This window comes from Rhodobacter sp. Har01 (genome assembly GCF_020564565.1).
Classification (GTDB): Bacteria; Pseudomonadota; Alphaproteobacteria; order Rhodobacterales; family Rhodobacteraceae; genus Pseudogemmobacter.
In genome coordinates, this window is sequence record NZ_JAJCTD010000006.1 from 217,648 (window position 1) to 318,743 (window position 101,096).

The window sequence follows — 101,096 nt, forward strand, 5'->3', positions numbered from 1 at the left end:
GAAGGTGGCGCAGGGCAGCGCCTCCATTCCGGGGCGCGATTGGCGGCAGGCCTGGTGGGAATAGGCCCCTGGCTCTCCTTGAAAGGCGATCCGGCCGGTGGGCGTGGCAGTCATCTCGAGTAGGCTCCGTTGGATTGGCCCGGCGGCGCAGCGCGCAGCCGCGGGGCGAATGATTGTCGTGCTGCACCTTGCGCAGGGCAGGGGGAAATGAATACATACATCGCCGATAATTGTTCCGGGACAAGAAGCGATATGTTCGACACGATGACTATCACCAAGGTGGTGGGCGGGACCTGCGGGTCGCTTCTGGCCTTTCTGTTGATCGGCTGGGCCTCGGATGGCATCTATGGGGTGCCTGAAACCCACCACGCCGCGGCCGAAGCCCCGGTCGAGGCCAATAGCACCGCCGCCGAGGCGACGGAAGCCCCGGCCGAGGCGGCGCCGGACGCAGCCGAGGCCGGCGCCGATTTTGCCGGGCTGTTTGCCGCAGCCGATCCGGCGGCGGGCGAAAAGGTCTTCGGCAAGTGCAAGGCCTGCCACAAGATCGACGGCAAGAACGGCACCGGCCCGCATCTGGACGGCGTGGTCGACCGGCCGAAGGCCAGTGTCGAGGGCTTCGGCTATTCCGCAGGCCTGCTGGCGATGGCGGGCGACAGCTGGACGCCCGAGAACCTGAACGCCTTTCTGACCAGCCCCAAGGACTATGTCGCCAAGACCAAGATGGCCTTTGCCGGCCTGCCGAAACCGCAGGACCGCGCCAATGTCATTGCCTATCTCGCGTCGCTGAACTGATCCGCACGGCCAGGCGCGGCCGGTTTGGCCGTTCCTCACCAAAGCCTCACGCATTCGCGCCTTTCCCATCGACAAGGGCCGCTCTACCATCTTGAATGGCAGCGGAATTCGGTCGGCGGAGGGGATGATGACGGCAGGCAGGCAGGCGGCGCGGCGGGCAAGTGTCGGGGGATGGCTTCTGGCCGCGGCGCTGACCTTGGCGGCCGCCCCGACCCGGGCCGAGACGGTGATCACCTCGCATGGCATCTCGACCTTTGGCGAGTTGGAGCTGCCGGCCGACTATCCGCACCTGCCCTTCGTCAACCCCGATGCCCCCAAGGGCGGCGAGATGAGCCAGTGGGCCATGGGCGGGTTCGATTCGATGAACCCGTTCTCGGTGAAGGGCCGCGCCGCCGTGGGGTCCAGCATCATGCTGGAATCGCTGCTGACCACCACCTATGACGAGATCGGCGCCAGCTACTGCCTGCTGTGCAAGACCATGGAATACCCCGAAGACCGGTCTTGGGTGATCTTTCATTTGCGCGACGACATCCGGTTTTCGGACGGCACGCCGATGACGGCGGAAGACGTGATGTTCAGCTATGAGACCTTCCTGACCAAGGGCCTGTCCGACTATCGCACCGTGCTGGCGCAAGAGGTGGAAAAGGCCGAGGTGCTGGACCCGCTGAGCATCAAGTTCACCTTCAAGGCCGATTTCCCGAAACGCGACCTGCCACAGGACGTGGGCGGTCTGCCGGTGTTTTCCAAGGCGCATTACGTGGCCAACAAGCTGGACCTTGAGGAATCGTCGATGACGCCGCTCTTGGGCTCGGGGGCCTATGTTCCCGACAAGATCGACATCGGCAAGACCATCACCTATCGCCGCAACCCCGACTACTGGGCGCGCGATCTGCCGGTGATGAAGGGCCAGTCGAATTTCGACGTGCTGCGGTATGAATACTTCGCCGACCCGAATTCGGCCTTCGAGGCGTTCAAGGCCGGCACCTATGCCTTCCGGATCGAGACCTCGTCCAAGCAATGGGCCGAGCAATACGATTTCCCGTCGATCAACGACGGCACCGTGGTCAAGGTCGAACTGCCCTCGGGCGCCAAGGCCAGCGGGCAGGCCTTCATGTTCAACCTGCGCCGGACCACCTGGCAAGACCCCAAGGTGCGCGAGGCGATCCGGCTGATGTTCAACTTTGACTGGTCGAACCAGACGCTGTTCTACGGGCTGTACGAGCGGATCGATTCCGTCTGGGAAAACTCGTGGCTCGAGGCGACCGGCACGCCCTCGCCCGAAGAGGTGGCGATGTTGCAGCCGCTGGTGGACCAGGGCCTGCTGCCCGCCGCGATCCTGACCGACCCGGCGGTGATGGCCCCGACCTCGGGCGCCGACCGCCAGCTTGACCGCAAGAACCTGCGCGCCGCCTCGGCCCTGCTGGACGAGGCGGGCTGGGTCGCCGGCGACGATGGCAAGCGGCGCAATGCGGCCGGCAAGCTGTTGACGCTGGAAATCCTGAACTCGAACCCGCAGTTCGACCGGGTGATTGCGCCCTATGTGGAAAACCTGATCGCGCTGGGGGTCGATGCCCGGCTGGAAACCATCGACCAGGCGCAATACGAAGTGCGCACCCGCAACCCGGCCTATGACTTCGACATGATCACCGACAACGCGCGGTCGGGCTATTTCTCGGGGCCGGAACTGAAGCAGTTCTACGGCTCGGAAACCGCCGATGTGTCGGTGTTCAACATCATGGGGCTGAAGTCGCCCGCGGTGGACAGGCTGATCGAAGTGGTGCTGGCGGCCAAGAGCAAGGATGAGCTGACCGTGTCGACCAAGGCGCTGGACCGGGTGCTGCGGGCGGAAGGGTTCTGGGTGCCGCAATGGTACAAGGCCAGCCACTGGGTGGCCTATTACGACATGTACGAACACCCCGATCCGCTGCCGCCCTATGCGCTGGGCGAGACCGGCTTCTGGTGGTACAACGCCGAAAACGGCGAGGCGCTGAAGGCCAGGGGCGTCTTCCAATAACCACAAGAAACGGGCAGGGACTTGGGCGCCTATATCCTTCGACGCTTGCTTCTGGTGATCCCGACGCTGTTCGGGATCATGCTGATCAACTTTGCCCTGACCAATGTCGTCCCCGGCGGCCCCTTGGACCAGATCGAGGCCCGGCTGGAGGGCGAGGGCGACGCGATCAAGAACCTGGGCGGCGGCGAGGATGCGCAGAAGGATGCCGGTGGCGGCGGCGCCGAGGGCGAGGGCTATATCGGCGGGCGCGGGTTGTCGCCCGAATTCCGCGCCAAGCTTGAGGTGCAGTTCGGCTTTGCCCGCATCGTCTGCGCGCCGGGCTATGTGGGCGAACCCACCATCAAGGCCCCGGAGTGCATGAAGGAAGACATCCCGTTCTGGGAACGCTTCGGCATCATGATGTGGCGCTATCTGCGCTTTGACTTCGGCGAAAGCTATTTCCGCGACATCAGCGTGATCGACCTGGTGGTGGAAAAGATGCCGGTGTCGATCTCGCTGGGTCTGTGGTCGACGCTGATCGCCTATCTGGTTTCCATCCCGCTGGGCATCCGCAAGGCGGTGCGCGACGGCAGCCGCTTCGACACCTGGTCGTCGGGCATCATCATCGCGGCCTATGCCATTCCCGGCTTTCTGTTCGCCATCCTGTTGATGGTGCTGTTCGCCGGCGGGTCATACTGGCAATGGTTCCCGCTGCGGGGGCTGACCTCCGAGGGCTGGGAGGACTTCAGCCTCTGGCACAAGATCACCGATTACCTGTGGCACATCACCCTGCCGGTGACGGCGCAGCTGATTTCCAGCTTTGCCACCCTGACCCTGCTGACCAAGAACAGCTTTCTGGACGAGATCAAGAAGCAGTATGTGATGACCGCCCGCGCCAAGGGCCTGTCGGAACGCCGGGTGCTGTATGGCCATGTCTTCCGCAACGCGATGCTGATCGTGATCGCGGGGTTCCCGGGGCTGTTCCTGGGGGTGTTCTTCGGATCGTCGCTGATCATCGAGATGATCTTCTCGCTGGACGGGCTGGGGCAGCTGGGCTTCAAGTCGGCGGTGGAACGCGACTATGCGGTGATGTTCGGCACGCTGTTCGCCTTTGGCCTGATTGGCCTTGTCGTCGGCATCCTGTCCGACCTGATGTATGTCTTCGTCGATCCGCGCATCGACTTTGAAAAGCGGTCGGGCTGAGCATGGCGCTGTCGCCCCTGAACCAGCGCCGCTGGCGCAACTTCAAGGCCAACCGGCGGGCCTACTGGTCGATGTGGGTCTTCATCGTCCTCTACGGCCTGTCGCTTTGCGCCGAGTTGCTGGCGAACGACCGGCCGCTGCTGGTGAAGTATCAGGACGGCTACTACATGCCCTTCCTGCGGTTCCACTCCGAAAAGGATTTCGGCGGCGACCTGCGGACCGAGGCGAACTACACCACGCCCGAGGTGCAGTGCCTGATCGTCACCGGCGGATCGCTGGACTGCTGGGACGACCCCGAGGGCATCCGGCTTGAGGCCGAGACGAAGGGCACCGCCCTGGGCGAGCCGATCCAGAAGGGCTGGCTGCTGTGGCCGCCGATCCCCTACAGCTACAACACCATCGTCAACACCGGCGGCGCGGTGCCGGGGCCGATGACCGACCAGAACTGGCTGGGCACCGACGACACCAGCCGCGACGTGCTGGCGCGGGTGATCTACGGCTTTCGACTGTCGGTCACCTTTGCGCTGATCGTGACCGCGCTGAACGCGGTGATCGGCATCATGGCCGGCGCGGTGCAGGGTTATTTCGGCGGCCGCACCGACCTGATCTTCCAGCGGATCATCGAGCTGTGGGGTTCTGTCCCGTCGATCTATGTCATCATCATCCTCACCGCCGTCTGGGCCAAGTCGTTCTGGCTGATGGTGGCCCTGATGGTGCTGTTCGGCTGGACCTCGCTGGTGGGCGTGGTGCGGGCCGAATTCCTGCGGGCCCGCAACTTCGAGTACGTCCGCGCCGCCAAGGCCTTGGGCGTGCCCGACTGGCAGATCATGTTCCGCCACATGCTGCCGAACGCCATGGTCGCCACCCTGACGATGATGCCCTTTCTGGTGACCGGCGCGATCGGGTCGCTGGCGATGCTCGATTACCTCGGCTTCGGGTTGCCGTCGTCATCGCCCTCGCTGGGGCAGTTGTCGCGGCAGGCGCAGCAGAACCTGCAGGCGCCGCATCTGGCCTGGGTGTCGTTCTTCACCTTCGCCACCATGCTGACGCTCTTGATCTTCATCTTCGAGGGCGTGCGTGATGCCTTCGACCCGCGGAAGACCTTCCGATGACCATCCTGGATGTCCGCGACCTGTCGGTCAGCTTTTCCCAGGATGGACGGGTGATTCCGGCGGTGAAGGGCGTCAGCTTCACCGTGGCCAAGGGGGAAACCGTCGCGCTGGTGGGCGAAAGCGGATCGGGAAAATCCGTCACGGCGCTGTCCACCGTCGGCCTCTTGTCCGACAGCGCCACTGTGTCAGGGCAGGTGCTGTGGCAGGGCCGCGACATGCGCGGGGCCTCCGGGGCCGAGTTGCGGGCGGTGCGCGGCAACGACATCAGCTTCATCTTTCAAGAGCCGATGACCAGCCTGAACCCGCTGCACACGATCGAGCGGCAGATCGGCGAAAGCCTGGCGCTGCATCAGGGGCTGACCGGCGACAGGGCGCGGGCGCGCATCCTGGATCTGTTGCAGAAGGTCGGCATCCGCGAGGCCGAAAGCCGGCTTTCGGCCTATCCGCACCAGCTGTCGGGCGGCCAGCGCCAGCGGGTGATGATCGCCATGGCGCTGGCCAATGGCCCCGAACTGCTGGTGGCGGATGAACCGACCACCGCGCTGGACGTCACCATCCAGGCGCAGATCCTGGACCTGCTGGCCGGGCTGAAGGCCAGCGAAGGCCTCAGCCTGCTGTTCATCACCCACGATCTGAACATCGTCCGCCGCATCGCCGACCGGGTCTGCGTGATGCAGGGCGGCGAGATCGTCGAACAGGGCCCGGCGGCCACGGTCTTTGCCAATCCGCAGCACCCCTATACGCGGAAACTGCTGGCCGCCGAGGCGAAGGGCTTGCCCGACCCGGTGGCCGCCGAGGCACCGGAAATCGCCCGGGCCAGCGACCTGCGGGTCTGGTTCCCCATTCAGCAGGGCTTTCTGCGCAAGACGGTGGGGCATGTGAAGGCGGTGAACGCGGCCAGCTTCAGCGTTCGCGCCGGGGAAACCCTTGGCATCGTCGGCGAATCCGGCAGCGGCAAGACCACGCTGGCGCTGGCGGTGATGCGGCTGATCGGGTCCGAAGGCCGCATCGGCTTTCTGGGCCGCGACATCACCACCGTCGGCCGCGCCACCTTGCGCCTGTTGCGCCGGGAAATGCAGATCGTGTTCCAGGATCCCTTCGGCAGCCTGTCTCCGCGGATGACCGCCGAACAGATCATCGCCGAGGGACTGGGGGTCCACGGTGTCGATCCCGGCCGCAACCGCCGCGAGATGGTGGCCGAGATCATGGCCGAGGTGGGGTTGGACCCCGCCATGATGGGCCGCTACCCGCACGAATTTTCCGGCGGCCAGCGCCAGCGCATCGCCATCGCGCGCGCCATGATCCTGCGGCCCAAGCTGGTGGTTCTGGATGAACCCACATCGGCCCTGGACATGACGGTGCAGGTGCAGATCGTCGATCTGCTGCGGGCCTTGCAGCGGAAATGGGGCCTCGCCTACATTTTCATCAGCCACGACCTGCGGGTGGTGCGGGCGATGTCGCACAAGGTGATGGTGATGAAGGCGGGCGACGTGGTCGAGGCGGGCGAAGCGGCGGCGGTGTTCGCGGCGCCGCAAAGCGAGTATACCCGCGCCCTGCTGGCGGCGGCCTTCGCCCTGCCCGAGAAGGGGGCGGCATGAAGATCCTGTTCGTTCACCAGAACTTCCCCGGCCAGTTCCTGCATCTGGCCCCCGCGCTGACGGCCCGTGGCCACGACGTCCGGGCGCTGACCGATGCGGCCAACACCCGCAGCTCGCAGGTTCCGACCTGGCGCTACACCCACAAGGCCGAAAAGGTCGATCCGGCGGCCACACGGCTGGGGCGCAACTACACCACCATGTCCGACCGCGGCGTGACCGTGGCCCGTGCGGCCCAGCAACTGCGCGAGCGTGAGGCCTATGTGCCCGACGTGATCGTCGGTCATTCCGGCTGGGGAGAGACGCTGTTCCTGAAAGATGTCTGGCCCGAGGCGAAACTGCTGGTCTACGCCGAGTTCTACTACCGCGGCCGCGGCGCCGACGTCGGCTTTGACCGGGAATTCAGCCCGCCGTCGTTCGATCAGGTGATGATCGCCCAAGGGAGAACGGCGCATCTGGGCCAGGCGCTGTTGCACGCCGACCGCGGGCTGGCGCCGACGTTCTGGCAAGCCTCGACCTATCCGGCGCCGCTGCGGGCGATGATCGACGTGATCTTCGACGGGGTGAACACCGAGACGGTGGCGCCGAACCCGGCGGCCAAGGTCACCTTGCCGTCGGGCCAGGTGCTGAAGGCCGGCGACGAGGTGCTGACCTTCGTGAACCGCAACCTGGAACCCTACCGCGGCTATCACATCTTCATGCGCGCGCTGCCAAAGGTGATGGCAGCACGACCGGCGGCACAGGTGGTGATCGTCGGCGGCGACGAGGTCAGCTATGGCGCGCCGCCCAAGGGCGGCAAGGGCTGGAAGGACGTGATCCTGGACGAGGTGCGCGACCAGTTGGACATGGGCCGGCTGCATTTCCTGGGCAAGGTGCCCTATGCGCAGTTCCTGAGCCTGATCCAGCTCAGCCGGGTGCATGCCTACCTGACCTATCCTTTCGTGTTGTCCTGGTCGATGATCGAGGCGATGGCGGCGGGCTGTCTGGTGGTGGGCGCCAGGGTGCCGCCGGTGGAAGAGGTGCTGCGCGACGGTTTCAACGGGCGGCTGGTCGGGTTCTTCGACGTGGCGGGCTGGAGCCAGGCGCTGATCGAGGGGCTGTCCGAGCCCGAACGATTCGCAACCCTGCGCACCAATGCCCGCAAGACGGTGCGCGACCGTTATGACCTGAAGTCGGTCTGCCTGCCGAAGCTGATTGCGCTGATCGAAGGCCTGGGGCCGAAGCCTGCCTGACTGCCAGGTGACTGGGGTTGATCCGGCAGAGCGGCGCGAAGGCGCGCCGCAGGCCTTTCGTCTCGACGTCGCGGGTTCCCCGCGCCGCCTCGGGTGGCGGGGGTTTCACACCCCCGCACCCCCGTGGGATATTTGTGGACAGATGAAACGGGAAAGCCCTCTCATTTTCATCTGTCTGAAAATATCCCGGGGGTCCGGGGGGCTGGCCCCCCGGGTGGGTTGCGGTCAGATCGCGGCCGAATGCTGGGCCTTGGACTGGTCGTAGGCGTCGAAGACGCGGGCGACCATCCGGGTCAGCGGCTTGGCGCGGTCGGGGATGATCAGCACGCCATCCTCGATCTTCAGCATGTCCTCGAAGCCCGAAGCGGCATCGCGGAACATCTGGTCGACATAGCCCGGGGTGACACCATAGTCGCGCACCAGTTCCCGGCGGTCGACGCGGAAGTCGCACATCAACGCCTCGATGATGCGGGCGCGCAGCAGGTCTTCGCCGGCGAAAGCGTGGCCGCGGTGGGTGGGGAATTGGCCGCTGCGGATTGCCTTGGTGTATTCCGAGGTGCCCGAGGCGTGCTGGGCAAAGCCCTGCGGAAAGCGGCTGATCGACGAGGCGCCGAGGCCGATCAGGGCGGAGGCGGTGTCGTCGGTGTAGCCTTGGAAGTTGCGCCGCAGCTTGCCAGCCTTGAGTGCGACGGCAAGGCCGTCGTCGGGGCGGGCGAAGTGGTCGATGCCGATTTCTTCGTAGCCGTCCCAGAGGAACAGCTTGCTGGCCGTCTCGAACAGTCTGAGCCGTTCTTCCGGCGTCGGCATTGCGTCCGAGGGGATCATCTGCTGGCGACGGCTCATCCAGGGGACGTGAGCATAGCCATAAAGCGCCACCCGGTCGGGCGACAGCGTCAGCAGCTTCTGCACCGAATCGGCTATGCGGGCGTTGGTCTGGTGCGGCAGGCCATAGAGCAGGTCGCAGTTCAGGCTGTTCACGCCGCGGGCGCGGATCTTCTCGGCGATCTCGCGGGTGATCTCATAGGTCTGGTCGCGTCCGATGGTCTTCTGGATTTCCAGATCGAAATCCTGCACCCCGATCGAGGCGCGGTTCATCCCCGAGGCGACCAGCGCGTCAAGCCGGGCGTCATCGACCTCGTTCGGGTCGATCTCGACCGAGAACTCGCCGCCTTCGGCCAGGGGGGCCACGGCAAAGACCGCATCGGCGAGGGCGCGCATCTCATCAGGCGGAAGCATCGTCGGGGTCCCGCCGCCCCAGTGCAGACGGGACAGCGTAACGCCGCGCGGCAGGTGCCGGGCCAGCATCGCGATCTCGGCCTTGAGCGTCTGGGCATAGGCGATGACCGGATCGTCGGACGAGGTGCCCTGCGTGCGGCAGGCGCAGAACCAGCACAGGCGCCGGCAGAACGGCACGTGCAGGTAGAGCGAAATCTGGGATCCTTCCGGGACCGCCTCGATCCAGGAGGTGAAGTCGCCAGGGCCGATCGACGTGCCGAACTGGGGCGCCGTGGGGTACGACGTATACCGGGGCACCCGCGCGTCAAAAAGACCGAGGCGCGTGAGTTGCGCATCTGTTGTCATGCGGTTACCTTTAGAGCCGTCGGGGAGTGGCAGCCTTGATGCAGATCAATCGTGGAAAGGCCCGGCATGTCCCTGCATGATCTTCCGGCGGTGCACCAGGAATGCGGCGATTGTCCGATCCGGCATCGTGCTGTCTGCGCGCGCTGTGAGGCAGACGAACTCGCCCGGCTGGAGCAGATCAAGTACTACCGCAGCTACCAGTCGGGGCAGACGATCATCTGGTCCGGGGACCGGATGGATTTCGTCGCCTCAGTCGTGACGGGCATAGCCACGCTGACCCAGACGATGGAGGATGGCCGGCGGCAGATGGTGGGGCTTCTGCTGCCGTCGGATTTCGTCGGGCGGCCGGGACGGAATCTCGCGGCCTATGACGTGACGGCGACGACGGATGTGGTGATGTGCTGCTTCCGCAAGAAGCCATTCGAGGACCTGATGTCCTCGACCCCGCACATCGCGCAGCGCCTGCTGGAGATGACGCTGGACGAACTGGATGCAGCGCGGGAATGGATGCTGCTTCTGGGCCGCAAGACCGCGCGCGAGAAGATCGCCTCGCTGGTGGCGATCATCGCCCGGCGTGACGCGGCACTGCACCTGCGGCGGACCAAGGGGGAACTGGTGGTCGACCTGCCGCTGACGCGCGAGGAGATGGCCGACTACCTGGGGCTGACGCTGGAAACGGTCAGCCGGCAGATCAGCGCGTTGAAGCGGGACGGGGTGATCAGCCTGGAAGGCAAGCGCCACGTGACCATCCCCAACTTCGACCGCCTGCTGGAAGAGGCGGGCGACGACACCGACGGCGGCATGCTGGTCTGAGTGTCCCATGATGGGACACGTCGTCGCCTGAATGAAATCAAGCACTTGGCCGGGCGGTTTAACCTTCTGTTAGGAAACCGTGAGGCGCGACCCATTGCTCGGGACCTGCCGCGGGCGATTGAGGAACCTTTTGCCGGGTTTGTTGCCGTTTGAGTCCAACGGGTTGGGGCTGGGGAATTCCGGCCCCGCCGGTTACCCGGGGCGCGACTTCTAAGATATTGATTTTGTTTGAACTGGGGCCGAGCAGCGAAACGGCTGACAAGACTCACCTCGCCGCGGACTGTTGGTTGTCTGCGAGCAGGGCAGCGCAGGGGGGCGCGTCTTCCGAGTCCCGAACGGACATCTCATTGCAGAGGTCTTTGCAGGCCCGCGCCGAATGGACCTGTCATGATGCCGCAGCCGCCATCGACTTCTCAAGGAACGCCCGACAGTCAGTGGCCACGTCCCCGAAGTCGTGGACCAGCCGCATGACGGCGATCCGCATTGCGGCGCGTTCAACGTCAGTCATTTCACCATAGGATTGCGCTTGAGCGGCCCGGTTGCCTTGCCCGTCGGCAATCCTCCGGTATCGGTCCGGCAGGCTGTCCCTATTGCGCCGGTTGGCGACGGAGCTTCGGCGGATCAGAAGACGCGCCGCAAGCTCGGTGTCGGTCTTGACCCGGAAGCGGGCCTTCGACGTCTCAATGACCTGAGCCGCGCTTTCCACGATTGACCGTCTCTTCGTGACCCTGTGGGGTTCACTGTGAACAACGCCACCCGAACCTGAGAAGCTGCGTGCCATGAATGAACCTTCCGGTAGCCTGCTGAAACAGATTCGAGCCAAGCTTGTGAGGCGCGGCTCATCCCTCAAGGCGTTCTGCGAAGAGAATGGCCTTGTCCGGCAACACGCTGGGCACGTCGTGGTGGAGAAGCGCTCAGGACCGAAGGCAAAAGCACCTCTTGTCTGTTTCCTTGAGACGGTCCGGGAGACCGCTTGACGCATCCGGCGCCTGCCGAAAAGTCTGCGGCAGCTAGGGGCATCAAGGTCGGTGCCGCACAGGTCGCCGTTCAGACGGCTGCAGACGGGAAACCATGAAAGGGTCATGACCTTCCGGTGATCGCGCGGACGGGTCAGTCCGTTGGTCGCGGCCTGGCAACGGAATGAGCAGGCGGACCGGCTGCGGATCATCGCGCCGATTCCGGACGCGCCCAAGCTGCCGGCAAAGCGGGCGGTGGCATATCGGGCGGTTGCAGCGCATGTGCATCTGGTCCCGGGCGTTCGCCCCCGGCATTCCGAGACGGCCCTGCGGGATTGGGTGCTGCGGCAGGAGAGAGGAGGCGCGGCCAGGCGTGCGTCTGCCGCACGGTCGGTCAAGGGCGCGGCGCGGGTGCTGGTCACGCGGGAACGGGATGCAGGGATCGACCTGCCCATGGACCGGCGCACGGGGATCGCGGAGCGGTTGGTTCGGAAAGCGCGGCGGCTTGCAGGTGACGTGCTTTGCCGGCTGTGCCTTCAGGCGGGATCGCGCCTTCCGGTGGCGGCGCTTCGCGGCCTGGGCCAGCGCAACACCCAGTGGGCCGGGCGGGTCGATCTGGACAACGGGCCCGAGTATTCGGCCCTTGCCGAGGCGATGGGGCGGCTGTCCTGGCTGGCGCGGGGTCCATTCGGCCTGACCCTTGCCAAGCCTTGCAGCCCGACGTCGAAGGGGTCGATCGAAGGGCTGTTCAACGTGCCTGAACAGGTCTTCAAGGGCCTGCCGAGGTGGATCGGCGGGCGGCGCGACGACAAGAAGACCGCCAACGAGGGCAAGGTGGTCGCGCCCTGTGCGAAGGGCCTGGAACCAGCTTGTCGAGGACATTCACGCCTGCTTTGCCATCTGCAACAGCCGTCCGCAGGGGCCGGGAAGACGCCTTGCGGGGCTGGCGCCCAAGGAAGCGCAGGAAGTGAAGATCGCCGCGACCGGCCTTGTCGCGCGGGTGCCCGTTGCGGAGGCAGCATCCTGCACATGACCGTCGTTGCCCTGGAACCCGGGTCGCACCGCGACTGCGAGGTGCTGTCCGAAGCCGAGACGCGCCTGGGGCGCTGGCGGAGGGGGGCGGCTGAGGACCGGGAATCGGAAGCGGAACAGCGGTGCGGAACGGAGCTTCGGACTGATCACGAAACCCCAGAAGGCGATTCTGCCCTTCGCCGCGTCGAAGCTTGGGCCGTGCGAGGCCGAACATGCCCTTGGTGACATGCGCGTGCAAAGCCAGTACAGCGCCGCAGGGCCCGTGGTCCATCTGACCCGTGTCCGCCGAAGGGGCGACAGATCGGGCGGCAGACTGGCAACAGACTGGGCAACAGATTGGGCAACAGATTGGGCAACCGACTGGGCAACAGACCCGTTGACGCATTTCATTCGTCTGCTAACGTTTATGCCGAGCTGAAGTCGGCAGGCAGTCAGCCTAATCGGTGTGTGCCATGAGCAACATTGACCCCGAGGGGAGGCCGCCATGGAACGAGAACCCGCACCCGAAAAGACCGCAAAGCGCACGCGCCTGGTGCGTGCCAGCCACCCCGCAAACGCCTTTCGCCAGGAACCCCAGGGGTTCGAGAGGGTGGGCTTTGGCTTTCTCAGCGATGCCGAGGTCGAATATCTGAAGGCTCGGGTCGAGGACATCCTCGCCGACTATGGCGTGGCGATCCTGCATCCCGAGGCCTATCAGAAGTTCCTGGCCGCCGGGGCCAAGCCCGGAGCGGATGCCAACCGCATCCGGATGCCGCGCGCGTTGATCCGCGAGGCGATGGCGGCGACGCCGAAGACCGCCCGGCTGGGCGGCAAGGAGGCGCGCTTCGACATTGATCTGCCGCGGGCGGACAAGGGGTTCATCATGCGCACCGGGACCGGGGCGCATGGCTATGTGAACCCGCGCGACGCCAGCTATCGCAACATGGACCTGGCGGCAGTGAACGAGATCGCGGCGGTGGCCAATACGCTGGATGAGGTGGGGTTCATTGCCCATCCCTTCGTGCATGGCGTGCCGGAAAAGACCTCGGACATCCACAGCTTCGGCCGGTTGGTCGGCCGGACGGGCAAGCACGTCTGGATGCAGCCCTACCAGTGGGAGAACGTCGACTACCTGATGAAGATCGCGGCGATCGCGGCGGGGGGCGAGGAGGCCCTGCGCGCCAACCCGATCACCAGCTGCATCACCTGTAGCTTCACGCCGCTGGAATTCAAGTTCATGGACACCCACGTCATCATCCAGGCGGGGAAATACGGCGTGCCGCTGCATGCCTGCTCGCTGCCCTCGTCCGGGGGCACGGCGCCGCTGTCGGTAGCCTCGATGGCGATCATGGCGGCGGCCGAGATCGTCGGCATGACGGTGATGGCGCATATCCTGGCGCCGGGGACGCCGGTCATCGCCACGCCGCTGATGTTCACGCTGGACATGCGGACGGGCTCGGCGCTGCAAAGTTGCGTCGAAAGCCTGCAGGCCGCGAACCTGTCGATCCAGTTGATGAAGCGGGGCTGGGGGATGGTGGCGCATACCTACGGCTCAGGCTCGGACACGCCGGATGTCGATGTGCAGGGCATGGCCGAGCGGAGCCTGCTGGCGCAGGTGGTGGCGCTGGCGGGGGCGGATATCCTGGGCGGCGTGGGGCAACTGGAATGCGCCACGGTGTTCAGCCCGGTGCAGGCGGTGCTGGACAACGAGGTGGGGGCGATGATGCGGCGGTTCATCCGCAAGCCCAGTCTGGAGCTGGAGGCGCTGAACTGGGACGAGATGATGAAGATCCGCGCCGGCGGGCATTTCCTTGATTCGGCGCATACCATTGCGACCTGCCGCGACCAGCTGACGCCGAAGCTGTTCAAGCGCCAGGGCCGGGATGACTATGAGAAGGGCGGCCGGCGGACGGCCTTCGACGAGGCGCGCGAGGCGGCCCTGGCGGCGATTGCGGCGGCACCCGAGGAAGGCTGCCTCAGCGAAGAGCAGACCCGCGAGATTGCGGCCCTGACGGCGCATGCCGATGTGCATATCGTTGCGGCCTACGCCGGCGCGGTGTCGGTGATCTGACGGCCGGGGTCGCAGACGATTTCCGAAGTCGGAAATCGTGCACGGAAATCGACTGCGATTTCCGGTTCCCGGGGCCAGCCGCTAGGAACACCGACGCCCGGGAGGCGACCTCCCGGGCGGCAGCATCTCTCCGGTTCCCTTCCGGCTTGCGGCCTTTGCGGCCGTTCAATGCGCCATGAACACCGGCACTTCGGCCTGTTCCAGCATGTTGCGCGTGGCGCCGCCGAGGATTGCCTCGCGGAACCGCGAATGGCCGTAGGCGCCCATCACCAGGAGATCGGCGTTGATGTCGCGGCAGTGCCGCGCCAGCACGTCGGAAATCCGCGGCAGGGTGCGGGCCAGCACCTGCACCTCGGCCTTGACGCCGTGGCGCACCAGAAGCTGGCACAGCAGGCCGCCCGGGTCAGACCGTTCCGGGCCATGCGCCGGCGGGTCGATCACGGTGATGGTCACCAGTTCGGCGCGTTTCAGGAACGGCATCGCCCGGCGTGCCGCCACCATCGCCTCGCGGCTTTGGTTCCAGGCCAGCACGATGCGCTTGGGCTCGGCAGAGGACAGGCCCTTTTCCGGCACCACCAGCACCGGCGCCATGCCTTCGAACATCGCGGCCTCGATCACCGCCTCGGCCTCGGGGCCTTGCGTCTTGCCATAGGGCTTGGGCAGCACCACCAGATCGGCATAGCGGGCGCGGGTCGAGACCAGGTCGGTCAGCGCGCCGATCTGCGACACGGCGGATTCCACCGCCCAGCGCAGATCGGGACCCTGCGCCGCCATCGCGGCCTTGAGCGCGGCCTCGTTCTGGCGGGCCTCTTCCTCGGCACGCTCCATCGCGACCTGAAGGATAACCGCGCCCGAGCCGACGTAGGAGTAGCCGACCTGGGTCCGGTCGACGCCCAGGCCCAGGGCATCGAGATGGGCGTCCACCTTGCGGGCGATCATCGCCGCGGCCTCAACGGCGCGGGCGGCGGTCTCGGGGGAAGCGGCGATGGTCAGCAAGGATTTGTAGGCCATGGAAGCCTCCTGAAGTTCGAGTTGAGCACAAGCTACGGACCATGGGAACCCCGCGCGTTGACCGAGGTCAAGCGGGCCGAAAGGGTTTGTTGATGCAGATCAAGGCGACTCTTGCGGTCGCCGCCCACAAGCGGAACAGTCGACAAATCTGCCCGGGGGTCGAGTCGGTCTTCGTCTGCCGGGCAGCAAAAAAAGACGAAGGGACGCAAAAATGTGGGATTACCTGAAGCTGATCGCGCTGGGCGCGGTCGCGGTTCTTGCCGCGATCGCGATGACCCAGGCCCGCGATCTGGCCTACATGGTCAATGCGATCGAGATCGTGCTCGTCTGCGCCATCGCCTTCCTGGTGGTGTTGCGGGGTCTGGGCCGTCCGAAACTAGCGAACCAGGGGGAATACCGGGACGGGCTGATCCGGATCGGTGTCTTCCTGACGGCGATGTGGGCGATTGTCGGCTTTCTGGTCGGCGTGATCGTTGCCAGCCAGCTGGCCTGGCCCTGGCTGAATTTCGAATTCCTGCAAGGCTTTGGCAACTTCGGGCGCCTGCGCCCGCTGCACACCAGCGCGGTGATCTTCGCCTTTGGCGGGACCGCCCTGATCACCACCTCGTTCTACGTCGTGCAGCGCACCAGCGCGGTGCGGCTGTGGGGCGGCGGGCTGGCCAGCTTCGTGTTCTGGGGCTGGCAAACGGTGATCCTGCTGGCGGCCACCAGCTATGTGCTGGGCGGGTCGCAAAGCAAGGAATACGCCGAGCCGAACTGGCACATCGACATTCTGATCACCCTGGTCTGGGTGGCCTATCTGGCCGTCTTCGCCGGCACGATCATGAAGCGCAAGGAACCCCACATCTACGTGGCGAACTGGTTCTACCTGTCGTTCATCATCACCATCGCGATGCTGCACCTGGTCAACAACATGGCCATCCCGGTGTCATGGTTCGGCAGCCAGTCGGTGCAGGTCACCAGCGGCGTGCAGGATGCGATGATCCAGTGGTGGTATGGCCACAACGCGGTGGGCTTCTTCCTGACCGCCGGCTTCCTGGGCATGATGTACTACTTCGTGCCGAAACAGGCCGAACGCCCGGTGTTCAGCTACAAGCTGTCGATCGTGCACTTCTGGGCCCTGATCTTCCTCTACATCTGGGCCGGTCCGCACCACCTGCACTATACCGCGCTGCCCGACTGGGCCGGCACGCTGGGCATGGTGTTCTCGATCATCCTGTGGATGCCCTCGTGGGGCGGCATGATCAACGGCCTGATGACGCTGTCGGGCGCCTGGGACAAGCTGCGCACCGACCCGGTGATCCGGATGATGGTGGTCAGCATCGGTTTCTACGGCATGTCCACCTTCGAAGGCCCGATGATGAGCATCAAGGCCGTCAACAGCCTGTCGCACTACACCGACTGGACCATCGGCCACGTCCATTCCGGCGCCTTGGGCTGGAACGGCATGATCACCTTCGGTGCGCTGTACTTCCTGACCCCGCGCCTGTGGAACCGGGCCGGCCTCTACTCCCTGAAACTGGTCAGCTGGCACTTCTGGCTCGCGACCATCGGGATCGTCCTTTATGCCTCGGCCATGTGGGTCACCGGCATCATGGAAGGCCTGATGTGGCGTGAAGTGGATGCGAACGGCTTCCTGGTGAACGCCTTCGCCGACACCGTGGCTGCGAAGTATCCGATGTATGTGGTTCGCGCCCTGGGCGGGATCCTCTACCTCACCGGCGGGCTGATCATGGCCTACAACCTCTGGATGACGGTCAAAGCGCAGCCGGCCAAAGCGGCCGCCAACGCCCACGCCGCCATTCCGGCTGAATAAGGGAGGGGAGTGAGATGGCTTTCCTTGACAAGCACAAGGCGATCGAGACGCATGCCACCCTGCTGATGGTGTTGGCCTTTCTGGTCGTCACCGTTGGCGGCCTGGTGCAGATCGTGCCGCTGTTCTACCTGGACAACGTGATCGAGAAGGTGGACGGGATGCGTCCCTACACCCCGCTGGAACTGGCTGGCCGGGACGTCTACATCCGCGAGGGCTGCTACGTCTGCCACAGCCAGATGATCCGCCCGATGCGCGACGAGGGCGTGCGCTACGGCCACTACAGCCTGGCGGCGGAATCGATGTACGACCATCCGTTCCAGTGGGGGTCCAAGCGCACCGGGCCGGACCTGGCCCGCGTCGGTGGCCGCTACTCGGACGAATGGCATCAGGACCACTTTGCCAATGCCAAGTCGGTGGTGCCGGAATCTGTGATGCCGCCCTACGGTTTCCTGTTCAACCGGGTGATCGACGGGAAATACATCCAGGACGTCGTCAAGACGCACCGGATGGTGGGCGTGCCCTACACCGACGACATGGTGGCGAACGCCCTGGCCGACTTTACCGCCCAGGCGGACCCGTTGGCCGACTCGGCCGGTCTGCAAGAGCGCTATGGCGCGGCTGCGATCAAGGGCGGCAAGGACGTCAATGTGCGCAACTTCGACGGTCAGCCCGAGTTGACCGAAGCCGACGCGCTGATCGCCTATATCCAGGTCCTGGGAACGATGGTCGACTTCGAGACCTTCACCCCGGACCCGGCGCGTTAAGGGGGGGAACGGATGGAAACCTATTCGTTCCTGAGAGAACTGGCCGACAGCTGGGGTCTCCTGGCGATGTTCGTCCTGTTCCTTGGCGTCGTTGCCTGGGTCTTCCGACCCGGCTCCCGCAAGATGCAGGACGACGCCGCACGTTCGATCTTCCGCAACGACAGCCGTCCTGCGGAAGCCGCGAAACCCCAGGCCAAGGAGGCGTGAGATGTGCGCCAAGCAAGTGACGAAGGCCGCTCCTGGCCAGGTCGAGACCACCGGCCATTCGTGGGACGGCATCGAGGAATACAACAACCCGCTGCCGCGCTGGTGGGTGTGGATCCTGTATCTCTGCATCATCTGGGGCGTCGGCTACACCGTCGCCTATCCGGCCTGGCCGCTGATCACCGGGGCGACCCAGGGCGTGCTGGGGCAGGACAGCCGGATCGACGTGAACGCCGAATACGCCGAGTGGGATGCCAAGAACGGCCCGATCAAGGAAAAGCTGATCGCGACCGATCTGAACGCGATCAAGGATGATCCGGAACTGGTGGCCTATGCCGAACGCGCCGGGGCGGCCGTCTTCCGCACCAACTGCGCGCAGTGCCATGGCGCGGGCGCTGCGGGTGTGCAGCAGCTGGGCTATCCCAACCTGCTGGACGACGACTGGCTTTGGGGCGGCACGATGGAGGACATCCACCTGACCGTCACCCACGGCATCCGCAACACCACCGATGCCGATGCCCGCTATTCGGAAATGCCCAAGTGGGGCGTCGATGAATTGCTGGACGCCACCCAGATCGGCGATGTGGTCGAGTATGTGCTCAAGCTTTCGGGCCAGGACCATGACGCGGCCAAGGCCGAAGCCGGGATGACCGTCTTCGTCGAGAACTGCGCCGCGTGCCACACCGAAGCCGGCACCGGCGACCGTGTGCAGGGCGCGCCGAACCTGACCGATGCGGTCTGGCTTTATGGCGGCAGCCGCGAGGCGATCCAGCAAACGGTGTTCTACGCCCGCTTCGGGGTGATGCCGAACTGGAACCAGCGCCTCAAGGAAGACGAGATCCGCGCGGTGTCCTACTACGTCCACAGCCTGGGCGGCGGCGAATGATCTGAACTGGACTGTTCCCGGCGGTGCACAAACCGCCGCCGGGAACAGGCACTTTCCGCCCCATGCGTTCGCGCGCGTCCCAGGGAGGCGGCTGCCGACCTGACCAGGACGGGGCTGCGCCGGCAGGTGCAGCCTCGCCGGTGTGTCGGGGGGTGGCAGGCTGTGGGGGGCAGGCGGCGGCAGACTGTGGCAGATCGGCCCGTTTCCGACCCGATCGCGGGATAATGCACATCCGCGATGAGAATTTGATGCAGGTCAAAGTGGTCTTTCCCTGCCGGACGCCTTATCACGGCGTCAACATATTCACGAATCCGGAGATGTTCCGTGTCGACCCCCGATACCAACCCGCCCAGCCTGTACGCCGCGCGCGAGCCGATCTTCCCGCGGCGGGTTTCCGGAACGTTCCGCACCCTGAAGTGGTGGCTGCTGGCGGTGATGCTGGGCATCTACTACGTGCTGCCCTGGATCCGCTGGGATCGCGGCCCGAACCTGCCGGACCAGGCGGTCCTGCTGGACCTGGGCAACCGGCGCTTCTTCTTCTTCATGATCGAGATCTGGCCACACGAATTCTACTTCGTCGCCGGCCTTCTGATCATGGCCGGACTGGGGTTGTTCCTGTTCACCAGTGCGGCCGGCCGGATCTGGTGCGGCTATGCCTGCCCGCAGACGGTGTGGACCGACCTCTACATCCTGGTCGAGCGCTGGATCGAGGGTGACCGCAACGCCCGCATCCGCCTGCACCGCCAGGGCTGGAATTTCGAGAAGATCCGCAAGCGGGCGGTCAAGTGGACGGTGTGGTTCGCGATCGGCCTGGCCACCGGCGGGGCCTGGGTGTTCTATTTCACCGACGCGCCGACCCTGCTTTGGGACCTGCTGACCGGCAACGCCCACCCGATCGCCTATACGACGATGCTGATCCTGGCCGCGACGACCTTTGCCTTTGCCGGCTTTGCGCGCGAACAGATGTGCATCTACGCCTGCCCCTGGCCGCGCATCCAGGCCGCGATGATGGACGAGGACACCATCACCATCGCCTACCGCGACTGGCGCGGAGAGCCGCGCGGCAAGCTGCACAAGGGCGAGGTGCCCGAAGGCCAGGGCGACTGCATCGACTGCATGGCTTGCGTGAACGTCTGCCCGATGGGGATCGACATCCGCAACGGCCAGCAACTGGCCTGCATCACCTGCGGGCTGTGCATCGACGCCTGCAACGACATGATGGACAAGATCGGCAAGCCGCATGGCCTGGTCGGCTATCTTGCGCTGACCGACGAGACCCGCGAACGCACCGGCCTGCCGCCGAAGAGCGTCTGGAAGCACGTCTTCCGGGTGCGCACCATCCTGTACACCGTCCTTTGGACCGGCGTGGGCATCGCGCTGGTGGTGGCGCTGTTCCTGCGCACCGAGATCGACGTCAGCGTGACCCCGGTCCGCAACCCGACCTTCGTGATGCTGTCGGACGGCTCGATCCGCAACACCTATGACCTGCGGCTGCGCAACAAGCACGGCGAGGACCGCTGGTTCGCGATCTCGGCCACCTCCGACGCAGAACTGGACGTGACGGTCGAGGGGGCCACCGACCAGCGCCTGCTGGTGCCGGCGAACGAAACCTTGCAGGCCCGGGTCTACATGACCGCGGGGCCCGACAGCGAGGCGGCCAAAGCCGAGCGGACCGACGTAACGATCTGGGTGCAGGATCAGGGCACCGAAGCCGAGCCCGGCACCGACCGGGTGGCCAACGAGACCATCTTCAACGGCAAGGGGGACTGAGGGATGGCAGAACTGACCGGCCGCCACGTACTGGCTATCACGGTGGGCGCCTTTTCGGTGATCATCGCAGTGAACCTGGTGATGGCCTGGAAGGCGGTCGCCACCTTCCCAGGGCTGGACGTGCCGAATTCCTACGTCGCCAGCCAGGAATTCGACGCCCGGCGCCGCGCGCAAGAGGCCCTGGGCTGGACGATGCAGCCCGCCTATGACCGCGGCCGGATGACCATCGCCTTCACCGATGCGACCGGCCGCGCGGTCGAGGTCGCTTCGCTTGAGGTTCTGATCGGTCGCCTGACCGAGGCGAAGGATGACGTGACGCCGGACTTCACCTATGTTGCCGGCCAGTACGAGGCCGAAGTGCCGCTGGCCGCCGGCACCTGGATGGTCCGGGTCAAGGCGATTGCGGCCGATGGCACGCTGTTCGAGCAGCGCAAGCGGGTGACGGTCGGAGGCTGACGGCATGGCAGTCGCGGACGGGCGGATCGAGGCAGAGGTCGAGACCCAGTTCGGGGCCGGCGGCGGTCTGTCGGCCTGCCCGGCCTGCGTCGCCGCCCCTTCGGCCGAACGCATCGCCGCCTCGGCCGCCGCGCTGGCCGGGGCGCGGCTGATGCTCTCGGTGCCTGCCGCCCATTGCGCGGCCTGCATCTCGACACTGGAACACGCCGCCGAGGCGGTGCCCGGCGTCCGGTCGGCCCGGCTGAACCTGTCGCTGAAGCGGCTGTCGGTCGATGCCGGCCCCGAGGTGACGGTGCCGCAGATGATTCAGGCGATGCAGGCGGTGGGCTACGAGGCCCATGAACTGGACCCGGGCCTGCTGTCCTCGACCGAGACCGACCGGCAGGCGCGCGACCTGTTGATGCGGCTGGGCGTAGCCTTTTTCAGCATGATGAACGTCATGCTCTTGTCGGTGGCGGTCTGGTCCGGGGCCGAGGGCGTGACCCGCGACCTGTTCCACTGGATTTCCGCCGCCATCGCCCTGCCGACGGTGGTGTTTTCCGGCCAGCCGTTCTTTCGGTCGGCCTGGGCCAGCTTGCGGGTGGGCCGGCTGGGGATGGACGTGCCGATCAGCCTGGCGCTGATCCTGGCCTCGTCGATCTCGCTCTATGAAACCACGCAGTCGGGTCACCACGCCTATTTCGACGCGGCGGTGATGCTGTGCTTCTTTTTGTTGCTGGGCCGCTACCTGGACCATCGCACCCGCGCCATCGCGCGCTCGGCCGCGCAGGAGCTGGCGGCGCTGGAGGTTCCCCGCGCCATCGTGCTGGAGGACGGCGCCGAGGTGGCCCGGCCGATCGCCGAGGTGATGGCCGGCGATCTGGTGCTGGTGCGGCCGGGCGGGCGGATGCCGGTCGATGGCGTGGTCGTGTCCGGCACCTCGGAGGTGGACCGCAGCGTGCTGACCGGCGAAAGCCTGCCGGTCTGGGCCGGTGAGGGCAGCGTCGTCAGTGCGGGCGAGGTGAACCTGACCGGGCCCCTGACGGTGCGGGTGACGGCAGCGGGAAAGGAATCCAGTCTGCACCGGATGGCCGATCTGGTGGCGGTGGCCGAAAGCGCCAAGACCCGCTACACCAGCCTGGCCGAGCGGGCGGCGCGGCTGTATTCGCCGCTGGTGCACCTGCTGTCGTTCAGCGCCTTCGGCTTCTGGATGTGGAAGACCGGCGGCGATGTGCGCTACGCGGTCAACATCTCGGCGGCGGTGCTGATCATCACCTGCCCCTGCGCCCTGGGCCTGGCGGTGCCGGCGGTGGTGACGGCGGCCAGCGGCCGGCTGTTCCGCAAGGGGCTGCTGATCAAGCAGGGCAACGCGCTGGAGCGGTTGGCCGAGGTGGACACGGTCTGCTTCGACAAGACCGGCACGCTGACCCTGGGCACGCCCGAGGCGACCAACCTGGAGGCCCATCCCGACACCGCGACCGAGGTGGCCTTCGCGCTGGCCGGGGCCTCGTCGCACCCGCTTGCGATGGCGCTGGCCGAGGCGGCACGGGCACGCGGGCTGAAGCCCGCCCGGGTGGACGAGATCCGCGAAGTGCCGGGCTATGGTGTCGAGGGGGTCTGGAAGGGTGCCAAGGTGCGGCTGGGCCGGGCCGAGTGGTGCGGGGCCGAGGGCTTGCCGGTGACGGCAAGCTATCTTTGCACCGGCGACGGATCGGCGCCGCGCGCCTATACCTTCGCCGACCGGCTGCGGCCGGGCGCCGCCGAGGTGATGGCGGCGCTGAAGGCGCAGGGGCGGCGGGTGATCCTGCTGTCAGGCGACACCGAGGCCGCGGTGGCCGCCCTGGCCGGACGGCTGGGGATTGCCGAATGGCAGTCGGCCATGCTGCCGGCCGAAAAGGCCGCGCGGGTGGCGGCGCTGACCTCTGGGGGGGCGCGGGTGCTGATGGTGGGGGACGGGCTGAACGACACCGCGGCGCTGGCGGCGGCGCATGTGTCGATTTCCCCCGCAACGGCGCTGGACGCGGCACGGGTGGCGTCGGACATCGTGCTCTTGGGCCAGGACATGGCGCCGATCGCCGATGCGCTGCGGATCAGCCGGCAGGCGGTGCGGCGGATGATCGAGAACTTTGTGGTCTCGGGCGGCTATAACGTGATAGCGGTGCCGCTTGCGCTGGTCGGCAGCGCCACGCCGCTGGCAGCGGCGCTGGCGATGTCGCTGTCGTCCATTACCGTGTCCCTGAACGCATTGAGGCTGAAGTAATGGAAATCCTGGGCATCCTGATCCCGGTCTCGCTGTTTCTGGGCGGCATCGGCCTGATCGCCTTTGTCTGGGCGATGAAGCACCGGCAATTCGACGACCTGGACGGCGACGCCAACCGCATCCTGACCAAGGATTGGGACGACAAGCCCCGACCGTAACGCAGGCGATTTCCGAATTCGGAAATCGTGCACGGAATTCGACTTCGAATTCCGGTTCTGCGGTCAGCCGATGGTCACCACCGCCGGGGCAAGGCCGTCGATTTCCACCGTGAAGCGGTCGCCCCGCACCAGCGCGCCGACGCCGGCCGGGGTGCCGGTGAAGAGCAGGTCGCCCGGCGCCAGCGTGACCAGCCTTGACAGGTGGGCGATGATCTCGGGCACCGACCAGATCATGTCGGAAAGCTGCGCCTGTTGCCGGGGCGTGCCGTTCAGGACGCCGCAGATGCGGCCCTGCGGCAGCGGGCCGGGGCGCAAGGGGCCGACCACGGCCGAGGCGTCGAAGGCCTTGGCCATGTCCCAGGGCCGGCGCATCGCCTTGGCCTCGGCCTGCAGGTCGCGCCGCGTCAGGTCATTGCCGGCGGCACAGCCCCAGACCGATCCGCCCGGCCCGAGAGCGACCACCAGTTCCGCCTCGTAATGCAGCTCGGCAGTGGCGGGCGGGTAGGGGACGCGCGTGCCGCTATCCACCACGGCATCGGCGGGTTTGGTGAAGAAGAACGGCGGATCGCGGTCGGGGTCGTTGCCGAATTCGCGGGCATGTTCGGCGTAGTTGCGGCCGACACAGAAGATGCGGCGGACGGCAAAGCGGGCCTCGGTGCCCTCGACCGCAACCGAGGCGGGTGCGGGCGGGGGCAGGACGAACCGCATCAGCCGGGGCCCATGGTTTCGCAATCCATGCCGCGCGCGTGCAGACGGCGGCAGGCAAGGTTGGCCTGGTCTTCGGTCAGCCCCAGGAACGAGGCGCGGAAGGCCCCGCCCTTCTGGATGATCTTCTTCAGCCCGCCGTTCAGGGTGGCGCTTTCGGCCAGGCCGGTCTTCATCAGCGCCCGTTCGGCCTCGGCGCGCGACGAATAGGCGCCGACGGAGACGCCCCAGTGGCTGCCGCCCGAGGTGGACTTGGCGATCACCACAAGGTCTTCCTGCGCGGCGGATTCGGCAGGTGCCGCCTCGGCCATTTCGACCGGGTCGAAGATCGGCGCCTTGCGGGTGACCGGGGCCGGAGCGGCTTGGGCTGCATCGGGGGCCTCGGCGAGGACGGATTCGACGGCGGTCACTTGGCCAAGCGCGGGTTCGGCCGGTGCCGGCGGCGCTGCCGCCAGATCGGTCGCCACCGGGTCGGGCTGGACGGCGGGCTCGACGGCAGGCTCGACGGGCACGGACACCTCCTCCAGAACCGGCGCGACTGCAGCGACTTCGGAATCGGGCGGGGTGGCGGGCGCGGGGACCATGGCTTCGGGGCGGGGCTGCGGCCGGGCTTCGGCCAGCAACGGGTCGGCGGGCGCTTCGGCAAGGGCCAGCGCCTGGGCGTCCAGCGTGGCATCGGCCAGGGCCTGTTCCGGAGCCGGTGTCTCGGCCGGGATGGCGCCATCGGCCAGCGCCAGGGCCTGGGCCTCCAGGGTGCCCTCGGCCGCGGGCGCCGTCTCTACCACGGCCAGCGGCTGATCTGCATCGGGCGCGGCTTCGGCCGCTTCGGCCAGATCCTGCGCCTGGGCGTCCAGCGTGCCCTCGGGGGCTGCGGTTGCCTCGGCCAGCGCGCTTTCCACGCCTGCGGCGATGGCCAGCGCCATGGCATCGGGAACCTCGGGCTGCGGCTCTTCGGCGGCGGCAACGGCCACGGCGGCCTCGACCCCGGCGGGATCGACGGCGCCACCGGTGGGCCGCGCCTTCGGTCGTGGCGACCGGATCACCTCGCCCGAGACGCGGATGGTCTTCGCCGCGCCGCCTTCGACGTTCGGCTCGTCGATCTCGGGGGCGGCCGAGGCGACCAGCGCGTCATCCGGCACCGGCGCCGCCTCGGGCCGCTTTTCGCGCACGTTGCCCTTGGCAATGCCGAAGCCCATGTCCATCAGTTCCGCCATCTTGACGTTGCGGGCCGCGGTCGAGGTGCCGCCGAAGACGGTAGCGATGATGCGCTTGTTGCCGCGTTGCGCCGAGGCGGTCAGGTTGAAACCCGCGGCGACGGTGTAGCCGGTCTTGATGCCGTCGGCGCCTTCGTAGCTGTCCAGAAAGCGCGAGTTGGTGTTGGTGACGGTGGCGATCCCGGCATCTGCGGTGCGGCGCGAGAAGATGTTGTAATACTGCGGGAAGTCGTAGAACAGGTGCCGCCCCAGGACGGTCATGTCGCGCGCGGTCGAAAGATGGCCCTCGGCGGTCAGGCCGTTCGGGTTCTTGAAGGTGGTGTTCTTCATCCCCAGCGCGCGGGCGGTCTTGGTCATCCGCTTGGCGAAACCGGCCTGCGAGCCGCTGATGTGTTCGCCGATGGCGGTCGCCGCATCGTTGGCGGACTTCACCGCCGCGGCGCGGATCAGGTAGCGCATGGCGATCTTCTGCCCGGCCTTGAGGCCCAACCGGGAGGGCGGCTGCGCGGCGGCATTCTTCGAGATGGTCACCTTGGTGTCCAGCGACAGCCGGCCCGCCTCGATTTCCTGAAAGGCGATGTAGAGCGTCATCATCTTGGTCAGCGAGGCCGGATGCAGACGCGTGTCGGCGTTTTTCTCGTAGAGCGTCTCGCCGGTGCGCGCATCCATCACGATGGCGGCATAGGGCGCAGACTGCGCCGGCGCGGCCAGGATGGCCGCAAAAAGCGCAAGGACGAACGAAAGGATGCGGATTGCCCGCCCGACCAGCGATACCACGTCGCCTATCCCTTTGCCTGTGTCGGGCCCCTTTGCGGGACCTCATTTCTGCCGTCGATCACGCTAGCACAGTGGTCCGTGACAGAAAACCCGGATTTTCCAAAGGCTTTGGGGGAATTCCTCACCTTGTGGCTGGGAAGCTTCACCCGGCCTTTGCCGGGGCAAAGATGTTGCGGGAAAACATGCGCGCACCGCTACCCCTAGGGCAAGGTGCCGGGCCTGGCCAAGATCTGCGCGGTCGCTTGTCCGCCGGCCCCGGTCGGCTGCGCGGCGCTATCCTGCCAATGCTGCCAGATGCCCCGGCAGGCCGGTCAGGCTGTCCAGCCGGGCATAGCGCGGATGGCCCACCGGTTCGTCCGCGGCCTCGAGCGCCCAGGTCAGGCCATGCGGCACATAGACGCCGAAGCCGCCGGCCTCGATCGGCGGCAAGACGTCGGACTTGAGCGAATTGCCGACCATCAGCGCCTGTGCCGGCCCGCTGCCATGGCGTGCGAAGACCCGGGCATAGGTCTCGGCGGTCTTGTCCGAGACGATCTCGACCGCGTCGAACAGGTCCCCCAGGCCCGATTGCGCCAGCTTGCGTTCCTGGTGCAACAGGTCGCCCTTGGTCACCAGAACCAGCCGGAACGCCCCGGCCAGCGCCGCGACCGTTGCCTGCGCGCCGTCGATCAGTTCGACCGGGTGGTCCAGCATCGCCCGACCGGCGCCCAGCAGTTCCGAGATCACGGCGGCCGGCACGCGGCCTTCGGTCACTTCGATGGCGGTTTCGATCATCGACAGGGTGAAGCCCTTCACGCCAAAGCCGTAGGCGCCGATGTTGCGGCGCTCGGCGGCCAGCAGGCGGTCATGCAGGTGGTCCGGCGCGGCATAGGGGGCCAGCAGGTCGGCGAAACGATCCTGGGTCAGCCGGAAGTAGGCCTCGTTCTGCCAGAGCGTGTCGTCGGCATCGAATCCGATGGTGGTGATCATGTGCGGCCCCTTGTTGACACTTCTGTGCATCGGGACCGGAACCGGCGCAATCCCGCCCTCTTTTCGTTTGGGCGAAAACCGCTATATTTCCGTTATCTTCCTCGCGCGCCGAATCCCTCAGACGGAGCTGCTCACAGTGTTGCATCGCCCCCACACCCTGTCCGACAAGCCGGATGGCCCCGGGCGGGATGGCGGCAACGACACGCGCGTGTTGACCAAGCCGAAGACCAAGACGCAGCGCCCGCCGATGTACAAGGTGATGCTGCTGAACGACGACTACACGCCGATGGAGTTCGTCGTGCATGTGCTGGAACGGTTCTTCGGGATGAGCCATGCGCAGGCCTTCGACATCATGCTGACGGTGCACAAGAAGGGCCTGGCGGTGGTGGGCGTGTTCAGCTTCGAGGTGGCGGAAACCAAGGTGGCGCAGGTGATGGATTTCGCGCGCCGCCACCAGCATCCGCTGCAATGCACCATGGAAAAGGATTAGGGCGCGCGGCGCCTGCCCATGCGATCTGCCCGGTTGGAAATGGCGCTGCAAGACGGCGCCCTGGTATTGCCGCCCGAGGGGCGGATTGCCGTTTACCGCCCGCAGGCGGGCGATGACCTTGGCGCCCTGCCGCAGGACCGGGTGGTGGTGCTGACCGGGTTCCTGCCCGACCACGAGGCTTTGAAGGCCCGCGGCCATGCGGTGGACCCCGCGCCGCCCTATGCCGCCGCGATGGTCTGCCTGCCGCGGTCGCGCGACCACGCCCGCGCGCTGCTGGCGCAGGCGGCGGCCGAGGTGGTGCCGGGCGGCCCGGTTGTCGTGGACGGCCAGAAGCACGACGGAATCGACAGCGCGATCAAGGATTTGCGGGCGCGCGTGGCGCTGGGTCCGGCGCTGTCCAAGGCACATGGCAAGCTGGCGGTGTTCCCGGCCGGTCCGGGGCTTGAGGATTGGGCAGCACAGCCCCGCACGGTCGAGGGCGGCTTTGTCACCCGGCCCGGGGTGTTCTCGGCCGACGGGCCGGACCGCGGCTCGGCTCTGCTGGCAGCCGCCCTGCCGGCCAAGCTGGGCCCCAAGGTGGTGGACCTGGGCGCCGGCTGGGGCTACCTGTCGCATGCGGTGCTGTCGCGCGAGGGCGTCAAGCGGCTGGATGTGGTCGAGGCCGAGGCCGACGCGCTGGCCTGCGCCCGCGAGAACCTGCCCGACCCGCGCGCCCGCTTCCACTGGGCCGACGCCACCACCTTCCGGCCCGAATCCCTTGTGGAAACGGTGGTCTGCAACCCGCCCTTCCATACCACCCGGGCCGCCGACCCTGGCCTGGGCGCGGCCTTCATTGCCGCTGCCCGGCGGATGCTGGCCCCCGATGGCGCGCTGTGGCTGGTGGCCAACCGGCACCTGCCCTATGATGCCGCCCTGAAGGAGCACTTCCTCATGGTCGAAGACATTGGCGGCGATGCCGCCTTTCGCCTGATCCGCGCCGCGGCGCCGAAGCGCCCGGCCCGCTGACCCCCCCTTTCGGAGTTCTCATGAGCTTTACCGTATCCGGCAAGACCGCCATCGTGACCGGCGCTGCCAATGGTCTGGGCCTGGCCATTGCCCGGCACCTGGTCGACAAGGGCGCCAGCGTGATGTTCGCGGACATTGACGAGACCCGGCTTGACGCCGAAGTGGGTGACGAGGCGCGCTCGGAAGGTCCGGTGCGGATGTTCGCGGGCGACCTGACCCAGAAGCTGACGATCGCCAACCTGTTGTCGGCCACCCATGACGCCTTCGACAGGGTCGACATCCTGGTGAACGCCAGCCGCCGGGTGGTGCGGGCCGATGCGATGAACCCCGACGAGGACGGGGTCGAGGCGATGTGGCAGCAGAACGTGCTGACCGCGCTGCGCATGACGCAGATGACGGCGAAGCGGATGATCCAGACCGCCGAACGCAGCGGCGTCGAGCCGGGGATGCCGATCGGCTCGATCATCAACCTGTCGTCCATTGCGTCCTGCCGGGTGCAGCCGCGGCTCTTGGCCTATTCCATGGCCGCGGCGGCCATCGAGCAGATGACGCGGACGCTTGCCGTGGTGCTGGCGCCGCAGGGCATTCGGGTCAATGCGGTTTCCTTTGGCAGCGTGATGAGCGCCAGCCTGCAGACCGCCCTGAAGGAAGAGCCCGAGTATCGCGCCCGGATCGAGGCCGGCACGCCGATGGGCCGCATCGCCGGGCCGGACGAACTGGCCGAGACGGTGCAATACCTGGCCGCCGACGCCTCGCGCTTTGTCACCGGGCAGGTGCTGACGGTGGATGGCGGGCGGGCTTTGCTGGACGTGGTCGCCGCCCCGGCGTTCTAGGGCCTACTCGGGAAACTCTGCCCGGCATTGCGCGATGCCCGGTTCGGACGCGCGCGCCAGTTGGCGCCGCTTGGCCTTGAGCTGGTCAAGCGTCCTGGCTTCGGCCGCGAGGTCGATCGCCTTTGGCCGGGTCAGGGTCTCTTCGCGCGTGTCGCGGCAGGTGCCGGCGACGGGCGGCGGGGAGGGGTTCTCGGGCGTGGGCTTGCCAGGGCGCAGGCAGGGTTCGAACACCGGGAAGGAAACGGTATATTCCTCATAGGCATAGCCTCGGGCGAGGTTGCCTTCGGCCTCGGCGATCAGCTTGTCCACGGTGCGCAGGTCGCGGGTGACGCGGGCGATGCACTGCTCTTGCGGGGTGCCGCAGGCAACCAGCAGGGCGAGGACGGGAAAGGACAGGCGCTTCATGATCGGGAATCCGGGATGCCTAGGACTGCGGTCAGGGTAAACCTTTGCGAACGATATGCCAAAGCGGTTGGAAGCCGCAGCCGGGTTTGCTAGGCAAGGGGGCCAGCCGGGGGGAAGGGGCCAGCCGATGAGTGACGACATGGACGACCGAAAGGCCCGCGCGGCGGCCTGGTTCAAGGAGTTGCGCGACCGCATCGTGGCGGCGTTCGAGGGTCTGGAGGACCGCTTCGACGGCCCCGGCGCGGCGGGCCGGTTCGAGGTGACGCCCACCACAAGGGCCGAGGGCGGCGGCGGCGGGATCATGTCGGTGATGCGCGGCGGCCGGGTGTTCGAGAAGGTCGGCGTCAACTGGTCGGCGGTTCACGGCAGCCTGGGTGAGCGGGCGCAAAGGGCGATGGCGGCGCGCGGCGTGCCCGGCATGGCCGATGACCCGCGCTTCTGGGCCAGTGGAATTTCGCTTGTGGCTCATATGGTTAACCCCCATTGCCCGGCCGTTCACATGAACACCCGGATGTTCTGGACCCCGGGCGCCTGGTGGTTCGGCGGCGGGTCGGACCTGAACCCCTGTCTGGAGTACGCCGAGGATACCGCGGCCTTTCACGCCGAGATGCAGGCCGCCTGCGATGCCCATTCGCCGGACTATTACCCCCGCTTCAAGGCCTGGGCGGACGAGTATTTCTTCGTGCCGCACCGGGGCCGGGCGCGGGGGGTGGGGGGCATCTTCTATGATGACCTGAACACCGGAGATTGGGAGGCCGACTTTGCCTTTACCCAGGCCGTCGGCAGTGCCTTCCTGCCGGCGTTCCTGCCGGTGACCGAGCGCCGGCTTGGCACGCCGTGGAGCGAGGCCGACCGCGAGGCGCAGCTGGTGCACCGCGGCCTCTATGCCGAGTACAATCTGGTCTACGACCGGGGCACCAAGTTCGGGCTGGAGACCGGCCACGACGCGAATGCGGTGCTGATGAGCCTGCCGCCGGTGGCGAAATGGCCGTGACCGGCGTGCGCCAGGTCAATCCTTTGGGGCCGCAAGGAATTTCGGGTATGACCCGGGTTTGCACCACGCAGGGCTGACTTATGGCAGGCGTCGGGCTGTTGCGGCCGCAAGGGAGGCGTCAACAACTGCCGCGACTCAGGGGAATCGGACCATGGCAGACATCACCATAAACGCCGCCTATGGCTCGGTTGTCGAGGACGAGGGCCTGTTGTTCGTGGGCTTTGCCGAGGGTGAGGAGGCCGACGAGGGCTATGTGCTGTTCCGCCAGCCGCTGGGCGGCGGGCCGGTCTGGTTCGAGGTGAGCGACGAAGCCTTTGGCGCGGAAGATGCGGTGGCGGCGGTCGAGGCAGGGCCCGGGGGCCTTGAGATCACCCTGCGCCCGGACAAGGTGGCGGCCTTCGGCTGGGCCGCGGCGGTGGCGGTACGGATCGGGCCGGACTGCGAGGATGCCGGTCCGGCGCTGGCGGCCCTGCGCGGGATGCTGGGGTCGCGGTTTCGGGGCTGAGTCAGGGCGAGACGCGCAGGAGAAGGGCGACCCCGGCCAGCAGGACGACCATGCCCAGCAGTTGTCGGGACGTCGTGCGCTGGCCGAAGACCAGAGCCGAGACGGCGACGGCGAAGATCACCTCGACCAGCGCCAGGGTGCGGACGTTGGCCGCCGAGGTCAGCGAAAAGGCGATGAACCAGCAGGCCGAGGCGAAGGCGCCAAGGAAGCCCGCGGCCAGCGAAGGGCGCCACGCGGAGAGGGCGCCGGTCAGGGCCTTGCGGTCCTTGAAGGCCAGCCAGAGGGCCAGGGTCAGGGTCTGGATCGTCAGCGACAGCACAAGGATGGTCAACGCGCGGATCAGGAAGCTGCCCTCGGGCAGCGACACGATGCCGCCGCGAAAGCCGATGGCCGACAGGCCGAAGGCAAGGCCGGAGAGGAGGCCCATCGCGGCCGGGCCGGTTTCGGCGAACATCGCGCGGCCGAGGCCGGGTTTCAGGCTCAGGACAAGCACGCCGAGGACGGCGACCGCGATGGCGCCCAGCATCGGCAGAGTCAGCGGGTCGCCCAGCAAGGCCCAGCCGACGAAGGCCACCAGGACGGGTTCCACCTTGAGCCAGGCGGTGGTGGTGCCGAAGGCCTGGGATCGCATGACCTGCAGCATCAGCGCGGTGCCGGCGATCTGCATCAGCGCGCCCATCAGGGTGAAGCCAAGGGCGCGCGGCGGCAGGGCGGGAAGGGCTTCGCCGGTCTGCCAGAGGGCGAGCGTCAGAAAGCCGCAGGCGAAGGGCAGGCCGAACAGGAAGCGGACGTTGGTGGCGCCAAGGGTGCCGAGGCGGGCAGTCAGGCCCTTCTGGGTGGCGTTGCGCCCGGTCTGGGCAAGCGCGCCGACGAGGCTGGCCCAGACCCAGAGCGGCAGCATCACGCGGCCGGCCGGGGAAGCGATTTCCGAATTCGGAAATCGTGCACGGAATTCGACTTCGAATTCCGGTTCCCCGGCATCAGGCGTTGCGCACCGTCTCGATCATCAGGGTGACGTTCTCGGGGTCGGCTTCGGGGGTGATGCCGTGGCCGAGGTTGAAAATGTGCGGGCCCTTGCGGAAGGCGTTGACCACGCGAAGGGTTTCGCGCACCAGCGCCTCGCCGCCGGTCACCATGTGTTCCGGCGCCAGGTTGCCCTGCACGCAGCCGTCCTTCTGCACGTTCGCGGCGGCCCATTCCGGGGTGACGGAATTGTCGATCGCCACGCAATCGGCGCCGGTCGCCCTGGCAAAGCCGATGTAGCCATCACCCGCCTCACGCGGGAAGGCGATGATCGGCAGGCCGGGGTGTCTCGCCTTGAGGGCCGAGATGATCTCAGCCGCGGGCTTCACGGCAAAGTCCTGGAAATCCTGGCCTTTCAGCGAACCGGCCCAGCTGTCGAACAGCTTGATCACTTCGGCCCCGGCCTGCACTTGGGCCGAGAGGTATTCGACCGTTGCCTCGGTCACCCGGTCGATGATGGCCTGGAAGGTGGCGCGGTCGGTGTCCTTCAGGCGATGCGCGGCGGCCTGGTCCTTGGACCCGCGGCCGGCGATCATGTAGGTGGCGATGGTCCAGGGCGACCCGGCAAAGCCGATCAGCGTGGTCTCGCGCGGCAGGTCGCGGGCCAGGATGCGCACGGTTTCATAGATCGGCGACAGCGTTTCGTGGATTTCGGAGGTCGGCTTCAGCGCCTTGACCTGATCCATGGTGGTGGTGGTTTCCATCCGCGGGCCTTCGCCGGTTTCGAACCACAGCTTCGGACCCAGCGCCTGCGGCAAGAGCAGGATGTCGGCGAACAGGATCGCGGCGTCAAAGCCGTAGCGGCGGATCGGCTGCAGCGTGACCTCGGCGGCAAGGTCGGGGGTGTAGCAGAGCGAGAGGAAATCGCCCGCCTGCGCCCGGGTGGCGCGGTATTCCGGCAGGTAGCGGCCGGCCTGACGCATCATCCAGATCGGCGGCGTCGGAAGGGTCTCGCCGCGCAGGGCACGAAGGATGGTCTTGTCGGTCATGGCAGGGCTCCTTTGTCGCCTTGCCTTCCGACCTTGCCCATGGCTTGTCAAGAGTTGTCAGGCAAAGATGACAGTTGTAAGGCTTGCGCCCATGATCCAGAACCTGCCCACCCCGCAAGAACCCCTCAAGATCGGAACCCGTGGCTCGCCCTTGGCCCTGTGGCAGGCGCATGAGACGCGGCGCTGCCTGATGGCGGCGTTCGGCCTGCCCGAGGCGGCCTTCGAGATCTGCGTGATCAAAGTCACCGGCGACCAGATTCTTGACAAGGCGCTCAAGGACATCGGCGGCAAGGGCCTGTTCACCCGCGAGATCGAGGAGGCGCTGCTGGATGGCGGCATCGACATCGCGGTGCATTCGATGAAGGACATGCCGACGGAGCAGCCCGAGGGGCTGATCCTGGATTGCTACCTGCCGCGCGAGGATACCCGCGACGCCTTTGTCAGCGCCAAGTATGCGCGGCTGGCTGATTTGCCGCAGGGGGCGACGGTGGGGTCGTCCAGCTTGCGACGGCGGTCGCAGCTGGCCTTGCGGCGGCCCGACCTGAAGCTGGTCGAGTTCCGTGGCAATGTGCAGACCCGGATGAAGAAGCTGCAGGAGGGGGTGGCGGATGCCACCTTCCTGGCGATGGCGGGGCTGAAGCGGCTGGGCATGGCGGATGTCGCGCGGTCGGCGACCGAGCCGGACGAGATGCTGCCGGCAGTGGCGCAGGGCGCCATCGGGGTCGAGCGGCGGCTGGACGATCCGCGCGTCAAGGCGATGCTGGATGCGATCCATGACCGCGACACCGGCATCCGTCTTGCGGCCGAGCGGGCCTATCTGCGACGGCTGGACGGGTCTTGCGAGACGCCGATTGCCGGGCTGGCGGTGCTGGAGGGCGATCAGCTGTGGATGCGGGGCGAGATCCTGCGGCCGGATGGCAGTGAGTGCATTGCCGGGGAACGCCGTGGTCTGGCGTCGGATGCGGCCGAGATCGGCGTGGCGCTGGCCGAGGAATTGCTGGCGCGGGCGCCCAAGGGATTCCTGGTCGGGCGCTAATCCTGCGACCGCAGGATTTGCGCGGGACGCACCGACAGCGGACGGGCGGCGAAGGCCAGGCCTGACAGCAGGGTGGCCAGGATGCCGCCCAGCACGATGGCGGCGGCCGAGACGGGTTCGAACCGGTAGTCCACCTCCATCACGAAGCGCATGACGGCCCAGCCGGCCAGGCCCCCGGCAAGCACGGCCACCAGGCCGGCGGCGGCGCCCAGGAGCGCCGAGCGCAGGGCGAAGCTGGCCAGGATGCGGCTGCGCGGGGCGCCGAGTGTCTTCAGGATGGCCGATTCGTAGGCGCGGGCGCGTTCGCCCGCCGCTGCCGCGCCGATCAGCACGGCAAAGCCTGTGATTAGGGTGCCGGCGGCGGCCCAGGCGGTGGCGGTGGCGATGGCGGCAAGGGCTTCGGACACGCGGTCGATCGCCTCGCGGATGCGAATTGCGGTGACGTTGGGCCAGGTCTGGGTGACGGCCTTGAGGATTCGCGCCTCTTCGCTGGGCGGCGCGTAGACGGTGGCGATGTGGGTGTGCGGCGCGCCCGACACGGCGGCGGGGTTCAGGGTCATCACGAAACCCATCCCTGCGCTGGAAAAGTCGACCTCGCGGAACGAGGTGAGGGTGGCGGTGATGTCGCGGCCCAGAATGTTGACGGTGACGGTGTCGCCCAGGAGCAGGCCGATCTCGGCGGCCTCTTCGGCGGCAAAGCTGACCTGGGGCGGGCCGGCGTAATCGGGCGCCCAGAAGGTGCCGGCGGTGATCTTGGTGCCCTCGGGCGGGGCGGCGGCATAGGTGATGCCGCGGTCGCCGCGCACGACCCAGTGGTCGCCGGCGACGTCCTTGGCGGGGCGGCCGTTGATCTGGGTGATCAGCCCGCGCAGCATCGGCGCGCTTTCGGTCTTTGTGACTTCGGGGTTGCCGGTCATCAGCGCGAGGAACGGGTCGATCTGGTCGGGCTGGATGTCGACGAAGAAGAAGGCCGGGGCGCGCGGCGGCAGGTCGCGGTCGATCGCGGCGCGCAGGTTCGAATCGATCTGGCCGACGGCGGCCAGGACCGAAAGGCCAAGGCCCAGCGACAGGATCACCGGCAGCGCATCGGAGCGCGGGGCGCCGATGGCCGACAACGCGGCGCGGGTGGCGACGCGGCCGCGGGCGAGGGGCGAGCGGGCGAGGCGGCGGGCGGCGAAGCGCAGCGCGCCCGAGGCCAGCGCCAGCACGGCAAGGGCGCCCAGCACGCCGGCAGCGGCGCCGAGGGTCAGTTTCGCCATGCCCGAGGCCCAGGCGGCGCCGCCGATCAGGGCGGCGGTCAGGGCCGCAAGGGCCACCAGCCAGCGGGCCCGGGGCCAGGCGCGGGTGCCGGTGCCGCCGCGGTACAGGGCGGCGGCGCGGATGCGTTCGGTGCGGGCCAGCGGCAGCAGGGTGAAGATCAGCGCGGTCAGGGCGCCGTAGACGGCAGCCTCGACCAATGCGCGGGGGGAGAGGGCGATTTCGGCGGGGAAGGGGAGGGACGCCTCGATCAGCGGGGCGGCCAGAAGGGGGGCGCCGGCGCCAAGGGCGAGGCCGAGGGCGATGCCAAGGGCGGTCAGGGCGCCGATCTGGATCAGGTAGGTGCGGAAGATCAGCCCGCCGGGCGCGCCAAGGGTTTTCAGCGTGGCGATGGTGGCGGTCTTGCCGTCCAGGTAGGCGCGGACGGCGGCCGAGATGCCGACGCCGCCCACCGCAAGGCCGGCAAGCCCGACGAGGACGAGGAAGGCGCCCATGCGGTCGACGAAACGCTCGATCCCCGGGGCGGCGTTGCGGCTGTCGGTCCAGCGCAGGCCGGTATCGCGGAACTGCGCCTTTGCTTGCGCTTCCAGGGCGGCGAGGTCGGCGCCGGGCGGCAGGAGGAGGCGGTAGTTCGTCTCGTACAGCGAGCCGGGGGCGATGAGGCCCGAGGTGGCCAGCGCTTCGGTGCGGACAAGGGTGCGCGGGCCAAGGGAGAAGGCGGCGGAACCCGCGTCAGGTTCGCGGAGGATGGCGGCGGTGAGGCGGAAGGTTTGCGTGCCAAGGCGGAAGGTGTCGCCGGGGGTGAGGGAAAGGCGTTCGATCAGGACCGGGTCCATGACGGCGCCGGGAAGGCCGTTTTCCGTGGCGAGGGCTTCGGCGAGGGGGATCGCCGGGTCAAGGGGGATGGTGCCGGTCAGCGGGTAGGCGGCGTCGACCGCCTTGACCTGGGTCAGGGCCTGGTCGGTTTCGGTCAGCGCCATCGAGCGGAAGTCGACGATTTCCGATTGCGCGGTGGCGATTTCGGCCATGAACGCGCGTTCGAGTTCGGTGGCGAAGCGGTAGGTGAAGCGCATCTCGGCATCACCGCCCAGGATGATGGCACCCTGGTCGGCCAGGCCGGACTGGATGCCCGACCGCAGGGTGCCGACGCCGGCGATGGCGGCAACGCCCAGGGCAAGGCAGGCGAGGAAGATGCGAAAGCCGGCAAGGCCGCCGCGAAGTTCGCGCCGGGCGATGGTGAGGGCGAGGCTCATTCCGCCGCCTTGAGGTCGGCGGTGGCAAGGCGGCCGTCGGCAAGGCGGATGATGCGGTCACAGCGGCGGGCAAGGTCGGCGTCGTGGGTGACCAGGACAAGGGTCGCGCCGTGGCGGTCGCGCAGGCTGAAGAGAAGGTCCATGATCGCGGCGCCGTTGGTGGCGTCGAGGTTGCCGGTGGGTTCATCGGCCAGAAACAGCGCCGGGCGGGGGGCTGCGGCGCGGGCCAGGGCGACGCGCTGCTGCTCTCCGCCCGACAACTGGCTGGGGTAATGGTCGATGCGGTGGGCAAGGCCGACGGCGGCCAGTTCAGCTTCGGCCCGCGGGAAGGCGTCGGGCGCGCCGGCCAGTTCCAGCGGGATGGCGACGTTTTCCAGCGCGGTCATGGTCGGGATCAGGTGGAAGGATTGGAACACCACCCCCATATTGCCACGACGGAAGCGCGCGAGGGCGTCTTCGTCCAGCGCGGTCAGGTCTTGCCCCAGGGCGCGGACCTGGCCGCCGGTGGCGCGTTCAAGCCCCGCCATGAGCATGAGGAGTGACGATTTGCCTGATCCCGAAGGGCCGACCAGACCGACGGTTTCGCCGCGCTGGATGTTGAGCGTGATGCCGCGCAAGATCTCGACCGGGCCGGCGTTTCCGGGCAGGGTCAGCCTGGCGTCGGTCAGGGAGAGGACGGGGTCGGTCATGCGGGCGGTCCTGCAAGGGGCGGGTCAGATGGGATATGGCGCAATGCGACGGCTGCGCAATGTCACGATTGCGTTGATCTTTCTGGCGGGCGCGCCGGTGGCGGCGGAACCGGTGACGGTGGTGGCGCTGGGCGACAGCCTGACGGCGGGTTACGGGCTGCCCGAGGGCGAGGGGCTGGTGCCGCAGTTGCAGGGCTGGCTGGCGGCGCAGGGGTCGGATGCGGTGGTGGTGAATGCGGGGGTGTCCGGCGACACCACGGCGGGGGGCCGCGCGCGGCTGGACTGGGCGCTGACGCCCGAGGCGGATGCGCTGATCGTGACGCTGGGCGGCAACGACATGCTGCGCGGGCTGCCGCCTGAGGAGGCGCGGGCGAACCTAGAAAGCATCCTGCAGGCCGCAAAGGACCGCGGGCTGGCGGTGCTGCTGGTGGGGATGAAGGCGCCGGCGAACTGGGGGCCGGAGTATAAGGCCACGTTCGACGCGATGTATCCCGAGTTGGCGGGGGCCTACGGGGCGCTCTTGCTGGACGATTTCTTTGCCGGGCTGGCGGCGGCGGGGGCAGATCCGGCCGATCCGGCCAGCCTGGCGCCCTGGCTGCAGGACGACGGCATTCACCCCAGCCGCGCGGGCGTGACCGAGATCGTCAAGGCGCTGGGGCCTAAGGTGCTGGAACTGGTGGCACAGGCGGGAACCTGAAGCGCCTCAGGGGGCCGGCCTCGGCGCGTCGGGGTTGGAGAATTCGGTCTCGATCTCGAAATCGACCCGGTCGCTGACGCCCATCGTGGTGCCCGGTGCGGGGATGCCGAAGGCGATGCCGAAGTCGGAGCGGTTCAGCGTGCCGGTTGCCGAGAAGCCCGCCCGTGCGCCGCCGGGGTCAAGCGGCATGTGGCCCCAGCCGCCGTTGTAGGTGACGCTGATCGTCACCGGCCGGGTCACGCCGTGAAGGGTGAGGTCGCCGGTCACATCGGCCGTGGTGGCGCCGGTCAGGGTGACGGCGGTCGAGGCGAAGGCGATCTGCGGGAATTGCCCGGCGTCGAGGAAGTCGGGGCCGGTGAGCTGGGCGTTGAAGTCGTAGGCGGGGTCCGGGTAGTGGGTTTCCAACGATGCCGCGTCGATGCTGGCGGTGACCGACATGGTTCCGGGGGCGTCGGGGTCGAATTGCAGGGTGGCGTCGAAGCGGGTGAAGAGGCCGATATAGGTGGAAAAGCCCAGGTGGTTGACCTTGAAGATCAGCCGGCCATGGGCAAGGTCCAGCCGGTAGGTGCCGGCGGGCGGGGTGCCAAGGTCGTCTTGCGCGGTGGCGGGCAGGGGAGACAGGGCCAGCAGGGCCGAAAGGACAAGGGGGCGGAGCATGGGTGCTGCCTTTCGGTTAGCAAAGAGTCTAAGTTTCTGACGGCTGCGGCGCCGGAGTCAAGTCCTCTGGCCCCTGCAGGGCGGCTTCGCTAGGGTCTTGGGGGGAAACGGCGGACTGCGGGCGATGGCAATTCTGGACGAACTGGTGGCGGCGGTGGGCGCAGGCAACGTGCTGACCGGCGCCGAGACGGCGGCCCATGTGCGCGACTGGATGGGCAAGTATCACGGATCGCCGCTGGCGGTGGTGCGGCCGGGATCGACCGCCGAGGTCGCGGCCTGTGTGCGGGCAGCCGCGGCGGCGGGCGTGCCGGTGGTGCCGATCGGCGGCAACACCGGGCTGGTCGGCGGCACGATGTCGGTGGGCGGGCTGATGGTCAGCCTTGAGCGGATGAACCGCATCCGCGAGGTGCGCCCGGCGGCGCGGCTGGTGATCGCCGAGGCGGGCGTTGTGCTGCAGCGCCTGCACGAGGCGGCCGAGGCGGCGGGGTTGTATTTCCCGCTGTGGTTCGGGGCGCGCGGGTCGGCCATGCTGGGCGGCGTGCTGTCGACCAACGCGGGCGGGTCGAACGTGCTGCGCTATGGGTCCACGCGGGGGCTGTGCCTGGGGCTGGAGGTGGTGCTGGCCGATGGCCGGGTGCTGAACCTGATGAGCGAGTTGCACAAGGACAACTCGGGTTACGATCTGAAACAGCTTTTCATCGGTGCCGAGGGGACGCTGGGAATCATCACCGCGGCGGTGATGAAGCTGGTGCCGCTGCCGCTGGCGCATGCCACGGCGATGGTCTCGGCCAGGGGCCTGCCGCAGGCGCTGGACCTGCTGAACCGGATGCAGGCGGCGACGGGCGGGCGGGTCGAGGCCTTCGAGTTCATGCCGGCGAATTATTCGCGACGGCTGGCCGAGGTGCGGCCCGACCTGGGGCTGCCCTTCGGGCATATCCCCGAGGTGACGATCCTGATCGAGGCGGCGACCACGGTCGAGACCGAGGCGCGGCCCGGCCCCGATGGCGCGGTGCCGCTGGTGGCGCTGCTGGAGGGCGTGCTGGCCGAGATGCTGGCGGCCGGGCTGATCGACGACGCGGTGCTGGCGCGGAACGAGGAGCAGCGCGCGGTGATGTGGGCGCGGCGCGAGGCGGCGGCGCAGATCGCCGTGGGGATGGAGCCGGCGGTGGATACCGACGTCTGCCTGCCGCTGGACCGGGTCGAGGCTTTCCTGCGCGCTGCCGAGGCCCGGCTGGACGTGCTGGATCCGGGGTGCCGGCAACTGACCGTGGCCCACCTGGGCGACGGGAACCTGCATTTCACCGTGTTCCCCACGCGCAACGACCCGGCGCTGAAGGATGCGGTGATGGATGCGGTCGAGGACGTGGTGCAGGCCCTGGGCGGCAGTTTCAGCGCCGAGCACGGGATCGGGCTGTCGAAGCTGCCGTCGATGCGGCGGCGCAAGGACCCGGTGGCGCTGGACGTGATGCGGGCGGTCAAGGCCGCGCTGGACCCGAAGGGCGTGATGAACCCCGGCAAGGTGATTCCGGCACCGGGGTGAAACAGCGGAGCGGCGCGAAGGGCGCCGCATGCCATTTGCCTCGTCGTCGCCCTTTCGGGCTCCTCCTCAGGCAGGGGGCGCTGCCCCCTGACCCCCGGGATATTTGAGGACAGATGAAAGGCAGAAGACTGGGGGACGACGTCAGTCGACCGCCTTGGTCCGCAGTTCCAGTTGCAGGATCATCGGTGCCGGGCCGGTGTCTTCTTCGGGGCCGGAAAGGGCCACGGCGCCGCGGGTGGTTTCGCCGAAGCCGGCCTCGGTCAGGGCGTCGCCGAAGGCCGAGCCGGCAAGGCCGCGGCTGGTTTCCAGCGCGTCCTGCGCCAGGTAGCCGAGGTTCTCGACCGGGCTTTGCGGTTTTGCCGGGGTGATGATGACGATCATCCGTTCCTGGCCCATCACCTGACCGCCGATGGCGAACAGGCCCTTTTTCAGCTCATCCCCCGGCTGCAGGCGTTCGGCGGCCCAGTGGGTGATGGAATAATCGGCGCCGATGTAGAGGACGTTGACGTCGACCGGCACGTCCATGTGGTTCTTGGCCAGCACATGCACCTCGTCGTTCGAGATCAGGGTGGGCACGGGCGACAGCGGCAGCGGCGTCAACTCGGGGGTTTCGGCGCTGCGGGTCAGCATCTCGACCTCGACATCCATCTCGCCCGCGCCGATGGCGCCGCCCAGTTTCATCAGGTTCAGCGCCTTGGACATATGGGCCAGGGTGTCGGCCAGGGTCAGCGCCAGGGTGGCGCCGTCCTTGCCTTCGGTGCCGACCGAGGGCGTGGTGGTCAGGTCATCGGCCAGGCCGGTCGAGGGCAGCACCCAGATCGCATCGGGGCGGGGGCTGTCGGGGATGACCGCGAGCCGCAGGTCGGCCTCGGCGCCGGCGGCGACGAAGTTCAGCCGCGGGCCGGCTTCGGCCTTGAGGTCTTCGAGGGCCGCCAGCAGGGCGTCGGCGGGGGCGGTGCCGGGTTCGGGCAGCGCCACGGTCAGGGTGAAATCAAGCGCGTCGTCCAGCTTGCGAAGATACAGGCCCTTGGGCAGGTCGGCGGGCAGCACCTTGCCGTCCTGTTCGATGGCCGTCGCGGTGGCGGTGAAGGTGTCGATGGATGTGATCTCGACATAGCCCAACGCGTTTTCGGTGGCGTCGGCGGCGGTGGCCATGACCGCCAGCACGGCGCCTTGCGACAGGCCGTGAAGCTCGCCCGCGGGGATGGTCAGGCCGGCTTCGGTGGCCTCGGCGGGCCATTGCGCGACGCGACCGCCTTCCGCGCCGGCGAAGGCCACGGCGTCGAGGTCGCCCTCGAACAGCGGCGTGGTCTTGGCGATGCTGGTCACCGAGTACTTGCGCAGGATTTCCTGGCCGAGCTGGCCGTAGGTGGCGCTGGGGTATTCGGCGAGGGTTTCGAACAGGGTGTAGGTGAAGACGCCGTGCGGTTTGCGGCCGGGTTTGCCCTTGGGCATGTTCTTTTCGGGGGTCACCTCGTTGGTCTGCGCGGCGTAGAAGGCGACGAAGCTGCCCAGGCCCTCGCCGGCGGGGGCAGTGTCGGCCATTTCTTCGGGGGTCGTGGCGCGGGGATCGTCCTCGCCGATGCTGCGGCTGGCGACGTCTTCCATCGCCGCCGGGTCCATGCCCAGAACCGAGGGGTCAAGCTGGCGGGTGCGCACTTCGTCATCCGCTTCCACGGCGCGGGTGGCGGTGCCGGAGTGGCAGCTGTCAAACACCACCCAGACATCGGCGCCCTTGGCGCGGATGGCGTCGATCATCTGGCCGATCTCGTCATCGACCAGCGCATTCTGCACCGTGCCGACGCCATCGTTCCATTTGCCGATGTCGACCGGCAGGAACAATTCGTCCAGGCCGTCAAGTTCGGTGTCATCGTTGGTGGCGGGCGCCTGGGTGCCGTGGCCCGAGAAGTGCAGATAGACGAAATCGCCCGGCTGTGCCTCGGCCGCGACCTTGGCGAAAGCTTCGCGGATGGCAGCAAGGGTGGCGGGCTGCGCGCCTTCGGTGCCGTCGGTCAGGACGGTGACGTTTTCGGGCGCGAAGGGCACCGGGGCCTCGGTGGTAAGGTAGGTGGCCACCAGGTCGACGTCGTTGCGCGGGCCTTTCAGCCACCAGCGTTCGTCGAGGTTCTGATAATCGTTCGCGGCGATCAGGATCGCGTAATTCTCGCGCGCTGCGGCGGGCAGGGCCAGGAGGGCAAAGGCGGTGGTCAGAAGGAGTTTGCGGATCATCTGGGGCCTCAATTCGTCATCAAAGCGTAGTCGGTTTCGGCGGGGCCGCGGTTCATGATGGTCAGAAGGAACACCCCATCGGCGGCCGGTGTCCAGCCGCAATAGGCGATCGGGCTGGGGTCGGTATCGGCACAGACCAGGTTGCCGGAGGCGTCGCGGATGGTGAGGTCAAGGTTGGCGGTGGCGGCCTCGATGTAGACCTCGGCATAGGTTCCGCCGCGGAAAGTGAGGTCGGTGATTTCGGTTTCCGCGCCGGGGCCAAGGGCGGCGAGGCGGTAGACCGGGCCGGAGGCGACGCCCTTGGGCGTGTCGGCGCGGAGGTCTGCGATGGCGGCCAGAAGGATGGGGTCGGTGGCCGCAAGGGATTCGGCTGCGGAAAGCATCGCCTGCCAGTCAAGCGGCAGGGGGGTGGCGCCGCTCAGGGCCAGCGATTTGCGCAAGCTGGCGGCGGTGAGGATCAGGAGCGGGTCGCTGGTCGCCAGGCCGCGGGCGTAGAGCTCGGCGCTGATTTGCGCCTGGCGCAGGGGCGCAGGGCCTTCGGCCAGCGCGGGCAGGGCCAGACTCAGCAGGGCGGCAAGGGCCAGGGGGGGAGCTTTGGTTCGGGTCATGGCGGCAGGATGGGGCGGGCGCATCCGCCTGTAAACGTGGAAATTTCCGATGACGGGATTTGTCATGTGACCCCGGGCCGGGGCAAGCCTACCTTTCCGGCCAAGGGCAAGACACCCAAGGAATGGAAATCATGATTTCGAAGACGAGTATCGGAACGGCCGTTCGGAAACGGCTATTCCAGGGATTGGCGGCGGTGCTGTTCGCGTTGGCGGTGCTGTTGGCGGCGCTGCCGACGGTGCGGCCGGCGGGGGCCGGCGAGGCCCCGCTTGAGGCTGCGATGGACGCGGTGCTGGTGGTGCGGACGAACGACGCCGAGGATCGCTTTCTTGGCAGCGCCTTTCTGTGGGGCGACGAGGCGCTGGTGGCGGTGACCAACGCCCATGTGGTGGGCGCGGCCGAGGAAGTTCGGCTGGTGGACCGGCATGGGCAGGAAGAGGTGGGCCGGGTGATTGCCCGGGATGAGGTGCGCGACGTGGCGGTGATCGCCGTGGCACCCGGCCGTCGCGGGCTGGTGGCCGCGGAGGGCCCTGCCGGGCTGGGCCTTGAGGTCTATGCCTTGGGGGCGCCGCTGGGGATCGAGTTCACGCTGACCGAAGGGATGATCTCGGCCGTGGCCCGGCAGGTGGAAACGCAGGTGCCGCTGAGGATGCTGCAGCATGATGCGGCGGTGAACCCGGGGTCCTCGGGCGGCCCCGTGGTGGATGCGGCGGGGCGGCTGGTGGGCATGAACAGCCAGATCGCCGATGGCAGCCGGATGTTCGTGGGCATCGCCTATGCGATTGGTGCGGAAGACCTGACGCGCATCGTCGACGGGCTGGTGGCCGAGACGCTGGCGCCGTTCCCCAAGCTGGGGATGGTGGCGCGGCCGGTGGACCGGCAGGTGGCCGAGGCGCTGGGCGTGCCGGCGGCGGGGCTGCTGGTCGATGGAGTCGAGCCGGGTGGTCTGGCCGCGGCGGCGGGGCTGGTCGCCGGCGACATCATCCTGGCGGTGGACGGTGTGGCCTTGGCAGAGGCGGGCGAGATGGCCTTCTTGATCGAGGCTGCGCTGGCACGCGGCGAGGCCGCGCTGGTGGTGCGGCGCGGCGCGGAGGAGGTGTCGCTGGTGCTGGCCTTTGCGGCCGAGGCCGAGGTGGGGGGGCTGGGGATCGCCAAGCGCGAGATCGACCTGTCCGCGCAGCCCGAGACGATCAAGGCCTACCGGCTGTCGGGCTTGGGCGTGGTGTTGGGGGATGACGGCGTGGTGACAGGGGTCACCGAGAACTCACCCGCGTTGTTTGCCGGGCTGGCGAAGGGCGACCGCATTCTGGCGGTGAACGGGCAGGCGATGGACCTGGCCGCGCTGAAGGCGCTGGAGATCACCGAGCCGGTGCTGCTGCTGGTGGCCGCTCCGGGGGGTGCGACGCGGCACCTGTACCTGGACCCCTGGGGCAAGGGCGGCGGTCTGCGGCCGGTGGGCGGCGCGAATGTGCTTGACCCGGACGTGGTGGTGTTCTGAACCTTCTGCGCGGGACAAGGGACAGGAACATGCAGGACCGCATCCTGATCATCGAGGACGATGCAGAGACCGCGGCCGCCGTGGCGGCCGTGGTGGCCGAGTTGGGCTGCGAGGCCGAGATCCGGGGGACCCTGGATGAAGGGCTGGCCGAGGCGGGCCTTGGGGATTACCGGGTGATCGTGCTGGACCGGATGCTGCCGGGCGGCGACGGGGTCGAGGCGATGGCGCGGATCAGGGCGGTCGGCAGCCGGGCCTTGATCCTGGTGCTGTCGGCGCTGGGGCGGGCAGCTGAGCGGGTCGAGGGGCTGGAGAAGGGGGCGGATGACTACCTGCCCAAGCCATTCGAGCCGGATGAATTGCGGGCGCGGCTGCGGGCGCTGTTGCGGCGGGGCACGATGCAGGTGCTGGACAACGACCTGCTGGCCTTCGGCGAGTTGGAGATCCGGATGAAGGCCCGCACCGTGCATGTGAAGCGGACGCATGTGCCGGTCAGCCCCAAGGAGTTCGAGCTGCTCACCTATTTCGCTCGCAATGCCGGGCAGGTGGTGACCCGGATGCAGCTGCTGGAGAACGTCTGGCATCTGCATTTCGATCCCGGGACGAATGTGGTGGATGTGCATGTCGGCCGGCTGCGGCGCAAGCTTGAGGATGCCGGCAGCGCGGCCATCCAGACTGCGCGGGGCGAGGGCTATGTCTTTGCCCCGCTGGGGGCCGCCGGGTGAGCGAGGCCCCGCTTCGCGCCCGCGCCACGCTGCGGCTGGCGGCGGGAATGGCGGCGGCGGTGGCGCTGCTGGCGCTGCTGGCGATGGGGCTGCAGTATCGGCTGGTCGAGAACCGGCTGATGCAGGCGCAAAGGGCGCTGCTGGCGGCCGATCTGGGCGGGCTGGCGGCGCTGTATGACCAGCGCCGGATCATCGCGCTGCGCGAGGCGATTGCCTATCGGGCGGCGGCGCCTGGCGGCGAGATGCTGGTGCTGCTGGACCGCGAGGGGCGGGTGCTGGCGGGCACCCGGGACGATTGGCCGGCGGGATTGGCCGCAGAGGGCGCCGGGTTCGTCATTGATCCGGCGCAGGAGGTGGTGCTGGACGGCGACCGCTGGCTGGTGGTGGCGCGCGACTTGCCGGGGGGGTTTCCGCTGCTGGTGGGCCGCTCTCTGGAGCCGGTGGATGACACGCTGGCGGCCTTGCGGCGCGGGATGCTGGGGCTGCTGGCGGCGCTGCTGGTGGCGGGCGCCGGCGTCGGCTGGCTGGCGGCGGCTTCGGTGATGGGGCGGATCGGGCGGGTGAACGCGCTGGCCGACCGGGTGGCCGAGGGCGATCTGGACGCGCGGCTGCCGGGGCCGCGGTCGGCCGACGAGTTCGGGCTCTTGGAGACGCATGTGCATGGCATGCTGGACCGCATCTCCAACCTGAACCGGGCGACGCACCGGCTGTCGGACACCATCGCGCACGAGATGCGCACGCCCTTGAACCGGATGCTGCAGAAGCTGGGCCGGATCGAGGGGCAGGAGGCGGTGGTGGCCGAGTTGCGCGGGGAAATGCGGCAGGCGATCCGGGTGTTCGATTCGCTGTTGGATATCAGCCGGGCCGAGGCCGATCAGGGGCACGGCGGCGGGCTGGTGCCGGTGGACCTGTCAGCGGTGGCGGTTGAGGTCTGGGAGCTGTACCAGCCTCTGGCCGAGGACAAGGGCTTGGTCTCTTCGGCGCAGGTGGCGCCGGGGGTGCGGGTGCTGGGCGACCGCAACCTGCTGGCGCAGATGCTGGCCAACCTGCTGGACAACGCGATCAAGTACTGCGGGCCGGGCGACCGGCTGGACCTGTCGCTGGAGGCGGGCGCGCAGTCGGTGCTGCGGCTGGTGGATACCGGGCCGGGGTTGCCGGACGAGATGAAGGACGCGGTTTTCGAGCGCTTTACCCGGGCCGAGCGGGACCGGGCACGGGGGATTTCGGGGCACGGGCTGGGGCTGGCGCTGGTGCGGGCGATTGCCCTGCGGCACGGGGCGCGGCTGTCGCTGCCGAAGGTGGGAAAAGGGCTGACGGTCGAGATTGCCTGGCCCCGTGCGCCCGGGTGACATGTGGGAAAGCCGCCCCCGAAGCGGTGCCCACCCGCCCACCCCACCGCTTCGGGGGCGGCCCCTGGCGTTGGCGATGACAAATGCAGTCATGCGGGGGCGCGGGTGCGCGGCGGGCTTGTGCGGCTGGGGGCCAAGGGTAATCTGCCCTGCATGAAACGTGGTCTGGCCTTGCTGATGTCTTCGGTCGCCCTGCTGGCGGCCGGCCCCGCGCTGGCCGAGGTGCGGGCGGTGCTGGTCGGCGTTTCCGACTATCTGGTGCTGGACGCCGACCTGAAGGGGCCCGCAAACGACGTGCGGCTGATGGCCGAGACCTTGCAGGGGCGGGGGCTGGACCCGGCGGCGATGACGATCCTGAGCTCCGATCTGGCCGGGCTGCCCGAGGGGGCCGCAAAGGGCCAGCCCACGCGTGAGGGCATTCTGGCGGCGATGGCGGCGGTCTCGGTCGCGGCGCAGCCGGGGGATACGGTGCTGTTCTATTTCTCCGGGCATGGGGCGCAGGCGCCCGATGCCTCGGGCGACGAGGGCGGGGGGTATGACGAGATATTGCTGCCGGCCGATGCAGCGGGATGGAAAGGCGCGGTGGGCGGCGTGGAAAACGCCCTGATCGACGATGAGTTGCAGACCTGGGCGCAGGGGCTGATGGACCGCGGCGTGCAACTGGTGGGGCTGATCGACGCCTGCCATTCGGCGACCGGGTTCCGGGCGGTGGGCGGGCAGGGTGTGGCGCGGGTGCTGGCGCCCGAGGCGCTGGGGATTCCCGAAGGTGCGGCGTCCGCGCCGGCGACGGCGGCGCTGGAACTGCATGGTGAATATGTGTTCCTGTATTCGTCACAATCCGATGAACGATCGTTCGAATACCCCTTGGCCGACAGCGGCGAGTGGCATGGCGAGTTCACCTTGCGTCTGGCCCAGGTGCTGACGACGGCGCCAAACGCGAGCTGGTCTCAGGTGCTGGCGACGGCGGCCGAGGCCATGGTGCAGGGGCCGGCGCGGCAGGTGCCCGAGGGCGAGGGGCCGCTGCTGGATGCGCAGGTGTTCGGGACCGGGGCGGCCGAGGCACGGCTGCCGGTGAAGGATGCCATTGTGCAGGCGGGGCTGCTGCGCGGGCTGGCCGAGGGCGCCGAGGTGGCGCTTTATGCCGAAGGGGCGGGCGGCGCGCCGCTGGGCACGGCGACGCTGGGCAAGACCGGCCTGCGCGAGGCCATGCTGCTGGGCGATCTGCCCGAAGGTGCCGCCTGGGCCGAGGTGATTGCGGCGCCGCCGGCCGATCCGCTGACCCTGGCGGCGGCGGTTCGGGCCGATCCCGGCGACGGCAAGGATTATGCGGCTTGGGAGGCGGCCTTGCCCGCACCCGGTGCAGGCGCGCCGGACCTGGTGCCGATCCTGGTGGATGGCACGGTGGCACTGGCCAATGGCGATGGCGTGTTGGACCCGGAGGGTCCGGGGTCTTCGCCGCGGGTGGAACTTTTGGCCGACGAGACCGAGGCCGAGGCACTGGAGCGCGCGCTGGCGCAGGCGGCGCATGGCTTGCGGCTGCGCGAGACCCTCGCTGGCGCCTCGGGGCGCAGCCTGACCGGCAAGCAGGCGATCACGGTCGAGATCGAGCGGAGGCCGGCGGCGGCGGCGGGTGACACTTGTGGCGCGGCGGGGCCGAGCGAGCCGGCCGACCCGGCGCAGGGCGCGGCGCCGTGCGATCAGCTGTGGCTGACCGTCACCAATGCCTCGGGCAAGATGCAGGATGTCAGCGTGCTGTACATGGCGGCCGATTTCGAGGTGCAGCCGATCTGGCCGCAACGCAACCAGGCCAACCGGCTGGCCCCGGGCGAGAGCATCCGCGTCGGCTTGCAGATCGAACCCGGCACCACGGCGGGGCTTGAGGAGATCTGGGTGCTGGCGGTGCCGATGGATGACGAGAACGGCCAGCGGATTGATCTGACACGACTTGCCAGCCCGGGCATGACGCGCGACTTTGCGTCAGCCTCGGACCCGATGGCGCTATGGCTTGAGGGAAGGATGACTGACCCAGAAGAGGCCGCGATGCGCGGCTTTTCGACGAAACCCGCCGCGCTTACGATGCTGCGTCAGGTGGTGCGACTGAAACCCGGGCCGCTGTGACCCGACGATTGCAATGGAGCGTTGAAATGAAGGCGAATCGTTTGAAGCCATTGGTGATTGCGCTGGTGGTGGCCGGGGCGGCGGGCGCCGTTCTGGCGGATAGCAAGCTGGGGAATTTCGGCGCCCAGGGGACAAAGGACAAGACCGCCTCGCCCTTCGGCTTTGCCGAATCCGGCAAGAAGGCCGATCGCAACGCCACCCAGCCGGAAGACGCCGGCGGCAAGGTGATCGGTGGCGAGTTGGCCGACGAGGGCGAATGGCCCTGGCAGGTGGCGCTGACGGTGGCCGCGATGCCGGTCTCGCCCGACAGCCAGTTCTGCGGCGGGTCGCTGGTGATGGACGAATGGGTGCTGACCGCGGCCCATTGCGTGCACATGATGGACGACCAGGGCACCGAATTCGACGTTCACCCGACCGAGTTGAGCATCGTCGCCGGGACGACCAAGCTGGACGGCTCGGGCGACGTGATCCCGGTCGAGGCGATCTTCCCGCACCCGTCCTATACCGCGACGGGCCTGGATTACGACATCGCGCTGATCAAGCTCGCGCGGAAGCCGAACGTGCCCTACAAGACGGTCGAGGTGCCGGACGCCGATTTCGGCGACATCCTGCAGCAGCCGGGCGTGACCACGGTGGTCACCGGCTGGGGTCTGCAGAACGGCGGTCGCATGTCGCCCGAGTTGCGCGAGGTGCAGATCCAGATGCTGGACCGCGAGATGTGCAACACCGCGATGATGGAGGCGCGGGCGGAAGAGGCGGCGGCGGGCTTCTCCTACGCGGCACAGGTGCTGTCGATCGCGGAAAACGACGCCTATGCGCTGTGGGACGAGATGCTGGGCCGCGCCCCGATGCCGATCAGCGAGAACATGATCTGCTCGGGCACCTTCGAGGGCGGCAAGACGAGCTGCAACGGTGACAGCGGTGGCCCGCTGGTGGTGCCGCTGGAAGACGGCAGCTATATCCAGGCCGGCATCGTTTCCTGGGGCCTGAGCGCCGCCTCGGGCCAGGGTTGCGAAGAGAACGCGATGTTCTCGGCCTATACCAACATCTCGGCCTTCATCCCCTGGCTGAACGAGGTGATCGCTTCGAACCCGTGACGCGGGCGGAGCAGGGCGGAAAGGGGTCCGGCCGGACGGCCGGGCCCTTTGCATTCTGCGCGGTGCACAGCAGGGCCAGGGACGGGAGATCGCGATTTACGATCAGGCGTTCGGAAATTGGACAGGTCGGCCCGATCGCGCAACCCGGTCGGCCCGATCCGGGCGGCGTCAGGCATGCGATAAGGGGCCGGGCGTTGCTGCCCGGCCCCTGTTGCAACCGAATTTCCGAACGATGGTTCAGTTCGTCATCAGGTAGTAGCTGTTGCGCACCCGGCCGGCGTTTTCCACGGTGATGTAGAAGTAGCCATCCCAGGCGGGAACGAAGTCGCAGTAGACCTGGTCCGAGGGCGACACGTCATAGCAGATCACGTTGCCGTTTTCGTCGGTGATGACCATGTCGAGGTTGGCATCGCCGTCGCCGATGATGGCCACCTCGGCGTAGGAATTGCCGTAGAAGGGCACTTCCCAGACGTCGATCTGGCCGCGTGGCAGCTTGGATTCCCAGGTCACCGCGCCGCCGATGCGGCCACGGGCGCCTTCGGCTTCGGCGTCGGCGATCATGCCTTTCAGCGCCTCGTCATCGCCGGCCAGTTCGGTGGCCTTGGCGAACATCGCGGCGGCGGTCACCGGGGCCTCGGTAGCGCCTTCCTCATCGCCCGCGGCGGTCAGCAGGGTGGTCTTGGCGGCGGGGCGGGGGGCGCCTTCCTCCGGGGACGGCACCAGCGCGGGGTTCTTCCGCGGCCGTCCCCTGGGCTTGGCGGTGGTTTGCGCATCGCTGACCAGTTCGAACCCCTCCGGGTCCAGCGCCGCCGGTTCCTGCGGCGTGCCCTCGGCCTGGGCGGCCAGCTTGGCGGCGGTCAGCACCGTCAGCGCATCGCCCGAGGCCACGCCCAGGGCGTAAAGTTCATGCGCCATGGCCATGCTGGCGGTGGCGCCGGGGGTGCCGGTGCCTTCGGCGCTGACATTGGAGCCCGACTTGTCCTGGGCGATCGAGGGAAGCGTCAGCGCCACCAGTGCGGTGGTCGCAAGCGTCATGGAAAGGGCTTTGAGTTTCATGGCCTTGTCCTGTGGTGAATCCGCCGGGCGGGCGGGGGTTGTGCCTGCGGGGAATGTGACACCCGCAGGGCCGTTTGAAAAGCCGGCTGCGGGTGACAAATGCCGTCATTCGCAAGGCCGGACCGTGCTGTCGCTAATTGGTGGCCAGCAAATACTGGCCTTCGACATCCGATCGGCTGATGACGGTGACGGTGTAGAAGGCGTTCGCGGCCGGGGTGAAGGCGCAGTAGAGCGGCTGTTCGGAATAGTGGTCGATGCAGACCGGCAGGCCAGCAGCATCGGCCACCATCCACGCAAGACCGCCCGAGCCGTCACCGAATACGCCGATCTCGGCCCGTTCCTGGCCGGCGAAGGGGATTTGCCAGGTGTCCTTCTTGCCCGGGGCCAGGGCGGCGACCTGCTGGTTTGCCCCGCCGATGCGGCCCCGCGCGGTGGCGGTGGCAGCGTCGTCGACAAGGGCGGTCAACTCGTCATCGCCGGCAGCGATCTCGCGCGTTGCGGCCTCCATCTCGCCCGAGACAAGGGCGAGCGCGGAGAAGCCGGAGGTCTTGGCGGTGCTTTGGGCAACCTCGCGCTGCTTTTCGGGCGGAAGCGTGCGGAAGACGATTTCCGATCCGGTGACGTCTTCGGTCGACTTCTGCCACGAGGTGTCGTCGCGCAGGGTCACCGACTGGACCAGCCGGAAGGCGGTGACGGCGGAGAGCGCGTCGTCGGTCGCCAGGGCATGGGCGTAAAGCCGGGCGGCAAGGTCAAGGGTGTGGACCTGGCCGGGCGTGGTGTCTTCGGCGCTTGCAACGGGGACGGCGAGGGCGAGCAGGGCGGGGGCCAGCAGGGCGGGGGCCAGCAGGGCGGGGCGAAGGAACATGTCAAATCCTGTACAGGCGGGCGGTGGGTGGCGGCAGAATGCCAAGCCGGCGGGCGGCTGGCCAGTCAGGAGTTTCGTATCCGGGTCTTTCCCGTGCGGCCGCTTCGCGCTAGCAGGGGTGGGCTTGAGACAGGGGATTTCACGCATGGACACCCGCGCCATCCTGGACCGGCTGGTCGGCTTTGACACCGTGAGTTCGCGGCCGAACCGGGCGCTGATGGACTTCGTGGCGGGTCTTCTGGCCGAGGTGGGGGTCGAGGCGCGGCTGATCCCCGATGAGACGGGTGGCAAGGCGAACCTCTGGGCCACGGTGGGACCCGCGGACCGCGGCGGCGTGATGCTGTCGGGGCATACCGACGTGGTGCCGGTGGAGGGGCAGGCCTGGACGAGGCCTCCGTTCACGCTGACCGAGGCGGGCGGCCGGCTTTACGGGCGCGGCACGGCGGACATGAAGGGGTTTTTGGCCTCGGCGGTGGCCTGCGTGCTGCAGGCGGCGCGGCGGCCGTTGCGGGTGCCGCTGCATCTGGCGCTGTCTTACGATGAGGAAGTGGGCTGCATGGGCGTGCGCAGCCTGGTGGACCTGCTGGCGGCGGCGCCGGTCAAACCGGCGATGTGCATCGTGGGGGAACCCACCGGCATGCAGGTCGCCACCGGGCACAAGGGCAAGGTGGCGCTGCGGGCCACATGTGTGGGCCGCGAGGGGCATTCGGCGCTGGCGCCGATGGCGCTGAACGCGCTGCATCTGGCGGCGGATTTCATCGGGGTTCTGCGCGCCGTGCAGGCGCGGATCGCGGCCAAGGGGCCGTTCGATGGCGATTACGACGTGCCCTATACCACGCTGCATGCCGGCAAGATGGCGGGCGGCGTGCAGGTGAACATCGTGCCGAACGCGGCGGTGATCGACTTCGAGATCCGCTCGCTGGCCGGGGTGGATGTCGAGGCCGTGATCGGCGAGCTGCGCGCCGGGGCCGAGGGCATTGTGGCGCCGTTGCGCGCGGCCTTCCCCGAGGCGGCGATTTCGGTCGAGCGGCTGTGGGAGTATCCGGGGCTGGGCACGCCCACCGATGCGGCGGTGGTGCGCTTCGTGCAGTCGCTGACCGGGGCGAACGGCACGATCAAGGTGGCCTTCGGCACCGAGGGCGGGCTGTTCGACGCGCGGCTTGGGGTGCCGGTGGTGGTCTGCGGGCCGGGCAGCATGGCGCAGGGGCACAAGCCGGACGAATATGTGACGGTCGAGCAGCTGGCGCGCTGCGATGCGATGCTGGCGGCCTTGCTGGACCGTCTGGAGGCCGGGCAGCCGGGGTGATCTGCGGCAGCCGCCGGGGGCGCTTCGCCCCCCGGCCCCCCCGAGAGTATTTGTCAAAGGGCAAATCGGGGGGGGGTGGATTTGGGTTTGGGGGGCCGGGATGGCTGTGACGGTGACGGCGCTGGGCCAGCTTGAGGCCATGGGCTTTGACGATGTGATCGACGTGCGGTCTCCGTCCGAGTTTGCCGAGGATCATGTGCCGGGGGCGATCAGCCTGCCGGTTCTGGACGATGAGGAGCGGGCGCGGGTGGGCACGATCTACACCCAGGTCAGCCCGTTCACGGCGCGCAAGCTGGGCGCGGCGCTGGTGGCGCGGAATGCGGCGCGGCATCTGGAGGGGGTGCTGGCGGACCGCGGCGGTGGCTGGCGGCCGCTGGTCTATTGCTGGCGGGGCGGGCAGCGGTCGGGGTCTTTCGCCTCGATCCTGGCGCAGATCGGCTGGCGGGTCGAGGTGCTGGCGGGCGGCTACAAGGCCTGGCGCGCGCTGGTGGTTCAGGCGGTCTATGACCAGCCGGTGGCGGCGCCGGTGGTGGTGCTGGACGGCAACACCGGGTCGGCCAAGACCGAGGTGCTGGCGCTGCTGGCGGCGCGCGGGGTTCAGGTGCTGGACCTGGAGGGGATGGCGAACCATCGCGGGTCGCTGTTCGGCGCGATGGGCGCGCAGCCGTCGCAGAAGACCTTCGAGGCGCGGCTGGCCTATGGGTTGGCGGCGTTGGACCCGGGGCGGCCGGTGGTGGTGGAGGCCGAGAGCTCCAAGGTGGGGGAGTGCCGGGTGCCGCCGCAGCTGTGGAAGGCGATGGTCGGGGCGCCGCGGGTGGCGATCCGGGCACCGCTGGCGGCGCGGGCGGAGTATCTGGCGCGGGCCTACCGGGATGTGACCGAGGATCGGGCGCGGCTGTCGGCGGTGCTGGAGCAGTTGCGGGGCGTGCATGGGGCCGAGGTGATCGAGGGCTGGCTGGGTCTGGCGGCGGAGGGGGCGTTCGAGGCGCTGGCCGGCGACCTGATGGCCCGCCACTATGACCCGCGCTACGAAAAGCACCGGGCGCGAATGGGCGGGGCCGGGGTGGAGGTCGAGGCCGGGGGCTTGAGCGAGGCCGACCTTGCGGGTCTGGCGGAGCGGGTGGCGGCGGCGGTGGTGCGGGTGTCGCCGGCCGGGGCGGGCTGACGGCCCGGGGGCGGGGTCAGGCGCGGACGGTCAGGCGCGGCGTGCCTTCGGTGATGGTGCCGATGCGGGCCGCGGCGGCGTCGCCGGCGGCGTGAAGGCGGGCGAGCAGGGCCTTTGCGCGGTCGGCGGGGACGCAGGCGAGCAGCGGTCCGCAGGTCTGCGGGTCGAACAGCAGATCGGTTTCGGGGCCTGGGGGCGCGTCGATCTGTCCGTCAAGGGCGGCGCGGGTGGTGGGGGCAAGGCTGGAGTGCTGGCCCGCGGCCGCAAGCCGGACGGCGCCGGGAAGGCAGGGGATCGCGGCGCGGTCGAGGGTTGCGGCCACCCCCGAGGCCTGAAGGATTTCCAGCAGGTGGCCGGCCAGGCCGAAGCCGGTGACGTCGGTCATGGCATGGGCGGCGGGGGCCAGGATCGCGGCGGCGGGGCCAAGCGGGCGCGACATCGAGGCAAGGCAGGCCACCACGGATTCGCCCAGGATCAGGCCGGGAACGCGGGCCAGCGCCATCTCGGCGGCAAGGATGGTGCCGGTGCCGAGGGGCTTCGTCAGCAGGATCGCATCGCCGGGGCGGGCCTTGGCCTTGGTCACGGGCCGGTCGGCCAGGCCGGTGACGGTGAAGCCAAGGGTCAGTTCGTCGCCGATCGAGGTGTGTCCACCCACGAGGTCGGCGCCGGCCTCGCGGAAGGTCTCGGATGCGGCCTGCAGGATTTCGGACAGGGTCCGCTCTTGCAGGGTTTCGGAGAGGCGGGGCAGCGTGACCTGGGCCAGGGCGGCCTGCGGGGTGGCGCCCATGGCCCAGATGTCGCCCAGCGCGTGCAGGGCGGCCAGCCGCGCCATCAGGCGCGGGTCCAAGGTGAAGGCGCGCAGGTGGTCGGTGGTGAGGACCTGCACGCCGTGCGCCGCGCGCAGGAGAGCGGCGTCGTCGCCGGGGCCGGAGAGGACGTCGGCGCGGCGCGGCGGCGGCAGGGCGGCAAGGGCGGATTTCAGCGTGGCAGGGCCGATCTTGGCGCCGCAGCCGCCACAGAGGGGGCGGTCGCCCAAGGCCTCGGCCAGGCCCTCGGCGGCGGGGCTGGGCAGGCTGGGGGCCGCCATCGCGGGATAGTCGTTGAACATCGCCATGAAGCGGCGGTCGATACGGTCCTTCAGGCGCCAGAGCCAGGCGCCGCCGGTGCGCAGTCCGAACTTGTCGGCGACAGCGCCCTTGCCGCCGGTGGAGACCAGTTTCAGGTAGTCGCGCTGGGGGTGGTAGGCGTGCAGCGGCGCCCCGGTCAGGACGGCGCGGAGGTTGGCGTAAAGAACGGGCGCCTCGCGCACGGCGAAGACGCCGGCCTTGGGGCGGGGGGCATGCGAAAGGTGGGCGCAGTCGCCGGCGGCGAAGACGGCCGGGTCGGAGGTCTGCAGCGTGGGGCCGACGGTGAGAAAGCCATCGTGGGTGGCGAGGCCGGTCTCGGCGAGCCAGGGCTGCGGCTGGGTGCCGGCGACAGCGAGGGTGAAGTCGGAGGCCAGGGTTTCGCCGCTGGAGAGGGTGACGGTGCCAGGGCCGATGGCGGTGGCGGTGGTGGCGGTGCGAACGGCGATGCCGGCTGCTTCGGCGTGGCGCAGCAGGGTGGCGCGGGCGGCGCGGCCGATGTTCGGCAGCACCTGGGGCGCGCGGTCGATCAGGGTGATCCGGGGCTGCGCGCCGGTGGCGCGGAGGCGGTGGGCAGAGGCGAGAGCCAGTTCCACGCCGCCGACGCCGGCGCCGAGGATGACGAGGCGGGGGGTTGGCAGGGCGCGGGCGACGAAGGCGGTCCAGGCGTCTGCATAGGCCCCGAGGGGCTTGGCCGAGACCGCGTTTTCGGCATAGCCGGCGATCTCGGGCAGGCCCGAGCCGATGCCGATGTCGATGGAGGCAAGGTCGTAGGGCAGCGCAGGACGGCCGTCGAGGTGGATCAGCCGGGCGGCCGGGTCAAGGCCGGTGGCACGGGACAGGATCACCCGGGCGCCGGCATGGCGGGCGAGGCGGACGAGGTCGATCATGATCTCGTCACGAGCGTAGTGGCCGGCGATCAGACCGGGCAGCATGCCGGTGTAGGGCGCGGCGGGGCCGGGGTTGACGACCGTCAGCCGGACGCCAGGCATGGGCGCCATGGCCCAGCTGCGCAGGACAAGGGCATGGGCATGGCCGCCGCCGACAAGGACAAGGTCGCGGACCAGCGGGAGGGGGGCGGAGGGCGTCATGGCAAAGGGGATAGCGGCGACAGGGTGCAAAGGCCAGAGGGGGCGAAGGTGCGGGCGGGTCACAAGGCGGTGCGTCCGCCAGGGTGGCCGCGTGCCCTTCATCGCGTCGGCTGGGCGCGCGCCCAGGCGACGCGGGGTGTGCCTCTGGCGGGGCTGTTGCGGACAGAAAACGGACAGCGAATCCGCCATTTCCCTGCGCAAGGCGCCGCACTGCCTGGTCAGGGGCAGACCACCGGCAGATCCCGGCCCCGGCGAGGCGTTTCCTTTGCGGGCCGCCTGGCCTAGGCTTTGCGGCCATGAAGTCGCGCACCCGGATCACTGTTGCCCAAAGCCAGCGACTGTCGCTGAACACCTCGCTGTCGGCGGCGATCCGGGTGCTGCGCACCGACGCTGCGGGGTTGTCGCGCTTTCTTGAGGAGCAGGCGGCGGACAACCCGGCGCTGGGTGTCGAGTGGGCCGTCCCCGCAGCCCCCGAGTGGTTGCCGCGCTGGGGCGGGTCGCTGGCGCGTCTGCACGACGGCGGTCCGGGCGACGTCGAGGTGGCGGATGCCGGGCCCAGCCTGGCTGCGCATGTGGCGGCGGGCATTGCGGCGCTTGGCCTTTCAGCGCGGGCGCTGCGGGTGGCCGAAGCCCTGTCCGAGGCGCTGGGGCCCGCCGGTTGGCTGGTGCGGCCGCTGGCGGAGGTCGCCGCCGAAGTGGGGGCGACACCGACCGAGACCGAGGCGGTGCTGGAGCGGCTGCAGCGGCTGGAGCCGGCCGGTCTTTTTGCGCGCAACCTTGAGGAATGCCTGCGGTTGCAGGCGGCCGAAGCGGGCGATCTGGATGCGGTGATGGCAGGCGTCCTGTGCCGTCTGCCCCTGCTGGCGGCGGGCGAGACGGCGCGCATTGCCCGGGCGCTGGACTGCCCCGAGGCCGAGGTGTTGCGCGCGGTGCAGCGGTTGCGCCGCTATGACCCCAAGCCGGGCGCCCGGTTCGCGCCGGGTGCGGCGCCGGTGGCCGAGCCGGACCTGACGGTGCGGCAAGGCCCCGAGGGCTGGGAAGTGGCGCTGAACCGGGGCGCGCTGCCGACGCTGTCGCTGCGCGAGGGACCGGGGCGGGCCGAGGCGAAGGCGCTGATGCGGCTGGTCGAGGGGCGCAACGCCACCCTGCTGCGGGTCGCGCGGGATATCCTGCAGCGCCAGGCGGCGGCGCTGGACCAGGGCTTTGCCGCGCTGGTGCCAATGGGCATGGCCGAGGTGGCCGAAGCGGTGGGGCTGCATCCGGCGACGGTCAGCCGGGTGGTTGCCGGAACTGCCATCGACACTCCGCGCGGCACCTGGTGGCTGCGGGCGCTGTTCTCGCAGGCCGTGGGCGAGGACGGCCGGGCCTCGGCGGCTCTGCGCGAGTCCCTGGCGCGGTTGGTGGCGGCAGAGAACCCCGCTGCACCGCTGACCGATGAGGCGCTGGCGATGGAACTGTCAGCGACGGGTGCGCCGGTGGCACGCCGCACGGTGGCCAAGTACCGGGGTATGCTGGGCATTCCCGCCGCCCATGCCCGCCGCCGCCGCCCGGCCCAGCGGCAATAGGCGGGCCAAGGGCGCCATCCGCGACGGGAAATGTCGCATCCGGGGGTGACCTTTCCGCGTGGCTGGCCTAGCTGGGGCAGAGAGCGCAACAAGGGCAGCAGGCGATGGCGTATTTCCTGGGCGTGGACACCGGCGGCACCTACACCGATGCGGTGATCCTGGACGAAGCGTCCAATCGCATCCTGGGCAAGGCCAAGGCACTGACCAGCCGGCACGACCTGGCCTTGGGCATCGGCGAGGCAGTCGATGCGGCGCTGGCCGCCTCGGGGGTTTCGGCCGGTGACGTGGCTCTGGTGTCGCTGTCCACCACGCTGGCGACGAATGCGCTGGTCGAGGGCCAGGGCGGCCGGGTGGCGCTGGTCGCCATCGGCTTCGACGACGATGACCTTGGCCGGGCGGGACTGGCCGAGGCACTGAAGGGCGATCCGGTGATCCGGCTGGCGGGCGGCCACAGCCATGCCGGGCTTGAAGCGCGCAAGCTGGACCTGGCCGCACTGGAGGCGGCGGCGGCCGAGCATGGGCCTGAGGTGATGGGCTTTGCCGTGGCGGCGCGCTTCGCCACCCGCAATCCGGGGCACGAGGTGGCCGCAAGGGACGCGATCCGGCGGTTGACGGGGCGGCCGGTGACCTGTTCGCATGAGTTGTCGGCGCAGCTGAACGGGCCGAAACGCGCGCTGACGGCGGTGCTGAACGCCCGGCTGATCGGCATGATCGACCGACTGGTGGCGGCCTGCGAGCGGCATCTGGCGCTGGTCGGCATCGCTGCGCCCCTGATGGTGGTGCGCGGCGACGGGGCGCTGATTTCGGCGGCGATGGTGCGGGAGCGCCCGATCGAGACCATCCTGTCCGGCCCGGCCGCCAGCATCGTCGGTGCGCGTTGGCTGACCGGGGCCAAGGACGCGCTGGTCAGCGACATCGGCGGCACCACCACGGATGTGGCGCTGCTCAAGGACGGCCTGCCCGAGATCGACCCGCAGGGCGCGCGGGTGGGCGGCTTGCGCACCATGGTCGAGGCGGTGGCGATGCGCACCACGGGCCTGGGCGGCGACAGCGAGGTGCACTTGCTGCACGAAGGGCTGGCCGGCGCCCTGCGGCTGGGGCCGCGGCGGCTGATCCCGGTTTCGCTGCTGGCGGTGGACCACGGGCCGATGGTGCATGCCGCACTGGACCGCTGGCTGGCGGCCGAGACCACGGGCGAGTTCGACGGCCGTTTCGTGCTGCCGATGGCGGGGGCGCAGGCCGGTGGGCTGACCGCCCGCGAACAGGCGGTGCTGGCGCGGATCACCTGGGCGATGCCGGTGACGCAGGCGCTGTCTAGCCGGCTGGAGGCCGCGGCGCTGGAGCGGCTCGTGGCGCGCGGGCTGGCGATGCTGTCGGGGGTGACGCCGTCGGATGCCAGCCACGTGTTGGGCCGGCTGCACGCTTGGGACGGGCTGGCGGCGGAAAAGGCACTGCGGCTGACGGCACGGCGGCGGACCGGCGCGGGCGAGCGGTTCGCCGCCGGCCCCGAGCCGCTGGCGCGGGCCATCGTCGACCAGCTGACGCAGCAGACGGCGGATTGCCTGCTGGAGGCGGCCTTTGCCGAAGACCCCGGGTTTGCCGGCGAAGACCCGGTGGCGCTGGCGCGGCACCGGCTGACGCAGGCCGGGCTGCACCGGCACCGCGGCGTGGTCGAGGTCAGCGCCCGGCTGGCGGTGCCGGTGATCGGACTGGGCGCCTCGGCCGCGTCCTACTACGGCGCGGTGGGGGAATGCCTGGGCTGCGACATGATCCTGCCCGAACATGCCGACGTGGCCAATGCCATCGGCGCAGTGGCGGGGCAGGTCAGCCAGCGGGTGCAGGGCCTGGTGACCTCGCCCGCGCAGGGGCGGTTCGTGGCACATCTGCCCGACGGTCCGCGCGCCTGGGGCGACCGCGACGCGGCGCTGGACGCGATGGAGGCCGCACTGCGGGCCGAGGCGGAGGCCCGCGCCCGGCTGGCCGGCGCGGTGGACCTGCGCATCGAGGCCCGGCGCGAGCTGCGCGAGGTGGACATCGAGGGCCAGCGGATGTTCGTCGAAGGCACGGTGACCGTCACCGCCAGCGGCCGGCCACGGGTGGCGCGCGAGCCGGCGGGCGAGCCGGCTGGGCCGATTTCCCCTTGACGCCCCAGCGGGCGCCGCGTAATTCGCCCGCCAGTGGCTAGGTAGCTCAGTTGGTTAGAGCATGCGACTCATAATCGCAGGGTCGGGGGTTCGAGTCCCCCCCTCGCCACCACTTCCCCCCAATTCGACAAGGTCCGGGTGCTGCGCGGTTCAGGGTAGCCGGTAGAGGTAGAGGTGCGTTCCGGCCAGCCAGCCGTCGCCGACCGGTGACAGCGGCAGCGACTGCGGGCCGCCGGCGATCAGAAGGCCGCCGGGATGCGCGGCGATCCAGGACGCCAGCGCTTCCGTGTCCAGTGGCTGGATCGGGGCGGCAAGGCGAGCGGTGAAGCCGAATTCGCCCTGGTAGCGCCGGCCGACGATGCCGATGCCAGCCTGCGGCGCGCGGGCCAACTCGGCGGCGAAGCGGGCGGTGTCGAAATGTTCCTGCAGCGGCGCCCGCAGGGCGAGGTGGACAACCACAAGGGACGCCGGCGCGACCAGCGCCCAGGCAACCGTTGGGGCGCGGCGGCCGGCAAAGGCCAGCGCCAGCAGCAGCCCGATGGCCAGCCCGCCGGGCAGCGCCAGGTCCAGTGGGCCCAGCGAAGTGACCGGCGCGCCGTCGATCTGCGCGGCCCCGGTCGACAAAAGCCAGGCCCAGACCAGCACCGGCGCGGTGACCAGCAGGCTGAGCGCGGCCGGCCCCAGTCCGGGGCGGGGCGGCGGAACGGCGGCCAGTGCCAACGCAGCCGCGGGCAGGGCCGGCAGCAGGTAGTGCACCTGCTTGCCCGAGATCAGCGAGAACAGCACCAGCGTTGCGCCGCCCCAGATTGCCAACGCCCGGGCACGGCGATCCCGGAACAGCCCGCGCGAGGCCAGGCCGCGCAGCACCGGCCCGCGCCAGGCCCAGGGCCAGAGCAGCACCGGCAGGGCCGCAAGAAAGAACCAGAACGGCCGCGCGTGGTCGAAGGCGTTGACCATGCGTCCGGCACTTTGCCGCCACAGCACCTCGGCCCGGTATTCGGGCCCGCCCAGCCACAGCGCCGGACCCAGCCAGAGGCCGATGATCGCCAGCGCCACGGCCAGCGCCCCAAGCAGGCTTGCGAACCAGGCGACGGGGCGGCCATCGGGGGGGGCCATGCTCCACAGCGGGCGGGTCAGGGCCAGCGGCACCAGATGGACCAGAACAACCGGCCCCTTGGCCAAGACCCCGAAGGCCAGCGCCGCCCCCAGCAGGGCGATGGCGGGCCAGCCTTTGCCCCGGTCGATCTGCCACAGGGCCAGCACACCCACCAGCACGGCCACGCACAGCATGGTGTCGAACATGGTCAGCGAGCCATAGAGCACGAAGATCCCGGTCGAGGCGAGGATGAGCGCGGCCCGCCCGCCGAGGCCGGGCCGTTCGGGAAAGAGCCGGTCGCCCAGCCGCCAGGTCAGTGCCACGGCCAGCACGCCGAAGGCCGGAGCCACCAGCCGGGCGGCGACCTCGCTGACCCCGGTCAGCGACCAGACCAGGTTGATCAGCCAGAACAGCAGCGGCGGCTTGTGGGCGTAGATCTCGCCGTTCAGGTGCGGAACGATGGCCGAGCCGGCGCCGTGCATCTCCCAGGCGACGGTGAGGTATCGTGTCTCGTCCACCGGCAGCAGCGGGCGCAGTTGCGGCAGCACCAGCGCCCAGACCAGCGCCAGGCCCAGCGCAAGAAGGCCGTGGAGGCGGCCGACGCCGGCGGCGTCCGCCGGCATGGCGGTCGTCGGGGTCATGCGAGGTGGCTTTCGCCAGATGGCGGCAGGGCCGCTGCGGGCCACCGGGGATGCTCTAGGCACATGGGTCTAGCTGTCCCTGCTGGAATGGATGAGCCACAGGTTGCGGGCATAGATCACCACGCCCAGCAACTGGCCCAGCACGAAGACCGGGTCCTTGCGGTACAGCGCATAGGCCAGAAGCATCACCCCCCCGACCAGCGAGAAGTACCAGAACGCCACCGGCACGACGGAGGATCGCGCCCGCTCGGACGCGATCCACTGCACCAGGAAGCGCGCGGTGAACATCAACTGGGCGGACAGGCCGAAGATCACCCAGCCAAGTTCGGTTCCGCTGTGGACGTGAAGCACCTGCATGAGCCAGTTCATGGCGCTTTTCCCTGCCGCGGTGCCCCGCGGAGTATCTCTTCGGGCCGGCTTTTCTTGCGACGCCGCAACAGCCAGGCCACGCCCATCAGATCGAAGATGCCGACCAGCCCGCGCTGCAGGTTCGAGTAGTGCGATCGCCCGCCCTCGCGCGGGCGGTGCGACACGTCCACATGTGCGATCTCCCAGCTGTCGCGCGCGAACAGCGCCGGCAGGTAGCGGTGCATGTGGTCGAAGTAGGGCAGGGCCAGAAACGCGTCGCGCCGGAAGGCCTTGAGCCCGCAGCCGGTGTCGCGGGTGGCATCCTTCAGCACGCGCGCCCGCAGCCCGTTGGCAAAGCGCGAGGCGAGGCGGCGCGCCAGGCTGTCCTGACGGGCCAGGCGCTGGCCGGCGACCAGACCGATGCCTGCGGCATCAGGCGCCGCAAAGGGGGCGACCAGGCGCGGAATCTCCTCCGGCGGGTTCTGCCCGTCGCCGTCCAGCGTGCAAATCAGGCCATGGCGCGCCGCGCGCACGCCCGAGTGAACGGCGGCGGATTGCCCGCCCGAGCGGTCATGCCGGAGCACCCGCAGCCGAGGTTCGCGGGTCATGGCGGCGGCAAGCAGGTCGGCCATGCCATCGTCCGAGCCATCGTCCACGACGATGACTTCCCAAGCCGCAAAAGCTGCGGCGCTGCGGACGATCCCGTCAACCAATGCGATGATGTTGCTGGCCTCGTTCCGGCAAGGCACAACGATCGAGACTTCCAAGGAAACGGTCATTCCATAGATTGCAGCCGACGGATCGGCCGACACGGCGCCACATGATGTGGCGCACACTATGCCAGGGGAACGGTGTCGTCCATATGTCTGGGACCCGCGGACGCCCATTTGCCGGGGCTTGTCACCGGCAATAGGCAGGCGCTGAAGTCGCCCGGCAGGAGCAGCACCCGGGCCGGTCGCGCGCCGGAGCGGTTCAGGCCGCCTTGCGCCGCGACGCCCGCCGCGGCAGCGCCAGCGTCTCGACCCGGACCATCTGGGTCAGGTTGTCTTCGGCAGAGCCGTGGTTGTAGCAGACGGTGCGGAACAGCGGTTGCTGGCCTGTGGGGCCATCGCCGATCCAGTCCACCCAGACCCGGAAACGGCCGCGGCGCGGCAATTCGACCGACGCCATCCGCGGCACCAGGCGGCGGTAGCCGCGCGCCCGCACCAGGACACGCAACTGCCGCAACAGCGCCCCGACCTGTTCGGGGGTTTCGGCGACAGTGGTGGTGTTTCCCAGGAAGATGGGCAGCGGATAGGCGAAGTTGCGGGCCGCCAGATGAAACCCGCCCGAGTTGATCTGGCTGGCAAGGGTCGTCAGTTGGGCGGCCGTGGTCATGCGCAACTCCGTCAGGGGGCGGGAAGGGAGATACGGCTGCAACCAGGGGACAAGGGACGATGCCCGGCACGATGCCCGACACGACGCCCGCCCCGTAGGCGGACACGCCGACGCAGAGGCTACGGCCAAGAAGTTTCCAATTCGTTGATTTCCGTCAAGCGCGCGTCATGCATCTGACATAGCCGTGATGGGCGCCGCATCGCCTGCACGGACCAAGCCCGTTGCAGAGCACGCGGCGGAGACCCAAGTATCTTGCGGACGTAGCCAGCAAAGGGGTGCCACATGTTCAACGCGAAATCGCTGCTCGACAATCTGACCGGCGGGCAGGGGGTGCAGGGCCTGACCGAAAAGGCGAGGCAAACCTGGGATGGCCAGTCGAACCTGGGCAAGGGTGCCATTGCGGGTGGCCTTCTGGGCCTGTTGTTCACCGGCGGCGGGCGTCGGCTGCTGGGGACGGGCGCCAAGGTCGGCGCCTCGGCCCTGATCGGCGGCCTGGCCTACCAGGCCTATCAGGACTGGAAGAAGGGCAAGGACCCGGCGGCCCCGGCGCAGGCGGCGCTGCCTTCGCCCGAAGGCACGGTCTTCCTGCCCACCGACCTGGCGGCGGCGAATGATCTGGCCGGCCGCGTGCTGCAGGCCATGGTTTCGGCCGCCAAGGCGGATGGCCACGTCACCCCGGACGAACGCAGCCGCATCGACGAGGCGCTGCAGAAGATGGGGCTGGAGGCGGAGGCCGAGGCGCTGATCAAGGCCGAACTGGACGCGCCGGTTGACGTGCGGCGGATTGCCGGTCTGGCGCGCGGCCCGGAAGAAGCGGCCGAGATCTACGCGGCCTCGCTTCTGGTGGTGGACGAGCAGTCGCTGGAAGAGAAGGGCTACCTTGCCATGCTGGCGGCGGCGTTGAACCTGGAGGACGGGCTGGTCCAGCACCTGCATGCCAAGGCGGCAAGCGTCGGCTGACCCGAGGTCCGGGCGGGGCGTCCGGTCAGGGCTGCGCGCCGCCGATCGCTTCGGTGACGCGGTCGGCGGCGGCCCGGACCTGGGCGCCCAGCCGGGTGGCGTCGGAAAGCCCCAGCCGGAAGGCCGGACCCGAAACGGCGAGGCCGGCCACCGGCTGGCCCAGGGCATCGAAGATCGGCGCGGCAACGCTGCGCAGGCCCTCGGCGCCTTCCTGATCGTCCAGCGCGAAGCCGCGCGCGCGGCAGCGGGCAAGATCGCGCAGCAGCGCCGTCTCTGAGGTCAGGGTCAGCGTGGTCAGCTTGCCCAGCCCGGCGCGGGCGAGCCGTTCGCCGGCCTGGTCCTCGGGCATCCAGGCCAGCAGCGCCTTGCCAATCGCCGAGCCATGCAACGGCGCGCTGCTTCCGGGCGGGAAATGCGCCCGGATGGCCTGGGGCGATTCGGCCTGGGCCAGGACGGTGACGGCATCGCCGATCTCGACGCCCAGACTGGCGGTTTCGCCGGTGTCCTGCGCCAGTTCGGCCAGCACCGGGCGGGCGCGGTCCACCACGCCGGTCCGGCGCAGGAAGGCAGCCCCGATCCGGAAGGCGCCCGGGCCGACGTGCCAAAGCTGGCCGGGCTCCTGCACCTCGACCATGCCGTGGGCCTGCAGGGTGACCAGGGCGCGGAACACCGTGGCCACCGCTTGGCCGGTCGCTTCGGCCAGGTCCGAAAGGGTGAGGCCGGGATGGCGCGCGAGGTGCTGCAGGAGCGACAGCGCGCGGTCCAGCGCCACCACCGTGTTCTGGTCCGCCGTCGCCTGAGGCCCCCGGGGCCGTCCCTTCGCTTTCACTGCCATCGCCGTTGTCTTCCCCTGCGTCCTGCCCGACTGACCGGCGTTTCGGCCGATTGTCGATGCGACACGAAACCGCCTGGCCGAAGGCCGCGGCGGCTGTGCCCGGCCATCTCCGCAGGGCTTCCGCCCCGGCGCAAGCGAAATCCGCAGGCCAGGGTGGCCAAGGCGCAGACAATGACCGGAACGGCCGCCTTTGGCAGCAGGCGGTGTCAAGGCCGTCCGGCGTTTGATCAAATTTTGCGACAATCCTTGCCCGGAGGCTGCGGCCGTGCTGACCTGAGCGGCAACAGGGAGATCGGGAATGCGCGTGTTTCTCAACGGCTTCGGCCGGATCGGCCGGTCGGTGCTGCGGGCCTGGGCGCAAGCGCCCGGGCGCTGGCCGGGGCTGCAGATCGTCGGGATCAACGACATCGCGGCGCCCGAGATGTGCGCCTACCTGTTCGAATATGACAGCGTCTTCGGGCCATGGCACGGCACGGTGGCGCTTGTCGGCAGCGCGCTGGTGGTGGACGGCCGGGCGATCCCTCTGCACTGCGCGCCCGATCTGTCGACGCTGGACCTGAGCGGCGTCGACGTGGTGATGGAATGCACCGGCCGGGCCGATACCCCCGAGGTGGCGGGCCGTGGCCTGCGCGCGGGGGCGCGGCGTGTGCTGGTCTCGGGGCCTTCGGCGGCGGCGGATGTCACGGTGGTGCTGGGGGCGAACGAGGCGGCGCTGGGGGCGCAGCGGATCGTGTCGAACGCAAGCTGCACCACCAACGCGCTGGCGCCGCTGGCGCGGCTGATCGACGAGCACTGGGGCATCGTGACCGGCTCGATGACGACGGTGCACTGCTACACCGGCAGCCAACCCACGGTGGACGCTCCGGCGGCGGATTTCGCGCGGTCGCGGGCGGCGGCGCTGTCGATGGTGCCGACAACCACCAGTGCGGCGCGGCTGTTGGACAGGGTGCTGCCGCAGCTGGCAGGGCGGATCATCGCCCAGGCAGTGCGGGTGCCGGTGGCCAGCGTGTCCTGCGTCGACCTGCAGGTGATGACCGGGCGGCCTGTCACGGCAGACGCGGTGAACGCGGCCTTCCGTGCGGCGGGCGGGGTGATCGGGGCGACCGACCGGCCGCTGGTGTCCAGCGACCTGCGGGCGCGACCGGAATCGGTGGTGATGGCCTGCCCCGAGACCCGCGTCACGCCGCAAGGCATGCTGCGGGTGTTCGGCTGGTATGACAACGAATGGGGCTTTTCCAACCGCATGCTGGACATGGCGGCCCGGATCGCCTGAGGCAGGCGTCGACGCCTCCGGCGGGAGTATTTCGAAAAGGGCAAATCATCGGTCCGGGGTGGCCTGCAATTGCCCTTTGGCAAATACTCCACGGGGGTGCGGGGGTGTGAAACCCCCGCGCGACGGTTCAGTCGGCGCCCTCGTCGGGAATGGCGAGGATGACGCCGCAAGCCTTGCAGTGCACCGCGTCGTGGTCGTGCCGCTTCAGCCCGCAGACCGGGCAGGGAAACTCGACCTTGGCCGGCCGCAGCACCACCTGTACCAGCCGCAGGAACAGCGAGACGCCGACGATCATGACCACGACGGACAACAGCTTGCCGCCGTTGCCGACCAGCGTCACGTCTCCGAAACCGGTGGTCGTCAGGGTGGTCACGGTGAAATACAGCGCGTCGACGTAATTGCTGATCTTGTCGTTCACGCCGCTCTGGGTTTGATAGACCAGCGAGGTCATGGCGAAGAGAAAGATCAGCAGGTTCGCGGCCGCCCGGATGGTCTGTTCATTGCGGCGAAAGCCGCGGATGTCATCGCGCAGCTGCTCCAGTGTCCGGGCCGAATGAAACACCCGGAACAACCGCAGCGCCCGCAGGAAGGCCAGCCCCTCGCCCCAGATCGGCACCAGCAGCGAGGCCACCACCAGAAGGTCGGCGAGGCCCCAGAAACTGAAGAGGTCGCGCCAGGGGCGTCGCGAGACCAGCAGGCGGGCCAGCAGGTCGGCCAGGAAGACCACCCCGATGGCGATGTCGATATAGAACACATATGGCCCGCGGGGCAGGAACGAGGCGGCGATCAGATAGGCCACGGTCACCAGGTCGAAGGCCAGCAGCGCATAGCGAAAGCGGTCGCCGGCCTCGCCCGGGCCTTCGTACAATTCGCGCAGGACGGAACGCAGGCTCATTCGCCGTAGGGGACCCAGACGGTCTTCACCTCGGTCGCGCGGGCCAGGAATTCGCGGCCTTCGGATTCCGCGCCGGACCAGTCGCGCGCAAGGCCGTTGTTGACCCAGGTGCGCTTGAGGTTGCCGGCACTTTCCGCCTCGACCAGGGCCGAGAGGGGGGCGGCGGAAAAGGACCAGAGCGCGTCAAGGTCCATATGGCTGGCCAGCGGTCTGGCCAGTTCCGCGTGCGACCCGGTCACGATGTTGACCACGCCGGCGGGGACGTCCGAGGTTTCCAGCACCTGGTAGAAATCGGTCGCGGCCAGCGGGAAGGGGTCCGAGGGGACCAGAACGCAAGGGTTGCCCATGGCGATGGCGGGGGCCATGAGCGAGACGAGGCCCAGAAGCGGCGCCTCGTCAGGGCAGAGCGCGCCGATCACGCCGACAGGTTCGTGCAAGGCCAGCGCCAGGCCGCGCATCGGCACGGGTTTCGCTGCGCCTTCGTATTTGTCGGCCCAGGCGGCATAGGTGAAAAGGCGGCGGATGCTGGCTTCCACCTCGGCCTCGCCCGGATTGCTGGTCAGATCGCGCAAGCGGGCGGCGAATTCGGCGGCGCGGGCCGACAGGTTCTCGGCGATGTAGAACAGGATCTGGGCGCGGTTGTGGGCGGTGGTGCGAGCCCAGCCACGGGCCCCCTGCGCGGCCTCGACCGCATTCCTTATGTCCTTGCGGTTGCCAAGGCCGATGTGGCCCAGCAGTTTCCCCTTCGGCGACCAGACGGCGCGGGAGAAGCCGCCATCGGGGCGGGCCTGCTTGCCGCCGATATACAGTTTGGCGGTGCGGTCCATGTCGGGGATGTCGGGCGTCCTGGGTTCGGGGCAGGCCGCAAGCGGTTTCAGCGGCTTCGCGCTGCGGGCGGGCTTGAGGTAGGCCATCAGCCCCTCCCACCCGCCTTCGCGGCCGAAGCCGCTTTCGCGCATGCCGCCAAAGCCGGCGGCGGCGTCGAACAGGTTGGTGGCGTTGACCCAGACCACCCCCGCTTTCAGTTTCGGCGCGATGTCGAGGGCGAGGTTGACGTTTTCCGTCCAGACGCTGGCGGCCAGGCCGAAGCGGGTGTTGTTGGCCAGTTCCACCGCCTCGGCCGGGGTGCGGAAGGTCATGCTGACCAGCACCGGGCCGAAGATTTCCTCTTGCATCAGCGGGGAGGAGGGGGTGAGGCCGGTGATCAGCGTGGGCGGGTAGAAGCAGCCCGGAGGGACCGGGGTGGCGGGGCGGAACACTTCGCCAGCTGTCGAACTGTCGACCAGCCGGGTGATGGTCTCCAGCTGGACCCTATCGGCGATGGCGCCCATGTCGATGCACTTGTCCAGCGGGTCGCCCAGGCGCAGGCTCTCCATCCGGCGTTTCAGTTTGGCGTGGACGCGGTCGGCGACGCCTTCCTGCACCAGAAGGCGGCTGCCGGCGCAGCAGACCTGGCCTTGATTGAACCAGATCGCATCGACCAGGCCTTCGACCGCGCTGTCAAGGTCGGCGTCGTCGAAGACGATGTAGGGCGACTTGCCGCCCAGTTCGAGTGTGAGCGCCTTGCCCTGCCCGGCGGTGGCTGCGCGGATGCGCTTGCCGACGGCGGTCGAGCCGGTGAAGGCCACCTTGGCGACGCCGGGGTGGGCGACCAGGGCAGCACCCGTGTCGCCGTCGCCGGTGACGATGTTCAGCACGCCTTTGGGCAGGCCGGCCTCGCGCGCGATCTCGGCGAAGAGCAGCGCAGTGAGCGGGGTGTATTCGGCGGGCTTCAGGACGACGGTGTTACCGGCGGCCAAGGCGGGGGCCACCTTCCAGGCCAGCATCAAGAGCGGAAAGTTCCACGGGATGACGGCGGCACAGACGCCGAGGGGGGCGAGGCCCGGTTTCTCGGTTTCCAGCAGTTGGGCCAGGCCGGCGTGGTAAGAGAAGTGGCGGGCGACCAGCGGGAGGTCGATGTCGCGGCTTTCGCGGATGGGCTTGCCGTTGTCCATCGTCTCGAGCACGGCCAGCAGGCGGCTGTGCTTTTGCACCAGGCGGGCGAGAGCGTAGAGGAACTTTGCCCGCTGATGCGCCGGCGTCTTCGACCACTTCGGGAAGGCGCGGGCAGCGGCGGCCACGGCCTGGTCGACGGTCTTGGCCGAGCCCTGGCTGACAGACGCCAGCACCGCGCCGGTGGCGGGGTTCTTGGTCTGGAACGGGGCCTCGGGGGCGGTGAAGGCGCCGTCGATGTGGTGCCCGAAGGCGCCGCCATGCCGTGCCAGCCAGGCCAGCGCCTCGGCATTGCCTTCCGGCGCGGGACCGTAGGCCATGCTGTCGAAGATTTCCTTGATGGTCATGGTGTCATCTCCAGTCGCGCCAGGCTTTCGGCGGGATCGCCCGGCCGCGGCGTGCGCCTCCGGCGGGGATATTTTTCGGACAGATGAAAGGCAGAAGGCCTGTGGTTTTCATCTGTCTGGAAATATCCCGGGGTGAGCGGCGAAGCCGCGAGGGGCAGCGCCCCTATCTTGGGAGCAACGGGGGGCATGGCTCAGCCCATCGCATGGCGGTAGCCGGCGGAATAGGCGCCGGTCAGGTGGTGTTCCAGTTGCCGCTCGATGTCGCCCAACAGTGACGAGGCGCCGAAGCGCATCAGGTCGGGTTGCAGCCAGGGGTGGCCCAACTCGTCCTTCATCAGGGCGAGGTACAGGAGCGCGTCCTTGGCCTTGGAGATTCCCCCCGCCGGCTTGTATCCGACCTTGTGGCCGGTCCTTGCCTCATAGTCGCGGATGGCGCGGATCATGGTCAGGGTGACGGGCAGGGTGGCGTTCACCGTCTCTTTGCCGGTCGAGGTCTTGATGAAGTCGGCGCCAGCCATCATGCAGACCAGGCTGGCGCGGGCGACGTTGCGCAGGGTCTGCAACTCGCCGGTGGCGAGGATCGCCTTCATGTGGGCGTCGCCACAGGCGGCGCGCATTTCGCGGGTTTCGTCGTACAATGCCTGCCAGTTGCCGGTCAGGACGTGGCGGCGGGAGATGACGATGTCGATCTCCCTCGCCCCGGCCTTCACGCTTTCGCCGATTTCGGCCAGGCGCAGCCGCCAGGGCGACAGGCCGGCCGGGAAGCCGGTGGAGACGGCGGCGACGGGGATCGCGGTGCCCTCCAGCGCGCGGACCGCCGTGCCGACCATCTCGTGGTAGACGCAGACGGCGCCGGTGGTGAGGCCGGGCATGCCGAGGGCTTCCAGCATGTCGGGGCGCACGGGTTGTTTGGCCTTGGCGCAAAGGCGCTGCACCCGGCCGGGCGTGTCGTCGCCCGAAAGCGTGGTCAAGTCGATCAGCGACACGGCCTTCAAGAGCCAGGCGGCCTGGAAGTCTTTCTTCACCGACCGCCGCCCGCCCAGGGTGGCGCAGCGGCGCTCGATCGCCGAGGTATTGGCCTGTGCCGAGGCGACCCAGTCAAGGTCAAGCGCCATGCCGGGGTTGCGGGCATGGGCAAGCTGCGGCAGCAGGCCGGTGACGGCCGTGTCGGGGGAAAGCGTGGTCAACGGGGGTCCTCCGCCCGCGGGAAAGCGCCCGCCGACGATGGCACGCGGGCGCTGCGGCTGGCAAGTCTTCTGCGGCGCGGTTTTGACCGGATGGTCAGATTCGGCACCTTGACCCCGGATCGCAAAAGGTGCCTTTTCGGCGCCGCAAGGCGCCCGCGCAAGACGGGCCGCAAGGGGGACTGCGCGGATGCAGGACATCGACCTGACAAGCCATTGGGCGGGCATCGCCTCGCTGGTGATCTTCGTCGCCGCCTACTTGCTGGTGGTGTTCGAGGAATCCACCCACATGCGCAAATCGAAGCCGGTGATGCTGGCGGCGGGGCTGATCTGGGTGATGATCGGCATTGCCTACATGGGCATGGGCGACACGGAAAGCGCGGGGCTGCACGCGCGCGAGATCATCGAGGAATACGGCGAGCTGTTCCTGTTCCTGCTGGTGGCCATCACCTACGTCAACACGATGGAGGAGCGGCGGACCTTCGACGTGCTGAGGGCCTGGCTGATTGGCCTGGGCCTGGGCTACCGGCAGTTGTTCCTGCTGACGGGGGTGCTGGCGTTCTTCCTGTCCTCGGTGCTGGACAACCTGACCACGGCCTTGGTGATCGGCACGGTGGTCATGGCGCTGGGCCGGGAAAACAAGCGGTTTGTCACGCTGGGCTGCATCAGCACGGTGGTTGCGGCCAACGCGGGCGGGGCGTTCAGCCCGTTCGGCGACATCACCACGCTGATGGTCTGGCAGGCCGGCAAGCTGAGCTTCTTCGAGTTCTTCGTGCTGTTCATACCCTCGCTGGTGAACTGGGCGGTGCCGGCGGCGATCATGTTCTTCGCGGTGCCGGACGAGAAGCCGCCCGCGGTAACCGACAGGGCGAAGGGTAAGCCCGGCATGTGGGGCGTGGTGGCGCTGTTCGCGGCCACCATCGCCGTCGCGGTCAGTTTCAAGAACTTTCTGCACCTGCCGCCGGCCTTGGGGATGATGCTGGGGCTGGGGCTGTTGCAGATGTTCTCCTACTGGCTGCGGCTGACCGGGCAGCGCCGGCAGGACGAGGAATTCGTTCTGGACAGCTTCAAGGAAGTGCAGCGGGTGGAATGGGACACGCTGCTGTTCTTTTTCGGCATCATCTTTGCCGTGGGGGGCCTGGGGGTGCTGGGGTACCTCGCGCTGGCGTCCGAGCTGCTTTACACCGACCTTGGCCCGACCACGGCGAACATCGCGCTGGGGGCCTTGTCGGCGATCATCGACAACATCCCGCTGATGTTTGCGGTCTTGACGATGGACCCCGCGCTGAGTGACGGCCAGTGGCTGTTGATCACGCTGACTTGCGGGGTGGGCGGGTCGATGCTGTCGATCGGCTCGGCCGCGGGGGTGGCGCTGATGGGGCAGGCGCGCGGCATCTACACCTTCGGGGCGCACCTGAAATGGACCTGGGCGGTGGCGCTGGGCTATGCCGCCTCGATCGGGGTGCACATGGTGCTGAACGCGGGGCTGTTCTAGCGGCGGTCGTCGGGAAAGGTGGCCCAGTCTCCGCTGGCGGGCGGCGGCAGGCTGTCCTTGGGGATGCGCTGCCAGAGGTGGACGCGGGCCAGCCAAAGCGCCGACAGCGGTGCGGTGACGAACAGGAAGACGGCGACCAGCGCCTCTTGCCAGGAGATCACGCCCTGGGTGAACGCAAGGTCCAGCCCGGCCGCGACAAGGGCGGCGCCGACGCCGATCGTGGTGGCCTTTGTCGGCGCGTGCAGGCGTTGCAGCGGGTCGGGCAGGCGGATCAGGCCCCAGCTGCCGATCAGGCCGAACAGGCCGCCGAGAACCAGCAGCGCGGACAGGGCCCAGTCGGTAAAGGTCGCGATCATTCGATGATGCTCCCGCGCAGGATGTGCTTGGCATAGGCAACGGTCGCGACGAAGCCGGTCATCGCCAGCAACATGGCCACCTCGAACACCAGCGAAGAGCCGGTCCTGGCGCCGTAAAGGGTGATCAGGGCGATGATGTTCACGGTCATGGTGTCCACCGCCAGGATGCGGTCGGCCATCGTGGGGGCGCTGGCGAGGCGCCAGAGGTTCATCAGAAGCGCGATGGCAAAGCAGGCCAGGGCGAAGGTCAGGGCATGCGGCAGGATCATGTGAAAATCCTTTTCAGGCGGGCCTCGTAGCGGGTCTTGATCTGGTCGCGGACGGCGTCGGGGTCGGGGGCGTGCAGGGCGTGGATCAAGAGGCTGCGCCCGTCGGCCGACCAGTCGGCGGTCAGGGTGCCGGGGGTCATGGTGATGGTCCCGGCCAGCAGCGTGATCGCCTCGGGCTGGGTCAGGTCGACCGGCACCGAGATGAAGGCGGACCGGATGCGGTCGGATCGCAGGAACAGGATCACCCAGGCGACCTGGAAGTTTGCCACGATCACATCCCACAAGACGAGGACCGTATAGGGGACGAGCAGCCAGGGCCGCGCCATGCGCGGGCGGTGGGGCCACCACGGCGCGGTGACAAGGGGGATCAGGACGCCCACCGCCAGCGCCAGAAGCAGGCTGTTCAACGTCCAGCTGTTGGCCAGCACCAGCCAGAACAGGGTGAGGAAAAGCGTCAGGCCGGGGTGCGGCAGAAGGCGGGTCATGGCGTGCCTTCCAGCGCGTTGGCGGCGATGTAGGGGGCCGGGTCGGACAGGTCAGCGGCAATGCGGGCCATGTGGTCATGGGCTGGCCCGGCGAAAACCGTCAGGGCGACAAGGGCGGCGATCAGGGTCAGGGGCGCGGCGACCTCGGCCGCGGTCAGGGGGGCGGCGGGGGGGCCTTGGGGTTTCCAGAACAGGTCGGAGCCAAGGCGGGAAAGGCCGAGCAGCATCAGGAACGAGGCGCCCAGAAGGGCCGGCCAGATCAGCGCGGCCTGCGGCGCGGTGGCCTGCAGGACGAAAAGCTTGCCCAGGAAGCCCGAGAGGGGGGGCAGGCCGACGGTGGCGATGGCAGCGGTCAGGAACAGGGCGGCAAGGGCGCCGGGCAGGCGCGAACCGGCGGGGCGGGTCGCGGCGAGGTCGGAGATGAGGAACAGCAGCGCGCCGGCGAAGGTGGAATGCGCGATGTAGTACAGCGCGGCGGCAAGGCCCTGGGGCGTAAAGCCGGCGATGGCGGTGAAAGCGGTGCCCATCGAGACGATGGCCGCAAACGACGCCGCCTGCGGCAGGCTGCGGGCAGCAAGGGCGCCGAAGGCCCCGGCGGCTAGGGTCAAGAGGGCGGCGGGCAGCAAGAGGTCGGACAGGATCGTGCCGGTGGCGGGCAGGTCGGGCGGAAAGACGAGAGTGCCGAAGCGGATTGCGGCATAGGCGCCGACCTTGGTCATCACCGCAAACAGTGCGGCCACCACGGCGGGGGCCTGGGCATAGGTGCCGGGCAGCCAGATGTGCAGCGGCACCAGCGCGCCCTTGATCGCAAAGACCAGCAGCAGCAGGACGGCGGCCAGCCGCATCAGCGCCCGGTCGCCTTCGGGCAGGTCGGCCATCTTCACCGCCAGGTCGGCCAGGTTCAGCGTGCCCATCACCGAATAGACGGTGGCCAGCGCGAACAGGAACAGGGTCGAGCCGACAAGGTTCACCGCGATATAGGCGATGCCGGCGCGCAGGCGCTGCGCCCCTCCGCCGTGGGTCATCAGCCCGTAAGAGGCGATCAGCAGGATCTCGAAGAAGACGAACAGGTTGAAGGCGTCGGCGGTCAGGAAGGCTCCGTTCAGGCCCATGAGCTGGAACAGCCAGAGCGCGTGGAAATGGGCGCCCTGCCGGTCTCGACCGTTGGCGATGGCGTGGATGAGGACCGGCAGGGCAAGGGCTGCGGTCAGGGTCAGCATGAGGGCCGAGAGGCGATCAAGCACCAGAACGATGCCGAAAGGCGCGGGCCAGTCGCCGAGGCGGTAGGCCAGCGGCGCGGTGGTGGTGGTCAGCGCCCAGAGCGCGAGGGCCAGCAGCGCCGTGGTGCCGGCCAGCGACAGGACGCGGGCCAGCGCCGGGCGGGTGCGGGCCAGCAGCAGAGCCAGCCCGGCCAGCGTGGCGGGCAAGAGGATGGGGGCGATGATCCAGTCGCCGGTCATGGCGCGTCTTGCCCGTCGACGCGGTCGTCGCCGCCCTCGAGCCGGGCGCCGAGGGACATCATCACGATGACGGCGGTCATCCCGAACGAGATGACGATGGCGGTCAGCACCAGGGCCTGGGGCAGCGGGTCGGCGGGGGCATCCGTTGTGCCGACGATGGGGGCGGCGTCGGGCGTCAGGCGGCCGGCGGCGAAGAGGAACAGGTTGACGGCATAGCTGAGGAAGGTCAGCCCCAGGATCATCGGAAAGCTGCGCAGGCGCAGCATGAGGTAGACCCCGGTGAAGGTCAGCGCGCCGATGGCGGTGGCGAACAGCATCTCCATCAGCCGGGTTCCCTTTCGCGGGTCTGCTGGGCCAGCCGCGAGATCGTGGCGATGGACAGCAGCACCGCGCCGAGGACGCAGAAGAACACGCCAAGGTCGAACAGGGCCGCCGTGGCAAGCTCGAACTGTTCAAGGCCGGGAAGGTGGACGTAGGTATAGCCCGAGGTCAGGAAGGGCAGGCCGAAGCCAAGGGCGGCGGCGCCGGTGGCGGTGGCGATCAGCACGCCGGCGGCGATGAAGGCGTGGCTGTCAAAGCGGCGCCGGGCGTCGGACCGGACATAGCCCGAGGCCAGGTATTGCAGCAAAAGCGCGATGGCGGTGACAAGGCCGGCCACGAAGCCTCCGCCCGGCAGGTTGTGGCCGCGCAGGAACAGGTAGAGGGCGACGGTCAAGGCGACAGGCAGCAGGAAGCGCAGGGCGACGGCGGTCATCGTCGGGTGCGGGTCGCCGGAATTGGGGCCGGTGTCCAGCGCGGCCAGGCGGGCGGTGGCGGTGCGGCTGGACAGCAGGGATTCGGCCAGCGCGAACAGGATCAGCGCGGCGATGCCGAGGACGATGATCTCGCCATAGGTATCAAAGCCGCGGAAGTCGACGATGATGGTGTTGACGGCGTTGGTGCCGCCCGCCCCGGGCTTGGACTGCGCCCAGTGAAAGGACGAGATCGGCGCGAAGGCGGCGTCGCGGGTCATCAGGGCATAGGCCAGGCTGCCGGTGCCAAGGGCGGCGGCGGCGGCAAGCGCGAGGTCGCGCAGGCGGCGCGGGGGGGCGGATTCGGCCGGGGTGCGGCGGGGCAGGAAGTTCAGCGCCAGCAGCATTAGCAGGATGGCAACCACCTCGACCGCGACCTGGGTCAGGGCAAGGTCGGGCGCCGAGGTCCAGGCGAAGGCGGCGGCCAGCAGCAGGCCGGTGATGCCGGTCAGCAGCAGCGCCAGCAGGCGGTCGCGGTGCAGCGCGGCGGTGGCAAGTGTGGCGGCCATGAGCACGGCCCAGACCGCGGCGGGGGCGGCTTGCAGCGGCAGCAGCGCCCGGGTGCCGGGGGCATGGGGGGCCGAGAGGAAGGCCCAGGTGCCGGCGGCGAGAAGGGTGGCGGTGGCGATGGCCAGGGCGCGCGGAAGGCCCCCGCCCTGCAGGGCCCGGGTCAGGCGGCGGGCGGTGGCGGTCAGGCCGGCGAGGGCGATGTCGAAAAGGGCTTTGGCATCCGGGCGCGGGGTGGCGGCCCACAGCGCGGCCAGGCGGGGCCAGGCGCCCAGGGTCATCAGGCCGGCGCCGAAGGCGGCAAGGGACAGGTACAGCGCGGGGGCCTGAAGCCCGTGCCACAGCGTCAGGTGGGCGTGGATGGCGGTGCCGGTGGTGGCGCTGGCGGCGGCATCCACCAAGGGGCCGAAGGTGGCCATCGGCGCCAGGCCCGAGGCCAGGACGATGGCCACCAGCACGGCCGGCGCGGCCCAGAGGCCGGGGCCGGGGTCGCGCGGGTGGTCAAGTTGCGCGCGGGGCTGGCCAAGGAAGGCATGGGCCAGAAAGCGCAGCGAATAGGCGACCGAGAACAGCGCGGCGAGGGTGGCCACGGCGGCGACGAGGGGGCCGGAAAGGGCGGCCTCGGTCAGCATCGCCTCTTTCGAGAGGAAGCCGTTCAGCGGCGGGATGCCGGCCATCGACAGGCTGGCGATGGCGGCCAGGGCGAAGGTCAGCGGCATGGCCCGGGCCAGGCCGCCAAGGCGCCGGAGGTCTCGGGTATGCGCTGCATGGTCGACGATGCCGGCCAGCATGAACAGGGCGGCCTTGAAGCTGGCATGGGCCAGGATGTGCAGCATGGCGGCGGTCGCGGCGGCGGGGGTGCCCAGGCCGAGGAGGAAGGTGATCAGGCCAAGGTGGCTGACGGTGGAATAGGCCAGCAACGCCTTGAGATCGGTCTGGAAGAAGGCGATCTTGGCGGCGATCAGAATGGTGGCCAGACCGGTGGCGGTGACGATGACCGTCCATTCGGGGGTGCCCGAAAACGCGGGCCAGAGCCGGGCCATCAGGTAGAGGCCGGCCTTCACCATGGTCGCCGAATGCAGGTAGGCCGAGACGGGCGTCGGCGCGGCCATTGCATGCGGTAGCCAGAAGTGGAACGGGAACTGCGCCGATTTGGTGAAGGCGCCGATCAGGATGAGGATGAGCGCGGGCAGGCAAAGCGGGCTGGCCTGGATCTCGGCCGCCCGGGTGACGATGACGGAGATGTCGTTGCTGCCGGCGATCTGCCCCAGGATCAGCATTCCCGCGATCAGCGCCAGCCCGCCGCCGCCGGTGACGGCAAGCGCCATGCGGGCGCCCTGGCGGCTTTCGGGGCGGTCCTGCGACCAGCCGATCAGCAGGAAGGAGGTGAGCGAGGTCAGCTCCCAGAAGATCAGCAGCATCAGGATGTTGTCGGACAGCACGATGCCGGTCATCGCGCCCTGGAACATCAGGAGCGAGGTGAGGAAGCGGCCGAGCGGTTCCTTTTCGGAAAGGTAGAAGCGGGCGTAGAGGATGATCAGAAGGCCGATGCCCAGGATCAGGCCGGCGAAGAGGAAGGCCAGCCCGTCAAGGCGGAAGCTGGCCGACAGGCCCAAGGCAGGCACCCAGTCCAGCCGGGCGGTGACGGCGGTGCCCGACAGCACGGCGGGGGCGTGGGACATGAGGCCCAGGAAGGCCGCAAGGCTGACCGCCCCGGCCGCCAGCGCCGCGGCATTGCGGCCCGCCCGGGCGGCGAGGGCCGGAAGCAGCGCGCCCAGGAACGGAAGCGCGGCGATCAGGGCGGGCGACATGCGGGCGTTGATCCTCGTCGTGGCGTGGCGGGCGGAGAATCGCGCGCGTCGCGGCGGGTTTCCAGCCAAATTGGGGGCTTTGCCCGGCCAGTCAAGAGGTTGAAGGCCGGAAAGCCGGTTCAGAACGACAAGAGTGCTGGGGGCGCTGCCCCCGGACCCCCGGGGTATTTGGACCAAGATGAAGATCGTGCCGCTTCATCTCGGGCCAAATACCCCCTGGGGGTGCGGGGGCAGCGCCCCCGCCGTCCGAGCCGGTTGGCGCGCCCTTGCGCGCCAGAGGCGAGACAAAAGGCTTGCAGTCGCGCTTGCGCGGCTGCGCGATTGGATCAGGGCTGACGTTCAGACGTTGCGCAGAACGATCTCGGCCGGCAGCGAGTCGCGGATCACCGTCAGGGCGTTGGGCAGGTCGTTCGAGGCGATCCAGTCCTTCGCGGCCTGGTCGTCCTTGCCGTGCTGCCGCCACCGTTCGGTCAGGCGGCGGACCAGTTCGGCTTCGGGAACCTCAAGATAGACGGTCAGGTCGAACAGGGTGGGCAGGTCGCGCCAGGGGGTCTGGTCAAGCAGCAGGTAGTTGCCTTCGACGATCAGGATGCGGTCGTCTGCCGTTACCACGTCGGCGGCGGCGCGCGACAGTTCCATCGCGCGGTCGAAGATCGGGATGGCGACTTCGTCCTCAACCTTAAGTCGGCGGATCAGGTGGAGAAAGCCCATCGAGTCGAAGGTGGGCGGAGAGCCTTTGCGCGCGCGCAGCCCGCGGGCGTTCAGCACCGCGTCGTCGTAGTGAAAGCCGTCCATCGGCACCACCCGCGCCCCCGGCGCAAGGTCGCGCGCCAGCCGCTGCGCGAGGGTCGACTTGCCGCTGGCCGGGGGACCGGCCAGCGCCACCAGGAACCGGCCCGGCCCGTCGGCCCGGGCCTGGATCAGCTTGACCAGGCCCTCGGGCGTCATGCGATCACATGTTCGGGCGTCTTGGCGCCGGTCATGAAGGCCACCGCGTCGGACATGGAGTATTGCTTGGGGTCGATCACGCAGAGCCGCCGGCCCAGCCGGTGGATGTGGATGCGGTCGGCCACCTCGAAGACATGCGGCATGTTGTGGCTGATCAGGATGATCGGCAGCCCGCGTTTCTTGACGTCGAGGATCAGCTCCAGCACCCGGCGGCTTTCCTTGACCCCCAGCGCGGCGGTGGGTTCGTCCATGATCACCACCTTGGACCCGAAGGCCGCGGCGCGGGCCACGGCGACGCCCTGGCGCTGGCCGCCGGACAGGGTTTCCACCGCCTGGTTGATGTTCTGGATCGTCATCAGCCCCAGTTCGGTCAGCTTGGCGCGGGCGAATGCCTCCATCCGCGGGCGGTCAAGCTGGCGGAACACGCTGCCCAGGATGCCCGGTTTGCGCAATTCGCGGCCCATGAACATGTTGTCGGCGATCGACAGCGCCGGCGACATGGCGAGGGTCTGGTAGACCGTCTCGATGCCGGCATCGCGCGCCTGCATCGGGTTGGTAAAGTGGACGGGCTTGCCTTCCAGCATGATCTCGCCTTCGTCAGGGATCACGGCGCCGCAAAGCGCCTTGATCAGGGTCGATTTGCCGGCGCCGTTGTCGCCGATCACCGCCAGGATTTCGCCGGGGTAAAGCTCGAAGTCGGCGTTGTCGAGCGCGGTGACGCGGCCATAGCGCTTGACCAGTCCGCGGCCAGTGAGAATGGGGTCCATCTGTCGTTCTCCCTCAGCCCGAGACCTTGCGGATCCACTGGTCCACCGCGACGGCGCCGATGATCAGCCCGCCCGTCAGCAGCACCTTCCACTGCGGATCGGCGTTCAGCATGTTCAGGCCCATGCTCATGACGCCGACGATCAGGGTGCCGAACAGCACCCCCAGGATCGAGCCGCGTCCGCCGAACAGCGAGATGCCCCCGATCACCGTGGCGGTGATGGCCTGCAGGTTGTAGTCGGTGGTCACCGTCGAGGGCGAGATCGAGCCGTTGCGGCCGATCGACACCCAGGCTGCAAGGCCCGCCACCACCCCGGCAAGGGTATAGGTCTTGAGCAGGATGTTCTTGGTGCGGATGCCGGCCAGGTCGGCGGCCTCGGGGTCGTCGCCGACGGCATAGATGTGGCGGCCGAAGGCGGTGTAGTTCAGCATGTACCACAGCGCGACATAAAGCGCGATCATCGCCAGCACACCCAGCGTGATCACCGCGCCGCCGATCTTGATCGGCGTGCCGAAGATGTGCAGCGCGCCGGTGATGGCGGTCAGGTCGGCCTCGCGCATGGTCTCGTTGGCGGAGTAGATCAGGCAGATCGCCATCACGATGTTCCAGGTGCCCAGCGTCACGATGAACGGCGGCAGCTTCAGCCGCGAGACAAGGAAGCCGTTCACAAAGCCCCAGAAGCCCGCCATGCCAAAGCCGGCAAGAACCGCCACGGGCCAGGGCAGGCCATAGGCCAGCACCGCATTGCCCATGATGACGAAGGCAAAGACCATGATCACGCCGATGGCAAGGTCGATGCCGGCGGTCAGCACCACCAGGGTCTGCGCCGCGGCCAGGATGCCCACCACGGCGACCTGCTGCATGATCAGGGTCAACGTATAGGCGGAAAAGAACCGCTCACCCTTGGCGATGCCGAAGAACAGGATCAGTGCCAACAACACGATCAGAGGCACCATGGCCGGGTTGCCGTGCAACAGGTGCTGCAGCTTCTTCAAGCCGCTTCGTGGTTCCTCGAACTGCGCCACCGTGGTCGCGCTGGCCGTCAAGACCTTCTCGAATTCCTGTGGCTGGCTCATCTTCCCCCCTCGCCGCGGTCGGCGGTTTTCCTTCGCTTTGCAACAAGGGCGGCCTTGAGAGCCGCCCTTGCCTCCCCCGTTCGGGATCATGCGGGGGAGGTGTCCCCCGCACAAGCGTTTCGCATCAGGTCCGGGGCATCAGCCCCAGCACAGCTCGGTGCCCTTGGTGGTGTCGACCGAGGGCACGCCTTCGGCGGGCTTGTCGGTGACCAGGGTCACGCCGGTGTCGAAGAAGGCCTTGCCGGGGGTCGGCTCGGGCTTGACGCCTTCGTCGGCCCACTTCTTGATCGCTTCCACGCCCAGCGCGGCCATCATCAGCGGATACTGCTGCGAGGTGGCGCCGATCTGGCCATCTTTCACCGCGGCCACGCCCGGGCAACCGCCGTCAACCGAGACGATCAGGACGCTGCCTTCCTTGCCGACGGCCTTCAGCGCCTGGTAGGCGCCCACGGCGGCCGGTTCGTTGATGGTGTGGATCACGTTGATGTCGGGGTCTTTCTGGAGCAGGTTCTCCATCGCCTTGCGGCCGCCCTCTTCGTTGCCGTTGGTGACGTCATGGCCGACGATGCGCGGGTCATCCTCGTCACCGATCTTGTTGGGGTCCTTCGGGTCGATGCCGAAGCCGATCATGAAGCCCTGGTCACGCAGCACGTCGACGGTGGGCTGCGACGGGGTCAGGTCAAGAAAGCCGATCTTGGCGTTGGCGGCATCCGCGCCCAGCGTGGCGGCGGCCCAGGCGCCGATCAGGCGGCCGGCTTCCAGGTTGTCGGTGGCAAAGGTGGCGTCGGCGGCATCGGCCGGGTCAAGCGGCGTGTCCAGCGCGATGACGACCAGACCGGCCGCCTGTGCCTTTTTCACCTGATCGACGATGGCCTTGGTGTCGGAGGCCGCGATCAGGATGCCCTTGGCGCCATCAGCGATGCAGCTTTCAATGGCAGCGACCTGGCTGTCATGGTCGCCGTCAACCTTGCCGGCGTAAGAGTTCAGCGTCATGCCCAGTTCGGCCGCCTTGGCTTCGGCGCCTTCCTTCATCTTGACGAAGAAGGGGTTGGTGTCGGTCTTGGTGATCAGGCAGGCGGTGATGGCGTCCTGCGCCAGCGCCGGCGCCGCCGACATCAGCGCAGCCGTGGCCGCGCCCAGAAGGGCTTTGGTGGTGAATTTCATCTGGTTCCTCCCAAGGAAGGGGGTCATTGCCCCCCGTTTCGATGCTGTGCGCAGATCAACTCTCCCGCTGCGCCGGGGCACAGGAAAGCCGATTCCCTTGCTTGCGTCAAGATAATTAAATCACAGTGAATTATTATTGACAGATTGCCCGTTCCTTGCCCAATCTGGCGGGAAACCGGGCGCCAGGCTTGGGAACAGGCTTGGGACATGGGGGAAAAGGTGAAGCCAGCCGTCGAGACAGTGGTCGAATCGCGGCCTGAAGGGGCGGGCCTTCGCGGCACCAACCAATCGGGGATGCGGGCGCACAACGAGCGGCTGGTTCTCAGCCTGGTGCGCCGCCACGGGGCGCTGGCCAAGTCGGACATCGCGCGGATGACGGGGCTTTCGGCGCAAACCGTGTCGGTGATCATGCGGGCGCTTGAGCAGGACGGGCTGCTGGCGCGCGGAGAGCCGATCCGCGGCCGGGTGGGTCAGCCCTCGGTGCCGATGTCGCTGGCGGCGGAGGGGGCGTTCTTCTTCGGGCTGAAGGTCGGGCGGCGGTCGGCCGACCTGGTGCTGATCGATTTCCTGGGCCGCATAAGGGCGGCGCGGCGGCGGACCTACCGCTACCCCACACCCGATGCGGTGGTGGCCTTCGTGGCCGAAGCGGCGCCGGCGCTGACCGCGCAACTGGACGCCGACCTGCGCGACCGGATCACCGGGATGGGCGTGGCTATCCCGTTCCAGTTGTGGAACTGGGTCTCGATCATCGGCGCTCCACAGGCCGAGATGGACGCTTGGCGGCACCGCGACATCGCGGCAGAACTGGCCGCTCTGGTGGACCTGCCGGTGTTTGTGCAGAACGATGCAACCTCGGCCTGCGGGGCGGAACTGATCTTCGGCACCGGCGAACGGCCGAAGGATTTCCTGTACTTCTACTTCGGCACCTTCATCGGCGGCGGGCTGGTGATGAACGGCCAGCTGTTCCTGGGCCGCAGCGGCAATGCCGCCGCCACCGGCACGATGCAGGTGCCGGGGCCGGATGGGCGGATGCGGCGGCTGCTGGACGTGGCGTCGCTGTCGGTGCTGGCCGGGATGATGGAGGCGGCGGGCGAGCCGAGCGACCACATCTGGCAGCAGCACCTGGACTGGAAGGTGTCCGAAGCGGTGCTGGACCGCTGGATCGAGGCGGCGGCGCGGGGTCTGGCCCATGCGGCGCTGAACGCGGCGGCACTGGTCGAGATCGAAGCGGTGCTGATCGACGGCTGGATGCCCGAGGCGATCCGGTCCCGCATGGTGCGGCGCACCGAAGCGGTGCTTCTGGACCTCGACCTGGCGGGGATCCACCCGCCGGCGATCAGGGCCGGCAGTGTGGGCGCCGATGCCCGCGCGCTGGGGGCGGCGGCGATTCCACTGTCTCAGCGCTATCTGATCGACCAGAACGCGCCGGCAAGGGAAGCCTGACGGCTAACTAACCTTGCGGCGTCATCGCCTTGCGCTGCCGGGCGCGTTCCAGCCCCAGCCGGCGTTCGCGCCAGATGATCAGGATGCCGGCCAGCACCACGATGGCGGCGCCCAGCAGCATGGTGCGCGTCGGCGCCTCGGCAAAGACGAACCAGCCGATGGCCAGCGCAAACAGCATCGAGGCATAGTCGAAGGGCGCCACCAGCGAGGCATCCGCCTCGCGGTAGGCGGCGGTCAGCAGCACCTGCCCGACGCCGCCCAGCAGGCCCGACAGCACCAGAAAGGTGGTCTCGCGCGGGGTCGGCCAGACCCAGCCGAAGGGCAGGGTGGCCAGCGACAGCACGGTGGCGGTGACCGAGAACCAGAACACGATGGCGGGCGTCCTTTCGGTTTGCACCAGCTTGCGCACGAAGACCTGCGCCAGCGCCGCAAAGACCGCGCTGCCCAGCACCAGCATGGCCCCGAAAGCCTCGGCATGGCCGCCGTCCGGCTGTTGCAGGATCGACAGCCGGGGGCTGAGCACGATCAGCACGCCGATCATGCCCAGCACGACGGCGCTGATGCGGAAGGCGCGGACCTCTTCGCCCAGGAACATGGCGGCGAAGATCACGGTCAGCAGCGGCGCGGCATAGCCGATGGCAGTGACCTCGGGCAGCGGCAGGTAGCCCAGGCCGGCAAAGCCCAGGCCCATCGCCAGGGTGCCGGCAAAGCCGCGCCAGACGTGGCCCATCGGATTGCCGGTCCGCAGGCCGGTGGACAAATCGCCCTGCCAGGCCAGCCAGACCAGGATCACGGGAACAGCGAACAGCGAGCGGAAGAACACCGCCTGCCCGCCCGGCACATGCACCGCCGTGGCCTTGATCAGCCCGGCCATCACGATGAAGACCAGCACCGAGCCAAGCTTCAGCGCGATGCCGCGCAGGGGGCGTCCTTGGGAGGGCATGCGGGCTCCTTCGTCCGCCTTGGTGAACCATGGCCGCCGGCGCGGTGCAATCCCTCTGGACGGCGGGCGAGCTTCACGGTTTCCTGAGGGCCCGGAGGTGCCCCATGCACAAGTCGTTGAGCCAGCTGATCGACCAGGGCCGCGGCGTTGAGCCAGCCGATCTGGTGTTGAAGGGGGGGCGGGTGTTCGATCTGATCAGCGGCGAGCTGGTCGAGACCGACGTCGCGATCTGCGGCGACACCATCGTGGGGGTGTTCGGCAGCTACCGCGGCGCGCGCGAGATCGACGTTTCGGGGCAGGTGCTGGTGCCGGGCTTCATCGACACGCATCTGCATGTGGAAAGCAGTCTGGTCACGCCGCATGAGTTCGACCGCTGTGTCGGGCCGCGCGGGGTGACGACGGCGATCTGCGATCCGCACGAGATTGCCAATGTCTGCGGGCTGGAGGGCATCCGGTATTTCCTGGACTGCGCCGCGCAGGTGCTGATCGACCTGCGGGTGCAACTGTCGTCTTGCGTGCCGTCCACCCACATGGAGACTTCGGGCGCGCGGCTGGAGGCGGCGGATCTGGTGGGGTTCCGCGATCACCCTAAGGTCATCGGGCTGGCCGAGTTCATGAACTTTCCCGGCGTGCTGATGAAGGACCCGGGCTGCCTGGCCAAGTTGCAGGCGTTTCGCGGGCGGCACATCGACGGCCATGCGCCCTTGCTGCGGGGCAATGACCTGAACGGCTATCTGGCCGCCGGCATCCGCACCGAGCATGAGGCGACCACGGCGGAAGAGGGGCTGGAGAAGCTGCGCAAGGGGATGCGGGTGCTGATCCGCGAGGGCAGCGTTTCCAAGGACATGCACGCGCTGGCGCCGCTGCTGACGGAAAAGCACGCGCCTTACCTGTGCCTGTGCACCGATGACCGCAACCCCTTGGACATCGCCGAGCATGGCCATCTGGACTACATGATCCGCACGCTGATCGCCCTGGGTTGCCCGGCGCTGGCGGTCTATCGCGCGGCCAGCCTGTCGGCGGCCGAGGCCTTCGGGCTGAAGGACCGCGGGCTGATCGCGCCGGGCAAGCGGGCGGATATCACGGTGATCGACAGCCTAGAGGGGTGCCATGCGAGCCGGGTGTTCGCGGGCGGGGTGGAACTGACGCCGGCGGCCTTTGCGGGCCGGGCGGTGACCGAGCCGGTAGCGCGGCATTCGGTCAAGGCGGGGCAGGTGACCGCAGAGGACTTTCGCACCGGCGGCAACCGGGTCGAGACGCCGGTGATCGGCATCCTGCCCGGCAAGATCATCACCCAGCATCTGGTCTTCGACATCCCGCCGGTGGATGGCGACAAGCGGCCGGACCTCGCGCGCGATCTGGTGAAGATCGCGGTGATCGAGCGGCACGGGGTGAACGGCAACCGCGCCACCGGCTTCGTGCAGGGGTTCGGGCTGCAGCGCGGGGCGATCGCCTCGACCGTCTGCCACGACCACCACAACATCGTGGTGGTGGGGGCAGATTACGCCGACATGGCCCTCGCCGCGAACCGGCTGGGCCAGATCGAGGGCGGATTCGTGGTGGTGGAGGGCGGCCGGGTGCTGGCCGAACTGGCGCTGCCGGTGGCGGGGCTGATGAGCCTGCTTCCGTTTGAAGCGGTGCACGGCAGGCTGGTCGCGTTGCGGGCGGCGGCCAAGAGCCTGGGCGTGGTGCTGGAAGAACCGTTCCTGCAGCTGGCCTTCCTGGCGCTGCCGGTGATTCCGCATCTGAAGATCACCGACCACGGGCTGGTGGATGTGGACCGCTTCGAGGTGATTCCCTGAAGGATGTGACCGGCCCCGACGCCGGGGGCATCCTGCCCCCGGACCCCCGGGGAGTATTTCGAAAAGGGCAAGACCGGGATGCGGTTCAGGATGGTTTCGCTTGGCGCCGGGAGGCGTAAGCTGGGGCGAAGGGCAGGGAGGGCGCCATGACCCGCACGGTGATGTTGTTCGGCGATTCCAACACGCATGGCACGATGCCGATGGTGCATCTGTCGGACCAGGGCCGCTATGCCCGGGCCGAGCGCTGGGCGGGGCGGCTGGCGGCGATGCTGCCGGAGTGGGAGGTGATCGCCGAGGGACAGCCGGGGCGGACCACGGTGCATGACGACCCGATCGAGGGGCCGCACCGCAACGGGCTGACCGTGCTGCCGGCGCTCTTGGAGACGCATCGGCCGGTGGATGTGGTGCTGCTGATGCTGGGCACGAATGACCTGAAGCAGCGGTTCTCGGTCAATGCCGGCGATATCGCGCTGGGGCTGGAAAAGCTGGTCATGGTGATCCGCGCGTCGGGCGCGGGGCCGGGCGGCACGGCGCCGGGCATTCTGGTGGTGGCGCCGCCGCCGATCGAGGAGGCGGGGACCCTGGGCGAGATCTTCCACGGCGGGGCGGCGAAGTCGCGGACCCTGGGCGCGCGGGTGCAGGCGATGGCCGAACGCCAGGGCCTGCCCTGGCTGGATGCGGGCGGGATGATCCACGTCAGCCATGTGGATGGCATCCACTATGGCCCCGAGGTCCATCCGATTCTGGCCGAAGCCTTTGCAGCCGCAATCCGCCGGCATTTCCCATGACCGGATTAGGACACGCCTAATCGCCGCCCTGCCGATTGGTGCTTTCCCTTAAGCTAGATCTGCGCGATTGCTTTAGCGTCCCCTGTTCTGCCGAAGGCTGCCGCCATGACCCTGCACGACCCCGCCCTCGAAGACCTTCGCGCCAATGTCGCCCAGCCTTTCGAACGTGCCCGGGCGATGCCGAAGTCGGTCTACACTTCGCCCGCCTTTGCAGAACTGGAGCAACGCCACATCTTCGCCAAGGACTGGCTCTGCGCCGGCCGGGCCGAGGCGCTGCCGAACCCCGGCGACTATCTGACGATGCAGATCGCGGGCGAACCCGTCATCATCCTGCGCGACCGCGACGGCGCATTGCGCGGCCTGTCGAACGTCTGCCGCCACCGGATGAGCACGCTGCTGGAGGGCCGGGGGAACGTGCGAAGCATCGTCTGCCGCTACCACGCCTGGACCTACAACCTGGACGGAACCTTGCGCGGCGCCCCAGCGATGGCGAAGAACGAAAGCTTCTGCCGTGACGAGATTGCGTTGCCGGCCGTGCGGGTGGAAAACTGGCGCGGCTGGATCATGGTGACGCTGGACCCCGCCGCCCCGCCGCCCGGCGATGCGCTGGCGGGGGTGGACCGGCTGGTCGGGCACCTGCCGATGGAGACCTATTCCGAGGTCTTCCGCGAGGAATTCGAATGGGACACCAACTGGAAGGTGCTGGCCGAGAACTTCATGGAAAGCTACCATTTGCCGGTCTGCCATGAGGCCACCATCGGCGGCACCTGCGACCTGAACCTGATGACCTGCCCCGAGGGCGATGCGGCCTTCAACCACCACTGGATCGTCAAGAACGATTCGCTGCCGCTGTCACTGGCGCATCCGTCGAACACCACGCTGCAGGGCGACGAACGGCGGATCACCTGGCTTCTGGCGATCTATCCCAGCCTGCTGATCACCCTGACGCCCGGCTACTTCTGGTATCTGTCGCTGACGCCGAAAGGCCCGGGCCGGGTGCATGTGCTGTTCGGCGGCGGCATGAGCGCGGACTGGATGGCCGACCCCGAGGCGCCGGCACATCTGGCGCAGGTGAAGGCGCTCTTGGAAGAGGTGAACATCGAGGACAAGGGCTGTGTCGAGAAGGTCTACCGCGGCCTCTGCGCCGGTCTGTCGGCACCGGGGGCGCTTAGCCATCTGGAGCGGCCGAACTACGAATTCGCGCGCTGGATCGCCGGCCGGATGCCCTGAGGCTACCGCTTTCCGATGACGCGCCCTATCTTGCCTGGGGCCGGGGATGCGTTCCCCGGGCAACCCTTGCCCCGGAAAGCCGCTGCCATGCCGACGCCGCTTCGCGACCAGTTCCTGCAGGCCATGTCCCGCGCCGCGCAGACGGTGAACGTGGTCACCACAGACGGGCCGGCGGGGCGTGCCGGGGTGACAGTCTCGGCCATGGCCTCGGTCTCGGCCGATACGCCGCGGCCGACGCTCTTGGTCTGCGTTCATCACCAGGCCTCGGCGGCGGGCAGCATCCTGGGCAACGGGCATTTCGTGGTGAACATCCTGCGCGATGACCAGGCCTATATCGCCGATGCCTTTGCGGGGCGCTTCAAGGACCAGCTGGCCGACAAGTTCGACGTCACCGATTGGGTGGCGATGGGGTCGGGCAGCCCGCGGGTGGCCGAGGGGCTGGTGGCGCTGGACTGCCGGGTCACCTCGTCCGACCGGATCGGCACCCACCACGTCTTCATGGGCGCGGTGCAAGAGGTGCACCTGGCGCCCTCGGGGCTGCCGCTGATCTATGCCCACCGCGCCTATGGCAGCCCGAGGCGGATCGACACGCCCGCCAGCCTGGCCGATGCGCGCCAGGGTCAGGAGGCGCGGCTGTCGGTTGCGGCGCTGCGCAGCTTTGGCCCCTATGTGCTGCCCGGTCTGGTGCGTCGGCTGGCCGAGGCCGGCCCGCTGGACCTGACGCTGGTCGAGGGCGACCAGCGCCGGGTCGAGGCGGCGCTGCGGTCGGGCGAGGCGGAACTGGGCCTTCTGCACGAGGCCGAGCTGGGGCCGGGCTATGTGACGCTGCCGCTGGCCGAGCTGGACCCGGTGGTGGTGCTGGCCGCGGACCACCCGCTGGCGCGGCGCGGTGCGCTTGAGGTTCGCGATCTGGCCGGCCAGCCGCTGGTGCTGCTGGCGGCGCCGCCGGCCGATGCCCAGGTGCTGCACCTGCTGCGGGCCGGGGGCGTCGAGCCGAAGATCGCCTTCCGCTCGTCCAGCTTCGAGATGGTGCGCGGGCTGGTCGGCCAGGGCCTGGGCGTCGCGGTGCTGTCGATGCGGCCGGCGACGACGATGTCCTGCGAAGGCCGGCCGCTGGCGACGCTGCCGCTGCGCAGTGCCGAGCGGCCCGGCCGCATCGTGCTGGCCCACCGCGCCGACGCCCGCCTCGGCCCCGCCGCCGAACGCTTCCTGGCCCTTGCCCGATCCCCCGAACCCATCCTCGCCTGAAAGGACCGAAATGGCCCACCTCCGCCACCGCAAGTTCAACACCAAGGACACCTACCCCGAGCAGAAACTGGACAACGACCTGTGCCAGGCCGTGGTCGCGCGCGGCACCACGATCTTCCTGCGCGGCCAGTGCCCGCAGGACCTGGACACCGCGCAGAACATCGGCAGCCACGATCCGGTCGAGCAGACCCACAAGGTGATGCAGAACATCCGCCAGCTGGTCGAGGAATGCGGCGGCCGGATGGAGCACGTGACCAAGCTGGTCGTCTACCTGACCGACGTGCGCCACCGCGAGGCGGTCTACCGCACCATGGGCGACTACATCCGCGGCGTGCATCCGGTCTGCACCGGTCTGGTGGTCGTCGCCCTTGCCCGGCCTGACTGGCTGGTCGAGATCGACGCCACTGCCGTCATTCCCGACTGAAGCTCCCTGCATCGACCCCGGGGGTTTCACACCCCCGGACCCCCGTGGGATATTTGGGGACAGATGAAACCAGCACGGCCTTCGCCTTTTCATCTGTCCGAAAATATCCTCTGGGGGTCCGGGGGCGAAGCGCCCCCGGGGGTTGCCCCCAAGAGGTGCCGCATGACCTTTTCGCTGCTTGCCCGTTGTCCCCGGTCCGGCCAGTTCGGCATGGTGATCTCGTCTTCCTCGCCCGCTGTCGCTGCCCGCTGTGCCCATGCCCGGGCCGGGGTCGGGGTGGCGGCGACGCAGAACATCACCGACCCGGCGCTCGGGCCGCGGCTCTTGGATCTGATGGAGGCCGGCGCCAGTGCGCCGCAAGCGATGGCGCAGGTGGTGGCCGAGGCGCCGTTCATCGACCATCGCCAGTTGCTTTGCGTCGACCGCGCCGGGCGGGTGGCCACGCATTCGGGCGCGCAGACGTTGGGCATCTGGGCGCTGGCAGAAGGCGAGGGCGTGGTGGCCGGAGGGAACCTCCTGGCCAATGCTTCGGTGCCCAAGGCCATGGTCGCCGGCTTCAACGCCGCCCGGGGCGCGTTCGGCGACCGCCTGATCGCCGCGCTGAAGGCGGGTGCTGCGGCGGGCGGAGAGGCCGGGCCGGTGCATTCGGCGGGGCTTCTGATCGTCGACCGCGAGACCTGGCCGGTGGCCTGGCTGCGTGCCGACTGGTCCGAGGCCGCGATGCCGATCGAAGAGGTCGCCCGCGCTTGGGAGGTCTATGCCCCGCAGATGGCCGCCTACATCCAGCGCGCCAAGGACCCGCGCGCGGCGCCGTCCTACGGCGTGCCGGGTGACGAATAGGGTTTTCCCCGGCCCAAGGCGCGGCTAGCCTGCGGCCCATGGCCCTGCGCTTTACCCTGAGGCAGCTGGAATACCTGGTCGCCGTGGGCGAGACCGGCTCGATCGTGGCCGCGGCGGACCGGGTGAATGTCTCGTCGCCCTCGATCTCGGCCGCCATCGCCCTGCTGGAGGGCGAGTTCGGCCTGCCGCTGTTCGTGCGTCGGCACGCCCGGGGTCTGTCGCTCACGCAAGGCGGGCGTCAGTTCGTGGCCGAGGCGCGGGCGGTGCTGGCGGCGGCCGGGCGGCTGAACGATCTGGCCAATGCCATCACCGGGCAGGTGCGCGGGCCGTTGTCGGTCGGCTGCCTTGTCACCTTTGCCCAGGTCATCCTGCCGGGCCTGCGCCGCAGCTTCACCGAGCGCTTCCCCGAGGTCGACTTCCGCCAGTTCGAACATCACCAGGCCGAGATTTTCGAAGGCCTGCGCCAGGCACGCCTGGACGTGGCGCTGACCTACGACCTGGACATTCCCGCCGACCTGAGCTTCGTGCCGCTGCGGTCGCTGCCGCCCTATGCGCTGTTCCCCGCGGGGCACCCGCTGGCCGGCCGCGCTGACGTAACCCCGGCCGACCTGGCGCCCTTGCCGATGGTGCTCTTGGACCTGCCGTTCTCGACCGACTACTTCCTCGAGATCTTCCGCCCGCTTGGCCTGAAGCCCAAGGTGGTCGAGCGCACCCGCGACATCGGGGTGATGCGGGCGATGGTGGCGAACGGCTTCGGCTATTCCATCGCCAACATCCGCCCCGCACCCGAGGCGGCGCCGGATGGGCGGCCGCTGGTGCTGGTGCCGCTGGTCGGCCCCGCGCCGCTGTGCCTGGGCCTTGTGCTGACCGATGGCGCCATGGGCGCGCTGACCATCCGCGCCTTCCTGGAGCATTGCCGCGAAACCCTGGCCGAGGGCCTGCCGGCATGACCGTCGCGATGATCGTGGCCCATGGCCAGCCCAGCGATCCCGGCCCGGCGGCGGCCGAGCTGGACCGGCTGGCCGCAAGGGTTTTGGCGCTGATGCCCGGCTGGGACATCGGTGCCGCGACCCTGGCCGAACCCGGCGCGCTGGCCAGGGCAGCGAACCGGCCGCCGGGCGTGGTCTTTCCGCTGTTCATGGCGGGCGGCTGGTTCACCCGCAGCCTGATTCCGGCGCGGCTGGCCGAGGCCGGGGCATCCGGCTGGCAAGTGCTGGAGCCCTTTGGCTGCGACCCGGCACTGCACGACCTGACGCTGCGCATCGCCGCCGCAAGCGGCGCGGACAGGGTGCTGCTGGCCGCGCATGGATCAATGAAGTCGCCGGTTCCGGGGGCCATCGCCGCCCATGTCGCGGCGCGGATCACGGCGGAAACCGGCCTCCCCGCGACGGCGGCGTTCATTGACCAAGGCCCGCAGATCGAGGCCGCAACGGGCCATGGCCCCCGGTCCGTGTGCCTGCCGTTCTTTGCCATGGCCGGGGGGCATGTCACCGATGACATCCCGGGGGCGCTGGCGAAGGCCGGGTTCCGCGGGCGGCTGTTGCCGCCGGTGGGGCTGCACCCCGAGGTGCCGGGCCTGATCGCGCGGGCTATCGCCGCTGCAGCACCGGTCTGTACCGGGGCGTGCCGCTGGGCCTAGGGGCCGGAATTCGAAGTCGAATTCCGTGCACGATTTCCGACTTCGGAAATCGTTTTCAGACCGTGTGCAGGTAGAGGTCGAAGTCCACCTCGCTGACCGTCCGCATAACCCGCTGGTATTCCGCCGCCTTGATGGCGGTGAAGGTGCGGTGCATGTCCTCGCCCAGCGCGTCCTTCAGGAAGGCCGACCGGCGTGCCGCATCGATGGCGGATTTCCAGTCGGTGGGGATGCCGGCGTGCTCTGCCCCGTCCTCGTAACCATTGCCGGTGGTTTCCGGCCCGGGGTCGATGCGGTTGCGCATCCCGTGGCGGATGCCCGCCAGCACGGTGGCGGCCACCAGATAGGGGTTGGCATCCACGCCCGAGGGACGGTGCTCGATCCGCCGCGCGCGGAGGTCGCCGGCCGGGATGCGCAGCGCGACCGAACGGTTGTTCACCCCCCAGCTGGGGCTGACCGGCGCATAGCTCTGGCTGGCGAAGCGGCGCCAGGAATTGGCGTGGGGGGCGAAGACCAGCATCGATTCCGCCATGGTGTCGCGCAGGCCGCCAAGGGCGTGCAAGAGGGTGGGGTTCCATTGTCCCTCGACCGCCTCGACGAAGACGTTGGTGCCGGCGGCGTCCATCATCGACACATGGAAGTGCATGCCGGACCCGGCGTAGTCTTCGTTCGGCTTGGCCATGAAGCAGGCGGTCACGCCGTGCGCGCGGGCCTGCGCCCGCACGATCCGCTTGAGCCGGACCACGTCATCGGCGGCCTGCATCACGTCGGTGCGGTAGTGCAGGGTCAGCTCATACTGGCCGGGGGCGTATTCGCTGATCATCGTCTCGGCGGTGATCCCGGCCGCCCTGGCGCCGGCGTAGATGTCGTTGAAGAGCGGCATCATCCCATGCAGGTGGTCGACCGAATAGACCTCGGTCTTGCGCGACTTGCGGCCGTCCAGCACGTCGCGGGCGGGCTGCATCTTGCCGTCGGGGCCGCGGTCGTTGTCCAAGAGGAAGAACTCAAGCTCGAAGGCGCCGGCCGGGAACAGCCCCTCTGCCGCCAGCGCATCGACCTGCCGTTGCAGGGCGTGGCGGGGGTCGCTGGTCATCTTGGCACCGTCGAGGGTGTACATCGACATGAACACTTCGCCGCGCGGAGGCGTGGTGTTGTGCAAGGGCTTCAGCGTGCCGGGAACAGGCCAGGCGCGCAGGTCACCGTCGCCCTGATCCCAGATCAGCCCGGTCTCGTGCACGTCCTCGCCGCAGATATCCAGCCCCAGGATCGAGATCGGCAGGTGCCGACCGGATTTGTAGAACCCTGCCAGTTCGTGCCGGCGGATGATCTTGCCACGGCCGATGCCGTTGGCGTCATGCAGGATGATGTCGAAGGCTTCGATTTCCGGGTGGGCGGCAAGGAAGGCCTCGGCTTCTGCGGGAGAGGAGCCGGAGGGGCTGATCAGCGTGGGCATCTTAGTCTTTCGGGCAAAGGTCGGTGAGGATTTCGTCGAAGCTGGCGATCAGGCGGTCGATCTGGGCCTTCTTGGTGGCCGGGCTGACCAGCATCATGTTGTGGAATGGCGCGATCAGGCTGCCGCGATTCAGAAGGGCCACATGCAGCGCAGCCTCGACCGCCGGGTGGTGGGCGCGTGCCGCCTCGGCCCCGTTCTTCAGCGGGCCGGGGGCACAAGTGAATTCCACCCGCGCACCGACGCGGACGACGTGCCAGTCCAGGTGGTGGCGGTCGATGGCCTTTTTCAGCCCGTGCGACAGGCGGGCGGCGCCCTGTTCCATGCGGGCATAGGCCTTGGCCGTCATCACCTCGCCCAGCGTGGCGCGCAGGCAGGCGAATTGCATCGGGTTGGCCGACAGCGTGGTGCCCATGCCGGAATGCCCCGGCGGTCGGGTGGCGTTGTAGGCGGCGAAGCGGGCGGCGAGGTCTTCGGTCAGGCCCCAGATGGCGGTGGGCATCCCGCCCGCCACGCATTTGCCGGCGACAAAGACGTCGGGCGACAGCGAATGCACGCGGGCATAGCCGCCAAGTCCCGACGACAGCGTGTGCGTTTCATCCATCATCAGCAGCGCGCCGTAGTAGCGGGTCAGCTGGCGCAAGCCGTCGTGAAAGCCCGCCTCGGGCAGCACCATGCAGCTGTTGGTCATCACCGGCTCGGTCAGGATCGCGGCGACTTCACCGGTCTTGAGTGCCGCTTCGACGGCGGCAAGATCGTTGAATTCGACGCAGACGGCGCCGCGGGTCAGGTCCTGCACCTGGCCGACCAGACCGGGGCGGGCGACGGTGGCGCCGTCGCGCAGCTCGACCATCGTGTCGTCGACGGTGCCATGATAGCAGCCGTTGAACACCAGGATCTTCGGCCGCCCGGTCACCGCGCGGGCGACGCGGATGGCGAAGCGGTTGGCATCGGTGGCGGTGGTGGCGATCTGCCAGCGGTAGTGCCCGAAGCGTTCCGTCAGCAGGCGGCCGGCTTCCAGCGCGTCGTGGCTGGGCAGCATGGTGGTCAGGCCGTGGCGGGCCTGCCGGCGAATGGCCTTGGCAACGGGTTTCGGCGAATGGCCGAACATGCTGCCGGTGTCGCCCAGGCAGAAATCGTCGATGCCGAAGCCGTCGATGTCGGTGATCCGGGCGCCTTCGGCATGGGCGATGACCGGCAGATGCGGCATCGGCCAGTCGCGCATCCAGTGCATTGGCACGCCGTCCAGCCAGGCCTCGGCGTCACGTGACCGGGCGTCGGCCGACTTCGGGCGGCCTTGCGCATAGCGGCGGGCCTCGCGCGCGGCATAGGCGGCAAGGCGATCAGTGCTGATCCCGGCGATGGTTTCGGCTGTCATGGCGTGGCCCTCTGGAAGCCTTCGATATGACCCGGAATTTGATCAAAAAGCAAGGGCTCAGGCCCAGACGCCCTCAAAGTCCTTGGGTACCAACAGGTTGTGGCGGCCCAGCTTCTTGACGTCACGCTCGCCGCACAGGGCCATGGTGATGTCCAGCTCCTTGGCGATCACCTCAAGCGCGCGGGTCACGCCGGCCTCGCCCATGGCGCCCAGCCCGTGGATGTAGGCGCGGCCGATCATGGTGCCATTGGCACCCAGGGCGAGGGCCTTGAGCACGTCTTGCCCCGAGCGGATGCCGCCGTCCATCCAGACCTCGGTCTTGCCGCCCACGGCGCGGATGATCGAGGGCAGCATGCGGATCGACGACAGCGCCCCGTCCAGCTGCCGGCCGCCGTGGTTCGAGACGATGATGGCATCGGCGCCCGCGTCCACCGCCAGCTTGGCATCCTCGGCATCCAGAATGCCCTTCAGCACGAACTTGCCGCCCCAGCGGTCACGGATGCGCGCGACCTTCTTCCAGTCCAGCCGGGGGTCGAACTGTTCGTTGGTCCAGGTTGTCAGGTCGGCAAGGTTGGTGACGCCCTTGGCATGGCCGACGATGTTGCGGAACTGCCGGCGCGGGGTCTGCAGCATGCCCATCGACCAGGCCGGCTTGGTCGCCATGTTCAGGATGTTCGGCAGCGTCAGCCGGGGCGGGCTGGTCAGGCCGTTCTTGAGGTCCTTGTGGCGCTGGCCGATGATCTGCAGGTCCAGCGTCAGCACCAGCGCGCTGCACTTTGCCGCCTTGGCCCGGTCGATGATGCGGTCGACGAAATCCTCGTCCCGCATGACGTAAAGCTGGAACCAGAACGGATCGGGGGTCGCCGCCGCGACGTCCTCGATGGAACAGATCGACATGGTGGACAGGGTGTAGGGCACCCCGAAGCGGGCCGCCGCCCGGGCCGCAAGAATCTCGCCATCGGCGTGCTGCATGCCGGTGCTGCCCACGGGTGACAGCGCCACCGGCATGGCCACCTTCTGCCCCAGCATGGTGCTTGCCAGCACCCGATCCGACAGGTCGCGCGCCACCCGCTGTCGCAGCCGGATCAGCGCGAAGTCGGCACTGTTGTCGCGGAAGGTCTGCTCGGTATAGCTGCCGCTTTCGCAGTAGTCCCAGAACATCCGCGGCGTCCGCTTGCGGTGCAGGCGCTTGAGATCCTCGATGCTGGCGATCACGGGCATGCGCAGCTCCTTCGCGGGCGGTGTCTTCCGCCTGTTACCAACGGTGCGGCGGCACGTCCATGGAAACCGCGGCGGGCAGGGGCAGAGTCGCTGCATAGAGCGGGGCTGTCTGCGATGCGGGACGCAGGGGACTGCCAGGCCTCACGACGTCATGTCTGAAAACGCCGCAAAGCCCTGGGAACCCCATGCGGGACAAGGCATCATCCAGACAGCAGGGTCTTGTTGCCAGGAGTGCTGGATGGCCAATCGTATTGCTTTGTTTTCTTTGCTTGTTCCAGATTATGACGAGGCTCTCGCTTTCTTTCTGCGCATCGGGTTCGAGTGCCGGGAAGACACCGATCTGGGAAACGGAAAGCGATGGGTTCGGATAGCCCCCCGAGGTGGCGAAACGGAGATACTGCTAGCCCGCGCGGTTGGCAGCCGTCAGAGTGCCGCGATCGGAGAGCAGGGCGGTGGTCGGGTCTGGCTGTTCCTTGAAACCTCGACCTTCGAGAACGACTACCAGCACATGCAGGCTCAGGGGGTCAAATTCGAATCTGCTCCACGCAACGAGTCCTATGGACGCGTTGCTGTGTGGATTGATCCCTGGGGCAATCGCTGGGACCTGATCGAATTTGCCAATGCAGATCGCTCTGGAACCATCCGGTAAGCGTGCAAGAACACCTGCCCCCTCTCCGCACCGATAGCCAGCGCCCACCCATGCGGCGGCCGGCGCTGGCCGGGGCCGCTGGTGGGGCTGTTCCCCGGCCCCGGCACTTCTGTTCTTGCAGGGCGAAAACGCGGCCGCTGCCACCGGCGCCGTTGGTTTGCAGGTGCGGTCAGAAGCGACCGCGTGGCCAGACGGCCCCGGTTCAGGCCGAATGGGCCCCTGCTGCCAGCGCCGCCACCTTGGCCAGCACCTCGGCCACGGGCTTGCCCTCGCCGATGTCCTTGACGATGGCGGACCCCACCACGCAGCCATCCGCGATTCCGGCAATCGAGCGGGCCGCATCCGGCGTGTTGATGCCGAACCCCACGATGACCGGAAGGTCGGTGGACCGCTTGATCCGCGCCACTTCCGGCGCCACGTCGGCCGCCTGCGCCGCAGCGGCGCCGGTGATGCCGGTGATCGAGACGTAGTAGACGAAGCCAGAGGTGTTCTGCAGCACCTTGGGCAGGCGCTTGTCGTCGGTGGTGGGGGTGGCGAGGCGGATGAAGTTCAGCCCGGCCGCCTGGGCGGGGATGCACAGCTCGGCATCCTCTTCCGGCGGCAGGTCGACCACGATCAGCCCGTCGATGCCGGCCGCAAGCGCGTCTGACAGGAACCGCTCGACCCCGCGCGAATAGATCGGGTTGTAGTAACCCATCAGCACGATGGGGGTGGTCTGGTTCCCGGCGCGGAAGGCGCGGACCATGGCCAGCACCTTGTCCATGGTCATGCCGCCTTCCAGCGCGCGCTGGCCGGCGCCCTGGATGGTGGGGCCATCGGCCATCGGGTCGGTAAAGGGCATGCCCAGTTCGATGATGTCGACCCCGGCGCCCGGCAGGCCCTGCATCACGGCAAGCGAGGTTTCCGCGTTCGGGTCGCCGCCCATGATGTAGGCGACGAAGGCCTTTTTCTGCGCCGCGCGCAGCTGGGCAAACGTGTCGTCGATCCTGGTCATGGCCGTCCCCTGCAAATCCGCCTTGCGGTTTCGCATGGCTGGCCGGGGAAGATCAATGCCCCTCAGGCCTGCCGCCACGGCGCTGAGACCATCCAGTGCGTGCCGAACCGGTCTTTCACCATGCCGAAGCCGTCGGACCAGAAGGTGGGCTGGTAGTCCATCAGCACGGTGCCGCCCTGGCCCAGCAGGGCGAACTGCCGCCGCGCCTCGGCGTCGGAACTGGCGATATGGCTGATGGTGACGGCGGCCTGCGCCTCGCCCGCCATGCCGGGCGGGAAGTCCGAGGCCATCAGCATCCGCCCGCCGACCGCAAGCGTCGCGTGCATGACCAGGTCGGAGGCCTGCATCGCGGCCGGGGCGTCCGGCGCCTCGGCGTAGCGCATCAGGGAAAGCGTGCCGCCGAAGATCTGCTGGTAGGCCGTCATGGCCTGCCGGCAGGTGCCCTGAAAGTGAAGGTAGGGGTCGAACGCCATCGCCGTCTCCGTTCCTGCAGGCAAAGCCCGGGCTGCCAGAGTCTAGGTGGGGCGTCCGAGTCGGGGAACCTTGATCCTTGGTCCGGGCGCCCGTAGAAGCGGCGCGTCGCCACAGGAGGGCCGAATGGGTTTCAAGATGGGCATCGTCGGGCTGCCGAACGTGGGCAAGTCCACCCTCTTCAACGCGCTGACCCGCACCGCGGCGGCGCAGGCGGCGAACTTTCCGTTCTGCACCATCGAGCCGAACGTCGGCGAGGTGGCGGTCCCCGACCCGCGGCTTGAGGTGCTGGCGAAGATCGCAGGCTCGAAGCAGATCATCCCCACCCGGATGACCTTCGTCGACATCGCCGGCCTGGTGCGCGGCGCGTCGAAGGGCGAGGGCCTGGGCAACCAGTTCCTGGCCAACATCCGCGAATGCGATGCCATCGCCCATGTCCTGCGCTGCTTCGAAGACGGCGACATCACCCATGTCGAGGGCCGCATCGACCCCATTGCTGATGCCGAGACCATCGAGACCGAGTTGATGCTGGCCGACCTGGACAGCATCCAGCGCCGCCGGGCAAACCTGGCGCGCAAGCTCAAGGGCGGCGACAAGGAAAGCCTGGACCAGGACCGCCTGCTGGCCGTCGCCGAGGCCGCGCTGAACCAGGGCCAGCCGGCGCGCACGATCAAGGTCTCGGACGACGACGCGCGCGCATGGCGTCTGCTGCAACTGCTGACTGCCAAGCCGGTGCTGTATGTCTGCAACGTCGAGGAAGCCTCGGCCGCCAGTGGCAATTCCCAGTCGGCCCGGGTGGCCGAGATGGCGGCCCGGCAGGGCGCGGCGAGCGTGGTGATCTCGGCCCGGATCGAGGAGGAACTGGCCCAGCTTCCCCCCGAAGAGGCGGCGATCTTCCTCGAGGAGATGGGCCTGCACGAGGCCGGCCTCGACCGCCTGATCCGCGCCGGGCACGAGCTGTTGGGCTTGCAGACCTATTTCACCGTCGGCCCCAAGGAGGCCCGCGCCTGGACGATTGCCAAGGGCACCCTGGCCCCGCAGGCCGCCGGAGTGATCCACGGCGATTTCGAGAAGGGCTTCATCCGGTCCGAAACCGTGGCCTACGAGGACTACGTCGCCGGCAACGGCGAGGCGGGGGCCAAGGAAGCCGGCAAATTCCGGGTCGAGGGCAAGACCTATGAGGTCCAGGACGGCGACGTCCTGCACTTCCTGTTCAGCGGCTGAAACCGGGTGTCCCATGATGGGACAGGTTTGGCCGCAAAGGATTCCAAGGGGTTACGGAGCCGTCTTCAGGGTTTCTTAACCTTTGGCTCCTCTGCCGCGGTCACCTTGAGGAGTCGGTTCAGAGTCTCGATCCGCTTCGGGTGCTGATCCGGGTACGACTTCGCCACCTCCACCCAGTGCGCCAGCTTCGCCAGGTCTCCGGTGGCCCGGTAGAGGTGCGCCAACGCCCTGGCTGCGCTGTGGGGTGCTGTCAGACAAATGCGAACTCGTCTCTACAAGGGCAGGATGACTGTCCTTTAAGCGGCGAGAAGGCCGCGCCACTCGGCGAGAGCGGCGGCGCGGGCCTGCTTGTAGGTGTTGCGGTCTTGGAGGTGGCGCTCCGTCGGAAAGTGGTTGTGGACCGAGGCATGGACCGAGACGAACTTCTGCAGCGTTCGCATGCGCCGGAACCGCAACATTGCCCGCTCTCGTCGTCGGAACGGCAGGTGTGAATTCTCGGCGCGATTGTTGAGCCAGCGCCCCATCTCACGATCATCGCCGCAGCCGAGATCCTTCAGGGCGGCACCGTAGGACCGAAGGCGATCCGTAACGATTTTATCAGGCCGGCCATGTCGCTTCATGGATTTCTTGAGGAATTTCAGCG

Annotated in this window: 91 protein-coding genes and 1 tRNA gene (1 of these 92 running past the window's edge); 49 read left to right on the top strand and 43 right to left on the bottom strand. The window is 68.7% G+C overall.

Translation table 11 applies throughout. The annotated features are described in order from the left end of the window. Positions 1-114, bottom strand: partial view of a prephenate dehydratase gene (locus LHP98_RS15645; protein ID WP_227253478.1) — the beginning only. Its footprint begins 729 nt before the window's first position; only the first 114 of its 843 coding nucleotides appear in the window; it begins with the start codon at positions 112-114; the stop codon falls past the left edge of the window. Positions 115-252: 138 nt separating this feature from the next. On the opposite strand from LHP98_RS15645, the gene LHP98_RS15650 reads away from it, so the two are divergent. The 6 genes from LHP98_RS15650 to LHP98_RS15675 all read left to right on the top strand — a co-directional run bounded on the left by LHP98_RS15650 (position 253) and on the right by LHP98_RS15675 (position 7,927). Continuing rightward, positions 253-792 carry a c-type cytochrome gene (locus LHP98_RS15650; protein WP_227253479.1) on the top strand — a complete coding sequence of 180 codons (540 nt, stop codon included), beginning with the start codon at positions 253-255 and terminating at the stop codon, positions 790-792. Positions 793-919: 127 nt separating this feature from the next. Beyond that, positions 920-2,806, top strand: coding sequence for an extracellular solute-binding protein (locus tag LHP98_RS15655; protein ID WP_227253480.1), 1,887 nt, complete (start codon positions 920-922; stop codon positions 2,804-2,806). A gap of 21 nt (positions 2,807-2,827) precedes the next feature. Beyond that, positions 2,828-3,988: a microcin C ABC transporter permease YejB gene (locus LHP98_RS15660; protein WP_227253481.1), complete on the top strand. Its 1,161-nt coding sequence runs from the start codon at positions 2,828-2,830 to the stop codon at positions 3,986-3,988. Between the two features lie 2 nt (positions 3,989-3,990). Beyond that, positions 3,991-5,100, top strand: coding sequence for an ABC transporter permease (locus LHP98_RS15665; RefSeq protein ID WP_227253482.1), 1,110 nt, complete (start codon positions 3,991-3,993; stop codon positions 5,098-5,100). Next, the gene (locus LHP98_RS15670) at positions 5,097-6,698 is read left to right on the top strand and encodes an ABC transporter ATP-binding protein (RefSeq protein ID WP_227253483.1); all 1,602 of its coding nucleotides are present in this window, start codon (positions 5,097-5,099) and stop codon (positions 6,696-6,698) included. Before LHP98_RS15665 ends, LHP98_RS15670 begins: the two co-directional genes overlap by 4 nt. Next, on the top strand, positions 6,695-7,927 hold the full coding sequence (locus tag LHP98_RS15675) for a glycosyltransferase (protein ID WP_227253484.1): 1,233 nt from the start codon (positions 6,695-6,697) through the stop codon (positions 7,925-7,927). The genes LHP98_RS15670 and LHP98_RS15675 overlap by 4 nt, the downstream gene beginning before the upstream one ends. 225 nt (positions 7,928-8,152) lie before the next feature. Here LHP98_RS15675 and hemN read toward each other — a convergent pair whose 3' ends face one another. Further along, positions 8,153-9,508, bottom strand: a complete 1,356-nt coding sequence (hemN, locus tag LHP98_RS15680; RefSeq protein ID WP_227253485.1) for an oxygen-independent coproporphyrinogen III oxidase — start codon at positions 9,506-9,508, stop codon at positions 8,153-8,155. Between the two features lie 66 nt (positions 9,509-9,574). On the opposite strand from hemN, the gene fnrL reads away from it, so the two are divergent. Beyond that, on the top strand, positions 9,575-10,321 hold the full coding sequence (fnrL, locus tag LHP98_RS15685; protein ID WP_227253486.1) for a transcriptional regulator FnrL: 747 nt from the start codon (positions 9,575-9,577) through the stop codon (positions 10,319-10,321). A gap of 385 nt (positions 10,322-10,706) precedes the next feature. Here fnrL and LHP98_RS15690 read toward each other — a convergent pair whose 3' ends face one another. Next, positions 10,707-11,102: a helix-turn-helix domain containing protein gene (locus LHP98_RS15690; RefSeq protein ID WP_227253487.1), complete on the bottom strand. Its 396-nt coding sequence runs from the start codon at positions 11,100-11,102 to the stop codon at positions 10,707-10,709. Positions 11,103-11,439: 337 nt separating this feature from the next. Here LHP98_RS15690 and LHP98_RS15695 point away from each other — a divergent pair, with 337 nt between their 5' ends. Together LHP98_RS15695 and LHP98_RS15700 are read left to right on the top strand one after the other, a co-directional pair. Beyond that, positions 11,440-12,534, top strand: a complete 1,095-nt coding sequence (locus tag LHP98_RS15695) for a hypothetical protein (RefSeq protein ID WP_227253488.1) — start codon at positions 11,440-11,442, stop codon at positions 12,532-12,534. 259 nt (positions 12,535-12,793) lie between these two features. After that, the gene (locus LHP98_RS15700) at positions 12,794-14,359 is read left to right on the top strand and encodes a trimethylamine methyltransferase family protein (RefSeq protein WP_227253489.1); all 1,566 of its coding nucleotides are present in this window, start codon (positions 12,794-12,796) and stop codon (positions 14,357-14,359) included. A gap of 165 nt (positions 14,360-14,524) precedes the next feature. On the opposite strand, the gene LHP98_RS15705 is transcribed toward LHP98_RS15700, so the two are convergent. Next, positions 14,525-15,370, bottom strand: coding sequence for a universal stress protein (locus LHP98_RS15705; RefSeq protein ID WP_227253490.1), 846 nt, complete (start codon positions 15,368-15,370; stop codon positions 14,525-14,527). 211 nt (positions 15,371-15,581) lie between these two features. On the opposite strand from LHP98_RS15705, the gene ccoN reads away from it, so the two are divergent. From ccoN to ccoS, 8 genes are all read left to right on the top strand, one after another. Continuing rightward, positions 15,582-17,186 carry a cytochrome-c oxidase, cbb3-type subunit I gene (gene ccoN / locus LHP98_RS15710; RefSeq protein ID WP_227253491.1) on the top strand — a complete coding sequence of 535 codons (1,605 nt, stop codon included), beginning with the start codon at positions 15,582-15,584 and terminating at the stop codon, positions 17,184-17,186. A 14-nt stretch (positions 17,187-17,200) separates the two neighbouring features. Beyond that, complete coding sequence (gene ccoO, locus LHP98_RS15715; protein ID WP_227253492.1) at positions 17,201-17,950, top strand: cytochrome-c oxidase, cbb3-type subunit II; 750 nt, start codon at positions 17,201-17,203, stop codon at positions 17,948-17,950. A gap of 12 nt (positions 17,951-17,962) precedes the next feature. Beyond that, complete coding sequence (locus tag LHP98_RS15720) at positions 17,963-18,157, top strand: cbb3-type cytochrome c oxidase subunit 3 (RefSeq protein ID WP_227253493.1); 195 nt, start codon at positions 17,963-17,965, stop codon at positions 18,155-18,157. 1 nt (position 18,158) lies between these two features. Further along, positions 18,159-19,040 carry a cytochrome-c oxidase, cbb3-type subunit III gene (ccoP, locus tag LHP98_RS15725; protein ID WP_227253494.1) on the top strand — a complete coding sequence of 294 codons (882 nt, stop codon included), beginning with the start codon at positions 18,159-18,161 and terminating at the stop codon, positions 19,038-19,040. A 324-nt stretch (positions 19,041-19,364) separates the two neighbouring features. Then, complete coding sequence (gene ccoG, locus LHP98_RS15730; RefSeq protein WP_227253495.1) at positions 19,365-20,810, top strand: cytochrome c oxidase accessory protein CcoG; 1,446 nt, start codon at positions 19,365-19,367, stop codon at positions 20,808-20,810. Positions 20,811-20,813: 3 nt separating this feature from the next. Further along, positions 20,814-21,266 carry a FixH family protein gene (locus LHP98_RS15735; protein ID WP_227253496.1) on the top strand — a complete coding sequence of 151 codons (453 nt, stop codon included), beginning with the start codon at positions 20,814-20,816 and terminating at the stop codon, positions 21,264-21,266. Positions 21,267-21,270: 4 nt separating this feature from the next. Beyond that, a complete protein-coding gene (locus LHP98_RS15740) occupies positions 21,271-23,505 on the top strand; it encodes a heavy metal translocating P-type ATPase (RefSeq protein WP_227253497.1) in 2,235 nt (744 codons plus the stop codon). After that, positions 23,505-23,663 carry a cbb3-type cytochrome oxidase assembly protein CcoS gene (ccoS, locus tag LHP98_RS15745; RefSeq protein ID WP_227253498.1) on the top strand — a complete coding sequence of 53 codons (159 nt, stop codon included), beginning with the start codon at positions 23,505-23,507 and terminating at the stop codon, positions 23,661-23,663. Before LHP98_RS15740 ends, ccoS begins: the two co-directional genes overlap by 1 nt. A gap of 63 nt (positions 23,664-23,726) precedes the next feature. On the opposite strand, the gene LHP98_RS15750 is transcribed toward ccoS, so the two are convergent. From LHP98_RS15750 to LHP98_RS15760, 3 genes are all read right to left on the bottom strand, one after another. Next, positions 23,727-24,371, bottom strand: coding sequence for a fumarylacetoacetate hydrolase family protein (locus LHP98_RS15750; protein WP_227253499.1), 645 nt, complete (start codon positions 24,369-24,371; stop codon positions 23,727-23,729). Further along, a complete protein-coding gene (locus tag LHP98_RS15755; protein WP_227253500.1) occupies positions 24,371-26,359 on the bottom strand; it encodes a D-alanyl-D-alanine carboxypeptidase family protein in 1,989 nt (662 codons plus the stop codon). The genes LHP98_RS15750 and LHP98_RS15755 overlap by 1 nt, the downstream gene beginning before the upstream one ends. Before the next feature lie 273 nt (positions 26,360-26,632). Further along, positions 26,633-27,328: an HAD family hydrolase gene (locus LHP98_RS15760; protein WP_227253501.1), complete on the bottom strand. Its 696-nt coding sequence runs from the start codon at positions 27,326-27,328 to the stop codon at positions 26,633-26,635. Positions 27,329-27,485: 157 nt separating this feature from the next. Here LHP98_RS15760 and clpS point away from each other — a divergent pair, with 157 nt between their 5' ends. Genes clpS through LHP98_RS15775 form a run of 3 tightly spaced genes read left to right on the top strand, consistent with a single transcriptional unit; the run spans position 27,486 to position 29,656 of the window. Then, positions 27,486-27,818 carry an ATP-dependent Clp protease adapter ClpS gene (gene clpS, locus LHP98_RS15765; RefSeq protein ID WP_227253576.1) on the top strand — a complete coding sequence of 111 codons (333 nt, stop codon included), beginning with the start codon at positions 27,486-27,488 and terminating at the stop codon, positions 27,816-27,818. A gap of 18 nt (positions 27,819-27,836) precedes the next feature. After that, positions 27,837-28,823, top strand: coding sequence for a class I SAM-dependent methyltransferase (locus tag LHP98_RS15770; protein ID WP_227253502.1), 987 nt, complete (start codon positions 27,837-27,839; stop codon positions 28,821-28,823). Positions 28,824-28,843: 20 nt separating this feature from the next. Further along, a complete protein-coding gene (locus tag LHP98_RS15775; RefSeq protein ID WP_227253503.1) occupies positions 28,844-29,656 on the top strand; it encodes an SDR family NAD(P)-dependent oxidoreductase in 813 nt (270 codons plus the stop codon). 3 nt (positions 29,657-29,659) lie between these two features. On the opposite strand, the gene LHP98_RS15780 is transcribed toward LHP98_RS15775, so the two are convergent. Next, positions 29,660-30,061 carry a hypothetical protein gene (locus tag LHP98_RS15780; RefSeq protein WP_227253504.1) on the bottom strand — a complete coding sequence of 134 codons (402 nt, stop codon included), beginning with the start codon at positions 30,059-30,061 and terminating at the stop codon, positions 29,660-29,662. A 127-nt stretch (positions 30,062-30,188) separates the two neighbouring features. Here LHP98_RS15780 and hemF point away from each other — a divergent pair, with 127 nt between their 5' ends. Continuing rightward, positions 30,189-31,055 carry an oxygen-dependent coproporphyrinogen oxidase gene (gene hemF / locus LHP98_RS15785; RefSeq protein WP_227253505.1) on the top strand — a complete coding sequence of 289 codons (867 nt, stop codon included), beginning with the start codon at positions 30,189-30,191 and terminating at the stop codon, positions 31,053-31,055. A 151-nt stretch (positions 31,056-31,206) separates the two neighbouring features. Next, positions 31,207-31,560: a hypothetical protein gene (locus tag LHP98_RS15790; protein WP_227253506.1), complete on the top strand. Its 354-nt coding sequence runs from the start codon at positions 31,207-31,209 to the stop codon at positions 31,558-31,560. 1 nt (position 31,561) lies between these two features. On the opposite strand, the gene LHP98_RS15795 is transcribed toward LHP98_RS15790, so the two are convergent. Together LHP98_RS15795 and hemE are read right to left on the bottom strand one after the other, a co-directional pair. Next, entirely contained in the window at positions 31,562-32,461 is a 900-nt protein-coding gene (locus tag LHP98_RS15795) for a DMT family transporter (protein WP_227253577.1), read from the bottom strand. Positions 32,462-32,540: 79 nt separating this feature from the next. Further along, the gene (gene hemE / locus LHP98_RS15800; RefSeq protein WP_227253507.1) at positions 32,541-33,572 is read right to left on the bottom strand and encodes a uroporphyrinogen decarboxylase; all 1,032 of its coding nucleotides are present in this window, start codon (positions 33,570-33,572) and stop codon (positions 32,541-32,543) included. 91 nt (positions 33,573-33,663) lie between these two features. Between hemE and hemC the strand changes: the two genes are divergently transcribed. Then, entirely contained in the window at positions 33,664-34,608 is a 945-nt protein-coding gene (gene hemC / locus LHP98_RS15805; RefSeq protein WP_227253508.1) for a hydroxymethylbilane synthase, read from the top strand. Here the strand turns inward: hemC and LHP98_RS15810 are convergent. Both LHP98_RS15810 and LHP98_RS15815 read right to left on the bottom strand, forming a co-directional pair. Then, positions 34,605-37,118 (bottom strand): ABC transporter permease, encoded by a 2,514-nt coding sequence (locus LHP98_RS15810; RefSeq protein ID WP_227253509.1) that lies wholly within the window; start codon positions 37,116-37,118, stop codon positions 34,605-34,607. The two genes, hemC and LHP98_RS15810, sit on opposite strands and share 4 nt — an antisense overlap. Beyond that, positions 37,115-37,807, bottom strand: coding sequence for an ABC transporter ATP-binding protein (locus LHP98_RS15815; protein ID WP_227253510.1), 693 nt, complete (start codon positions 37,805-37,807; stop codon positions 37,115-37,117). Before LHP98_RS15815 ends, LHP98_RS15810 begins: the two co-directional genes overlap by 4 nt. A 28-nt stretch (positions 37,808-37,835) precedes the next feature. Between LHP98_RS15815 and LHP98_RS15820 the strand changes: the two genes are divergently transcribed. Next, the gene (locus LHP98_RS15820; protein WP_227253511.1) at positions 37,836-38,504 is read left to right on the top strand and encodes an arylesterase; all 669 of its coding nucleotides are present in this window, start codon (positions 37,836-37,838) and stop codon (positions 38,502-38,504) included. Between the two features lie 6 nt (positions 38,505-38,510). On the opposite strand, the gene LHP98_RS15825 is transcribed toward LHP98_RS15820, so the two are convergent. After that, on the bottom strand, positions 38,511-39,161 hold the full coding sequence (locus LHP98_RS15825) for a YceI family protein (RefSeq protein WP_227253512.1): 651 nt from the start codon (positions 39,159-39,161) through the stop codon (positions 38,511-38,513). A gap of 124 nt (positions 39,162-39,285) precedes the next feature. On the opposite strand from LHP98_RS15825, the gene LHP98_RS15830 reads away from it, so the two are divergent. Next, on the top strand, positions 39,286-40,701 hold the full coding sequence (locus LHP98_RS15830; protein ID WP_227253513.1) for an FAD-binding oxidoreductase: 1,416 nt from the start codon (positions 39,286-39,288) through the stop codon (positions 40,699-40,701). Positions 40,702-40,842: 141 nt separating this feature from the next. On the opposite strand, the gene LHP98_RS15835 is transcribed toward LHP98_RS15830, so the two are convergent. After that, a complete protein-coding gene (locus LHP98_RS15835) occupies positions 40,843-42,930 on the bottom strand; it encodes a caspase family protein (RefSeq protein WP_227253514.1) in 2,088 nt (695 codons plus the stop codon). A gap of 8 nt (positions 42,931-42,938) precedes the next feature. Further along, positions 42,939-43,538, bottom strand: a complete 600-nt coding sequence (locus tag LHP98_RS15840; protein ID WP_227253515.1) for a hypothetical protein — start codon at positions 43,536-43,538, stop codon at positions 42,939-42,941. Positions 43,539-43,669: 131 nt separating this feature from the next. Between LHP98_RS15840 and LHP98_RS15845 the strand changes: the two genes are divergently transcribed. The 5 genes from LHP98_RS15845 to LHP98_RS15865 all read left to right on the top strand — a co-directional run bounded on the left by LHP98_RS15845 (position 43,670) and on the right by LHP98_RS15865 (position 50,320). After that, positions 43,670-45,034, top strand: a complete 1,365-nt coding sequence (locus tag LHP98_RS15845; RefSeq protein ID WP_227253516.1) for a S1C family serine protease — start codon at positions 43,670-43,672, stop codon at positions 45,032-45,034. 29 nt (positions 45,035-45,063) lie between these two features. Further along, positions 45,064-45,756 carry a response regulator transcription factor gene (locus LHP98_RS15850; RefSeq protein WP_227253517.1) on the top strand — a complete coding sequence of 231 codons (693 nt, stop codon included), beginning with the start codon at positions 45,064-45,066 and terminating at the stop codon, positions 45,754-45,756. After that, positions 45,753-47,105, top strand: coding sequence for an ATP-binding protein (locus LHP98_RS19630; protein ID WP_227253518.1), 1,353 nt, complete (start codon positions 45,753-45,755; stop codon positions 47,103-47,105). Before LHP98_RS15850 ends, LHP98_RS19630 begins: the two co-directional genes overlap by 4 nt. Before the next feature lie 153 nt (positions 47,106-47,258). Beyond that, on the top strand, positions 47,259-49,223 hold the full coding sequence (locus tag LHP98_RS15860; RefSeq protein WP_227253519.1) for a caspase family protein: 1,965 nt from the start codon (positions 47,259-47,261) through the stop codon (positions 49,221-49,223). Between the two features lie 26 nt (positions 49,224-49,249). After that, positions 49,250-50,320, top strand: coding sequence for a serine protease (locus LHP98_RS15865; protein WP_227253520.1), 1,071 nt, complete (start codon positions 49,250-49,252; stop codon positions 50,318-50,320). A 237-nt stretch (positions 50,321-50,557) separates the two neighbouring features. Here LHP98_RS15865 and LHP98_RS15870 read toward each other — a convergent pair whose 3' ends face one another. Together LHP98_RS15870 and LHP98_RS15875 are read right to left on the bottom strand one after the other, a co-directional pair. Then, on the bottom strand, positions 50,558-51,376 hold the full coding sequence (locus LHP98_RS15870) for a hypothetical protein (RefSeq protein ID WP_227253521.1): 819 nt from the start codon (positions 51,374-51,376) through the stop codon (positions 50,558-50,560). Positions 51,377-51,509: 133 nt separating this feature from the next. Further along, positions 51,510-52,241, bottom strand: coding sequence for a hypothetical protein (locus LHP98_RS15875; protein ID WP_227253522.1), 732 nt, complete (start codon positions 52,239-52,241; stop codon positions 51,510-51,512). A 145-nt stretch (positions 52,242-52,386) separates the two neighbouring features. Here LHP98_RS15875 and argE point away from each other — a divergent pair, with 145 nt between their 5' ends. Continuing rightward, positions 52,387-53,547, top strand: a complete 1,161-nt coding sequence (gene argE, locus LHP98_RS15880; RefSeq protein ID WP_227253523.1) for an acetylornithine deacetylase — start codon at positions 52,387-52,389, stop codon at positions 53,545-53,547. A 100-nt stretch (positions 53,548-53,647) separates the two neighbouring features. Further along, the gene (gene mnmH / locus LHP98_RS15885; RefSeq protein WP_227253524.1) at positions 53,648-54,712 is read left to right on the top strand and encodes a tRNA 2-selenouridine(34) synthase MnmH; all 1,065 of its coding nucleotides are present in this window, start codon (positions 53,648-53,650) and stop codon (positions 54,710-54,712) included. 16 nt (positions 54,713-54,728) lie between these two features. Here the strand turns inward: mnmH and selD are convergent, their stop codons facing one another. After that, positions 54,729-56,927, bottom strand: coding sequence for a selenide, water dikinase SelD (selD, locus tag LHP98_RS15890; protein ID WP_227253525.1), 2,199 nt, complete (start codon positions 56,925-56,927; stop codon positions 54,729-54,731). A 296-nt stretch (positions 56,928-57,223) separates the two neighbouring features. Here selD and LHP98_RS15895 point away from each other — a divergent pair, with 296 nt between their 5' ends. The 3 genes from LHP98_RS15895 (at position 57,224) to LHP98_RS15905 (ending at position 60,748) form a co-directional block, all read left to right on the top strand. Further along, on the top strand, positions 57,224-58,492 hold the full coding sequence (locus tag LHP98_RS15895) for an RNA polymerase sigma-54 factor (protein WP_227253526.1): 1,269 nt from the start codon (positions 57,224-57,226) through the stop codon (positions 58,490-58,492). Positions 58,493-58,596: 104 nt separating this feature from the next. After that, positions 58,597-60,636 (top strand): hydantoinase/oxoprolinase family protein, encoded by a 2,040-nt coding sequence (locus LHP98_RS15900; protein WP_227253527.1) that lies wholly within the window; start codon positions 58,597-58,599, stop codon positions 60,634-60,636. Between the two features lie 35 nt (positions 60,637-60,671). Continuing rightward, positions 60,672-60,748, top strand: a tRNA-Met gene (locus LHP98_RS15905). A 38-nt stretch (positions 60,749-60,786) separates the two neighbouring features. Here LHP98_RS15905 and LHP98_RS15910 read toward each other — a convergent pair. From LHP98_RS15910 to LHP98_RS15925, 4 genes are all read right to left on the bottom strand, one after another. Further along, positions 60,787-62,373, bottom strand: a complete 1,587-nt coding sequence (locus tag LHP98_RS15910) for an ArnT family glycosyltransferase (RefSeq protein WP_227253528.1) — start codon at positions 62,371-62,373, stop codon at positions 60,787-60,789. 69 nt (positions 62,374-62,442) lie between these two features. Next, positions 62,443-62,742 carry a lipid-A-disaccharide synthase N-terminal domain-containing protein gene (locus tag LHP98_RS15915; protein WP_227253529.1) on the bottom strand — a complete coding sequence of 100 codons (300 nt, stop codon included), beginning with the start codon at positions 62,740-62,742 and terminating at the stop codon, positions 62,443-62,445. Continuing rightward, positions 62,739-63,500, bottom strand: coding sequence for a glycosyltransferase family 2 protein (locus tag LHP98_RS15920; protein WP_227253530.1), 762 nt, complete (start codon positions 63,498-63,500; stop codon positions 62,739-62,741). Before LHP98_RS15920 ends, LHP98_RS15915 begins: the two co-directional genes overlap by 4 nt. Positions 63,501-63,693: 193 nt before the next feature. Then, positions 63,694-64,098 (bottom strand): hypothetical protein, encoded by a 405-nt coding sequence (locus tag LHP98_RS15925; protein ID WP_227253531.1) that lies wholly within the window; start codon positions 64,096-64,098, stop codon positions 63,694-63,696. A 282-nt stretch (positions 64,099-64,380) separates the two neighbouring features. Between LHP98_RS15925 and LHP98_RS15930 the strand changes: the two genes are divergently transcribed. After that, entirely contained in the window at positions 64,381-65,058 is a 678-nt protein-coding gene (locus tag LHP98_RS15930; protein ID WP_227253532.1) for a tellurite resistance TerB family protein, read from the top strand. A 25-nt stretch (positions 65,059-65,083) separates the two neighbouring features. On the opposite strand, the gene LHP98_RS15935 is transcribed toward LHP98_RS15930, so the two are convergent. Beyond that, complete coding sequence (locus LHP98_RS15935; protein WP_227253533.1) at positions 65,084-65,893, bottom strand: IclR family transcriptional regulator; 810 nt, start codon at positions 65,891-65,893, stop codon at positions 65,084-65,086. Positions 65,894-66,191: 298 nt separating this feature from the next. On the opposite strand from LHP98_RS15935, the gene LHP98_RS15940 reads away from it, so the two are divergent. Then, entirely contained in the window at positions 66,192-67,166 is a 975-nt protein-coding gene (locus tag LHP98_RS15940) for a type I glyceraldehyde-3-phosphate dehydrogenase (protein ID WP_227253534.1), read from the top strand. A gap of 127 nt (positions 67,167-67,293) precedes the next feature. Here LHP98_RS15940 and LHP98_RS15945 read toward each other — a convergent pair whose 3' ends face one another. The 3 genes from LHP98_RS15945 to deoC all read right to left on the bottom strand — a co-directional run bounded on the left by LHP98_RS15945 (position 67,294) and on the right by deoC (position 71,587). After that, entirely contained in the window at positions 67,294-68,061 is a 768-nt protein-coding gene (locus LHP98_RS15945) for an ion channel (protein WP_227253535.1), read from the bottom strand. After that, positions 68,058-70,400 carry an aldehyde dehydrogenase family protein gene (locus LHP98_RS15950; protein ID WP_227253536.1) on the bottom strand — a complete coding sequence of 781 codons (2,343 nt, stop codon included), beginning with the start codon at positions 70,398-70,400 and terminating at the stop codon, positions 68,058-68,060. Before LHP98_RS15950 ends, LHP98_RS15945 begins: the two co-directional genes overlap by 4 nt. A 191-nt stretch (positions 70,401-70,591) precedes the next feature. Further along, entirely contained in the window at positions 70,592-71,587 is a 996-nt protein-coding gene (deoC, locus tag LHP98_RS15955; protein ID WP_227253537.1) for a deoxyribose-phosphate aldolase, read from the bottom strand. Between the two features lie 187 nt (positions 71,588-71,774). Between deoC and nhaD the strand changes: the two genes are divergently transcribed. Then, positions 71,775-73,079, top strand: a complete 1,305-nt coding sequence (gene nhaD, locus LHP98_RS15960) for a sodium:proton antiporter NhaD (RefSeq protein ID WP_227253538.1) — start codon at positions 71,775-71,777, stop codon at positions 73,077-73,079. Here the strand turns inward: nhaD and mnhG are convergent. From mnhG to LHP98_RS16010, 10 genes are all read right to left on the bottom strand, one after another. Further along, the gene (gene mnhG / locus LHP98_RS15965; RefSeq protein ID WP_227253539.1) at positions 73,076-73,435 is read right to left on the bottom strand and encodes a monovalent cation/H(+) antiporter subunit G; all 360 of its coding nucleotides are present in this window, start codon (positions 73,433-73,435) and stop codon (positions 73,076-73,078) included. The two genes, nhaD and mnhG, sit on opposite strands and share 4 nt — an antisense overlap. Further along, the gene (locus tag LHP98_RS15970; RefSeq protein ID WP_264473806.1) at positions 73,432-73,704 is read right to left on the bottom strand and encodes a K+/H+ antiporter subunit F; all 273 of its coding nucleotides are present in this window, start codon (positions 73,702-73,704) and stop codon (positions 73,432-73,434) included. Before LHP98_RS15970 ends, mnhG begins: the two co-directional genes overlap by 4 nt. After that, entirely contained in the window at positions 73,701-74,189 is a 489-nt protein-coding gene (locus tag LHP98_RS15975) for a Na+/H+ antiporter subunit E (protein ID WP_227253540.1), read from the bottom strand. The genes LHP98_RS15970 and LHP98_RS15975 overlap by 4 nt, the downstream gene beginning before the upstream one ends. Beyond that, positions 74,186-75,649, bottom strand: coding sequence for a monovalent cation/H+ antiporter subunit D (locus LHP98_RS15980; RefSeq protein WP_227253541.1), 1,464 nt, complete (start codon positions 75,647-75,649; stop codon positions 74,186-74,188). The genes LHP98_RS15975 and LHP98_RS15980 overlap by 4 nt, the downstream gene beginning before the upstream one ends. Continuing rightward, positions 75,646-75,972 carry a Na+/H+ antiporter subunit C gene (locus LHP98_RS15985; RefSeq protein WP_227253542.1) on the bottom strand — a complete coding sequence of 109 codons (327 nt, stop codon included), beginning with the start codon at positions 75,970-75,972 and terminating at the stop codon, positions 75,646-75,648. Before LHP98_RS15985 ends, LHP98_RS15980 begins: the two co-directional genes overlap by 4 nt. Beyond that, positions 75,972-78,758 (bottom strand): monovalent cation/H+ antiporter subunit A, encoded by a 2,787-nt coding sequence (locus LHP98_RS15990; RefSeq protein ID WP_227253543.1) that lies wholly within the window; start codon positions 78,756-78,758, stop codon positions 75,972-75,974. The genes LHP98_RS15985 and LHP98_RS15990 overlap by 1 nt, the downstream gene beginning before the upstream one ends. Positions 78,759-79,097: 339 nt before the next feature. Continuing rightward, positions 79,098-79,706 (bottom strand): nucleoside triphosphate hydrolase, encoded by a 609-nt coding sequence (locus tag LHP98_RS15995; RefSeq protein WP_227253544.1) that lies wholly within the window; start codon positions 79,704-79,706, stop codon positions 79,098-79,100. Continuing rightward, positions 79,703-80,473 carry an ATP-binding cassette domain-containing protein gene (locus LHP98_RS16000; protein ID WP_227253545.1) on the bottom strand — a complete coding sequence of 257 codons (771 nt, stop codon included), beginning with the start codon at positions 80,471-80,473 and terminating at the stop codon, positions 79,703-79,705. The genes LHP98_RS15995 and LHP98_RS16000 overlap by 4 nt, the downstream gene beginning before the upstream one ends. 13 nt (positions 80,474-80,486) lie before the next feature. Continuing rightward, complete coding sequence (locus LHP98_RS16005) at positions 80,487-81,548, bottom strand: ABC transporter permease (protein ID WP_227253546.1); 1,062 nt, start codon at positions 81,546-81,548, stop codon at positions 80,487-80,489. Positions 81,549-81,686: 138 nt separating this feature from the next. Continuing rightward, positions 81,687-82,712 (bottom strand): substrate-binding domain-containing protein, encoded by a 1,026-nt coding sequence (locus tag LHP98_RS16010; protein WP_413687717.1) that lies wholly within the window; start codon positions 82,710-82,712, stop codon positions 81,687-81,689. A 219-nt stretch (positions 82,713-82,931) separates the two neighbouring features. Here LHP98_RS16010 and LHP98_RS16015 point away from each other — a divergent pair, with 219 nt between their 5' ends. Then, complete coding sequence (locus LHP98_RS16015; RefSeq protein WP_413687718.1) at positions 82,932-84,155, top strand: ROK family transcriptional regulator; 1,224 nt, start codon at positions 82,932-82,934, stop codon at positions 84,153-84,155. Between the two features lie 7 nt (positions 84,156-84,162). On the opposite strand, the gene LHP98_RS16020 is transcribed toward LHP98_RS16015, so the two are convergent. After that, the gene (locus LHP98_RS16020) at positions 84,163-85,098 is read right to left on the bottom strand and encodes a DMT family transporter (protein WP_227253547.1); all 936 of its coding nucleotides are present in this window, start codon (positions 85,096-85,098) and stop codon (positions 84,163-84,165) included. A gap of 104 nt (positions 85,099-85,202) precedes the next feature. On the opposite strand from LHP98_RS16020, the gene ade reads away from it, so the two are divergent. The 8 genes from ade to LHP98_RS16060 all read left to right on the top strand — a co-directional run bounded on the left by ade (position 85,203) and on the right by LHP98_RS16060 (position 93,069). After that, complete coding sequence (gene ade / locus LHP98_RS16025; RefSeq protein WP_227253548.1) at positions 85,203-86,900, top strand: adenine deaminase; 1,698 nt, start codon at positions 85,203-85,205, stop codon at positions 86,898-86,900. Between the two features lie 146 nt (positions 86,901-87,046). Then, on the top strand, positions 87,047-87,688 hold the full coding sequence (locus LHP98_RS16030; RefSeq protein ID WP_227253549.1) for a GDSL-type esterase/lipase family protein: 642 nt from the start codon (positions 87,047-87,049) through the stop codon (positions 87,686-87,688). Positions 87,689-87,793: 105 nt separating this feature from the next. Continuing rightward, positions 87,794-88,918 (top strand): aromatic ring-hydroxylating oxygenase subunit alpha, encoded by a 1,125-nt coding sequence (locus LHP98_RS16035; RefSeq protein WP_227253550.1) that lies wholly within the window; start codon positions 87,794-87,796, stop codon positions 88,916-88,918. 87 nt (positions 88,919-89,005) lie between these two features. Continuing rightward, positions 89,006-90,166 (top strand): LysR substrate-binding domain-containing protein, encoded by a 1,161-nt coding sequence (locus tag LHP98_RS16040; RefSeq protein ID WP_227253551.1) that lies wholly within the window; start codon positions 89,006-89,008, stop codon positions 90,164-90,166. A 10-nt stretch (positions 90,167-90,176) separates the two neighbouring features. Then, a complete protein-coding gene (locus LHP98_RS16045; protein ID WP_227253552.1) occupies positions 90,177-90,590 on the top strand; it encodes a RidA family protein in 414 nt (137 codons plus the stop codon). A 162-nt stretch (positions 90,591-90,752) separates the two neighbouring features. Next, positions 90,753-91,430, top strand: coding sequence for a DUF1028 domain-containing protein (locus LHP98_RS16050; RefSeq protein ID WP_227253553.1), 678 nt, complete (start codon positions 90,753-90,755; stop codon positions 91,428-91,430). 38 nt (positions 91,431-91,468) lie between these two features. After that, positions 91,469-92,380, top strand: coding sequence for a LysR family transcriptional regulator (locus LHP98_RS16055; RefSeq protein ID WP_227253554.1), 912 nt, complete (start codon positions 91,469-91,471; stop codon positions 92,378-92,380). Next, a complete protein-coding gene (locus LHP98_RS16060) occupies positions 92,377-93,069 on the top strand; it encodes a sirohydrochlorin chelatase (protein ID WP_227253555.1) in 693 nt (230 codons plus the stop codon). Before LHP98_RS16055 ends, LHP98_RS16060 begins: the two co-directional genes overlap by 4 nt. A gap of 55 nt (positions 93,070-93,124) precedes the next feature. Here the strand turns inward: LHP98_RS16060 and LHP98_RS16065 are convergent, their stop codons facing one another. From LHP98_RS16065 to LHP98_RS16075, 3 genes are read right to left on the bottom strand one after another with little or no spacing between them, the layout of a single operon-like run. Then, positions 93,125-94,519, bottom strand: coding sequence for a glutamine synthetase family protein (locus tag LHP98_RS16065; RefSeq protein ID WP_227253556.1), 1,395 nt, complete (start codon positions 94,517-94,519; stop codon positions 93,125-93,127). A gap of 1 nt (position 94,520) precedes the next feature. After that, on the bottom strand, positions 94,521-95,894 hold the full coding sequence (locus LHP98_RS16070; RefSeq protein WP_227253557.1) for an aspartate aminotransferase family protein: 1,374 nt from the start codon (positions 95,892-95,894) through the stop codon (positions 94,521-94,523). Positions 95,895-95,951: 57 nt separating this feature from the next. Beyond that, on the bottom strand, positions 95,952-97,115 hold the full coding sequence (locus tag LHP98_RS16075; protein WP_227253558.1) for an alpha-hydroxy acid oxidase: 1,164 nt from the start codon (positions 97,113-97,115) through the stop codon (positions 95,952-95,954). Between the two features lie 238 nt (positions 97,116-97,353). On the opposite strand from LHP98_RS16075, the gene LHP98_RS16080 reads away from it, so the two are divergent. Continuing rightward, complete coding sequence (locus tag LHP98_RS16080) at positions 97,354-97,764, top strand: VOC family protein (protein ID WP_227253559.1); 411 nt, start codon at positions 97,354-97,356, stop codon at positions 97,762-97,764. 202 nt (positions 97,765-97,966) lie between these two features. Here LHP98_RS16080 and trpA read toward each other — a convergent pair whose 3' ends face one another. Further along, entirely contained in the window at positions 97,967-98,758 is a 792-nt protein-coding gene (trpA, locus tag LHP98_RS16085) for a tryptophan synthase subunit alpha (protein WP_227253560.1), read from the bottom strand. 62 nt (positions 98,759-98,820) lie between these two features. After that, complete coding sequence (locus tag LHP98_RS16090) at positions 98,821-99,231, bottom strand: VOC family protein (RefSeq protein ID WP_227253561.1); 411 nt, start codon at positions 99,229-99,231, stop codon at positions 98,821-98,823. Between the two features lie 124 nt (positions 99,232-99,355). Between LHP98_RS16090 and ychF the strand changes: the two genes are divergently transcribed. Beyond that, on the top strand, positions 99,356-100,453 hold the full coding sequence (ychF, locus tag LHP98_RS16095; RefSeq protein WP_227253562.1) for a redox-regulated ATPase YchF: 1,098 nt from the start codon (positions 99,356-99,358) through the stop codon (positions 100,451-100,453). 296 nt (positions 100,454-100,749) lie between these two features. Here ychF and LHP98_RS16100 read toward each other — a convergent pair. After that, a partial coding sequence (locus LHP98_RS16100; protein WP_227253563.1) for a DDE-type integrase/transposase/recombinase occupies positions 100,750-101,096 on the bottom strand: 347 nt, incomplete at its 5' end.

Excerpts from the sequence above, each read along its gene's own strand:
- LHP98_RS15850 (WP_227253517.1), top strand. The coding sequence starts at position 45,064 with ATGCAGGACCGCATCCTGATCATCGAGGACGATGCAGAGACCGCGGCC.
- LHP98_RS16010 (WP_413687717.1), bottom strand. The coding sequence starts at position 82,712 with ATGAAATTCACCACCAAAGCCCTTCTGGGCGCGGCCACGGCTGCGCTG.
- LHP98_RS15740 (WP_227253497.1), top strand. The coding sequence starts at position 21,271 with ATGGCAGTCGCGGACGGGCGGATCGAGGCAGAGGTCGAGACCCAGTTC.
- LHP98_RS15925 (WP_227253531.1), bottom strand. The coding sequence starts at position 64,098 with ATGACCACGGCCGCCCAACTGACGACCCTTGCCAGCCAGATCAACTCG.
- LHP98_RS16090 (WP_227253561.1), bottom strand. The coding sequence starts at position 99,231 with ATGGCGTTCGACCCCTACCTTCACTTTCAGGGCACCTGCCGGCAGGCC.
- LHP98_RS15990 (WP_227253543.1), bottom strand. The coding sequence starts at position 78,758 with ATGTCGCCCGCCCTGATCGCCGCGCTTCCGTTCCTGGGCGCGCTGCTT.
- argE (WP_227253523.1), top strand. The coding sequence starts at position 52,387 with ATGGACACCCGCGCCATCCTGGACCGGCTGGTCGGCTTTGACACCGTG.
- LHP98_RS16000 (WP_227253545.1), bottom strand. The coding sequence starts at position 80,473 with ATGGACCCCATTCTCACTGGCCGCGGACTGGTCAAGCGCTATGGCCGC.
- LHP98_RS15760 (WP_227253501.1), bottom strand. The coding sequence starts at position 27,328 with ATGATCACCACCATCGGATTCGATGCCGACGACACGCTCTGGCAGAAC.
- LHP98_RS16070 (WP_227253557.1), bottom strand. The coding sequence starts at position 95,894 with ATGACAGCCGAAACCATCGCCGGGATCAGCACTGATCGCCTTGCCGCC.
- ade (WP_227253548.1), top strand. The coding sequence starts at position 85,203 with ATGCACAAGTCGTTGAGCCAGCTGATCGACCAGGGCCGCGGCGTTGAG.
- LHP98_RS16065 (WP_227253556.1), bottom strand. The coding sequence starts at position 94,519 with ATGCCCACGCTGATCAGCCCCTCCGGCTCCTCTCCCGCAGAAGCCGAG.
- LHP98_RS15780 (WP_227253504.1), bottom strand. The coding sequence starts at position 30,061 with ATGAAGCGCCTGTCCTTTCCCGTCCTCGCCCTGCTGGTTGCCTGCGGC.
- LHP98_RS16020 (WP_227253547.1), bottom strand. The coding sequence starts at position 85,098 with ATGCCCTCCCAAGGACGCCCCCTGCGCGGCATCGCGCTGAAGCTTGGC.
- LHP98_RS15705 (WP_227253490.1), bottom strand. The coding sequence starts at position 15,370 with ATGGCCTACAAATCCTTGCTGACCATCGCCGCTTCCCCCGAGACCGCC.
- LHP98_RS15875 (WP_227253522.1), bottom strand. The coding sequence starts at position 52,241 with ATGTTCCTTCGCCCCGCCCTGCTGGCCCCCGCCCTGCTGGCCCCCGCC.
- LHP98_RS15845 (WP_227253516.1), top strand. The coding sequence starts at position 43,670 with ATGATTTCGAAGACGAGTATCGGAACGGCCGTTCGGAAACGGCTATTC.
- hemE (WP_227253507.1), bottom strand. The coding sequence starts at position 33,572 with ATGACCGACAAGACCATCCTTCGTGCCCTGCGCGGCGAGACCCTTCCG.
- LHP98_RS15915 (WP_227253529.1), bottom strand. The coding sequence starts at position 62,742 with ATGAACTGGCTCATGCAGGTGCTTCACGTCCACAGCGGAACCGAACTT.
- LHP98_RS16080 (WP_227253559.1), top strand. The coding sequence starts at position 97,354 with ATGGCCAATCGTATTGCTTTGTTTTCTTTGCTTGTTCCAGATTATGAC.
- LHP98_RS15920 (WP_227253530.1), bottom strand. The coding sequence starts at position 63,500 with ATGACCGTTTCCTTGGAAGTCTCGATCGTTGTGCCTTGCCGGAACGAG.
- ccoN (WP_227253491.1), top strand. The coding sequence starts at position 15,582 with ATGTGGGATTACCTGAAGCTGATCGCGCTGGGCGCGGTCGCGGTTCTT.
- LHP98_RS16075 (WP_227253558.1), bottom strand. The coding sequence starts at position 97,115 with ATGCCCGTGATCGCCAGCATCGAGGATCTCAAGCGCCTGCACCGCAAG.
- LHP98_RS15650 (WP_227253479.1), top strand. The coding sequence starts at position 253 with ATGTTCGACACGATGACTATCACCAAGGTGGTGGGCGGGACCTGCGGG.
- LHP98_RS15720 (WP_227253493.1), top strand. The coding sequence starts at position 17,963 with ATGGAAACCTATTCGTTCCTGAGAGAACTGGCCGACAGCTGGGGTCTC.
- LHP98_RS15935 (WP_227253533.1), bottom strand. The coding sequence starts at position 65,893 with ATGGCAGTGAAAGCGAAGGGACGGCCCCGGGGGCCTCAGGCGACGGCG.
- ccoP (WP_227253494.1), top strand. The coding sequence starts at position 18,159 with ATGTGCGCCAAGCAAGTGACGAAGGCCGCTCCTGGCCAGGTCGAGACC.
- LHP98_RS15675 (WP_227253484.1), top strand. The coding sequence starts at position 6,695 with ATGAAGATCCTGTTCGTTCACCAGAACTTCCCCGGCCAGTTCCTGCAT.
- LHP98_RS15820 (WP_227253511.1), top strand. The coding sequence starts at position 37,836 with ATGGGATATGGCGCAATGCGACGGCTGCGCAATGTCACGATTGCGTTG.
- LHP98_RS16045 (WP_227253552.1), top strand. The coding sequence starts at position 90,177 with ATGGCCCACCTCCGCCACCGCAAGTTCAACACCAAGGACACCTACCCC.
- LHP98_RS15895 (WP_227253526.1), top strand. The coding sequence starts at position 57,224 with ATGAAGTCGCGCACCCGGATCACTGTTGCCCAAAGCCAGCGACTGTCG.
- LHP98_RS16060 (WP_227253555.1), top strand. The coding sequence starts at position 92,377 with ATGACCGTCGCGATGATCGTGGCCCATGGCCAGCCCAGCGATCCCGGC.
- mnmH (WP_227253524.1), top strand. The coding sequence starts at position 53,648 with ATGGCTGTGACGGTGACGGCGCTGGGCCAGCTTGAGGCCATGGGCTTT.
- LHP98_RS15840 (WP_227253515.1), bottom strand. The coding sequence starts at position 43,538 with ATGACCCGAACCAAAGCTCCCCCCCTGGCCCTTGCCGCCCTGCTGAGT.
- LHP98_RS16055 (WP_227253554.1), top strand. The coding sequence starts at position 91,469 with ATGGCCCTGCGCTTTACCCTGAGGCAGCTGGAATACCTGGTCGCCGTG.
- LHP98_RS15825 (WP_227253512.1), bottom strand. The coding sequence starts at position 39,161 with ATGCTCCGCCCCCTTGTCCTTTCGGCCCTGCTGGCCCTGTCTCCCCTG.
- LHP98_RS16040 (WP_227253551.1), top strand. The coding sequence starts at position 89,006 with ATGCCGACGCCGCTTCGCGACCAGTTCCTGCAGGCCATGTCCCGCGCC.
- hemC (WP_227253508.1), top strand. The coding sequence starts at position 33,664 with ATGATCCAGAACCTGCCCACCCCGCAAGAACCCCTCAAGATCGGAACC.
- LHP98_RS15775 (WP_227253503.1), top strand. The coding sequence starts at position 28,844 with ATGAGCTTTACCGTATCCGGCAAGACCGCCATCGTGACCGGCGCTGCC.
- LHP98_RS15790 (WP_227253506.1), top strand. The coding sequence starts at position 31,207 with ATGGCAGACATCACCATAAACGCCGCCTATGGCTCGGTTGTCGAGGAC.
- LHP98_RS15995 (WP_227253544.1), bottom strand. The coding sequence starts at position 79,706 with ATGACGCCCGAGGGCCTGGTCAAGCTGATCCAGGCCCGGGCCGACGGG.
- hemN (WP_227253485.1), bottom strand. The coding sequence starts at position 9,508 with ATGACAACAGATGCGCAACTCACGCGCCTCGGTCTTTTTGACGCGCGG.
- selD (WP_227253525.1), bottom strand. The coding sequence starts at position 56,927 with ATGACGCCCTCCGCCCCCCTCCCGCTGGTCCGCGACCTTGTCCTTGTC.
- trpA (WP_227253560.1), bottom strand. The coding sequence starts at position 98,758 with ATGACCAGGATCGACGACACGTTTGCCCAGCTGCGCGCGGCGCAGAAA.
- LHP98_RS16050 (WP_227253553.1), top strand. The coding sequence starts at position 90,753 with ATGACCTTTTCGCTGCTTGCCCGTTGTCCCCGGTCCGGCCAGTTCGGC.
- LHP98_RS15700 (WP_227253489.1), top strand. The coding sequence starts at position 12,794 with ATGGAACGAGAACCCGCACCCGAAAAGACCGCAAAGCGCACGCGCCTG.
- LHP98_RS15980 (WP_227253541.1), bottom strand. The coding sequence starts at position 75,649 with ATGACCGGCGACTGGATCATCGCCCCCATCCTCTTGCCCGCCACGCTG.
- ychF (WP_227253562.1), top strand. The coding sequence starts at position 99,356 with ATGGGTTTCAAGATGGGCATCGTCGGGCTGCCGAACGTGGGCAAGTCC.
- LHP98_RS15665 (WP_227253482.1), top strand. The coding sequence starts at position 3,991 with ATGGCGCTGTCGCCCCTGAACCAGCGCCGCTGGCGCAACTTCAAGGCC.
- hemF (WP_227253505.1), top strand. The coding sequence starts at position 30,189 with ATGAGTGACGACATGGACGACCGAAAGGCCCGCGCGGCGGCCTGGTTC.
- LHP98_RS15690 (WP_227253487.1), bottom strand. The coding sequence starts at position 11,102 with ATGGCACGCAGCTTCTCAGGTTCGGGTGGCGTTGTTCACAGTGAACCC.
- LHP98_RS15985 (WP_227253542.1), bottom strand. The coding sequence starts at position 75,972 with ATGGAGATGCTGTTCGCCACCGCCATCGGCGCGCTGACCTTCACCGGG.
- LHP98_RS15815 (WP_227253510.1), bottom strand. The coding sequence starts at position 37,807 with ATGACCGACCCCGTCCTCTCCCTGACCGACGCCAGGCTGACCCTGCCC.
- LHP98_RS15975 (WP_227253540.1), bottom strand. The coding sequence starts at position 74,189 with ATGACCCGCCTTCTGCCGCACCCCGGCCTGACGCTTTTCCTCACCCTG.
- LHP98_RS15795 (WP_227253577.1), bottom strand. The coding sequence starts at position 32,461 with ATGCTGCCGCTCTGGGTCTGGGCCAGCCTCGTCGGCGCGCTTGCCCAG.
- fnrL (WP_227253486.1), top strand. The coding sequence starts at position 9,575 with ATGTCCCTGCATGATCTTCCGGCGGTGCACCAGGAATGCGGCGATTGT.
- LHP98_RS15870 (WP_227253521.1), bottom strand. The coding sequence starts at position 51,376 with ATGAAACTCAAAGCCCTTTCCATGACGCTTGCGACCACCGCACTGGTG.
- mnhG (WP_227253539.1), bottom strand. The coding sequence starts at position 73,435 with ATGATCGCGACCTTTACCGACTGGGCCCTGTCCGCGCTGCTGGTTCTC.
- LHP98_RS15945 (WP_227253535.1), bottom strand. The coding sequence starts at position 68,061 with ATGAGCCTGCGTTCCGTCCTGCGCGAATTGTACGAAGGCCCGGGCGAG.
- LHP98_RS16005 (WP_227253546.1), bottom strand. The coding sequence starts at position 81,548 with ATGAGCCAGCCACAGGAATTCGAGAAGGTCTTGACGGCCAGCGCGACC.
- LHP98_RS15810 (WP_227253509.1), bottom strand. The coding sequence starts at position 37,118 with ATGAGCCTCGCCCTCACCATCGCCCGGCGCGAACTTCGCGGCGGCCTT.
- LHP98_RS16030 (WP_227253549.1), top strand. The coding sequence starts at position 87,047 with ATGACCCGCACGGTGATGTTGTTCGGCGATTCCAACACGCATGGCACG.
- LHP98_RS15865 (WP_227253520.1), top strand. The coding sequence starts at position 49,250 with ATGAAGGCGAATCGTTTGAAGCCATTGGTGATTGCGCTGGTGGTGGCC.
- LHP98_RS15735 (WP_227253496.1), top strand. The coding sequence starts at position 20,814 with ATGGCAGAACTGACCGGCCGCCACGTACTGGCTATCACGGTGGGCGCC.
- LHP98_RS15835 (WP_227253514.1), bottom strand. The coding sequence starts at position 42,930 with ATGATCCGCAAACTCCTTCTGACCACCGCCTTTGCCCTCCTGGCCCTG.
- LHP98_RS15655 (WP_227253480.1), top strand. The coding sequence starts at position 920 with ATGACGGCAGGCAGGCAGGCGGCGCGGCGGGCAAGTGTCGGGGGATGG.
- LHP98_RS15910 (WP_227253528.1), bottom strand. The coding sequence starts at position 62,373 with ATGACCCCGACGACCGCCATGCCGGCGGACGCCGCCGGCGTCGGCCGC.
- LHP98_RS15940 (WP_227253534.1), top strand. The coding sequence starts at position 66,192 with ATGCGCGTGTTTCTCAACGGCTTCGGCCGGATCGGCCGGTCGGTGCTG.
- nhaD (WP_227253538.1), top strand. The coding sequence starts at position 71,775 with ATGCAGGACATCGACCTGACAAGCCATTGGGCGGGCATCGCCTCGCTG.
- LHP98_RS15770 (WP_227253502.1), top strand. The coding sequence starts at position 27,837 with ATGCGATCTGCCCGGTTGGAAATGGCGCTGCAAGACGGCGCCCTGGTA.
- LHP98_RS15830 (WP_227253513.1), top strand. The coding sequence starts at position 39,286 with ATGGCAATTCTGGACGAACTGGTGGCGGCGGTGGGCGCAGGCAACGTG.
- LHP98_RS16035 (WP_227253550.1), top strand. The coding sequence starts at position 87,794 with ATGACCCTGCACGACCCCGCCCTCGAAGACCTTCGCGCCAATGTCGCC.
- LHP98_RS15970 (WP_264473806.1), bottom strand. The coding sequence starts at position 73,704 with ATGATCCTGCCGCATGCCCTGACCTTCGCCCTGGCCTGCTTTGCCATC.
- ccoS (WP_227253498.1), top strand. The coding sequence starts at position 23,505 with ATGGAAATCCTGGGCATCCTGATCCCGGTCTCGCTGTTTCTGGGCGGC.
- LHP98_RS15900 (WP_227253527.1), top strand. The coding sequence starts at position 58,597 with ATGGCGTATTTCCTGGGCGTGGACACCGGCGGCACCTACACCGATGCG.
- LHP98_RS15750 (WP_227253499.1), bottom strand. The coding sequence starts at position 24,371 with ATGCGGTTCGTCCTGCCCCCGCCCGCACCCGCCTCGGTTGCGGTCGAG.
- LHP98_RS15860 (WP_227253519.1), top strand. The coding sequence starts at position 47,259 with ATGAAACGTGGTCTGGCCTTGCTGATGTCTTCGGTCGCCCTGCTGGCG.
- LHP98_RS15950 (WP_227253536.1), bottom strand. The coding sequence starts at position 70,400 with ATGACCATCAAGGAAATCTTCGACAGCATGGCCTACGGTCCCGCGCCG.
- LHP98_RS15670 (WP_227253483.1), top strand. The coding sequence starts at position 5,097 with ATGACCATCCTGGATGTCCGCGACCTGTCGGTCAGCTTTTCCCAGGAT.
- ccoO (WP_227253492.1), top strand. The coding sequence starts at position 17,201 with ATGGCTTTCCTTGACAAGCACAAGGCGATCGAGACGCATGCCACCCTG.
- LHP98_RS15930 (WP_227253532.1), top strand. The coding sequence starts at position 64,381 with ATGTTCAACGCGAAATCGCTGCTCGACAATCTGACCGGCGGGCAGGGG.